This window comes from Citrobacter sp. Igbk 16 (assembly GCF_028069755.1).
In the GTDB taxonomy this organism is placed as follows: Bacteria; Pseudomonadota; Gammaproteobacteria; order Enterobacterales; family Enterobacteriaceae; genus Citrobacter.
This window is the reverse complement of the sequence record NZ_JANEWJ010000002.1, coordinates 1-115,343: the sequence shown is the minus strand read 5'-3', so window position 1 is coordinate 115,343 and position 115,343 is coordinate 1. Positions and strand designations below refer to the sequence as shown.

General features: G+C 52.9%; 106 protein-coding genes and 1 pseudogene (1 of these 107 running past the window's edge). 71 read left to right on the top strand and 36 right to left on the bottom strand.

The annotated features are described in order from the left end of the window. From ftsE to NNO03_RS02205, 4 genes are all read left to right on the top strand, one after another. Nucleotides 1-483, top strand: the 3' portion of a protein-coding gene (ftsE, locus tag NNO03_RS02220; RefSeq protein WP_137381973.1) for a cell division ATP-binding protein FtsE. Its footprint begins 186 nt before the window's first position; the window shows 483 of its 669 coding nt (coding positions 187-669); the start codon falls outside the window, past its left edge; the stop codon is at nt 481-483. Further along, complete coding sequence (ftsX, locus tag NNO03_RS02215) at nt 476-1,534, top strand: permease-like cell division protein FtsX (protein WP_202037526.1); 1,059 nt, start codon at nt 476-478, stop codon at nt 1,532-1,534. The genes ftsE and ftsX overlap by 8 nt, the downstream gene beginning before the upstream one ends. A 253-nt stretch (nt 1,535-1,787) precedes the next feature. Next, the gene (gene rpoH / locus NNO03_RS02210; RefSeq protein ID WP_003023425.1) at nt 1,788-2,642 is read left to right on the top strand and encodes an RNA polymerase sigma factor RpoH; all 855 of its coding nucleotides are present in this window, start codon (nt 1,788-1,790) and stop codon (nt 2,640-2,642) included. Between the two features lie 320 nt (nt 2,643-2,962). Continuing rightward, the gene (locus NNO03_RS02205) at nt 2,963-4,066 is read left to right on the top strand and encodes a branched-chain amino acid ABC transporter substrate-binding protein (protein WP_271448685.1); all 1,104 of its coding nucleotides are present in this window, start codon (nt 2,963-2,965) and stop codon (nt 4,064-4,066) included. Between the two features lie 83 nt (nt 4,067-4,149). Here NNO03_RS02205 and NNO03_RS02200 read toward each other — a convergent pair. Both NNO03_RS02200 and panM read right to left on the bottom strand, forming a co-directional pair. Continuing rightward, a pseudogene (locus NNO03_RS02200) lies at nt 4,150-4,277 on the bottom strand (hypothetical protein). Further along, on the bottom strand, nt 4,262-4,645 hold the full coding sequence (panM, locus tag NNO03_RS02195; protein WP_271448771.1) for an aspartate 1-decarboxylase autocleavage activator PanM: 384 nt from the start codon (nt 4,643-4,645) through the stop codon (nt 4,262-4,264). The pseudogene NNO03_RS02200 and the gene panM overlap by 16 nt, the downstream one beginning before the upstream one ends. Before the next feature lie 423 nt (nt 4,646-5,068). Here panM and livK point away from each other — a divergent pair, with 423 nt between their 5' ends. From livK to ugpQ, 14 genes are all read left to right on the top strand, one after another. Continuing rightward, entirely contained in the window at nt 5,069-6,178 is a 1,110-nt protein-coding gene (livK, locus tag NNO03_RS02190; protein ID WP_271448684.1) for a high-affinity branched-chain amino acid ABC transporter substrate-binding protein LivK, read from the top strand. Nucleotides 6,179-6,239: 61 nt separating this feature from the next. After that, a complete protein-coding gene (livH, locus tag NNO03_RS02185) occupies nt 6,240-7,166 on the top strand; it encodes a high-affinity branched-chain amino acid ABC transporter permease LivH (RefSeq protein WP_003023435.1) in 927 nt (308 codons plus the stop codon). Further along, a complete protein-coding gene (gene livM, locus NNO03_RS02180) occupies nt 7,163-8,440 on the top strand; it encodes a branched chain amino acid ABC transporter permease LivM (RefSeq protein WP_137381969.1) in 1,278 nt (425 codons plus the stop codon). Before livH ends, livM begins: the two co-directional genes overlap by 4 nt. Beyond that, on the top strand, nt 8,437-9,204 hold the full coding sequence (gene livG, locus NNO03_RS02175) for a high-affinity branched-chain amino acid ABC transporter ATP-binding protein LivG (RefSeq protein WP_048213581.1): 768 nt from the start codon (nt 8,437-8,439) through the stop codon (nt 9,202-9,204). The genes livM and livG overlap by 4 nt, the downstream gene beginning before the upstream one ends. A 17-nt stretch (nt 9,205-9,221) precedes the next feature. Then, on the top strand, nt 9,222-9,935 hold the full coding sequence (gene livF, locus NNO03_RS02170; protein ID WP_271441318.1) for a high-affinity branched-chain amino acid ABC transporter ATP-binding protein LivF: 714 nt from the start codon (nt 9,222-9,224) through the stop codon (nt 9,933-9,935). Nucleotides 9,936-10,036: 101 nt separating this feature from the next. Then, complete coding sequence (locus NNO03_RS02165) at nt 10,037-10,318, top strand: hypothetical protein (RefSeq protein WP_271448683.1); 282 nt, start codon at nt 10,037-10,039, stop codon at nt 10,316-10,318. A 140-nt stretch (nt 10,319-10,458) separates the two neighbouring features. Next, nucleotides 10,459-10,866: a dTDP-glucose pyrophosphorylase gene (locus NNO03_RS02160; protein WP_271448682.1), complete on the top strand. Its 408-nt coding sequence runs from the start codon at nt 10,459-10,461 to the stop codon at nt 10,864-10,866. A gap of 58 nt (nt 10,867-10,924) precedes the next feature. Then, complete coding sequence (locus NNO03_RS02155) at nt 10,925-11,146, top strand: type II toxin-antitoxin system Phd/YefM family antitoxin (RefSeq protein WP_271448681.1); 222 nt, start codon at nt 10,925-10,927, stop codon at nt 11,144-11,146. Beyond that, a complete protein-coding gene (locus NNO03_RS02150) occupies nt 11,143-11,511 on the top strand; it encodes a type II toxin-antitoxin system death-on-curing family toxin (protein WP_271448680.1) in 369 nt (122 codons plus the stop codon). Before NNO03_RS02155 ends, NNO03_RS02150 begins: the two co-directional genes overlap by 4 nt. A 257-nt stretch (nt 11,512-11,768) precedes the next feature. Then, nucleotides 11,769-13,085 carry a sn-glycerol-3-phosphate ABC transporter substrate-binding protein UgpB gene (gene ugpB / locus NNO03_RS02145; RefSeq protein WP_202037531.1) on the top strand — a complete coding sequence of 439 codons (1,317 nt, stop codon included), beginning with the start codon at nt 11,769-11,771 and terminating at the stop codon, nt 13,083-13,085. A 101-nt stretch (nt 13,086-13,186) separates the two neighbouring features. Continuing rightward, nucleotides 13,187-14,074, top strand: a complete 888-nt coding sequence (ugpA, locus tag NNO03_RS02140; RefSeq protein WP_137365820.1) for a sn-glycerol-3-phosphate ABC transporter permease UgpA — start codon at nt 13,187-13,189, stop codon at nt 14,072-14,074. After that, a complete protein-coding gene (ugpE, locus tag NNO03_RS02135) occupies nt 14,071-14,916 on the top strand; it encodes a sn-glycerol-3-phosphate ABC transporter permease UgpE (protein ID WP_137381964.1) in 846 nt (281 codons plus the stop codon). Before ugpA ends, ugpE begins: the two co-directional genes overlap by 4 nt. Nucleotides 14,917-14,918: 2 nt before the next feature. After that, a complete protein-coding gene (locus NNO03_RS02130; protein ID WP_271448679.1) occupies nt 14,919-15,989 on the top strand; it encodes a sn-glycerol-3-phosphate import ATP-binding protein UgpC in 1,071 nt (356 codons plus the stop codon). Further along, nucleotides 15,986-16,729: a glycerophosphodiester phosphodiesterase gene (gene ugpQ / locus NNO03_RS02125; RefSeq protein WP_271448678.1), complete on the top strand. Its 744-nt coding sequence runs from the start codon at nt 15,986-15,988 to the stop codon at nt 16,727-16,729. Before NNO03_RS02130 ends, ugpQ begins: the two co-directional genes overlap by 4 nt. On the opposite strand, the gene NNO03_RS02120 is transcribed toward ugpQ, so the two are convergent. Continuing rightward, nucleotides 16,726-17,169: a DUF2756 family protein gene (locus NNO03_RS02120; protein WP_202037535.1), complete on the bottom strand. Its 444-nt coding sequence runs from the start codon at nt 17,167-17,169 to the stop codon at nt 16,726-16,728. The two genes, ugpQ and NNO03_RS02120, sit on opposite strands and share 4 nt — an antisense overlap. Before the next feature lie 117 nt (nt 17,170-17,286). Here NNO03_RS02120 and ggt point away from each other — a divergent pair, with 117 nt between their 5' ends. Next, complete coding sequence (gene ggt / locus NNO03_RS02115; protein WP_271448677.1) at nt 17,287-19,032, top strand: gamma-glutamyltransferase; 1,746 nt, start codon at nt 17,287-17,289, stop codon at nt 19,030-19,032. 63 nt (nt 19,033-19,095) lie between these two features. Here the strand turns inward: ggt and yhhY are convergent, their stop codons facing one another. Then, nucleotides 19,096-19,584: an N-acetyltransferase gene (gene yhhY, locus NNO03_RS02110; protein ID WP_137381960.1), complete on the bottom strand. Its 489-nt coding sequence runs from the start codon at nt 19,582-19,584 to the stop codon at nt 19,096-19,098. Nucleotides 19,585-20,111: 527 nt separating this feature from the next. Here yhhY and NNO03_RS02105 point away from each other — a divergent pair. The 5 genes from NNO03_RS02105 (at nt 20,112) to gntU (ending at nt 25,198) form a co-directional block, all read left to right on the top strand. Beyond that, nucleotides 20,112-21,149 (top strand): oxidoreductase, encoded by a 1,038-nt coding sequence (locus tag NNO03_RS02105; RefSeq protein WP_271448676.1) that lies wholly within the window; start codon nt 20,112-20,114, stop codon nt 21,147-21,149. 123 nt (nt 21,150-21,272) lie between these two features. Then, a complete protein-coding gene (yhhW, locus tag NNO03_RS02100) occupies nt 21,273-21,968 on the top strand; it encodes a quercetin 2,3-dioxygenase (protein WP_271441372.1) in 696 nt (231 codons plus the stop codon). Between the two features lie 222 nt (nt 21,969-22,190). Beyond that, nucleotides 22,191-23,186 (top strand): gluconate operon transcriptional repressor GntR, encoded by a 996-nt coding sequence (gene gntR / locus NNO03_RS02095; RefSeq protein ID WP_271441373.1) that lies wholly within the window; start codon nt 22,191-22,193, stop codon nt 23,184-23,186. Between the two features lie 141 nt (nt 23,187-23,327). After that, nucleotides 23,328-23,858 carry a gluconokinase gene (gntK, locus tag NNO03_RS02090; protein WP_032940611.1) on the top strand — a complete coding sequence of 177 codons (531 nt, stop codon included), beginning with the start codon at nt 23,328-23,330 and terminating at the stop codon, nt 23,856-23,858. Then, nucleotides 23,858-25,198 carry a gluconate transporter gene (gntU, locus tag NNO03_RS02085; protein ID WP_137381956.1) on the top strand — a complete coding sequence of 447 codons (1,341 nt, stop codon included), beginning with the start codon at nt 23,858-23,860 and terminating at the stop codon, nt 25,196-25,198. Before gntK ends, gntU begins: the two co-directional genes overlap by 1 nt. Nucleotides 25,199-25,293: 95 nt before the next feature. Here gntU and NNO03_RS02080 read toward each other — a convergent pair whose 3' ends face one another. Continuing rightward, nucleotides 25,294-25,740 (bottom strand): hypothetical protein, encoded by a 447-nt coding sequence (locus tag NNO03_RS02080; RefSeq protein WP_271448675.1) that lies wholly within the window; start codon nt 25,738-25,740, stop codon nt 25,294-25,296. Between the two features lie 1,023 nt (nt 25,741-26,763). Further along, the gene (yhgN, locus tag NNO03_RS02075) at nt 26,764-27,357 is read right to left on the bottom strand and encodes an NAAT family transporter YhgN (protein WP_006687438.1); all 594 of its coding nucleotides are present in this window, start codon (nt 27,355-27,357) and stop codon (nt 26,764-26,766) included. Nucleotides 27,358-27,548: 191 nt separating this feature from the next. Between yhgN and asd the strand changes: the two genes are divergently transcribed. The 6 genes from asd to glgP all read left to right on the top strand — a co-directional run bounded on the left by asd (nt 27,549) and on the right by glgP (nt 38,387). Continuing rightward, on the top strand, nt 27,549-28,655 hold the full coding sequence (gene asd / locus NNO03_RS02070; RefSeq protein WP_271441375.1) for an aspartate-semialdehyde dehydrogenase: 1,107 nt from the start codon (nt 27,549-27,551) through the stop codon (nt 28,653-28,655). A 362-nt stretch (nt 28,656-29,017) separates the two neighbouring features. Further along, nucleotides 29,018-31,201 (top strand): 1,4-alpha-glucan branching enzyme, encoded by a 2,184-nt coding sequence (gene glgB / locus NNO03_RS02065; RefSeq protein WP_271448674.1) that lies wholly within the window; start codon nt 29,018-29,020, stop codon nt 31,199-31,201. Continuing rightward, nucleotides 31,201-33,177, top strand: coding sequence for a glycogen debranching protein GlgX (gene glgX, locus NNO03_RS02060; protein ID WP_271448673.1), 1,977 nt, complete (start codon nt 31,201-31,203; stop codon nt 33,175-33,177). Before glgB ends, glgX begins: the two co-directional genes overlap by 1 nt. Before the next feature lie 14 nt (nt 33,178-33,191). Next, complete coding sequence (gene glgC, locus NNO03_RS02055; RefSeq protein ID WP_271441378.1) at nt 33,192-34,487, top strand: glucose-1-phosphate adenylyltransferase; 1,296 nt, start codon at nt 33,192-33,194, stop codon at nt 34,485-34,487. Beyond that, the gene (glgA, locus tag NNO03_RS02050) at nt 34,487-35,920 is read left to right on the top strand and encodes a glycogen synthase GlgA (RefSeq protein WP_271441379.1); all 1,434 of its coding nucleotides are present in this window, start codon (nt 34,487-34,489) and stop codon (nt 35,918-35,920) included. Before glgC ends, glgA begins: the two co-directional genes overlap by 1 nt. 19 nt (nt 35,921-35,939) lie before the next feature. Further along, nucleotides 35,940-38,387, top strand: a complete 2,448-nt coding sequence (gene glgP, locus NNO03_RS02045) for a glycogen phosphorylase (protein ID WP_271448672.1) — start codon at nt 35,940-35,942, stop codon at nt 38,385-38,387. Between the two features lie 419 nt (nt 38,388-38,806). Here the strand turns inward: glgP and glpD are convergent, their stop codons facing one another. Next, nucleotides 38,807-40,315, bottom strand: coding sequence for a glycerol-3-phosphate dehydrogenase (glpD, locus tag NNO03_RS02040; RefSeq protein WP_271448671.1), 1,509 nt, complete (start codon nt 40,313-40,315; stop codon nt 38,807-38,809). A 202-nt stretch (nt 40,316-40,517) separates the two neighbouring features. Between glpD and glpE the strand changes: the two genes are divergently transcribed. The 3 genes from glpE to NNO03_RS02025 all read left to right on the top strand — a co-directional run bounded on the left by glpE (nt 40,518) and on the right by NNO03_RS02025 (nt 42,557). Continuing rightward, complete coding sequence (glpE, locus tag NNO03_RS02035) at nt 40,518-40,844, top strand: thiosulfate sulfurtransferase GlpE (RefSeq protein WP_006687428.1); 327 nt, start codon at nt 40,518-40,520, stop codon at nt 40,842-40,844. A gap of 75 nt (nt 40,845-40,919) precedes the next feature. Further along, nucleotides 40,920-41,753 (top strand): rhomboid family intramembrane serine protease GlpG, encoded by an 834-nt coding sequence (glpG, locus tag NNO03_RS02030; protein ID WP_271448670.1) that lies wholly within the window; start codon nt 40,920-40,922, stop codon nt 41,751-41,753. Nucleotides 41,754-41,798: 45 nt separating this feature from the next. Beyond that, a complete protein-coding gene (locus NNO03_RS02025) occupies nt 41,799-42,557 on the top strand; it encodes a DeoR/GlpR family transcriptional regulator (RefSeq protein WP_003023499.1) in 759 nt (252 codons plus the stop codon). A gap of 41 nt (nt 42,558-42,598) precedes the next feature. Here the strand turns inward: NNO03_RS02025 and malT are convergent, their stop codons facing one another. Continuing rightward, nucleotides 42,599-45,304 carry an HTH-type transcriptional regulator MalT gene (malT, locus tag NNO03_RS02020; protein ID WP_202037548.1) on the bottom strand — a complete coding sequence of 902 codons (2,706 nt, stop codon included), beginning with the start codon at nt 45,302-45,304 and terminating at the stop codon, nt 42,599-42,601. A gap of 628 nt (nt 45,305-45,932) precedes the next feature. On the opposite strand from malT, the gene malP reads away from it, so the two are divergent. Together malP and malQ are read left to right on the top strand one after the other, a co-directional pair. Then, nucleotides 45,933-48,326 (top strand): maltodextrin phosphorylase, encoded by a 2,394-nt coding sequence (gene malP, locus NNO03_RS02015; protein ID WP_271448669.1) that lies wholly within the window; start codon nt 45,933-45,935, stop codon nt 48,324-48,326. A 9-nt stretch (nt 48,327-48,335) separates the two neighbouring features. Next, nucleotides 48,336-50,423, top strand: a complete 2,088-nt coding sequence (gene malQ, locus NNO03_RS02010; protein WP_271448668.1) for a 4-alpha-glucanotransferase — start codon at nt 48,336-48,338, stop codon at nt 50,421-50,423. 123 nt (nt 50,424-50,546) lie between these two features. Here malQ and gntT read toward each other — a convergent pair whose 3' ends face one another. The 3 genes from gntT to gntX all read right to left on the bottom strand — a co-directional run bounded on the left by gntT (nt 50,547) and on the right by gntX (nt 53,569). Further along, complete coding sequence (gene gntT / locus NNO03_RS02005; RefSeq protein WP_003023507.1) at nt 50,547-51,863, bottom strand: gluconate transporter; 1,317 nt, start codon at nt 51,861-51,863, stop codon at nt 50,547-50,549. Nucleotides 51,864-52,251: 388 nt separating this feature from the next. Beyond that, nucleotides 52,252-52,827: a Fe-S biogenesis protein NfuA gene (nfuA, locus tag NNO03_RS02000; protein WP_271448667.1), complete on the bottom strand. Its 576-nt coding sequence runs from the start codon at nt 52,825-52,827 to the stop codon at nt 52,252-52,254. A gap of 58 nt (nt 52,828-52,885) precedes the next feature. Next, nucleotides 52,886-53,569, bottom strand: a complete 684-nt coding sequence (gene gntX, locus NNO03_RS01995) for a DNA utilization protein GntX (protein WP_271448666.1) — start codon at nt 53,567-53,569, stop codon at nt 52,886-52,888. Nucleotides 53,570-53,606: 37 nt separating this feature from the next. Between gntX and bioH the strand changes: the two genes are divergently transcribed. Continuing rightward, nucleotides 53,607-54,377, top strand: a complete 771-nt coding sequence (gene bioH, locus NNO03_RS01990) for a pimeloyl-ACP methyl ester esterase BioH (protein ID WP_271441386.1) — start codon at nt 53,607-53,609, stop codon at nt 54,375-54,377. 44 nt (nt 54,378-54,421) lie between these two features. Here bioH and NNO03_RS01985 read toward each other — a convergent pair whose 3' ends face one another. The 6 genes from NNO03_RS01985 to greB form a co-directional block, all read right to left on the bottom strand. After that, nucleotides 54,422-55,372, bottom strand: coding sequence for an Rpn family recombination-promoting nuclease/putative transposase (locus NNO03_RS01985; protein WP_271441387.1), 951 nt, complete (start codon nt 55,370-55,372; stop codon nt 54,422-54,424). A gap of 245 nt (nt 55,373-55,617) precedes the next feature. Continuing rightward, nucleotides 55,618-55,854 carry a [Fe-S]-dependent transcriptional repressor FeoC gene (gene feoC / locus NNO03_RS01980; RefSeq protein ID WP_038634895.1) on the bottom strand — a complete coding sequence of 79 codons (237 nt, stop codon included), beginning with the start codon at nt 55,852-55,854 and terminating at the stop codon, nt 55,618-55,620. An 11-nt stretch (nt 55,855-55,865) separates the two neighbouring features. Continuing rightward, nucleotides 55,866-58,184 (bottom strand): Fe(2+) transporter permease subunit FeoB, encoded by a 2,319-nt coding sequence (gene feoB, locus NNO03_RS01975; protein ID WP_181510048.1) that lies wholly within the window; start codon nt 58,182-58,184, stop codon nt 55,866-55,868. 18 nt (nt 58,185-58,202) lie between these two features. After that, nucleotides 58,203-58,430, bottom strand: coding sequence for a ferrous iron transporter A (gene feoA, locus NNO03_RS01970; protein WP_003023519.1), 228 nt, complete (start codon nt 58,428-58,430; stop codon nt 58,203-58,205). A gap of 432 nt (nt 58,431-58,862) precedes the next feature. Further along, nucleotides 58,863-61,196 (bottom strand): Tex family protein, encoded by a 2,334-nt coding sequence (locus NNO03_RS01965; RefSeq protein ID WP_271448665.1) that lies wholly within the window; start codon nt 61,194-61,196, stop codon nt 58,863-58,865. A gap of 98 nt (nt 61,197-61,294) precedes the next feature. Next, nucleotides 61,295-61,768: a transcription elongation factor GreB gene (gene greB, locus NNO03_RS01960; RefSeq protein WP_137383524.1), complete on the bottom strand. Its 474-nt coding sequence runs from the start codon at nt 61,766-61,768 to the stop codon at nt 61,295-61,297. A gap of 225 nt (nt 61,769-61,993) precedes the next feature. Between greB and ompR the strand changes: the two genes are divergently transcribed. Then, on the top strand, nt 61,994-62,713 hold the full coding sequence (gene ompR, locus NNO03_RS01955; RefSeq protein WP_001157751.1) for a two-component system response regulator OmpR: 720 nt from the start codon (nt 61,994-61,996) through the stop codon (nt 62,711-62,713). Then, complete coding sequence (gene envZ / locus NNO03_RS01950; RefSeq protein ID WP_271448664.1) at nt 62,710-64,062, top strand: two-component system sensor histidine kinase EnvZ; 1,353 nt, start codon at nt 62,710-62,712, stop codon at nt 64,060-64,062. The genes ompR and envZ overlap by 4 nt, the downstream gene beginning before the upstream one ends. Before the next feature lie 109 nt (nt 64,063-64,171). Here the strand turns inward: envZ and pckA are convergent, their stop codons facing one another. Then, nucleotides 64,172-65,794 (bottom strand): phosphoenolpyruvate carboxykinase (ATP), encoded by a 1,623-nt coding sequence (gene pckA, locus NNO03_RS01945; protein WP_271441391.1) that lies wholly within the window; start codon nt 65,792-65,794, stop codon nt 64,172-64,174. Between the two features lie 378 nt (nt 65,795-66,172). Between pckA and NNO03_RS01940 the strand changes: the two genes are divergently transcribed. Then, nucleotides 66,173-67,891: a DUF4153 domain-containing protein gene (locus tag NNO03_RS01940; protein WP_271448663.1), complete on the top strand. Its 1,719-nt coding sequence runs from the start codon at nt 66,173-66,175 to the stop codon at nt 67,889-67,891. 92 nt (nt 67,892-67,983) lie between these two features. Here the strand turns inward: NNO03_RS01940 and hslO are convergent, their stop codons facing one another. The 4 genes from hslO to igaA form a co-directional block, all read right to left on the bottom strand. Then, nucleotides 67,984-68,862, bottom strand: a complete 879-nt coding sequence (gene hslO, locus NNO03_RS01935) for an Hsp33 family molecular chaperone HslO (RefSeq protein ID WP_005121631.1) — start codon at nt 68,860-68,862, stop codon at nt 67,984-67,986. A gap of 24 nt (nt 68,863-68,886) precedes the next feature. Further along, the gene (gene hslR, locus NNO03_RS01930; RefSeq protein ID WP_271448662.1) at nt 68,887-69,288 is read right to left on the bottom strand and encodes a ribosome-associated heat shock protein Hsp15; all 402 of its coding nucleotides are present in this window, start codon (nt 69,286-69,288) and stop codon (nt 68,887-68,889) included. A 10-nt stretch (nt 69,289-69,298) separates the two neighbouring features. Next, a complete protein-coding gene (yrfG, locus tag NNO03_RS01925) occupies nt 69,299-69,967 on the bottom strand; it encodes a GMP/IMP nucleotidase (RefSeq protein WP_048213552.1) in 669 nt (222 codons plus the stop codon). Between the two features lie 62 nt (nt 69,968-70,029). Beyond that, nucleotides 70,030-72,165, bottom strand: a complete 2,136-nt coding sequence (igaA, locus tag NNO03_RS01920; protein ID WP_271441395.1) for an intracellular growth attenuator protein IgaA — start codon at nt 72,163-72,165, stop codon at nt 70,030-70,032. 322 nt (nt 72,166-72,487) lie between these two features. Between igaA and nudE the strand changes: the two genes are divergently transcribed. Beyond that, nucleotides 72,488-73,048, top strand: coding sequence for an ADP compounds hydrolase NudE (gene nudE / locus NNO03_RS01915; RefSeq protein ID WP_115602375.1), 561 nt, complete (start codon nt 72,488-72,490; stop codon nt 73,046-73,048). A 112-nt stretch (nt 73,049-73,160) separates the two neighbouring features. Here the strand turns inward: nudE and mrcA are convergent, their stop codons facing one another. Further along, nucleotides 73,161-75,713, bottom strand: a complete 2,553-nt coding sequence (gene mrcA / locus NNO03_RS01910) for a peptidoglycan glycosyltransferase/peptidoglycan DD-transpeptidase MrcA (RefSeq protein ID WP_271441396.1) — start codon at nt 75,711-75,713, stop codon at nt 73,161-73,163. Nucleotides 75,714-75,833: 120 nt separating this feature from the next. Between mrcA and NNO03_RS01905 the strand changes: the two genes are divergently transcribed. The 12 genes from NNO03_RS01905 to trpS all read left to right on the top strand — a co-directional run bounded on the left by NNO03_RS01905 (nt 75,834) and on the right by trpS (nt 86,017). Continuing rightward, entirely contained in the window at nt 75,834-76,613 is a 780-nt protein-coding gene (locus tag NNO03_RS01905) for a DNA utilization protein HofM (RefSeq protein WP_271448661.1), read from the top strand. After that, nucleotides 76,613-77,152, top strand: coding sequence for a PilN domain-containing protein (locus NNO03_RS01900; protein WP_271448660.1), 540 nt, complete (start codon nt 76,613-76,615; stop codon nt 77,150-77,152). Before NNO03_RS01905 ends, NNO03_RS01900 begins: the two co-directional genes overlap by 1 nt. Next, complete coding sequence (locus NNO03_RS01895) at nt 77,136-77,603, top strand: hypothetical protein (protein ID WP_271448659.1); 468 nt, start codon at nt 77,136-77,138, stop codon at nt 77,601-77,603. Before NNO03_RS01900 ends, NNO03_RS01895 begins: the two co-directional genes overlap by 17 nt. Further along, the gene (locus tag NNO03_RS01890) at nt 77,593-77,997 is read left to right on the top strand and encodes a HofP DNA utilization family protein (RefSeq protein WP_271448658.1); all 405 of its coding nucleotides are present in this window, start codon (nt 77,593-77,595) and stop codon (nt 77,995-77,997) included. The genes NNO03_RS01895 and NNO03_RS01890 overlap by 11 nt, the downstream gene beginning before the upstream one ends. After that, nucleotides 77,909-79,147 (top strand): DNA uptake porin HofQ, encoded by a 1,239-nt coding sequence (hofQ, locus tag NNO03_RS01885; protein WP_271448657.1) that lies wholly within the window; start codon nt 77,909-77,911, stop codon nt 79,145-79,147. The genes NNO03_RS01890 and hofQ overlap by 89 nt, the downstream gene beginning before the upstream one ends. A gap of 404 nt (nt 79,148-79,551) precedes the next feature. Next, on the top strand, nt 79,552-80,073 hold the full coding sequence (gene aroK / locus NNO03_RS01880; protein WP_003023552.1) for a shikimate kinase AroK: 522 nt from the start codon (nt 79,552-79,554) through the stop codon (nt 80,071-80,073). Nucleotides 80,074-80,130: 57 nt separating this feature from the next. Continuing rightward, a complete protein-coding gene (gene aroB, locus NNO03_RS01875; RefSeq protein WP_271448656.1) occupies nt 80,131-81,219 on the top strand; it encodes a 3-dehydroquinate synthase in 1,089 nt (362 codons plus the stop codon). A gap of 96 nt (nt 81,220-81,315) precedes the next feature. Further along, nucleotides 81,316-82,620, top strand: a complete 1,305-nt coding sequence (damX, locus tag NNO03_RS01870) for a cell division protein DamX (RefSeq protein ID WP_271448655.1) — start codon at nt 81,316-81,318, stop codon at nt 82,618-82,620. A gap of 117 nt (nt 82,621-82,737) precedes the next feature. Then, the gene (gene dam, locus NNO03_RS01865) at nt 82,738-83,574 is read left to right on the top strand and encodes an adenine-specific DNA-methyltransferase (RefSeq protein ID WP_271448654.1); all 837 of its coding nucleotides are present in this window, start codon (nt 82,738-82,740) and stop codon (nt 83,572-83,574) included. Nucleotides 83,575-83,591: 17 nt separating this feature from the next. Next, a complete protein-coding gene (gene rpe / locus NNO03_RS01860) occupies nt 83,592-84,269 on the top strand; it encodes a ribulose-phosphate 3-epimerase (RefSeq protein ID WP_040231743.1) in 678 nt (225 codons plus the stop codon). Beyond that, nucleotides 84,262-85,020 (top strand): phosphoglycolate phosphatase, encoded by a 759-nt coding sequence (gene gph, locus NNO03_RS01855; RefSeq protein ID WP_271448653.1) that lies wholly within the window; start codon nt 84,262-84,264, stop codon nt 85,018-85,020. Before rpe ends, gph begins: the two co-directional genes overlap by 8 nt. Continuing rightward, nucleotides 85,013-86,017, top strand: coding sequence for a tryptophan--tRNA ligase (trpS, locus tag NNO03_RS01850; protein ID WP_271448652.1), 1,005 nt, complete (start codon nt 85,013-85,015; stop codon nt 86,015-86,017). The genes gph and trpS overlap by 8 nt, the downstream gene beginning before the upstream one ends. Nucleotides 86,018-86,087: 70 nt before the next feature. Here trpS and NNO03_RS01845 read toward each other — a convergent pair whose 3' ends face one another. From NNO03_RS01845 to tsgA, 6 genes are all read right to left on the bottom strand, one after another. Further along, on the bottom strand, nt 86,088-86,255 hold the full coding sequence (locus NNO03_RS01845; RefSeq protein ID WP_271441406.1) for a YhfL family protein: 168 nt from the start codon (nt 86,253-86,255) through the stop codon (nt 86,088-86,090). Between the two features lie 262 nt (nt 86,256-86,517). Next, a complete protein-coding gene (gene cysG, locus NNO03_RS01840) occupies nt 86,518-87,891 on the bottom strand; it encodes a siroheme synthase CysG (RefSeq protein WP_271448651.1) in 1,374 nt (457 codons plus the stop codon). Nucleotides 87,892-87,902: 11 nt separating this feature from the next. After that, nucleotides 87,903-88,712: a nitrite transporter NirC gene (gene nirC, locus NNO03_RS01835; RefSeq protein WP_005121658.1), complete on the bottom strand. Its 810-nt coding sequence runs from the start codon at nt 88,710-88,712 to the stop codon at nt 87,903-87,905. 172 nt (nt 88,713-88,884) lie between these two features. Further along, the gene (nirD, locus tag NNO03_RS01830; RefSeq protein ID WP_045448391.1) at nt 88,885-89,211 is read right to left on the bottom strand and encodes a nitrite reductase small subunit NirD; all 327 of its coding nucleotides are present in this window, start codon (nt 89,209-89,211) and stop codon (nt 88,885-88,887) included. Then, a complete protein-coding gene (nirB, locus tag NNO03_RS01825; RefSeq protein WP_271448650.1) occupies nt 89,208-91,751 on the bottom strand; it encodes an NADPH-nitrite reductase large subunit in 2,544 nt (847 codons plus the stop codon). Before nirB ends, nirD begins: the two co-directional genes overlap by 4 nt. 305 nt (nt 91,752-92,056) lie before the next feature. Further along, the gene (gene tsgA, locus NNO03_RS01820; protein WP_137381142.1) at nt 92,057-93,238 is read right to left on the bottom strand and encodes an MFS transporter TsgA; all 1,182 of its coding nucleotides are present in this window, start codon (nt 93,236-93,238) and stop codon (nt 92,057-92,059) included. Nucleotides 93,239-93,504: 266 nt separating this feature from the next. Here tsgA and ppiA point away from each other — a divergent pair, with 266 nt between their 5' ends. The 5 genes from ppiA (at nt 93,505) to argD (ending at nt 96,841) form a co-directional block, all read left to right on the top strand. Further along, entirely contained in the window at nt 93,505-94,077 is a 573-nt protein-coding gene (gene ppiA / locus NNO03_RS01815; protein ID WP_137381141.1) for a peptidylprolyl isomerase A, read from the top strand. A 106-nt stretch (nt 94,078-94,183) separates the two neighbouring features. Beyond that, nucleotides 94,184-94,351 carry a YhfG family protein gene (locus NNO03_RS01810; protein WP_271448649.1) on the top strand — a complete coding sequence of 56 codons (168 nt, stop codon included), beginning with the start codon at nt 94,184-94,186 and terminating at the stop codon, nt 94,349-94,351. Next, nucleotides 94,341-94,943, top strand: coding sequence for a putative adenosine monophosphate-protein transferase Fic (locus NNO03_RS01805; RefSeq protein WP_271442310.1), 603 nt, complete (start codon nt 94,341-94,343; stop codon nt 94,941-94,943). The genes NNO03_RS01810 and NNO03_RS01805 overlap by 11 nt, the downstream gene beginning before the upstream one ends. A 31-nt stretch (nt 94,944-94,974) precedes the next feature. Then, nucleotides 94,975-95,538, top strand: coding sequence for an aminodeoxychorismate synthase component 2 (gene pabA / locus NNO03_RS01800; protein WP_271448648.1), 564 nt, complete (start codon nt 94,975-94,977; stop codon nt 95,536-95,538). 85 nt (nt 95,539-95,623) lie between these two features. Then, nucleotides 95,624-96,841 carry a bifunctional acetylornithine/succinyldiaminopimelate transaminase gene (gene argD / locus NNO03_RS01795; protein WP_202037577.1) on the top strand — a complete coding sequence of 406 codons (1,218 nt, stop codon included), beginning with the start codon at nt 95,624-95,626 and terminating at the stop codon, nt 96,839-96,841. Between the two features lie 90 nt (nt 96,842-96,931). Here the strand turns inward: argD and NNO03_RS01790 are convergent, their stop codons facing one another. Further along, nucleotides 96,932-99,019, bottom strand: a complete 2,088-nt coding sequence (locus NNO03_RS01790; RefSeq protein ID WP_271448770.1) for a YccS/YhfK family putative transporter — start codon at nt 99,017-99,019, stop codon at nt 96,932-96,934. A gap of 51 nt (nt 99,020-99,070) precedes the next feature. Next, entirely contained in the window at nt 99,071-99,703 is a 633-nt protein-coding gene (crp, locus tag NNO03_RS01785) for a cAMP-activated global transcriptional regulator CRP (RefSeq protein ID WP_000242758.1), read from the bottom strand. A gap of 308 nt (nt 99,704-100,011) precedes the next feature. Between crp and NNO03_RS01780 the strand changes: the two genes are divergently transcribed. Then, nucleotides 100,012-100,416 carry an OsmC family protein gene (locus NNO03_RS01780; protein ID WP_202037578.1) on the top strand — a complete coding sequence of 135 codons (405 nt, stop codon included), beginning with the start codon at nt 100,012-100,014 and terminating at the stop codon, nt 100,414-100,416. 98 nt (nt 100,417-100,514) lie between these two features. On the opposite strand, the gene NNO03_RS01775 is transcribed toward NNO03_RS01780, so the two are convergent. The 4 genes from NNO03_RS01775 to NNO03_RS01760 form a co-directional block, all read right to left on the bottom strand. Continuing rightward, a complete protein-coding gene (locus NNO03_RS01775; protein WP_008786301.1) occupies nt 100,515-101,384 on the bottom strand; it encodes a phosphoribulokinase in 870 nt (289 codons plus the stop codon). Between the two features lie 53 nt (nt 101,385-101,437). Continuing rightward, nucleotides 101,438-101,656 (bottom strand): YheU family protein, encoded by a 219-nt coding sequence (locus NNO03_RS01770; RefSeq protein ID WP_202037580.1) that lies wholly within the window; start codon nt 101,654-101,656, stop codon nt 101,438-101,440. Next, nucleotides 101,653-102,675: a hydrolase gene (locus tag NNO03_RS01765; RefSeq protein ID WP_271448647.1), complete on the bottom strand. Its 1,023-nt coding sequence runs from the start codon at nt 102,673-102,675 to the stop codon at nt 101,653-101,655. The genes NNO03_RS01770 and NNO03_RS01765 overlap by 4 nt, the downstream gene beginning before the upstream one ends. A 207-nt stretch (nt 102,676-102,882) precedes the next feature. After that, complete coding sequence (locus NNO03_RS01760; protein ID WP_271448646.1) at nt 102,883-104,784, bottom strand: ABC transporter ATP-binding protein; 1,902 nt, start codon at nt 104,782-104,784, stop codon at nt 102,883-102,885. Nucleotides 104,785-104,916: 132 nt separating this feature from the next. Between NNO03_RS01760 and kefG the strand changes: the two genes are divergently transcribed. The 4 genes from kefG to slyD all read left to right on the top strand — a co-directional run bounded on the left by kefG (nt 104,917) and on the right by slyD (nt 108,183). Beyond that, a complete protein-coding gene (kefG, locus tag NNO03_RS01755; RefSeq protein WP_271442323.1) occupies nt 104,917-105,468 on the top strand; it encodes a glutathione-regulated potassium-efflux system ancillary protein KefG in 552 nt (183 codons plus the stop codon). Continuing rightward, nucleotides 105,468-107,273, top strand: coding sequence for a glutathione-regulated potassium-efflux system protein KefB (gene kefB, locus NNO03_RS01750; protein WP_271442315.1), 1,806 nt, complete (start codon nt 105,468-105,470; stop codon nt 107,271-107,273). The genes kefG and kefB overlap by 1 nt, the downstream gene beginning before the upstream one ends. A gap of 9 nt (nt 107,274-107,282) precedes the next feature. Then, entirely contained in the window at nt 107,283-107,483 is a 201-nt protein-coding gene (locus tag NNO03_RS01745) for a YheV family putative zinc ribbon protein (RefSeq protein WP_271442316.1), read from the top strand. A 94-nt stretch (nt 107,484-107,577) separates the two neighbouring features. Next, complete coding sequence (gene slyD / locus NNO03_RS01740; protein ID WP_003023634.1) at nt 107,578-108,183, top strand: peptidylprolyl isomerase; 606 nt, start codon at nt 107,578-107,580, stop codon at nt 108,181-108,183. Nucleotides 108,184-108,295: 112 nt separating this feature from the next. Here slyD and NNO03_RS01735 read toward each other — a convergent pair whose 3' ends face one another. Beyond that, nucleotides 108,296-108,514 (bottom strand): protein SlyX, encoded by a 219-nt coding sequence (locus NNO03_RS01735; protein WP_003023639.1) that lies wholly within the window; start codon nt 108,512-108,514, stop codon nt 108,296-108,298. A 231-nt stretch (nt 108,515-108,745) separates the two neighbouring features. On the opposite strand from NNO03_RS01735, the gene fkpA reads away from it, so the two are divergent. The 9 genes from fkpA to NNO03_RS01690 form a co-directional block, all read left to right on the top strand. Beyond that, nucleotides 108,746-109,564, top strand: coding sequence for an FKBP-type peptidyl-prolyl cis-trans isomerase (fkpA, locus tag NNO03_RS01730; RefSeq protein ID WP_271442317.1), 819 nt, complete (start codon nt 108,746-108,748; stop codon nt 109,562-109,564). A 167-nt stretch (nt 109,565-109,731) separates the two neighbouring features. Then, entirely contained in the window at nt 109,732-110,454 is a 723-nt protein-coding gene (locus tag NNO03_RS01725; protein WP_003023643.1) for a transcriptional regulator, read from the top strand. Next, on the top strand, nt 110,454-110,840 hold the full coding sequence (gene tusD / locus NNO03_RS01720; RefSeq protein WP_005121677.1) for a sulfurtransferase complex subunit TusD: 387 nt from the start codon (nt 110,454-110,456) through the stop codon (nt 110,838-110,840). The genes NNO03_RS01725 and tusD overlap by 1 nt, the downstream gene beginning before the upstream one ends. Next, nucleotides 110,840-111,199 carry a sulfurtransferase complex subunit TusC gene (gene tusC, locus NNO03_RS01715; RefSeq protein WP_121585138.1) on the top strand — a complete coding sequence of 120 codons (360 nt, stop codon included), beginning with the start codon at nt 110,840-110,842 and terminating at the stop codon, nt 111,197-111,199. The genes tusD and tusC overlap by 1 nt, the downstream gene beginning before the upstream one ends. A 7-nt stretch (nt 111,200-111,206) precedes the next feature. Continuing rightward, nucleotides 111,207-111,494 (top strand): sulfurtransferase complex subunit TusB, encoded by a 288-nt coding sequence (gene tusB, locus NNO03_RS01710; protein WP_271442321.1) that lies wholly within the window; start codon nt 111,207-111,209, stop codon nt 111,492-111,494. Nucleotides 111,495-111,619: 125 nt separating this feature from the next. Next, a complete protein-coding gene (rpsL, locus tag NNO03_RS01705) occupies nt 111,620-111,994 on the top strand; it encodes a 30S ribosomal protein S12 (RefSeq protein ID WP_003023654.1) in 375 nt (124 codons plus the stop codon). A gap of 95 nt (nt 111,995-112,089) precedes the next feature. Then, the gene (rpsG, locus tag NNO03_RS01700) at nt 112,090-112,560 is read left to right on the top strand and encodes a 30S ribosomal protein S7 (protein ID WP_003023657.1); all 471 of its coding nucleotides are present in this window, start codon (nt 112,090-112,092) and stop codon (nt 112,558-112,560) included. A 96-nt stretch (nt 112,561-112,656) separates the two neighbouring features. Beyond that, a complete protein-coding gene (gene fusA, locus NNO03_RS01695) occupies nt 112,657-114,771 on the top strand; it encodes an elongation factor G (RefSeq protein ID WP_003023659.1) in 2,115 nt (704 codons plus the stop codon). Between the two features lie 69 nt (nt 114,772-114,840). After that, nucleotides 114,841-115,343, top strand: a 503-nt coding sequence (locus NNO03_RS01690; protein ID WP_000031735.1) for a GTP-binding protein, incomplete at its 3' end; no start/stop codon positions are given.

Sequence of the window (115,343 nt, the reverse complement as noted above, 5' to 3'; positions counted from 1 at the left end):
GGGCACGACATCAGCCGTTTGAAAAACCGTGAGGTGCCGTTTCTGCGTCGCCAGATCGGCATGATTTTTCAGGATCACCACCTGTTGATGGACAGAACCGTCTTCGACAACGTGGCAATCCCACTGATCATTGCGGGTGCCAGCGGTGACGATATTCGTCGTCGCGTGTCGGCGGCGCTGGATAAAGTCGGGCTGTTGGACAAAGCGAAAAACTTCCCGATTCAACTCTCCGGCGGTGAACAGCAGCGTGTGGGCATCGCCCGCGCGGTGGTGAACAAGCCTGCGGTACTGCTGGCGGATGAACCGACGGGGAACCTGGATGACGCGCTGTCAGAAGGGATCCTGCGTCTGTTCGAAGAGTTTAATCGCGTCGGGGTAACGGTATTAATGGCGACGCACGATATTGGGCTGATCTCCCGTCGTTCTTATCGCCAGCTTGTCCTGAGTGACGGACACCTGCACGGAGGCCTGGTGAATGAATAGACGCGACGCTATCAATCAAATCAAACAGTTCGGTGGACGACTGGATCGTTTCCGTAAATCGGGCGGTGCGCCCGGAGAGGGCGGTCGCAACGCGCCAAAACGTGCGAAAGCGTCGCCAAAACCGAACTCGCGTAAAACCAACGTCTTTAACGAGCAAGTGCGCTATGCGTTCCAGGGGGCGTTGCAGGACCTGAAAAGTAAACCGCTGGCGACGTTCCTGACGGTGATGGTTATCGCTATCTCACTGACGTTGCCAAGCGTTTGTTACATGGTCTACAAGAACGTGAACCAGGCGGCAAGCCAGTATTACCCGTCCCCGCAGATCACCGTATATCTGCAAAAAACGCTGGATGATGATGCGGCGGCACGTGTGGTGGGGCAGTTACAGGCCGAGCAGGGCGTGGAGAAAGTGAATTACCTCTCCCGTGACGATGCGCTGGGCGAATTCCGTAACTGGTCCGGCTTTGGCGGCGCGCTGGATATGCTGGAAGAAAACCCACTTCCGGCCGTGGCGGTGGTGATTCCGAAACTGGATTTCCAGGGCACGGAATCACTGAACACGCTGCGTGATCGCATTGCACAAATCAACGGTATCGATGAAGTTCGCATGGATGACAGCTGGTTTGCGCGACTGGCGGCGTTAACGGGCCTGGTCGGTCGTGTGTCAGCGATGATTGGCGTGCTGATGGTTGCGGCGGTCTTCCTGGTCATCGGTAACAGTGTGCGTCTGAGCATTTTTGCGCGTCGCGATACCATTAACGTGCAGAAACTGATTGGTGCAACGGATGGATTTATCCTGCGTCCGTTCCTCTACGGCGGCGCACTGCTCGGTTTTTCTGGCGCATTTCTTTCACTGATTTTGTCAGAAATTTTGGTGATGCGACTGTCGTCAGCGGTCACGGAAGTGGCGCAAATTTTTGGAACGAAGTTTGATATCAATGGCTTATCATTCGATGAGTGCCTGCTACTCCTGCTGGTATGCTCAATGATTGGCTGGGTGGCAGCCTGGCTTGCCACGGTTCAACATTTACGCCACTTTACCCCCGATTAAAAAATCTCTGGTATAATCTTTCCCTGCACTGAGTAGTTCGCTCTGCAGGGAAAGAGCCCTGTTTTCTCTTCCCGGCGCATTCATCGTGATGTCACATTTTGTGCGTAATTTATACACATTACGACATGGAACTTGTGGATAAAATCACTGTCTGATAAAAGATTGAATGATATTCTCGTTGCTCATAAGCTCTGGCATGGTTGTTGCTATTGGTTTTTACCAACGCCAGATGACAAAGATTGAGAGGATTTGAATGACCAAAGAAATGCAAAATTTAGCTTTAGCCCCTGTTGGTAACCTGGAGTCTTACATCCGGGCTGCGAACGCGTGGCCGATGTTGTCGGCTGACGAGGAGCGGGCGCTGGCTGAAAAGCTGCATTACCAGGGCGATCTGGAAGCAGCTAAAACGCTGATCCTGTCTCACCTGCGCTTTGTTGTTCATGTTGCTCGTAACTACGCGGGCTATGGCCTGCCGCAGGCGGATCTGATTCAGGAAGGTAATATCGGCCTGATGAAAGCCGTGCGTCGATTCAACCCGGAAGTGGGTGTGCGCCTGGTTTCCTTCGCCGTGCACTGGATCAAAGCTGAGATCCACGAATACGTTTTGCGTAACTGGCGTATCGTGAAGGTCGCGACCACCAAAGCACAGCGTAAGCTGTTCTTTAACCTGCGCAAAACCAAGCAGCGTCTGGGCTGGTTTAATCAGGATGAAGTGGAAATGGTTGCCCGCGAGCTGGGCGTTTCCAGCAAAGACGTGCGCGAAATGGAATCCCGTATGGCGGCGCAGGACATGACGTTTGACATGTCTTCGGACGACGAGTCCGACAGCCAGCCGATGGCTCCGGTTCTGTATCTGCAGGATAAATCCTCCAACTTTGCTGATGGCATTGAAGAGGATAACTGGGAAGATCAGGCCGCGAACAAGCTGACTCACGCAATGGAAGGTCTGGACGAGCGTAGCCAGGATATTATCCGCGCCCGCTGGCTGGACGAAGACAACAAGTCTACGTTGCAGGAACTGGCCGATCGCTACGGCGTTTCCGCTGAACGTGTTCGTCAGCTTGAAAAGAACGCCATGAAAAAACTGCGCGCTGCAATCGAAGCGTAATTTTCACGAATGGCCAATCAACCCTCGAATGTGAATTCGGGGGTTTTTTTTAGGCCGGATAAGGCGTTTACGTCGCCATCCGGCAAAATGTTTGCCCGATGGCGCTTTGCTTATCGGGCCTACGTCCTTTCCTTTCCTCCTCTCCCCCAATACGAATTTGTTATCCGGATGTAAATTTAGCTATTCCAAAATAATAAAAATCGGGTATGTTTTAGCAGAGTATGCTGCTAAAGCACGGGTAGCTATCCAATAATCGATATAAAGTGCTGAACAACAACATCACAACACACGTAATAACCACAATAATGGGGATTGTCAGGATGAATATGAAGGGTAAAGCGTTATTGGCAGGATGTATCGCCCTGTCTTTGAGCAATATGGCCTTTGCTAAGGATATTAAAGTTGCCGTCGTCGGCGCGATGTCCGGCCCGGTGGCGCAGTATGGCGATCAGGAATTTACCGGCGCAGAACAGGCCATTGCAGATATCAACGCCAAGGGCGGCGTGAAGGGCGACAAACTGGTCATGGTGAAATATGACGATGCCTGTGACCCGAAACAAGCGGTAGCGGTTGCTAACAAAGTGGTCAACGACGGGATTAAATATGTTATTGGCCACCTGTGCTCGTCTTCCACTCAACCTGCGTCAGATATCTATGAAGACGAAGGTATTCTGATGATCACCCCTGCGGCAACGGCACCGGAACTCACCGCGCGCGGCTATAAACTGGTGATGCGTACCACCGGCCTGGATTCCGATCAGGGCCCAACGGCCGCCAAATATATCGTTGAAAAAGTGAAACCGAAGCGTATTGCTATCGTTCACGACAAACAGCAGTACGGCGAAGGCCTGGCGCGCTCCGTGCAGGACAACCTCAAGAAAGCCAACGCTGACGTGGTGTTCTTCGACGGGATCACCGCCGGTGAGAAAGACTTCTCTACGCTGGTGGCGCGTCTGAAGAAAGAGAACATCGATTTTGTTTACTACGGCGGTTATCACCCGGAAATGGGCCAGATCCTGCGCCAGTCTCGTGCCGCAGGCCTGAAGACCCAGTTTATGGGGCCTGAAGGGGTCGCGAACGTGTCGCTGTCTAACATTGCGGGTGAATCGGCAGAAGGTTTGCTGGTGACTAAGCCGAAGAACTACGACCAGGTACCGGCGAACAAACCGATTGTGGATGCGATCAAAGCCAAGAAACAGGACCCAAGCGGTGCATTTGTGTGGACGACCTACGCCGCACTGCAGTCTTTGCAGGCCGGTCTGAACCAGTCTGACGATCCGGCTGAAATTGCCAAATACCTGAAAGCAAACTCAGTGGAAACCGTGATGGGGCCGCTGTCATGGGATGCGAAAGGCGATCTGAAAGGCTTCGAATTTGGCGTGTTTGACTGGCATGCTAATGGTACGGCTACAGATGCCAAATAATTTTCCCGGCGCCTTTCGCGCTGCAGATGCGTTGGCTACGTTATTCAACCCCGGTCACTTACTTATGTAAGCTCCCGGGGACTTCATAACTTGCCGCCTTCCTGCAACGTGAAATTCTTGGAAAATTGCGAGATGGTTTTTTATTTTTTGCTCCCAGCATGTAGGCCGGATAAGCGTCAGCGCCATCCGGCTTTTTTATCTTTTTTCCCAGCCATCCGCCTGCGCTGTAAACCCTAACGCCTGCATAAACGCCGCCATCACGCTGCGGTCTTCAACGCCAACATCCGCCATCCACCATGAACTCACGTCCGGGTTTTCGCGGAGAGTTTCTTCAACCAAATACTGCCCAACGCCACGACGACGGGTGATATCGCGTACGCGTAAGGAATCCAGCGCGCCTTGCGTACCGCTCAGGGTGACGCGTACTGCGCCAAGCAGGCGCTCGTTAAAGCGTGCGGCATAGATCCGGTGCGTTTCATCTACGCTTAATGATGAGACGGAATATTCCGGCCAGATTTTGCCAAGATCGATGAGATCCTGAGCACTGAAGTTTTCTAAACGAACGATGGTCAGCTTCATTAACAGCATGTCCAAATCACAAAAGATGGAATCAGTGTACCGAAATAATTTACTCGGATGCTTTCTCTTTTTTATGCGATTAACCAGGTTAATCGTTTTGTGACAACAGTAATGGCAGTTTGAAACAGCAAAGATTGAAAAACAGGCAGAATAATACCCTGGAATGCAGCATTTTATTCGGCTCTTTGTACCGTTATTTTATGCTGACAAACGCACTTTTTTTTGTTTATCTATAGTGAAAAGCAGAATATTATCTTTTCTTAATCGACTGAAATATAGAGATTTTAGCCTGATTTTGCTTAAAAAACTGTGCTAAACCATTAATGAGACTGGTAAAAATAGTACAGTTCAAAAAAAGCACAGTCTGCTTTTTAACCATATAAATACAAAATATTAATTACGTCACGAATGGGGATTCAGGTAATGAAACGGAATGCGAAAACAATCATCGCAGGGGTGATAGCACTGGCAATGTCGCACGCTGTTATGGCGGAGGATATCAAGGTCGCTGTTGTTGGCGCGATGTCAGGTCCGGTCGCGCAGTGGGGCGATATGGAATTTAATGGCGCACGCCAGGCGATTAAAGATATCAATGCCAAAGGCGGGATCAAAGGCGACAAGCTGGTTGCCGTGGAATATGACGATGCCTGCGATCCGAAACAGGCCGTTGCCGTCGCGAACAAAATCGTCAATGACGGCATTCAGTACGTAATTGGTCACCTGTGTTCTTCATCGACTCAACCGGCATCAGATATTTACGAAGATGAAGGCATTCTGATGATTTCTCCGGGAGCGACTAACCCGGAACTGACGCAGCGTGGTTACGCGCACATCATGCGCACCGCGGGTCTGGATTCCTCTCAGGGGCCGACTGCCGCGAAATACATCCTGGAGAAGGTGAAACCACAGCGTATCGCCATCATTCATGACAAACAGCAGTACGGTGAAGGCCTGGCGCGTTCGGTGCAGGACAGCCTGAAAGCAGGTAAAGCCAACATCGTCTTCTTTGATGGGATCACCGCCGGGGAGAAAGATTTTTCTGCGCTGATCGCCCGCCTGAAAAAAGAAAATATCGACTTCGTTTATTACGGTGGCTACTACCCGGAAATGGGGCAAATGCTGCGTCAGGCGCGTTCAGTTGGCCTGAAGACGCAGTTTATGGGACCAGAAGGTGTAGGCAATGCCTCACTGTCTAACATTGCCGGTGATGCCGCGGAAGGCATGTTGGTTACTATGCCAAAACGCTATGACCAGGACCCGGCGAATAAAGCTATCGTCAATGCGCTCAACGCTGACAAGAAAGATCCAACCGGACCTTACGTATGGATCACCTATGCAGCCGTTCAGTCACTGGCGACAGCGATGGATCGTAGCGGTAGCAAAGAGCCGTTAGACCTGGTGAAAGATCTGAAAGCACACGGGGCTGATACCGTGATTGGGCCGCTGAAATGGGACGAAAAAGGCGATTTGAAGGGATTTGAGTTTGGTGTCTTCCAGTGGCACGCGGATGGTTCATCGACCGTCGCGAAGTAATACCTGAAGACGCGTTATCCCACCGCCCGTGCAAAACGGGCGGGTTTAAAAAGGTTACCTTATGTCCGAGCAGTTCCTCTATTTCTTGCAGCAGATGTTTAACGGCGTCACGCTGGGAAGCACCTACGCGCTGATCGCCATCGGTTACACGATGGTGTACGGCATTATCGGCATGATCAACTTCGCCCACGGCGAGGTGTATATGATCGGCAGTTATGTCTCCTTTATGATCATCGCTGCGCTAATGATGATGGGCATTGATTCCAGTTGGCTGCTGGTTGCCGCGGGATTCGTCGGTGCCATTGTGATTGCCAGCGCCTACGGCTGGAGCATTGAACGCGTGGCGTATCGGCCCGTGCGCAGCTCCAAGCGCCTGATCGCGCTGATTTCCGCTATCGGGATGTCTATCTTCCTGCAAAACTACGTCAGCCTGACTGAAGGTTCGCGCGATGTGGCGCTGCCCAGCCTGTTTAACGGCCAGTGGACTGTCGGCAGCAGTGAAAACTTCTCTGCATCCATTACCACCATGCAGCTGGTTATCTGGATTGTGACCTTCCTTGCGATGCTGGCGCTGACGCTGTTTATCCGCTATTCGCGTATGGGACGCGCCTGTCGTGCCTGCGCGGAAGACCTGAAAATGGCCAGTCTGCTCGGTATTAACACTGACCGCGTGATCGCGCTGACTTTTGTGATTGGCGCAGCAATGGCGGCGGTAGCAGGTGTATTGCTTGGACAGTTCTACGGTGTAATTAACCCCTATATTGGCTTTATGGCCGGGATGAAAGCCTTTACCGCGGCGGTTCTTGGCGGTATCGGTAGCATTCCTGGGGCGATGATCGGCGGCCTGATTCTGGGCGTGGCGGAAGCGCTCTCCTCTGCTTATCTGAGTACGGAATATAAAGATGTGGTGTCATTCGCACTGCTGATTCTGGTGCTGCTGGTAATGCCGACCGGTATTCTGGGTCGCCCGGAGGTAGAGAAAGTATGAAACCGATGCATTTTGCAATGGCGCTGCTTTCAGCGGTCATGTTTTTCATCCTGGCGGGCGTCTTCATGGGCGTTCAACTGGAACTGGATGGCACGAAGCTGGTGGTGGATACCGCTGCGGATATCCGCTGGCAGTGGGTGTTTATCGGTACCGGCGTGGTCTTTCTTTTCCAACTGCTGCGTCCCGTTTTCCAGAAGAGCCTGAAGAGCGTCTCCGGACCGAAGTTCATTCTGCCGGCGATTGATGGCTCAACCGTTAAACAGAAGCTGTTCCTGGTGGCGCTGCTGGTTATTGCTGTCGCATGGCCATTTATGGTGTCGCGCGGCACGGTGGATATCGCTACGCTGACGATGATTTATATCATCCTCGGCCTCGGCTTAAACGTGGTGGTCGGCCTTTCCGGCTTGTTGGTGCTGGGCTACGGCGGCTTCTATGCCATTGGTGCGTATACCTTTGCGCTGCTGAACCACTATTACGGTCTTGGTTTCTGGACCTGTTTGCCGCTGGCTGGGCTGGTATCGGCGGCGGCTGGTTTTCTGCTTGGCTTCCCGGTTCTGCGTCTGCGTGGCGACTACCTGGCGATAGTGACCTTAGGCTTTGGCGAAATCGTACGTATCCTGTTGCTCAATAATACTGAAGTCACCGGTGGCCCGAATGGTATCAGCCAGATCCCTAAACCCACCTTTTTCGGTCTGGAATTCAGCCGTAGCGCCCGTGAAGGCGGCTGGGATACCTTCAGCAACTTCTTTGGCGTGAAATACGATCCCTCTGACCGTGTGATTTTCCTCTACCTGGTGGCGCTGCTGCTGGTGGTCTTCTCGCTGTTTGTCATCAACCGCCTGTTGCGTATGCCGCTGGGCCGTGCATGGGAAGCGCTGCGTGAAGATGAAATTGCCTGCCGCTCACTGGGCTTAAACCCTACGCGCATCAAGCTGACCGCCTTTACCATCAGCGCTGCGTTTGCCGGTTTTGCCGGAACGCTGTTTGCCGCGCGCCAGGGTTTTGTCAGCCCGGAATCGTTCACCTTTGCTGAGTCGGCCTTTGTGCTGGCGATTGTCGTGCTGGGGGGGATGGGATCGCAGTTTGCGGTGATCCTGGCGGCTATCCTGCTGGTGGTCTCACGTGAACTGATGCGTGATTTCAATGAATACAGCATGTTAATGCTGGGTGGTTTGATGGTACTGATGATGATCTGGCGTCCGCAGGGCTTGCTGCCGATGACCCGTCCACAGTTGAAACTGAAAAACGGGGAAGCAAAAGGAGAGCAGGCATGAGTCAGCCATTATTATCGGTTAGCGGCCTGATGATGCGTTTTGGCGGCCTGCTGGCAGTCAACAATGTGTCTTTGGATTTGCATAAAAAAGAGATTGTCTCTCTGATTGGACCGAACGGCGCGGGGAAAACCACGGTCTTCAACTGCCTGACCGGGTTCTATAAGCCGACCGGCGGGACGATTAAGCTGCGCGACCAGCACCTTGAAGGGCTGCCGGGCCAGCAAATTGCGCGTATGGGCGTGGTGCGTACCTTCCAGCATGTGCGCCTGTTTCGCGAAATGACAGTGATTGAAAACCTGCTGGTGGCGCAGCATCAGCAACTGAAAGCTGGGGTTTTCTCCGGGCTGTTAAAAACTCCGGCTTTTCGCCGCGCGCAGGATGAAGCGCTGGACCGCGCCGCCACCTGGCTTGATCGTATCGGCCTGCTGCAACATGCTAACCGGCAGGCGAGCAACCTGGCCTATGGCGACCAGCGCCGTCTTGAGATTATCCGTTGCATGGTCACTCAGCCGGAAATTCTGATGCTCGATGAACCTGCTGCGGGCCTTAACCCGAAAGAAACCAAAGAGCTGGATGAGCTGATTGCCGAACTGCGCGATCATCATGACACCACCATCCTGCTCATTGAGCACGATATGAAGCTGGTGATGGGTATTTCTGATCGTATTTACGTGGTGAACCAGGGGACGCCGCTGGCGAACGGGACACCGGAGCAGATTCGTAACAACCCGGACGTGATCCGCGCCTATTTAGGTGAAGCATAATGGTGGTGAGGCATAAGATGGAAAAAGTCATGTTGTCTTTTGACAACGTCAACGCCCACTACGGCAAGATCCAGGCACTGCACGATGTCAGCCTGTACATCAATCAGGGTGAAATCGTGACGCTTATCGGTGCCAACGGTGCGGGGAAAACCACGCTGCTCGGAACGCTGTGCGGCGATCCTCGGGCTACAAGTGGGCGTATTGTCTTTGATGGTAAAGATATTACCGACTGGCAGACGGCAAAAATCATGCGTGAAGCGGTGGCGATTGTCCCGGAAGGGCGTCGCGTATTTTCCCGTATGACGGTAGAAGAGAACCTGGCGATGGGGGGCTTTTTTGCCGAGCGCGACCAGTTTCAGGAGCGTATTCAATGGGTATACGACCTGTTTCCACGTCTGCATGAACGTCGTATCCAGCGTGCGGGAACCATGTCTGGTGGTGAGCAGCAGATGCTGGCGATTGGTCGGGCTTTGATGAGTCAGCCGCGTTTGTTGCTGCTCGATGAGCCGTCTCTGGGGCTGGCACCGATCATCATCCAGCAGATCTTTAACACCATTGAGCAATTGCGCGAGCAGGGGATGACGATTTTCCTCGTCGAACAAAACGCCAACCAGGCACTGAAACTCGCTGACCGTGGTTACGTGCTGGAAAACGGTCACGTGGTGCTGGAAGATACCGGTGATGCATTGCTGGCGAACGAAGCGGTGCGTAGCGCTTATTTGGGCGGATAACAGTTATCTAAGTAGACAAGGGGCTCATCAGGCCCCTTTTTTATTGCGCTATGTTATTATTGATAATGATTATCAATAATAAAAATGAACATGGAGAAAGGATGACACGTTCAGGTGCCTGTATGGCTATTGGAAGTCTGCTCGTGGCCTGCTCATTCAGTGCGCAGGCAGTGAAAGAGCAAACTTTCGATCCGCGCGATCCTGCAATCTGGCAAGAAAAGCCGGTCAACCCGTTAGCACAATCCAACTCACCCTGCGAGGTATTCAGCAGTTCAGTGTGTCCGGGTTGGGAAGATGAAAAATCGGATATCCAGCGTGACCGTGAGCGGCGGGAGCAGCAGCGTTTACAGAACGAATATGAACGCCGCTGGCGTAGGGATTAACGTTACCGGAGTTGATGGGCAGAGTGTCGGGCTACGTCGTTATCTAAATCTGCAGGTATTGCGAGCCTTGTCCCAGCAAGCATAGGCTATTTACTGCATAATCAACGGCTTGATATATATCTTGTGCCAATGGTAACTGAATGAATGATTTACCGCGTCAAACTGACGTGCTGCCCATGCCCGCGATTGATGGTGCCACTGTCTCTTTTAATGGGCTGAACTATCTTCGCCCGGAACTGCTGCTGGACTTTGTCAGCATCAGCAGCGCGCCGTTGCTTGCCGTTACGCCAGTTGCCCTGCTGTACTCCTGTGTGGGGGTGCTCCAGCAGGTCGACTTACGCAAGCTGCCGGTCGAAGTCGTTGGGCGTGTGGTTTATCCCATCACTTCGCTGAAGCTTCCTGCATTACGGGGAAAACTCATCATCAACGCCCAGTCACGGCGACTCAAGTTTCTGGAAAGCCTGGTGGCGATATCTCCGGAAGATAACATTCATGGTATGCAGATCCTGGGCCTGGCGCTGGAGTTTACGTTCGCACAACCTGAGTGATGCTTCTTTTTTGTACACAGTAGTTGTACAATTCAGTTGTACATGTGAGGAGATTTTGATGCGTACCATGAACTATAGCGAAGCCCGACAGAATCTGGCGGAAGTGCTGGAGAGCGCTGCCACCGGCGTTCCTGTCACCATTACACGCCGTGGTCATAAGCCTGCGGTCATCATCAGCGCGGAAGAGTTCGAACGCTATCAGGCCGCAAGGCTTGATGATGAATTTGCCGATATCATGATGGTACATGGTAATGAAATCAGGGAGCTGGCGGATAAATGACCCTACAAATTATCTCAGCGGAAGAGATAATACTGTTTCACGACAGGCTGCTACGTGTAACCCCTGGCGTCACGGGCATGCCCGATCCTGGTCGTGCTGAAGCGCTGATGTATCGGGTGTTAAATCAAATTGAATATGAAGGTGTGACCGACGTGTGGTTGCTGGCCGCAATGCATTTGCTGGCTATCTCTCGCGGACATATTTTTAATGACGGTAACAAACGTACCGCTTTGTTTATTACGTTGCTGTTTTTAAAGCGTAACGGGATAGCTTTGCCTGCAAACCCGGATTTTGTCGCCATGACGGTTGAAGCGGCTGCGGGCCAGCTGACGCTGGAACAAATAGCCTCCCGCCTGCGAGGATAACCCCGGCGGAAGCCATTGTAGGCCGGATAAGATGCGTTAGCATCGCCATCCGGCGGTTCGTAGGCACTTTCGCTGTACGTGTCACAGCTCCCACTTTCCTTCCTTAGCACAGTCACCGCCTTGCCATCTGTTTGTCGCCTTACTATCTTTTTTTTGTAATAAAAAAGTTATTTTTCTGTCATTCGAGCATGTCATGTTACCCCCGCGAGCATAAAACGCGTGATATCGCGCATACGGCACAACAAGAGAGATAACCGATGATATCGTTACGACATACAGCTTTAGGACTGGCACTTAGCCTGGCATTTGCAGGTCAGGCACTGGCCGTTACCACCATCCCGTTCTGGCATTCAATGGAAGGCGAACTGGGTAAAGAAGTTGATTCGCTGGCGCAACGTTTTAATGAGGCTCATCCTGACTACAAAATTGTTCCGCAGTACAAAGGCAACTATGAGCAGAGTCTGAGCGCGGGTATTGCCGCCTTCCGTACCGGAAACGCACCTGCACTGCTGCAGGTTTATGAAGTCGGTACCGCCACGATGATGGCCTCCAAAGCCATTAAACCGGTCTATGAAGTGTTTAAAGAGGCCGGGATTAACTTCGATGAATCTCAGTTCGTGCCGACGGTTTCAGGTTATTACACCGACTCTAAAACCGGACACTTGCTCTCTCAGCCGTTTAACAGTTCCACTCCGGTGCTGTACTACAACAAAGACGCCTTCAAAAAAGCCGGTTTAGATCCTGAACAACCGCCGAAAACCTGGCAGGATCTGGCGGAATACACCGCGAAGCTGAAAGCCGCAGGTATGAAGTGCGGGTATGCCAGCGGCTGGCAGGGCTGGATCCAGATTGAAAACTTCAGCGCCTGGAACGGATTACCGGTTGCGACTAAAAATAACGGTTTTGACGGTACTGATGCAGTACTGGAGTTCAACAAGCCGGAGCAGGTGAAACATATCGCGCTGCTGGAAGAGCTGAATAAAAAGGGCGATTTCAGCTATTTCGGGCGTAAAGATGAATCCACCGAGAAGTTCTACAACGGTGATTGTGCGATTACCACAGCATCGTCCGGCTCTCTGGCGGATATCCGGCACTACGCTAAATTCAACTATGGCGTTGGTATGATGCCATACGATGCTGATGTGAAAGGTGCACCGCAGAACGCCATTATTGGTGGCGCCAGTCTGTGGGTGATGCAGGGTAAAGACAAAGCAACCTACCAGGGCGTCGCGGAGTTCCTCAACTTCCTGGCAAAACCTGAAATTGCTGCTGAATGGCATCAGAAAACAGGTTATCTGCCCATCACCACCGCCGCCTACGATCTGACCCGCGAGCAGGGTTTCTATGATAAGAACCCAGGCGCGGATATCGCAACTCGTCAGATGTTGAACAAGCCGCCGTTGCCGTTCACTAAAGGGCTGCGCCTGGGCAATATGCCGCAGATCCGTACCATCGTGGATGAAGAGCTGGAAAGTGTATGGACCGGGAAGAAAACCCCGCAACAGGCGCTGGATGCTGCCGTTGAACGTGGCAACCAGTTACTGCGCCGCTTTGAGCAATCGACCAAGTCTTAATCGTGAAATGCCGGGTGGCGGCTACGCCTTACCCGGCCTACTCATACCCGTAGGCCGGATAAGCGCAGCGCCATCCGGCACTGCTCAGGAATAAAAACTTCATGTCCTCATCCCGTCCGGTGTTCCGCTCGCGTTGGCTTCCCTATCTACTGGTTGCCCCGCAGTTGGTTATCACCGTTATTTTCTTTATCTGGCCTGCCGGTGAAGCGCTGTGGTACTCACTGCAAAGCGTTGATCCCTTTGGTCTTTCCAGTCAGTTCGTCGGGCTGGAAAACTTTGTCGCACTGTTCCATGACCCGTACTACCTTGATTCGTTCTGGACCACTATCAAGTTCAGCTCGTTGGTTACGGTAAGCGGCCTGTTGGTGTCGTTATTTTTTGCCGCGTTGGTGAATTATGTGGTACGCGGAAGCCGTTTTTATCAAACGCTGATGCTGTTGCCTTACGCCGTTGCGCCTGCGGTTGCCGCCGTGCTGTGGATCTTTCTGTTTAACCCAGGACGTGGGCTGATTACCCATTTTCTCGGTGAATTTGGCTATGACTGGAACCATGCGCAAAACAGCGGTCAGGCGATGTTTCTGGTGGTGTTTGCATCAGTCTGGAAGCAGATTAGTTACAACTTCCTGTTCTTCTTTGCCGCACTGCAGTCGATCCCGCGTTCACTGATCGAAGCGGCTGCAATTGATGGCGCTGGGCCGATTCGCCGCTTCTTTAAATTAGCGCTACCGCTAATCGCGCCGGTTAGCTTTTTTCTGCTGGTGGTGAACCTGGTTTACGCCTTCTTTGACACCTTCCCGGTGATCGATGCTGCGACAGCGGGTGGGCCGGTGCAGGCTACCACCACGCTAATTTATAAAATCTATCGTGAAGGTTTTGTCGGACTGGATCTCTCCGCATCAGCCGCGCAGTCGGTCGTGCTGATGTTCCTCGTCATTATTTTGACGGTGGTGCAGTTCCGCTATGTGGAAAGTAAGGTGCGTTACCAATGATTGAGAATCGTCGAGGGCTAACAATATTCAGCCATACCATGTTGATTCTGGGGATCATGGTGATCTTGTTTCCGCTGTACGTCGCGTTTGTTGCGGCGACGCTGGATAACAAAGCGGTGTTTGAAACGCCGATGACGCTGGTGCCCGGCACACAACTGCTGGAAAACATGAAATACATTTGGGTCAATGGTGTGGGGGTAAATAGCGCACCGTTCTGGCTGATGATGCTCAACAGTTTCATCATGGCATTCAGTATTACGGTGGGAAAAATCACCGTCTCTATGCTGTCCGCGTTCGCCATTGTCTGGTTTCGCTTTCCTCTGCGTAACCTGTTCTTCTGGATGATTTTTATCACCCTGATGCTGCCGGTGGAGGTGCGTATCTTCCCGACGGTGGAGGTTATCGCCAACCTGAAGATGCTCGACAGTTATGCGGGTCTGACGTTGCCGCTCATGGCATCGGCTACCGCGACATTCCTGTTCCGTCAGTTCTTTATGACGCTACCAGATGAGCTGGTTGAAGCGGCGCGTATTGACGGTGCGTCGCCGATGCGTTTTTTCCGCGATATCGTGCTGCCACTGTCGAAAACCAATCTGGCGGCGTTGTTCGTGATCACCTTCATCTACGGCTGGAACCAGTATCTGTGGCCGTTGTTAATTATTACCGACGTTAACCTGGGCACCGCCGTAGCAGGCATCAAAGGCATGATTGCTACCGGTGAAGGCACTACCCAATGGAACCAGGTGATGGCAGCCATGCTGCTGACGCTCATCCCTCCGGTAATCATCGTGTTAGCCATGCAGCGTGCCTTCGTACGCGGCCTGGTCGATAGTGAGAAATAAAAATGGCTGGTTTAAAACTACAGGCAGTAACCAAAAGCTGGGACGGCAAAACCCAGGTGATTAAACCGCTGACGCTGGACGTCGCGGACGGGGAATTCATTGTGATGGTAGGCCCATCCGGTTGCGGAAAGTCTACGTTGCTGCGGATGGTCGCCGGTTTGGAGCGGGTGAGCGGCGGCGACATCTGGATTGATAATAAGCGCGTCACCGAAATGGAACCGAAAGATCGTGGTATTGCGATGGTGTTCCAGAACTATGCACTCTACCCGCATATGAGCGTGGAAGAAAACATGGCCTGGGGATTGAAGATTCGGGGAATGGGCAAGGAGCACATTGCTGAGCGGGTAAATGAGGCGGCGCGTATTCTCGAGCTGGGTGAGCTGCTCAAGCGCCGTCCGCGCGAACTTTCTGGCGGTCAGCGCCAGCGCGTAGCGATGGGACGAGCGATTGTCCGCGACCCGGCGGTTTTCCTGTTCGATGAACCGCTTTCAAACCTTGATGCAAAGCTGCGTGTGCAGATGCGTCTTGAGTTACAACATCTGCATCGCCGACTGAAAACCACCTCGTTGTACGTCACACACGATCAGGTTGAGGCAATGACGCTGGCCCAGCGTGTGCTGGTGATGAACAAGGGCATTGCTGAACAGATTGGCACGCCAGTGGAAGTCTACGAAAAACCCGCCAGTCGCTTTGTGGCGAGTTTTATCGGCAGCCCGGCCATGAACCTGCTGGATGGGTACGTCAGCGCGTCTGGCACACATTTTGAACTGGAAGGCGGTATGACGTTACCGCTTGGTAGAAGCGCCAGGGAGTCTGGTGGGCGTAATATGACGCTGGGTATCCGCCCGGAGCATATTGCGCTAAGCTCGCAGGCCGAAGGCGGCGTGCCGCTGGTGTTAGATACGCTGGAAATGCTGGGCGCAGATAACCTGGCACACGGACGCTGGGGTGAGCAAAAGCTGGTGGTGCGACTGGCGCATCAGCATCGCCCGACGGCAGGCAGCACGCTATGGCTGCATCTGCCAGACAATCATTTGCATCTCTTTGATGGCGAAACAGGACAACGCGTATGAGTAACTGGCCTTATCCCCATATTGTCGCCCATCGTGGTGGCGGTAAGTTGGCACCGGAAAATACCCTGGCGGCGATTGACGTGGGGGCGCGATACGGGCACACCATGATTGAATTCGATGCCAAATTGTCGAAAGACGGTGAGATATTTCTGCTGCATGACGACAATCTGGAACGTACCAGCAACGGCTGGGGCGTTGCGGGTGAATTGAACTGGCAGGATCTTCTGCGTGTTGATGCCGGCGGCTGGTTTAGCGGTGAGTTTAAAGGCGAGCCATTGCCGCTGCTCTCCCAGGTGGCGGAGCGCTGCCGCCAGCATGGCATGATGGCGAATATTGAAATCAAACCGACCACCGGAACCGGGACGCTGACCGGCAAAGCCGTGGCACTGGCCGCGCGTGAACTGTGGGCGGGAATGACGCCGCCGCTGCTGTCATCTTTTGAAATTGATGCACTTGAAGCGGCGCAACTGGCGGTGCCTGAGCTGCCGCGTGGTTTGCTGCTTGATGAGTGGCGAGATGACTGGCGAGAGCTCACCACCCGGTTGGGCTGTGTCTCTATTCATCTTAATCATAAGCTGCTGGATGAGGCGCGTGTGGATGCGTTGCGCGATGCGGGGCTGCGGATTCTGGTGTATACCGTCAACCGACCCCAGCGTGCGGCAGAACTGCTACGCTGGGGAGTAGACTGCATCTGTACCGATGCGATTGATGTCATCGGGCCGGATTTCCAGCCCTGTTAAGGTCCAAGCGTTTTTAACGGAACGTTAGGTTGCGGCGTGCTGGACGGTTTTAGCATGTCGCCATTCTTTTTTTCCGGCAGCATCTGTTGCTGTTTATTCAGCGAGTTGTCCGGGTTATGCGTTCCGCTTAACATCCCGCCATTGCTGTTGGGCAGCATTTGCTGCTGGCCGGAATTCAACTCGCCAGGCTGAGACTGACGTACTCGCTGGGAGTTGGTGTTGATTTGGTTTTCCATATGCTGTTGCTGCATGCGTGTCTGCGTTTGCAACTGCTGGTTGAGCATCCCTTTCTGCTGAATTTGCTGCGTTTGCATTTGTGTTTGCATACGCTGTTGACTCGGGATCTGATAACCGGGTTGATTCGGGTTATTCATGGTGTTGATTGGCTGTGCAAAGCCTGCAAACGGCAATAGCATGGCTAAAAGTAAGAGTCGTTTCATCGCTTTTCTCCTCTCGGGGATCTCTTAAGTTTACTCCTTTCTCGCCGTTACGATGATTATTTCAGAGTTATGCACCAGGCTTAGTGGGGGCCGACCCCATAAATCTGGAGAATAACGATGATAAAACCGACGTTTTTACGCCGGGTAGCCATTGCTGCTCTGCTCTCAGGAAGTTGTTTTAGCGTTGCTGCCGCGCCAGCTGCGCCACCGCCGGTATCTTACGGAGTCGAGGAAGATGTGTTTCATCCCGTACGCGCTAAGCAAGGGATGGTGGCCTCCGTGGATGCTTTAGCTACCCAGGTTGGGGTGGACATTCTTAAACAGGGCGGGAATGCCGTCGATGCTGCCGTCGCCGTTGGTTACGCGCTGGCGGTGACGCATCCGCAGGCGGGTAACCTGGGTGGCGGCGGCTTTATGATGCTGCGCACCAAAGACGGGAAGACGACAGCAATTGATTTCCGTGAAATGGCGCCAGCTGGCGCGACTCGCGATATGTTCCTTGATGAACAGGGTAACGCCGATGCGAAAAAGTCGCTGACGTCGCATCTGGCTTCCGGTACGCCAGGCACCGTGGCGGGTTTCTCGCTGGCGCTGGAGAAATACGGTACGCTGCCGTTGAATAAAGTGGTACGTCCGGCAATGAAGCTGGCGGAAGAGGGCTTTGTGGTTAATGACGCGCTGGCCGACGATCTGAAAACCTATGGCAGCGAAGTGCTCCCTAATCACGAGAACAGCAAAGCCATTTTCTGGAAGGACGGCGAGCCGCTGAAAAAGGGCGATAAGCTGGTACAGAAGAACCTGGCAAAAAGCCTGGAGATGATTGCCGAGAATGGCCCTGATGCGTTTTATAAAGGGGCGATTGCCGATCAGATAGCTGAGGAGATGAAGAAGAACGGCGGGCTTATCACCAAAGCGGACTTAGCTGACTACAAAGCCGTAGAGCGTGCGCCAATCAGCGGTGACTACCGTGGTTATCAGGTCTTCTCGATGCCGCCGCCATCTTCTGGGGGGATTCATATCGTGCAGATCCTCAACATTCTCGAAAACTTCGATATGAAAAAGTACGGGTTTGGCAGCGCCGATGCCATGCAGGTCATGGCTGAAGCGGAAAAATATGCCTATGCCGACCGTTCCGAATATCTTGGCGACCCGGATTTTGTGAAAGTGCCGTGGCAGGCGCTGACCAACAAAGCCTATGCTAAAACGCTTGCCGATCAGATTGATATCAACAAAGCGAAGCCTTCCAGCCAAATCAAGCCTGGCAAACTTGCTCCCTATGAAAGTAACCAGACCACTCACTTCTCGGTGGTGGATAAAGACGGGAATGCCGTGGCGGTGACCTATACCCTGAATACCACCTTCGGAACCGGTATTGTGGCGGGTAACACCGGTATTCTGCTCAATAATGAGATGGATGATTTCTCTGCTAAACCGGGTGTGCCGAACGTTTACGGACTGGTGGGCGGCGATGCCAACGCCGTCGGACCGAAGAAACGTCCGTTGTCGTCGATGTCGCCGACAATTGTGGTTAAAGACGGGAAAACCTGGCTGGTGACCGGCAGCCCTGGCGGGAGTCGAATTATCACTACCGTGCTGCAAATGGTGGTTAACAGCATTGATTTTGGGATGAACGTCGCTGAGGCCACCAATGCCCCGCGCTTCCACCATCAGTGGTTGCCGGATGAACTGCGTGTTGAAAAAGGTTTTAGCCCGGACACCGTCAAGCTGCTTGAGCAGAAAGGACAGAAAGTGGTGCTGAAAGAAGCAATGGGCAGCACTCAGAGCATTATGGTTGGACCGGATGGCGCACTGTATGGCGCGTCCGACCCGCGTTCCGTGGATGATTTAACGGCGGGATATTGATGGTATTGCCGGGTCTGCCGTTGATGCAGGCCCGGCGAGTGCTTTCTGGTGGTTTCTTACCCGTTATTTCACGCGCGCCATAAAGTAAGCATCAACGTACTCACCGTTGCGCAGGCCATATTTCTTGCCGGTGCCTTCGATTTCAAAGCCGTACTTCTTATAGACTGCGACCGCAGGCTCATTATCAACAAACACCGTTAGCTCAATACGATCGACGCGCAGCCAGTTGTCGCACATGTCGATCATTGTGCGAATCAGGGCGCTGGCAACGCCGCGGTTCTGCCAACGAGCATCAACACAAATACCAAAATCAGCGACGTGGCTGCGGCGCGGGCGTTGGGCGACGGCAATGGAAAGATGTCCCACGACGATATCATCAATGCAGGCAACCAGTTGTTTGACGCCGGGCTGCTCGGCGAGTCGCACTTGCCACATCTCCATGGAAGGATGAGGAACCTGTAGCGTGTTGTGGTACACCTCCGGCTGCGCATGGATCTGACGAATGGCGTCGTAATCTTTTGGTTCAGCGTGGCGTATCACTATCTCACTCATTCCTTATCTCCTTCAGGGGTAATTGTGCATTTACACTCGCTGAGATTAAAAAATCCGTCAACTGCATTTTTTTGCAAAAATAAGTAGACAAGTGCGAATGAGAATGATTATTATTGCTCTGCGTTCAGGGGAACCCCTACGGAGAACCTGAAAGCACGACATTGCTCACATTGCTTCCAGTATTACTTTAGCCAGCTTTTGCTGGCTTTTTTTTTGGGCTGGGTTTCGGGCTAGTTTGCTTGTCAGCTTAATCCCGGGCTGTGCTCGCAATCCTCACGAACTCAGTGTACGCTCCGGTTGCTGCGCGCAGGCCGTGAATAATCTGCCTACGCCACTTACGCCCGATCTTTTGGCTGTATAATGCGGTAGGCCGGATAAGGCAACGCCGCATCCGGCATGATAACAGGATGGATTCAGTTTTGTAGGCCGGATAAGGCAACGCCGCATCCGGCACGATGACAGGATGGATTCAGTCTCCAGCCGCTTTGCGCTATGGTGTAGACATTCACCTTCAGAAGGATTGTCTCATGGCCTTACATTGCGCATTTATTGGTTTTGGCAAAAGTACCACTCGCTACCATTTACCTTATGTCCTGAACCGCAAAGACAGCTGGCATGTCGCACATATTTTTCGCCGCAACGCGAAACCGGAAGAGCAGGCGCCGCAGTATTCACATATCCACTTTACCAGCGACCTCGACGAGATCTTAAATGATCCACAGGTGAAACTGGTGATCGTCTGTACACATGCTGACAGCCATTTCGAATACGCCAAACGTGCGCTGGAAGCCGGGAAAAGCGTGCTGGTTGAGAAACCTTTCACCCCGACGCTTGCGCAAGCCAAAGAGCTGTTTGAGCTAGCGCAAAGCAAGGGATTGACCGTTACGCCATATCAGAATCGTCGTTTTGACTCCTGTTTCCTCACCGCGAAAAAGGCGATTGAGAGCGGCAAGTTGGGCGAGATTGTTGAAGTTGAAAGCCATTTTGACTATTACCGCCCGGTCGCTGAAACCAAACCAGGTCTGCCTCAGGACGGCGCATTTTATGGTCTGGGCGTACACACTATGGATCAAATTATCTCCCTGTTCGGCCGCCCCGACCATGTGGCCTACGACATCCGTAGCCTGCGTAACAAAGCGAACCCGGACGATACTTTTGAAGCGCAGCTGTTTTACGGTGACCTGAAAGCCATTGTCAAAACCAGTCATCTGGTGAAAATCGATTATCCGAAGTTTATCGTCCACGGTACAAAAGGCTCGTTTGTGAAGTATGGCATCGATCAGCAGGAAACCAGCCTGAAGGCCAATATCATGCCGGGAGAACCCGGTTTTGCCGCTGACGACTCCATTGGGCTGCTGGAGTACATCAATGATGAAGGCGTCTCAGTGAAAGAAGAGGTGAAACCGGAAGTCGGCGACTATGGCCGCGTCTATGATGCGCTGTATCAGACGCTGACAGTGGGTACACCTAATTACGTCAAGGAATCTGAAGTTCTCATCAACCTGGAAATCCTCGAACGCGCCTTTGAACAGGCAACGCCTGCCACGATAACCCTCGCTAAATAGCGTTGATGGACTCCTCTGTGATTGTTCATATTTTTTGAACAGAGGAGTCAATTTTCACCCTCTATGATCCCGACCGGATTGAGTCCACACTTACTCCATCGAAAACATCTGGGGGTGAACACAATGATCTATTTACGCAAAGCTAACGACCGTGGTCATGCTAATCATGGTTGGCTCGATTCCTGGCATACTTTCTCTTTTGCCAACTATTATGACCCGAATTTTATGGGATTCTCGGCACTGCGCGTGATCAACGATGACGTGATCGACGCAGGTCAGGGCTTTGGTACTCATCCCCATAAAGACATGGAAATTCTGACCTACGTGCTGGAAGGCGCAGTCGAACATCAGGACAGCATGGGCAATAAGGAGCAGGTTCCGGCAGGTGAATTCCAGATTATGAGTGCCGGGACGGGGATCCGTCATTCGGAGTACAACCCGAGCGACACCGAGAAACTGCACCTGTATCAGATTTGGATCATTCCGCAGGAAAATGGCATTACACCGCGCTACGAGCAACGTCGTTTCGATGCTGTTCAGGGCAAACAGTTGGTGCTGTCACCGGATGCACGAGAGGGTTCGCTGAAAGTGTATCAGGATATGGAGTTGTATCGCTGGGCGCTGCTTAAAGATGAACAGTCGGTGCATCAAATCGCCGCTGAACGCCGCGTCTGGATCCAGGTGGTAAAAGGTAACGTCACCATTAACGGGACCAAAGCGACCACCAGCGACGGTCTGGCAATCTGGGATGAACAGGCAATTTCGATTCATGCCGACAGCGACAGCGAAGTGTTACTGTTTGACCTGCCACCAGTATAAAAATACACGTCATCCTTCAAGCCGCATCTGTGTTGGCTTTCCTCGCTCACCCCGGTCGCGTACTTAATGTACGCTCCCGGGGATTCACTGCGTCGCCGCCTTGATGCAACTCGAATGATTTTGTGTATTTATCACAATAAAAACTCCTTTTTTTCTCTGCAAAGGTTCTCGCACGTCCGTGGTAAACTGGGGGAATCTATCCCTTTTTAACGCTTCAGGACGATGAAAAAGAAAAGACCCGTACTTCAGGATGTAGCCGACCGCGTGGGCGTGACTAAAATGACGGTCAGTCGCTTTTTGCGTAACCCGGAGCAGGTCTCCGTGGCGCTGCGGGGCAAAATTGCCGCTGCACTTGATGAGCTGGGTTATATTCCCAATCGTGCTCCTGATATCCTTTCTAATGCCACCAGCCGTGCAATTGGCGTGCTGTTACCGTCTCTCACCAACCAGGTTTTTGCTGAAGTCCTGCGCGGCATAGAAGCCGTCACCGACGCCCATGGCTATCAAACCATGTTGGCGCACTACGGCTATAAACCGGAGATGGAACAAGAGCGCCTGGAATCAATGCTGTCGTGGAATATCGATGGTCTGATCCTCACCGAACGTAGCCATACACCCCGGACGTTGAAAATGATCGAAGTGGCGGGGATCCCGGTCGTTGAACTGATGGACAGCCAGTCTCCGTGTCTGGATATTGCCGTCGGCTTCGACAACTTTGAAGCCGCACGTCAGATGACGGCCGCCATTATCGCGCGTGGCCATCGCCATATTGCCTATCTGGGTGCGCGTCTTGATGAACGTACTATCATCAAACAGCGGGGCTACGAACAGGCCATGCGCGACGCCAATCTGGTGCCCTATAGCGTGATGGTGGAACAGTCTTCATCCTACTCCTCCGGTATCGAGCTTATCCGTCAGGCGCGGCGTGAATACCCGCAGCTTGATGGCGTCTTCTGTACCAACGATGACTTAGCGGTAGGCGCAGCGTTTGAATGTCAGCGTTTGGGATTAAGAATACCCGATGATATGGCGATTGCCGGTTTTCACGGTCACGATATCGGCCAGGTGATGGAACCGCGCCTGGCGAGCGTACTGACGCCGCGTGAAAGAATGGGCAGTATTGGCGCAGAACGTCTGCTGGCGCGCATCCGTGGTGAGGTAGTCACACCTAAAATGTTAGATTTAGGTTTCACCTTGTCACCGGGCGGATCTATTTAACCCAACAAGTTTGAAGTAGCTCACACTTATACACTTCGAGCACGAATGGATATTGCTTCTCTATTTATCCGGCTGGACAATGTTACCGATAACAGTTACCCGTAACAATTTCCTGATTCTTGTACCAGTGGGGGCAACGCTTTGAGCACGACTAATCATGATCACCACGTTTACGTTCTGATGGGCGTATCGGGCAGCGGTAAATCTGCTGTCGCCAGCGAAGTGGCGCATCAACTGCAGGCCGCGTTTCTTGATGGCGATTTTCTCCATCCGCGCAGCAACATCATGAAAATGGCTTCCGGTGAGCCATTAAACGATGACGACCGTAAACCGTGGTTACAGGCGCTGAATGACGCCGCCTTCGCGATGCAGCGCACCAACAAAGTTTCGCTGATCGTCTGCTCTGCCTTGAAAAAAGACTATCGTGACCAGTTGCGTGACGGTAACCCGAATCTCTCTTTCATCTACCTGAAAGGGGATTTTGACGTTATCGAAAGTCGTCTGAAGGCGCGTAAAGGTCACTTCTTCAAAACGCAGATGCTGGTAACTCAGTTTGAAGCGCTGGAAGAACCGGGTGCGAATGAAAACGATGTTCTGGTAGTGGATATCGATCAGCCGCTGGACGGTGTGGTAGCTAGCACCATTGAGGTTATTAACCAGGGCAGTAAGTAGTGACTACATTAACGCTTGTTTTAACAGCAGTAGGGTCCGTTTTATTACTGCTGTTTTTAGTGATGAAGGCGCGTATGCACGCCTTTGTCGCTTTGATGGTGGTGTCCATTGGTGCAGGTCTCTTTTCCGGTATGCCGCTCGATAAAATCGCGGCAACGATGGAAAAAGGGATGGGAGGCACGCTCGGCTTTCTGGCGATTGTGGTGGCGCTGGGGGCGATGTTCGGCAAGATTTTGCATGAGACGGGCGCGGTCGATCAGATTGCCGTTAAAATGCTGAAATCCTTCGGTCACAGCCGTGCGCATTATGCGATCGGTCTGGCCGGTCTGATTTGCGCGCTACCGCTGTTCTTTGAAGTGGCGATTGTGCTGCTGATAAGTGTCGCATTCTCAATGGCGCGCCATACGGGAACTAACCTGGTGAAGCTGGTTATTCCACTGTTTGCGGGTGTGGCTGCTGCTGCCGCGTTCCTGCTGCCAGGGCCGGCGCCAATGCTGCTGGCTTCGCAAATGCACGCTGACTTTGGCTGGATGATCCTGATTGGCCTGTGTGCGGCGATTCCGGGCATGATTATCGCCGGGCCGCTGTGGGGCAACTTTATCAGCCGTTACGTTGAACTGCATGTACCGGAAGACATTACCGAGCCGCATCTGGGCGAAGGCAAGATGCCATCCTTTGGCTTCAGCCTGTCGCTGATCCTGCTGCCACTGGTGCTGGTTGGTTTGAAAACCATCGCCGCACGCTTTGTGCCGGTCGGTTCTACTGCGTATGAATGGTTCGAATTTATCGGTCATCCGTTCACTGCGATTCTGGTCGCTTGTCTGGTCGCTATTTATGGTCTGGCCATTCGTCAGGGTATGGCGAAAGACCGGGTGATGGAGATCTGCGGACACGCGCTGCAACCGGCGGGGATTATTCTGCTGGTGATCGGTGCCGGTGGCGTGTTCAAACAGGTGCTGGTGGATTCCGGCGTCGGTCCGGCGCTGGGCGAAGCGTTAACCGGTATGGGCTTACCGATTGCCATTACCTGCTTTGTGCTGGCGGCGGCGGTACGTATTATTCAGGGTTCCGCGACCGTAGCCTGCTTAACGGCTGTGGGTCTGGTGATGCCAGTGATTGAGCAACTGAATTTTTCCGGTGCGCAGATGGCGGCACTGTCTATCTGTATCGCGGGCGGCTCTATCGTGGTCAGCCACGTGAACGATGCCGGTTTCTGGCTGTTCGGTAAATTTACCGGTGCAACTGAAGCGCAAACGCTGAAGACCTGGACGATGATGGAAACCATCCTCGGTACGGTCGGTGCAATTGTCGGGATGATTGCTTTCCAGCTGTTGAGCTGAGTCTTGTTGCTCGGTGGCGTTTACGCTTACCGGGCCTACATCAAGTACATATCCGCATCGTAGGCCGGGTCAGGCGAAGCCGCTACCCGGCTTTTTTATAGCACGACCAGCCCTTCTTCTGTTTTCAGCCAGCGCGGCGCTTTTAGCGTATCGGCGAAATAGCCCACCAGATCTTGCAGTAAGTCACCCGCCACGCGTTCCATCTCGTCAGACAGCGTTTTACTCATCAGCAGGTGCGTTAATAACTGACAGTAGCGCCCCATCTGGTCGGGTTCAGGCTCAAAGAGCGGAGAACGGGTGGGGAATGTTTCCACCGTCAGGCTGGCTTGCAGGTGATGCGGTACGGGTTCCGTTAAGGTTGGTTGCAATAGTGCCAGACAGGCCGACAGGCGCGCACATATCGCCAGTTTTTCAACCGGGTCATGGCATTCAACAAGTCCTTCGACAAAACGCTCGCAGTTATCCGCCAGCTCGGTGAAATCCGTGGCATGGCTAAAGGGCAGGGTAAATAAAGAGTGTGAAAAGAGAGGGGTAGTCGCCATAGGGCAGCCTCCGATGAGTGATTTTCATCCACCACTGGAGAGGCTAATCTCACTGGCGGTGGAACCGAGCAGGGTTAGCCTTACCGGCCTCATCGGATACCGGCGCGTCTTGCGACGCCCCCGCCCGGTCCACCATTGAAGTGTACCTAAGCGTGCGACACAAAAATACTTGCGTCACCGATGAAGGAGTTCAGAAGGCTAATTCTGGCACCTGATTTTGCAGGTGCAGCGAGAAGATAATGCTAATCCGCGATGCTGACAAGAGGGCATTCCGGAAGGCTCCTCGCAGAAATGAAAATACGCTTTTTCAGCGAGTTAAAAGCGTAAGGAATACCTGAAATTACAGCGCAATGCCGTTCAGTTAAGCATGTAGGGTGAACATGTGACTATTGCTCAGGTTTCCGTTCACCTCAGTGGTGTCATTTCTCTGAAACTCTGATACCCGTGAACGTGCAAGGGAGGCTCACCGCCGCCTCCCTTGCAACCCAGGCTCCCGGCGGGAAAATCGTCGCTGCGCGAGTTATTCGTCTTATTCCGTCTGCCTGTCGGGTCGGGGCCGAGCCTGCATCCATGCAGGCCGTCCCCTCTGCCCGCATCCCTGCGGGCAGACCCGGTCAGCCGTCAACACCTCATCGATTTTCAGCCGGACCAGGGTGTCGCTTCAGCGCTCTGGCTTTCAGCTATATCCGTTTTGCTGTGCAGACCGAAAATGCTAATGGTGAGGTGTGGGCTGGTCCGGCTGAAAATTGCCGACGCGTTTCCGTAAGGCCGGGAGAACCCGCAGGGATGCGGGTTCAGGGCGCGTTTTGCATGGACGCTGCCTCGCGCCCGGCCCGGTAGCCTGAAGGAATAAGCGGAGGGAACCACGAAGTGGCGATTTTCCTGCCGGAGAGCCGGGATTGTTAAGGGGGCTGCGTAGCCCCCTTAACACGTTCACCGGTGACTAGATCTCAGAGAAGCAATGAACATAATGTGAACGGAACCGTTATCCGGGTAACATGTCATCCAGTCCAAAAGGATAAATCACCCCTTCATCCACATCCGTACGCCATCGAGGAACATCTGGGTGGCCATCATCACCAGAATCAGTCCCATCAGGCGCTCAAGGGCGTTAACCCCTTTCTCACCCAGCAGACGTAAAAACAGCGAAGACTGCAACAAAATCACAAAGGTACCGCCCCAGGCGATCAGTAGCGCAATCACCAGATGCCCCATCTGATTCGGGTACTGGTGCGATAGCAGCATCAACGATGCCAGAATTGTTGGACCAGCAACCAGTGGAATCGCCAGCGGCACGATAAAGGGTTCTTCGCCTGCCGGAAGCCCGGTGCTATTCCCGGTGGCGCTGGGGAAAATCATTTTGATGGCAATCAGGAACAAGATGATGCCTCCGGAGATGGAGACGGTTTCTGCTCGCAGGTTAAGAAATGCCAGAATTTTCTCGCCCGCAAACAGGAAAATGAACATCACCAACAGAGCAATGAACAGCTCGCGAATCATAATCGCGCGACGGCGTTTTGGTTCGGTATGTTTCAATACGGACATGAAAATGGGCAGATTTCCGAGCGGATCCATAATCAGGATCAATAAAACTGCCGCTGAAATGATTTCATTCATAACTCAAATTCCCTGATAATTACCGCGGACTTTCTGCTTGCTTGCGCAGCGGGATAAGTCGCATTACTGATGGCTTCGCTATCATTGATTAATTTCACTTGCGACTTTGGCTGCTTTTTGTATGGTGAAGGATAGGCCAGTAGGATACTGGTTAGCATACACAGCACACATCTCTGCAGGAAAAAAACGCTATGAAAAATGTTGGTTTTATCGGCTGGCGCGGTATGGTCGGCTCTGTTCTCATGCAACGCATGGTTGAAGAGCGCGACTTTGACGCCATTCGCCCTGTTTTCTTTTCTACTTCCCAGCTCGGGCAGGCGGCACCGACGTTCGGTGGTTCGACTACCGGCACACTTCAGGACGCTTTTGATCTGGACGCGCTGAAGGCGCTGGACATTATCGTGACCTGTCAGGGCGGCGATTATACCAACGAAATCTATCCAAAGCTTCGTGAAAGCGGTTGGCAGGGTTACTGGATTGACGCGGCTTCTTCATTGCGCATGAAAGACGATGCCATCATCATTCTCGATCCGGTTAACCAGGATGTCATTACCGACGGTCTGAACAAAGGTATTAAGACTTTTGTCGGCGGTAACTGCACCGTTAGCCTGATGCTGATGTCGCTCGGCGGCCTGTTTGCCAATGATTTGGTTGACTGGGTATCCGTGGCAACTTACCAGGCGGCCTCCGGCGGCGGCGCACGCCATATGCGTGAACTGCTGTCGCAGATGGGGCATCTGTATAGCCATGTGGCCGATGAACTGGCGACACCTTCCTCTGCTATCCTCGACATCGAACGCAAAGTCACGACCCTGTCCCGTAGCGGTGAACTGCCGGTTGATAACTTTGGCGTACCGCTGGCCGGTAGCCTGATTCCGTGGATCGACAAACAGCTCGATAACGGCCAGAGCCGTGAAGAGTGGAAGGGGCAGGCGGAAACCAACAAAATTCTCAACACGTCTTCGGTGATCCCGGTTGATGGTTTGTGCGTGCGCGTCGGTGCGCTGCGCTGCCATAGCCAGGCATTCACCATTAAACTGAAAAAAGATGTGTCTATTCCGACCGTTGAAGAACTGCTGGCTGCGCACAATCCGTGGGCAAAAGTAGTGCCAAACGATCGGGATATCACTATGCGTGAGTTAACCCCAGCGGCCGTTACCGGTACGTTGACCACGCCAGTAGGCCGTCTGCGTAAGCTGAATATGGGACCGGAGTTCCTGTCAGCCTTTACCGTAGGCGACCAACTGCTCTGGGGTGCCGCGGAGCCACTGCGCCGTATGCTGCGTCAGCTGGCGTAATGCTGGACTGCCTGATGGCGCTACGCTTATCGGGCCTGTAAATGACGCGAGTCAGCAGGTCGGGTAAGGCAACACCGCCATCTGGCAGACACATATTGTGAATAAACATTGGGTGCTGAGTCGCCCTTTTTTTTGCGTAATACAGGAGTAAGCGCAGATGTTTCATTTTTTACCGGGAGTAAGATAAAGCATTGGCTATTCTTTAAGGGTGACTTAGTACCGGAGGTATTAAGTTGTTGCCTGAAGGTGGGACGACGCAGAGAGGATGCACAATTGTGCTGCGCCGTTCAGGTCAAAGAAGTGTCGCACCTGATGTCGAAAATCAGTTGGAAGGGGTGACACCATAAAACAGGAAGACAACCATGTCCGTTCGTATCGATAGAGACGTGATTAATGCGCTAATTGCAGGCCATTTTGCGGATCCTTTTTCCGTACTGGGTATGCACCAAACTGAAGCCGGACTTGAAGTCCGCGCCCTATTACCCGATGCCACCGAAGTGTGGGTGATCGAACCAAAGACCGGACGTAAAGTGGGCAAGCTGGATTGCCTCGACTCTCGCGGTTTTTTTTGTGCTGTACTTCCCCGCCGTAAAAATTTCTTTCGCTATCAGTTGGCCGTTGTCTGGCATGGACAGCAGAATCTGATTGATGACCCTTATCGTTTTGGCCCGCTAATCCAGGATATGGATGCCTGGCTGTTATCTGAAGGTACGCATCTGCGACCTTACGAGACGCTGGGGGCGCATGCAGACACCATGGATGGCGTTACCGGCACGCGTTTTTCCGTCTGGGCGCCGAATGCACAGCGTGTTTCAGTCGTGGGACAGTTCAACTATTGGGATGGCCGCCGCCACCCCATGCGCCTGCGTAAAGAGAGTGGTATCTGGGAACTGTTTATCCCCGGAGCCCAGCAGGGTCAGCTGTATAAATACGAGATGATCGATGCAAACGGTAAGCTGCGTATTAAAGCCGACCCCTACGCGTTTGAAGCGCAAATGCGCCCGGAAACTGCATCGCTTATCTGCGGTTTGCCGGAAAAAGTGGTGCAAACTGAGGAGCGCAAAAGAGCTAATCAGTTTGATGCGCCAATCTCTATCTATGAAGTGCATCTGGGTTCATGGCGTCGCCATACCGATAACAACTTCTGGCTGAGCTATCGTGAGCTGGCAGATCAGTTGGTTCCCTACGCAAAGTGGATGGGCTTTACCCATCTCGAACTGCTGCCGATCAACGAACACCCGTTTGACGGCAGTTGGGGTTACCAGCCTACCGGCATGTACGCGCCGACCCGCCGTTTCGGCACGCGCGATGACTTCCGCTATTTTGTCAATGCCGCCCATCAGGCGGGGCTGAACGTGATCCTCGACTGGGTTCCGGGTCATTTCCCGTCGGACGACTTTGGTCTGGCTCAGTTTGATGGCACCAGTTTGTATGAACACAGCGACCCGCGTGAAGGCTATCACCAGGACTGGAATACGCTGATCTACAACTATGGCCGCCGTGAAGTCAGCAACTATCTGGTGGGCAACGCCCTGTACTGGATTGAGCGCTTTGGTATCGATGCGCTGCGCGTGGATGCCGTGGCATCAATGATTTATCGCGACTACAGCCGTAAAGAAGGCGAATGGATCCCGAATGAATTTGGTGGTCGCGAAAACCTCGAAGCCATTGAGTTCTTGCGCAATACCAACCGTATTCTTGGTGAACAGGTTCCTGGTGCCGTGAGCATGGCGGAAGAGTCCACCGATTTTGCCGGTGTCTCCAGACCGCAGGATATGGGCGGTTTAGGTTTCTGGTACAAGTGGAACCTGGGCTGGATGCACGACACGCTGGATTACATGAAGCTGGACCCGGTTCATCGTCAGTATCACCACGATAAGCTGACCTTCGGCATGCTGTACAACTACACCGAAAACTTTGTTCTGCCACTGTCACACGATGAAGTCGTACACGGTAAGAAATCGATTCTCGACCGCATGCCGGGAGACGCATGGCAGAAATTTGCCAACCTGCGTGCCTATTACGGCTGGATGTGGGCCTTCCCTGGTAAGAAACTGCTGTTTATGGGGAACGAATTTGCTCAGGGACGCGAGTGGAACCACGACGCCAGCCTTGACTGGCATTTGCTGGAAGGGGGCGACAACTGGCACCACGGTGTACAGCGACTGGTACGCGACCTGAACCACACCTATCGTCATCATAAAGCGTTGCATGAGCTTGATTTTGATGCCTATGGCTTTGAGTGGCTGGTGGTGGATGACAACGAACGGTCGGTGCTGATTTTTGTCCGCCGTGACAAGGCCGGTAATGAAATTATCGTCGCCAGTAACTTCACGCCAGTGCCGCGCCATGGCTACCGTTTCGGCATCAATCAACCGGGCAAATGGCGTGAAATCCTCAATACCGACTCGATGCATTACCACGGCAGCAATACCGGTAATGGTGGGGCAGTTCACAGTGATGAAATCGCCAGCCATGGGCGTCAACACTCACTGAGCCTCACGTTGCCACCGCTGGCAACGATTTGGCTGGTTCGGGAGGGGTAATGACGCAACTGGCAACCGGCAACGCCACACCCCATGGTGCAACGTATGACGGCCATGGCGTCAATTTCACCCTTTTCTCGGCCCATGCCGAACGCGTTGAGTTATGCGTATTCGACGAGCAAGGTTGCGAACACCGCTATGACCTGCCGGGGCGTAGCGGGGATATCTGGCACGGCTATTTGGCCGATGCCAGACCAGGTCTGCGCTACGGTTATCGCGTGCATGGACCGTGGCAGCCTGGGCAGGGTCACCGCTTCAATCCGGCGAAGCTGCTTCTCGACCCTTGCGCGCGTCGGGTTGAAGGTGAATTAAAAGATAACCCTCTGCTGCACGGCGGGATTGATGAACCGGATCATCACGATAATGCCGCCATCGCCCTGAAAAGCGTGGTGGTGTCAGACCGGTATGACTGGGAAGACGATACCCCGCCACGCACGCCGTGGGGCAATACCGTGATTTACGAAGCGCATGTCAAAGGGCTGACGTATCTGCATCCTGATATCCCTGAAGAGATACGCGGTACCTACAAAGCGCTCGGTCATCCGGTGATGCTCGACTATTTCAAGCGTCTTGGCATTACCGCGCTGGAGCTGTTGCCCGTTGCACATTTCGCCAACGAACCGCGCCTTCAGCGGTTGGGGTTGTCGAACTACTGGGGGTACAACCCGGTGGCGATGTTTGCATTGCATCCAGCCTATGCCTGCTCGCCAGAGAGTGCGTTGGATGAGTTTCGTGATGCGGTAAAAGCACTGCATAAAGCGGGTATTGAGGTCATTCTCGATATCGTTTTGAACCACAGTGCCGAACTGGATCTTGAGGGGCCTGTCTTCTCGCTGCGCGGAATTGATAACCGTAGCTATTATTGGATCAGGGACGATGGTGATTACTACAACTGGACCGGCTGTGGGAACACCCTCAATCTGAGCCATCCTGGTGTCGTGGAGTATGCCTGTGAATGCCTGCGTTACTGGGTTGAAACCTGCCACGTCGATGGTTTTCGTTTTGATTTAGCTTCCGTCATGGGGCGTACGCCTGCGTTTCGTCAGGATGCACCCCTGTTTACCGCGATCCAAAACTGTCCGCTGCTCTCTCGCGTCAAACTGATTGCGGAACCGTGGGATATTGGTGAAGGCGGATATCAGGTGGGTAATTTCCCACCGCCGTTTGCCGAGTGGAATGACCATTTTCGCGATGCCAGTCGACGCTTCTGGCTTCAGCGTAATCTGTCTTTGGGAGAGTTTGCCGGACGTTTCGCCGCATCCAGCGATGTGTTTAAACGCAATGGCCGCAAACCCAGCGCTACCGTCAATCTGGTGACCGCGCATGACGGTTTTACGCTGCGCGACTGTGTGTGCTTCACAAATAAGCACAATGAAGCGAATGGTGAGGAAAATCGGGACGGCACTAGCAATAACTACAGCGACAATCATGGTAAAGAAGGATTAGGCGGCTCGCTGGACCTGATTGAACGGCGGCGCGACAGCATTCATGCGCTGTTAACCACGCTGCTGCTCTCCCAGGGGACGCCGATGTTGCTGGCAGGCGATGAGCATGGTCATAGCCAGCACGGTAACAATAACGCTTACTGCCAGGATAACGCGCTAACCTGGCTGGACTGGCAGCAGGCAAACAGTGGGCTAACGACATTTACCGCCGCCCTGATTCATCTCCGCCAGCAAATCCCGGCTCTTACCGGAGATTGCTGGTGGGAAGAAGGCGATGGCAATGTCCGCTGGCTGAATAAGTACGCACAACCCTTAAGTGCGGATGAGTGGCAAAACGGCCCGAAACAGATGCAAATCCTGCTTTCAGACCGTTTCCTGATTGCAATAAACGCCACGCTTGAGGTGACAGATATCGTTTTACCTGAAGGGGAATGGCATGCCATTCCCCCATTTGCCGGAGAGGACAATCCGGTGCTTACGGCTGTCTGGCAGGGACCTGCGCACGGACTGTGTGTGTTCCAGAGAAGATAAAAAAGGAGTTAGTCATGGTGAGTTTAGAGAAGAACGATCGTGTAATGTTGGCGCGCCAGCTGCCATTAAAATCTGTTGCCCTGATCCTGGCCGGTGGCCGCGGTACCCGCCTGAAAGATTTAACCAACAAACGTGCTAAGCCTGCCGTGCACTTTGGCGGTAAATTCCGCATTATTGATTTTGCCTTATCCAACTGCATTAACTCCGGGATCCGTCGTATTGGCGTGATCACGCAGTACCAGTCACATACCCTGGTGCAGCATATTCAGCGTGGCTGGTCATTCTTTAGCGAAGAGATGAACGAGTTTGTCGATCTGCTGCCCGCCCAGCAAAGGATGCAGGGCGAAAATTGGTATCGCGGCACGGCGGATGCGGTGACCCAAAACCTGGACATCATTCGACGCTACAAAGCGGAATATGTGGTGATCCTTGCAGGTGATCATATCTATAAGCAAGACTACTCGCGCATGCTGATCGACCACGTTGAGAAAGGTGCACGTTGCACCGTTGCCTGTATGCCAGTGCCTATCGAAGAAGCCAGTGCGTTTGGCGTAATGGCTGTTGACGAAAACGAAAAAATTATCGAATTCGTTGAAAAACCAGCGAATCCACCTGCTATGCCAGGTGACCCCACTAAATCTCTCGCCAGTATGGGGATCTACGTTTTTGACGCCGATTATCTGTATGAATTGCTGGCAGAAGATGACCTGAATGAAACCTCCAGCCACGATTTTGGTAAAGACCTGATCCCGAAAATCACCGAAGCTGGCATGGCTTATGCACATCCATTCCCGTTGTCCTGCGTGCAGTCTGATCCGGAATCCGAGCCATACTGGCGTGATGTGGGAACGCTGGAAGCCTACTGGAAGGCGAACCTCGATCTGGCCTCGGTAACGCCTGAACTGGACATGTATGACCAGAACTGGCCAATCCGTACACATATGGAATCACTGCCGCCAGCGAAATTCGTGCAGGACCGTTCCGGTAGCCACGGAATGACGCTGAACTCGCTGGTTTCCGGTGGCTGTATTATTTCTGGTTCGGTGGTGGTGCAGTCCGTACTGTTCCCGCGAGTGCGGGTGAATTCTTTCTGTAACATTGATTCGGCAGTGTTGTTACCTGAAGTCTGGGTTGGACGTTCGTGCCGCTTACGTCGTTGCATTATCGATCGCGCCTGCGTCATTCCTGAGGGCATGGTGATTGGCGAAAATGCGGAAGAAGATGCTCGTCGCTTCTACCGCTCAGAGGAAGGCATTGTGCTGGTCACGCGTGAAATGCTACGCAAACTGCAAATCAAACAGGAGCGATAATGCAGGTTTTACACGTTTGTTCAGAGATGTTCCCCCTGTTAAAAACCGGGGGACTGGCGGATGTTATTGGGGCGTTACCTGCGGCACAAATTGCGGACGGCGTGGATGCCCGCGTGTTGCTTCCGGCGTTTCCTGATATTCGTCGCGGCATTCCTGATGCGCAGGTCGTGACGCGTCGGGATACTTTCGCCGGACGGATAACGCTGTTGTTCGGACATTACAACGGCGTCGGCATTTATCTGATTGATGCGCCGCATCTCTATGACCGTCCCGGCAGCCCGTATCACGATACGAACCTGTTTGCTTACTCCGATAACGTACAACGTTTTGCGCTGCTCGGCTGGGTAGGCTGTGAAATGGCCTGTGGGCTTGATCCATTCTGGCGCCCGGATGTGGTGCATGCGCATGACTGGCACGCTGGCCTGGCGCCGGCGTATCTGGCGGCGCGCGGCCATCCGGCGAAATCGGTGTTCACCGTACACAACCTGGCGTATCAAGGCATGTTTTATGCAAAGCATATGGATGACATCCAATTGCCATGGTCGTTCTTTAATGTGCACGGACTGGAGTTTAACGGGCAGATTTCATTCCTGAAGGCCGGTTTGTACTACGCCGACCATATTACGGCGGTGAGTCCGACCTACGCACGGGAAATTACCGAGCCGCAGTTTGCCTATGGCATGGAAGGGTTGTTGCAACAGCGTCATCGTGAGGGGCGTCTTTCCGGCGTACTGAACGGTGTTGATGAAAAAATCTGGAGCCCGGAAACCGATCTGTTATTGGCATCGCGGTATACCCGTGACTCGCTGGAAGAGAAGGCCGAGAACAAACGGCAGCTACAGATTGCGATGGGACTTAAGGTTAACGATAAAGTGCCGCTGTTTGCTGTTGTGAGCCGTCTGACCAGTCAAAAAGGGCTGGATCTGGTGCTGGAAGCGCTGCCTGGGTTGTTAGAGCAGGGCGGACAACTGGCGTTGCTCGGCGCGGGCGATCCGGTATTGCAGGAAGGGTTCTTAGCGGCGGCCGCGGAACATCCAGGCCAGGTTGGCGTGCAGATTGGTTATCACGAGGCCTTCTCGCATCGCATCATGGGCGGGGCCGATGTGATATTGGTGCCCAGCCGTTTTGAGCCGTGCGGCTTAACGCAATTGTATGGACTGAAGTACGGCACGTTGCCGCTGGTGCGGCGTACCGGTGGGCTGGCTGATACGGTGTCTGATAGTTCGCTGGAGAACCTGGCGGACGGTATCGCCAGTGGGTTTGTATTTGAAGATAGTAATGCCTGGTCGCTGCTACGGGCGATCCGGCGTGCTTTCGTATTGTGGTCCCGGCCTTCGCTTTGGCGGTTCGTACAACGTCAGGCCATGACCATGGATTTTAGCTGGCAAGTCGCGGCGAAGTCTTACCGTGAGCTTTACTATCGCTTGAAATAGATATCCAGGAATCACCTATATGAATGCTCCATTTACTTATGCATCGCCCACACTCAGCGTAGAGGCACTTAAGCATTCTATTGCCTACAAGCTGATGTTCACGATTGGTAAAGACCCGGTCATTGCCAATAAACATGAGTGGCTGAACGCCACATTGTTCGCGGTGCGCGATCGTCTCGTGGAGCGCTGGCTGCGTTCTAATCGTGCGCAATTATCCCAGGAAACTCGCCAGGTCTATTACCTGTCTATGGAGTTCCTGATTGGCCGCACGCTTTCCAATGCACTGTTATCATTGGGTATTTATGATGATGTCAAAAATGCGCTGGAAGGCATGGGGCTGGATCTTGAAGATCTGATTGACGAAGAGAACGACCCTGGTCTTGGTAACGGTGGCCTTGGTCGTCTGGCGGCCTGCTTCCTTGACTCTCTGGCAACGCTGGGCCTGCCGGGACGCGGTTACGGTATTCGCTATGACTACGGGATGTTCAAACAGAACATTGTCGATGGCCGACAGAAAGAGTCGCCGGACTACTGGCTGGAATACGGTAACCCGTGGGAATTTAAACGCCACAATACGCGTTACAAAGTGCGTTTTGGTGGGCGTATTCAGCAGGAAGGCAAGAAAACGCGCTGGATTGAGACCGAAGAGATCCTCGCGGTGGCGTATGACCAAATTATCCCTGGTTACGACACAGACGCCACCAACACGTTGCGTCTGTGGAATGCGCAGGCCAGTAGCGAAATCAACCTCGGTAAATTCAATCAGGGCGACTACTTTGCGGCGGTGGAAGATAAAAACCATTCCGAGAACGTTTCCCGCGTGCTGTATCCGGATGACTCCACCTATTCAGGACGCGAGCTGCGCTTGCGCCAGGAGTATTTCCTGGTCTCCGCCACGGTGCAGGACATTTTGAGTCGTCATTATCAACTGCACAAAACCTACGATAATCTGGCAGATAAAATTGCTATTCACCTCAATGACACCCATCCGGTGCTGTCGATTCCTGAGCTGATGCGCCTGCTGATTGATGAGCACAAGTTTAGCTGGGACGATGCCTTTGAGGTGTGCTGTCAGGTCTTCTCGTATACCAACCACACGCTAATGAGCGAGGCGCTGGAAACCTGGCCGGTGGATATGCTGGGTAAAATTCTGCCGCGCCACCTGCAAATTATCTTTGAGATTAACGATTACTTCCTGAAAACGCTGCAGGAGCAGTATCCGAACGATACGGGTCTGTTGGGGCGTACTTCGATCATTGATGAGTCGAACGGCCGTCGCGTGCGTATGGCGTGGCTGGCCGTCGTGGTGAGCCACAAAGTTAACGGTGTGTCGGAGTTGCACTCTAACCTGATGGTACAGTCGCTGTTTGCTGATTTTGCAAATATCTTCCCAACCCGTTTTTGCAACGTTACCAATGGTGTGACACCGCGTCGTTGGCTGGCGCTGGCGAACCCGCCGCTTTCCAATGTGCTGGATGAGAACATTGGCCGTACCTGGCGCACCGATCTCAGTCAGCTCAGCGAGCTTGAGCAGCACTGCGATTACCCGCTGGTGAACCAGGCGGTGCGTCATGCGAAGCTGGAGAACAAAAAACGCCTGGCGACGCTCATTGCCCAGCAGCTTAACGTGGTGGTGAACCCGAAATCGCTGTTTGATGTGCAGATTAAGCGTATTCACGAGTACAAGCGTCAGTTGATGAACGTGCTGCATGTGATTACCCGCTACAACCGCATTAAGGCCGATCCTGATGCCGAGTGGGTGCCGCGTGTGAATATTTTTGCCGGTAAGGCGGCTTCGGCCTATTACATGGCGAAGCACATCATTCACCTGATCAACGACGTCGCGAAGGTGATCAACAACGATCCGCAAATTGGCGATAAGCTGAAGGTGGTGTTTATTCCTAACTACAGCGTCAGCCTGGCGCAGGTGATTATTCCTGCCGCCGACCTGTCTGAGCAAATCTCACTGGCCGGGACCGAAGCCTCCGGGACCAGTAATATGAAATTTGCTCTTAACGGTGCGCTGACCATCGGCACGCTGGATGGTGCTAACGTTGAGATGCTGGAGCATGTGGGGGCAGAGAATATCTTTATCTTTGGAAATACTGCGGAAGAAGTGGAGGCGCTGCGTAGTCAGGGTTACAAGCCGCGTGAGTATTACGAGAAAGATGAAGAACTGCACCAGGTGCTGACGCAAATTGGCAGTGGCGTATTCAGCCCCGAGGAGCCGGGACGCTACCGTGACCTGGTGGACTCACTGATTAACTTTGGTGACCACTATCAGGTGCTGGCGGACTATCGCAGCTACGTTGATTGCCAGGACAAAGTTGACGAACTGTATCGCCACCCGGAAGAGTGGACCACGAAGTCGATGATAAATATCGCCAATATGGGCTACTTCTCATCGGACAGGACGATCAAAGAGTACGCCGAGAACATCTGGCATATTGATTCGGTGCGGTTGTAACACACGATGCCGGGGGCGCTTCGCTTGCCCGGCCTACGTTTATCTACTTTTGTAGGCCGGATAAGGCGTTAGCCGCTATCCGGCAAAATGCCCGGGGGCGCTTCGCTTGCCCGGCCTACATTTATCTACTCTTGTAGGCCGGATAAGGCGCTAGCCGCCATCCGGCAAAATGCCCAGGGGCGCTTCGCTTGCCCGGCCTACATTTATCTACTCTTGTAGGCCGGATAAGGCGTTAGCCGCTATCCGGCAAAATGCCCGGGGGCGCTTCGCTTGCCCGGCCTACGTTTATCTACTTTTGTAGGCCGGATAAGGCGTTAGCCGCCATCCGGTAAAATGCCTGGGGGCGCTTCGCTTGCCCGGCCTACGTTTATCTACTTTTGTAGGCCGGATAAGGCGTTAGCCGCCATCCGGCATTTTTATCAGGAGGCCAGAGATAGCTGGTGTTTCTCAACGTATTCTGCCAGCCACTGTGTCATGCGGGACTGCTGTTCGGCAGTTAGCCACATCCCTTCTTTCGTACGACGCCACAGTGCATCTTCTGCACGGCGAACCCACTCGTGCTCGACCAGGTATTTCAGCTCGGCTTCATAGAATTCATGGCCAAAGTCTTCGCCCAACTCGGCAACCGAAGTCGCTTCGCCGATGATCCATTCCGTGTTGCTGCCATAGGTGCGTGAATAATGGCGCGCCAGCGACTCGGTCAGGAACGGATAGCGACGGCGCAGTTTTGCCGCGTAATCCTCACGATCGCCACCAATATCACCGCCTGGCAGGATGCACTCTTTGGTCCATGCTGGCCCAATGCCCTGATAGTAAGACGACAGTTTTTCCATCGCGTGTTCGGCCAGTTTACGGTAGGTCGTCAACTTGCCGCCGAAGACGGACAACAGCGGAGCTTTGCCGTTTTCATCATGGATATCCAACGTGTAATCACGGGTGATAGCCTGTGGTGAGTCTGATTCGTCATCGCACAGCGGACGCACACCTGAATAGGTCCAGACGATATCGTCACGGCCCAGCTGTTTCTTAAAGTGCGCGTTGTAGACTTTCAGCAGGTAATTGATTTCGCTTTCATCAATTTTCACCGCTTTGGGATCGCCTTTGTACTCCACGTCGGTCGTCCCGATAATCGAGAACTCATCCATCCATGGGATAACAAACACAATACGTTTATCTTCGTTTTGCAGGATGTAAGCCTGCTTCTGGGTATGCACGCGCGGCACCACAATGTGGCTGCCTTTAATCAGGCGGATACCGTATGGTGATGGCAGATGCATGCCGTCGTCGAAGAACTCTTTTACCCACGGGCCGGTGGCGTTGACCAGACCGCGCGCCTGCCAGGTGTGTTTTTTACCGGTATCGATATCTTCAGCTTCAACAACCCACAGACCATTTTCACGACGAGCGGAGGTGGCGCGGGTACGGGTTAATACTTCCCCACCTTTACGCACCACCATTTGGGCGTTTGCCAAAACCAGACGTGCATCGTCTACCCAGCAGTCAGAATATTCGAAACCGCGCACAATCTCGGGTTTCATTACGGAATCCGCGCCAAAACGCAAACCGGTCGAGCCCGGCAAACTGGTGCGTTTGCCCAGATGATCGTACATAAACAGACCAATACGGATCATCCATGCCGGACGCAGGTGCGGGCGGTGGGGCAGGCGAAAGCGCATTGGGAAGGCGATATGCGGTGCCATTTTCAACAGCACTTCACGTTCGGCCAGCGCTTCGCTAACCAGGCGGAATTCGTAGTGTTCCAGGTAGCGCAGGCCACCGTGGATGAGTTTGGAACTGGCGGAGGAGGTCGCGCAGGCTAAATCCTGTGCTTCCAGCATCAGCACGGATAAACCGCGTCCAGCGGCATCTGCCGCGATACCGGCACCGTTGATGCCTCCACCTATCACAATCAGATCTTTGGTTTCCATGCTGGCCTCTCGCACTTTCGTTATAGCTCATTAATGTTCGTTATCGAGCATAATAGCAAAGAATCGCGCCATTGGTAACATCGGATAAACAATTTACAGTGATACATATAACATTATGGCGTTTACCTGCTCAGGCAACGTACACTGGAGGGTAATATTGGTTACCTGCCAGAACATAAGTAGAACTTAAAAAGAGAACACCATGGATCAGTTTGAATGTATCAATGTCGAAGAAGCCCATCAGAAACTACTGCACGGAATGGCGGTGCTGGTGGATATTCGCGATCCGCAAAGTTATGCGATGGGTCACGCGCCCCAGGCGTTTCATCTGACGAACGATACGCTGGGGACGTTTATGCGTGACCACGATTTCGATACCGCCGTGATGGTGATGTGTTATCACGGCAACAGCAGTAAAGGTGCGGCGCAGTATCTGCTTCAGCAAGGTTATGATGCGGTTTACAGCGTCGACGGCGGCTTTGATGCCTGGCATCGACATTTTCCTGCAGAAGTGGCATACGGTTCGTAAGCTAACAAAGATGCAGCCTGAAACAGGCTGGGTCTATATACTGTCCTCTTTTGTGTGGAATAAGCGACAGCAACAATGTTGATGATTACTTCTTTTGCTAACCCCCGCGTGGCGCAGGCGTTTGTTGATTACATGGCGACACAGGGCGTTATTCTGACGATTCAACAACATCAGCAAACGGATGTCTGGCTGGCGGATGAGTCCCAGGCCGAGCGCGTGCGGGCTGAACTGGCGCGTTTTCTGGAGAATCCGGGCGATCCGCGTTATCTGGCGGCAAGCTGGCAGTCGGGCCAGACTGACAGTGGTTTGCGCTATCAACGCTATCCGTTTCTTGCCACGTTACGCGAACGTGCGGGGCCGGTGACCTGGGCGGTGATGGCCGCGTGTGTGCTGGTGTTTATCGCGATGAATGTGATGGGTGACCAGGCGGTTATGCTCTGGCTGGCATGGCCGTTTGATCCTACGCTGAAATTTGAATTCTGGCGTTATTTCACCCACGCGTTTATGCACTTCTCTCTGATGCACATTCTGTTCAACCTGTTGTGGTGGTGGTATCTCGGCGGTGCGGTTGAAAAGCGTCTGGGTAGTGGAAAACTGATTGTTATTACCGTGATCAGCGCCCTGTTGAGCGGCTATGTTCAGCAGAAATTTAGCGGCCCGTGGTTTGGTGGACTGTCTGGCGTGGTATATGCGCTGATGGGCTATGTGTGGTTGCGCGGCGAGCGTGATCCGCAAAGCGGTATTTTCCTGCAGCGTGGTTTGATTATCTTTGCTTTGATCTGGATTGTTGCCGGCTGGTTTGATCTATTCGGCATGTCGATGGCGAATGGCGCTCATATCGCCGGGTTGGCCGTGGGTCTGGCAATGGCGTTTGCCGATACGATGAATGTGCGGAAACGAACTTTGTAGGCCGGATAAGCGTTAGCGCATCCGGCAAAATTTCAGGGAACAATAATGAAGCAAACACAACGACATGACGCGATCATCGAGCTGGTAAAAAAACAGGGATATGTCAGCACCGAAGAGCTGGTGGAGCATTTCTCCGTCAGCCCACAAACGATTCGCCGGGATCTCAACGATCTGGCCGATCAGAACATGATTCTGCGCCATCACGGCGGTGCAGCGTTGCCGTCCAGTTCTGTGAATACCCCGTGGCATGACCGTAAGGCGACACAGACGGCGGAAAAAGAGCGTATTGCCCGTAAAGTGGCCACGCAGATCCCGAACGGCTCCACGCTGTTTATCGACATTGGCACCACGCCGGAAGCGGTCGCTCACGCGCTGCTTAATCACAGTAACCTGCGCATTGTGACCAACAACCTCAATGTGGCGAATACGCTAATGGCAAAAGAGGATTTCCGCATTATTCTGGCTGGTGGCGAACTGCGAAGCCGCGATGGTGGGATTATGGGCGAAGCGACCCTCGACTTTATTTCACAGTTCCGTCTGGACTTTGGCATCTTAGGGATAAGCGGTATCGACAGCGATGGTTCGCTGCTGGAGTTTGATTATCACGAAGTTCGCACCAAACGCGCCATTATTGAGAATTCACGTCATGTGATGCTGGTGGTGGATCATTCGAAGTTTGGTCGTAATGCGATGGTGAACATGGGCAGTATCAGCATGGTCGATGCGGTATATACCGACACGCTGCCGCCTGCTGGCGTGATGCAGGTCATTGCTGACCATCATATCCAGTTAGAGCTGTGCTAAGCGAATTCCAGGCCTGATACGCGTAGCGCATCAGGCGTTAACTAAACGCCATACCCCATCATTTTCAGCAGCTTCTGCGCATGTTGCACCGCATCCTGGCGGTGCGCCACGCCAAGTTTTTGGTACAAGTTGCGGATATGCGTCTTAATGGTCGTCGCAGCAACAGCCAGCTCACCGGCAATCTGCTCGTTGCTGTAGCCAGAATAAATCAGACCGAGAACCTGCCATTCACGTTGGGTCAGCGGGCTGGTACGGATCAGCTCCGGGACGTCCGGGTGGGTGAGCAGGCGTTCAACGAACCCTTCATCAAAGTGGGCGAATTTGTGGCGGTGATGCTGGTTAATCTCGCGCAAAATACGCTGCGCACGATGCTGCTCAAGTTCCGGTAATGTGTTGAGCTGAATCAGCTGGCGTAGCTGCTGCGCCATGGCCTCGCCTTCGATCACAAAGTGGCTGATGAACCCGGTGCGGTTCGCCAGTTGCAGGGCATCGAGCAACACCCGCTGTGCATCATTTTTACGCCCCGCTTGCCAGTACAACTGGTTAAGCAGCAGCAGGTTACGGTTAAGATCGCTCATCAGGCGCAGGTTACGCGCATTTTCGTTTAGTTCTTCCAGCACAATTTCTGCTGGTTCAAACTCACCCAGCAGGATCTGCGCGCGGGCAATGTTACGCCACTGGCTTTGCAGGAAGTGGTTGTTAGCGAATTCTGGTTTCGGCGTGTGGCGCAGCCAGTTGGCGGCGGAGTTTTTGTCACCGACCATTTGCCAGTAAATGACGCGCACCTTATCGGCGTTGGAGATCCAGTCGCTGTGATAGTGGCCGTTGCCCAGCAGGTTTTCCAGACGGTTGAGCAGGCTGCGAGCGTTATCAAGATCGCCCCGAGCCAGTGAACACTGAACCAGCAGCGCCAGGCACTGAAGCTGTTGCTGCGGCTGGAAGGTTGCAAGCAGTTCAATGCCGCTGCGGGCAGAGGCCTCTGATTCATCCAGACGCGCCCATGCCCACAGGAGTTGCGCCCGTATACGCACCAGAAATTCGTGCATCGGCAGCTGTTCCAGATGCTGCTCTTTAATCAGCTGGAACGCTTTTTCCTGTGTCTCCCAGGCGGCCTGTAAAAAGCCCTGGGCAAATAAAATTTCGCTTTGTTGGATCAGACTCCACAGCGCGTAATGCCAGACGTCATGATGACGCGCCATTTGCTCTGTTTGCTGCATCAACGCCAGAGAACGCGTGAGGTCGCCTTTACAGTGCAGGACTTCACCGTGCACTGACGTGGCAACGATACGACTATAAAACCAGGCAATCGGTAATTCATCCAGTGCCAGTTTTGCCAGACGTTCTGCCTCGTCCGGGTTGCCGTCGTTAATCGCTACCTGCGCACGCAAAGCGTTAAATTCGGCATGTAGCGTCTGTTCCATATCGCCTTTCATTTCCTGCTCTGCGCGAGCCAGCAGGGTGTTAACTTCGCTGTAGCGGTGTTGGCTTTGCATCAGCCAGGCCTGCAGCAGCACCAGGCGTGGATTTTCCAGCAGGCTTTCCCACGGCAGAGCTTTCAATGACTCTTCAAGTAATGCCAGTTCGCTGTGGTTAAACAGTCCCCACGCATGGTTCAGCAGAATGTCGCGCAGCATATGGGCGTCACCTGCCGCCAGCGCGTGGTGGATGGCTTCCGTCGGAAAACCTTGCGCCATCCAGCTTTCAGCGGCGGCGCGGTGTATTTCGGGAAGTTCGGTAGCTAACTCCCACTGGCAACGCTGGCGTAAAAAACTGCCAAATAGCGGGTGATAGCTAAACCATTCGCCGACATCATCCATCCGCTGCAGGAATAATCCCTGGCGCTCAATTTCCTCCAGCCGCATTTGGCCGTTTTCTTCGCCCGTGACCCGAACAATTAGCGCATCGTTCATCGAACGCAGGATGGCACTTTTTAGCAGGAAATGGCGGGTTCCGATATCGACGCTGTCCAGGACTTCATCGACCAGATAATCGGACAAATGGCTGGCGTTGATACCGGCCAGACGTCGTGCCGACTGGTGGGCGGAATGGTTGTTCTGACGGGCAGATAGGGCGATCAGCTGTAACGCCGTGGCCCAGCCTGCAACGTCATCGCACATGCGGCTACTTTCCGCAGCCTCAATTGGGGAGGACAGGCGGCGGTCAAAAAATTGTTTGGCTTCCTGGTGGTTAAAGGCCAGCTGCTGGCTGCCGATTTCCAGCAGTTGATCGCGTACGCGCAGGTTGGCAATGCCCAGTTGTGGTAGGTTACGCGACAGCACGACTAACGTCAGATTTTCCGGCTGATGGCGCAGGAAAAAACGCATTGCTTCGTGGATGGCTGGATTGGAGATCAGATGATAATCATCCACGACCAGATAGAGTGGACGATGCCACTCCGCCAGTTCAATGAACAACTGGGCAAACAGTGAGGTCAGGCTGGCATACTGGCGTTTTTGCACCATGGCTTCGCTGGTGGTGCAGTGCCCACCGGTCGCCTGTTGGATTGCCGCAATCAAATAGCTGGCGAAGCGCTCTTGCTGGTTATCGCCTTCATCCAGGGAGTACCAGCCTAATTCGTTCTTCCCCGCCGCCCATTGTGAAACAAGCGTTGTTTTTCCATAACCAGCAGGACTTGTTATCAGGGCAAGCCTGAAATTGTTCGCGCCGGAAAGTTTAGCCAGCAGGCGCTCACGAACCACCGTATGGTCGAGTCGAACCGGACGACTTAATTTAGACGGAATCAACATAAGTTAGTCACTTCACTGTGTGAATATGGGGGAAAACGATTTTTTTTGCGCTTCGTAATTAATAGATATAAGGTCGGCCAGATCGGGATTTATTGCAAGCTAAGCGGACTTTTTGTGTGTCTGATTTTGCACTATGTCACAAATCTATACATCTATTGCAATAATTGTTTTAAAGAGTCGCAACAGGCATGGTGACTGGATCCAGCGTTATTTTTACGGGGTGGAACAATTCCTCTTTTTTAATGTGGCTACTGTGGCGATGAATAAAAATCGATGAATTTTGTGCTCGACTTAAAACTTTCATGTGAAATATCTCAAGCAGAATATGTATTTCAGGTTAGAAACTATTTCTCCGTTTACATATTTTTTCTAAATGTCATCTTCCTGTTTGATATTGTCTGGATAATCTCTTTTGATTAATGCGAAAACCGCGATGCATTTCAGAGGGTATGCGGATAACCTGCGTATTTATCGGCCATAATTCCCCTCTTAAAGTGGCGGCGATCACATTTTAACGCTCATCCCCGCTCCTCCTCCCTGTCTAATCCCTGGCAGGATGAGGAAGGTCAACAACGAGCCTGGCAAACTAGCGATAACGTTGTTTATTACCTAAGGACCTGGAATCCCTATGTCACAGCCTACTTTCAACAAAGATCAATTTCAGGCTGCCCTGACACGTCAGTGGCAGCGCTTCGGTTTATCGTCGGCTCACGAAATGACGTCGCGCCAGTGGTGGCAGGCCGTGAGTGGGGCGTTGGCTGAATTACTCAGTGCCCAGCCTGCGGTGAAACCGGCAAAAAATCAGCGTCATGTTAACTACATCTCAATGGAGTTTTTGATTGGTCGTCTGACGGGGAACAACTTGCTCAATCTGGGCTGGTATCAGGCGGTGAGCGACGAGCTGAAAGCACACGACATCAACCTGACCGACTTGCTGGAAGAAGAAACCGATCCGGCGTTGGGGAACGGGGGGCTGGGGCGTCTGGCAGCGTGTTTCCTCGACTCGATGGCAACGGTTGGCCAGTCGGCGACGGGTTACGGCCTCAACTATCAGTACGGTTTGTTCCGTCAGTCATTTGCTGATGGTCAACAGATGGAAGCGCCGGATGACTGGCATCGCGGCAGCTACCCGTGGTTCCGCCACAATGAAGCACTGGATGTGCAAGTCGGGATTGGCGGTAAAGTTACCAAAGAGGGTCACTGGGAGCCGGGATTCACCATCACCGGCCAGGCCTGGGACCTGCCGGTACTGGGCTACCGCAACGGCGTGGCACAACCTCTACGTCTGTGGCAGGCCACTCATGCGCACCCGTTTAACCTGACCAAATTTAATGACGGTGATTTCCTGCGTGCGGAACAGCAGGGGATCGACGCCGAAAAACTCACTAAAGTGTTGTACCCGAACGATAACCATACGGCAGGCAAAAAGCTGCGCCTGATGCAGCAGTACTTCCAGTGTGCCTGCTCCGTGGCAGACATTCTGCGCCGTCATCATCTGGCAGGACGTAAACTGCACGAACTGGCCGACTACGAAGTTATTCAACTGAACGACACCCACCCGACTATTGCGATCCCTGAACTGCTGCGCGTGCTGATCGATGAGCATCAGATGAGCTGGGACGATGCATGGGCGATCACCAGCAAGACGTTTGCTTACACCAACCATACTCTGATGCCTGAAGCGCTTGAGTGCTGGGATGAGAAGCTGGTGAAAGCGCTGCTGCCGCGTCATATGCAGATCATCAAAGAGATTAATGACCGCTTTAAAAAACTGGTCGATAAAACCTGGCCAGGCGATGCCGCCGTTTGGGCGAAGCTGGCGGTGGTGCACAATAAACAAGTGCGCATGGCGAATATGTGCGTGGTCAGCGGCTTTGCGGTTAATGGTGTGGCGGCGCTGCACTCTGATCTGGTGGTGAAAGATCTGTTCCCGGAATACCACCAGCTGTGGCCGAACAAATTCCACAACGTGACTAACGGGATTACCCCGCGTCGTTGGATCAAGCAGTGCAACCCGGCGCTTGCAGCGCTGCTGGATAAGTCGCTGAAAAAAGAGTGGGCCAACGATTTAGACCAACTGATTAACCTGGAAAAATACGCCGACGATGCGAAATTCCGTCAGCAGTACCGCGATATCAAGCTGGCGAACAAAGAACGGCTGGTGAAGTTTATTAAAGCGCGTACCGGTATTGAGATAACGACTAACGCTATCTTTGATATTCAGATCAAGCGCCTGCATGAGTACAAACGCCAGCACCTGAACCTGTTGCATATTCTGGCATTGTACAAAGAAATCCGTGAAAACCCGCAGACGGATCGCGTACCGCGCGTATTCCTGTTTGGGGCGAAAGCGGCTCCGGGTTACTACCTGGCGAAGAACATCATTTTCGCCATTAACAAGGTAGCGGAAACCATCAATAACGACCCGAAAGTTGGCGATAAGTTGAAGGTCGTGTTCCTGCCGGATTACTGCGTCTCGGCGGCGGAAATGCTGATCCCAGCGGCGGATATCTCCGAGCAGATCTCGACGGCGGGCAAAGAGGCCTCCGGCACCGGTAACATGAAACTGGCGCTGAACGGCGCGTTAACGGTGGGTACACTGGATGGCGCTAACGTCGAAATCGCTGAGAAGGTGGGTGATGAGAATATCTTTATCTTTGGCCACACGGTGGAAGAGGTGAAGGCGCTGAAAGCGAAAGGCTATGACCCGGTGAAATGGCGTAAGAAAGACAAAGTGCTGGATGCGATTCTGAAGGAGCTTGAAAGCGGTAAATACAGCGACGGCGATAAACATGCTTTTGACCAGATGCTGCACAGTATAGGTAAGCAGGGCGGTGACCCGTATCTGGTGATGGCGGACTTCGCGGCCTACGTTGAAGCCCAGAAGCAAGTTGATGTGTTGTACCGTGACCAGGATGCCTGGACGCGGGCGGCGATCCTGAATACCGCGCGCTGCGGCATGTTCAGTTCAGACCGCTCAATCCGCGATTATCAGGCTCGTATCTGGCAGGCGAAACGCTAAGGAATCGCGATGGAAAGCAAACGTCTGGATAATGCCGCGCTGGCGGCGGGGATCAGCCCCAATTACATTAACGCTCACGGCAAACCGCAGTCTATTGGCGCCGAAACCAAGCGGCGTTTGCTTGAAGCCATGCATCGCACCACCGCCGCCACGCAGGTGGCGGTGACGCCGGTGCCCAATGTCATGGTGTATACCGCGGGTAAGAAAATGCCACTGGCGGTTGAAGGTTGCGGGGAGTTTAGCTGGCTGCTGACCACTGAAGATGGTGTGCAGCACAAAGGGCATGCCACCGGCGGCAAATCTTTTCACCTTCCGACGAAACTGCCGGAGGGCTATCACACGCTGACATTGACGCAGGGCGAGCTGCGCACTCACTGTCGCGTCATTGTGGCGCCAAAGCGCTGCTATGAACCGCAGGCGCTGCTGGAGGGGCAAAAACTGTGGGGCGCGTGCGTTCAGCTCTACACCCTGCGTTCAGAGAAAAACTGGGGGATTGGGGACTTTGGCGATCTCCGTACCATGCTGGTGGACGTGGCGAAACGCGGAGGGGCGTTTATCGGTCTTAATCCGATTCATGCGTTGTATCCGGCGAATCCGGAGAGCGCCAGCCCGTACAGTCCGTCTTCGCGTCGCTGGTTGAACGTCATTTATATCGACGTCAACGCAGTGGAGGATTTTCATCTAAGCAAAGAGGCGCAAAGCTGGTGGCTGAAACCCACAACTCAGCAAGCCCTGCAACGTGCGCGGGATGCCGAATGGGTTGATTATTCTGCCGTTACCGCACTGAAGATGACCGCGCTGCGCATGGCGTGGAAAGGCTTCTCCGCTCGTGATGATGAGCAGATGGCGGCATTTCGCCAGTTTGTGACTCAGGAAGGCGACAGCCTGTACTGGCAGGCAGCCTTTGATGCGCTGCATGCGCATCAGGTGAAAGAGGATACGTTGCGCTGGGGATGGCCGGTATGGCCGGAAGCTTTCCAGTCGGTAGATTCGCCGGAGGTCAAACAGTTCTGCGCAGAGCATCGTGACGAGGTGGATTTCTACCTGTGGCTGCAGTGGCTGGCGTATACCCAATTTGCGGATTGCTGGGAAACCAGTCAGGGCTTTGCCATGCCGATTGGGTTGTATCGTGATCTGGCAGTTGGTGTGGCAGAAGGTGGGTCAGAGACCTGGTGTGACCGTGAACTGTATTGTCTGAAAGCCTCCGTTGGTGCGCCGCCGGATATTCTTGGGCCGCTTGGGCAAAACTGGGGGCTGCCGCCGATGGATCCGCACATCATCACGGCACGGGCCTACGAACCGTTTATCGAACTGCTGCGTGCCAATATGCAGAACTGCGGCGCGTTGCGTATCGATCATGTGATGTCGATGCTGCGCCTGTGGTGGATCCCCTACGGAGAGACTGCCGATCACGGCGCCTACGTCCATTATCCGGTTGATGACCTACTCTCTATTCTGGCGCTGGAAAGTAAACGCCATCACTGTATGGTGATTGGTGAAGATCTGGGTACTGTGCCGGTAGAGATTGTCAGCAAACTGCGTGATAGCGGTGTGTATTCCTACAAGGTGCTCTATTTTGAGAATGACCATGAGAAGAATTTCCGCGCGCCAAAAGCGTACCCGGAACAATCAATGGCAGTCGCGGCGACGCATGACCTTCCTACGCTTAAAGGCTATTGGGACAGCGGCGACCTGACGTTGGGTAAAGCGCTGGGGCTGTATCCGGATGAGGTTGTGCTGCGGGGGTTGTATCAGGACCGGGAACTGGCCAAGCAGGGGTTGCTGGATGCGCTGCATAAGTACGGTTGTCTGCCAAAACGTGCCGGGCATAAGGCATCGCTGATGTCGATGACGCCGATCCTCAATCGCGGGATGCAGCGTTATATCGCCGACAGCAACAGTGCACTCCTGGGTCTACAGCCTGAAGACTGGCTGGATATGGCGGAACCAGTCAATATTCCGGGCACCAGCGATCAGTACAAAAATTGGCGACGTAAACTCACCGCCACGCTGGAGCAGATGTTTGCCGATGAGGGCGTGAACAAGCTGATTAAGGATTTGGACAGACGGCGAAAAGCGGCTGCGAAGAAAAAGTAAAAAAGCCGGGGATTTCCCCGGCTTTTTTATGGTGATAGCTCGTAGTATGTAGGCCTGATAAGCGTAGCGCCATCAGGCTGCCGGATGGCGGCTTTGCCTTATCCGGCCTACAAGCCGTCTCGATTAAACCACCATACCCAGCAGCAGACACCCTACCAGACCGCAGACGGAGATAATGGTTTCCAGCATTGACCATGACTTAATGGTTTCACCGATGGTCAGGTTGAAGTACTCCTTGAACAGCCAGAAGCCAGGATCGTTCACGTGGGAGAAAATGACGGAACCGGAACCTACTGCGATAACCATCAGCTCTGGGCTTACGCCGGTGGTCGCGATCAGCGGTGCCACAATCCCACCTGCAGTGATTGCTGCAACGGTTGCAGAACCCAGTGCGATACGCAGTACCGCAGCAATAGACCATGCCATCAGCAGCGGAGAAACGTTAGAGCCGTGCATCATTGAAGCGATGTATTTGTCGACGCCGCTATCAACCAGGACCTGTTTGAAGGCACCGCCACCACCGATGATCAACAGCATCATCGCGATGATTTTGATTGAGGACACCAGCGTGTCGTTAATCTGATCCATCGAACGTCCACGGTTCAGACCAAACGTGAACATCGCAATCAGCACCGCGATAAGCGTAGCCATGACCGGGTCACCGAGGAATTCTGCCACCGTCAGGAAAGCATGACCTTTTGGCAGAATCATCTCCGCGACGGCGCGCATCGCCATCAGAATGACCGGTACCAGAGAGGTCCAGACGCTGACGCCAAAGCCCGGCATTTCTTCCTCAGTGAAGGTTTTCGCGCTGTACAGACCTTCCGGGATCGGTTTATCGATGCCTTTCAGGAAACGTGCGTAGACCGGACCTGCGAGAATGACGGTCGGGATTGCCAGAATCGTACCAAACAGCAGGGTTTTACCCATATCGGCGTGGAAAATGGTCGCGATAGCGGTCGGACCCGGGTGCGGCGGCAGGAAGCCGTGAGTCACGGACAGCGCAGCGGCCATCGGCACACCCACGTACAGCAGCGGAATATTTGCAGCAGCAGCGATGGTGAATACCAGCGGCAGCATCAGCACGAAGCCGACTTCGTAGAACAGGGCAAAACCAACAGTGAAGCCGGTTAATACCACCGCCCATTGAATGTGTTTTTTGCCGAATTTAGCAATCAGCGTGGTCGCAATACGCTGCGCGCCGCCGCAGTCTGCCAACATTTTGCCCAGCATGGCGCCAAAACCCATAATCAGGGCGAGGCTGCCAAGGGTTCCGCCGACACCGGCTTTAATAGAACCAATGACTTTATCCAGTGGCATCCCTTGCATCAATCCGACAGCAAGCGCCACCAGGACGAGAGCGATAAAACCGTTCATTTTGAAACGGATCATCAGGAGGAGTAACAAGATTACACCGATAGCAACGATGACTAATGGCATGATTTACCTGGCCTTTGCTTTGTTATGGGTAACGTCAGTGTTTAGATGACAAATTCCGATTGTCCCGACCGGGAACAGAGTATTCACAGCACCAATGCTGATTGCCTGTAAAACTAATCAGTTTAGCTGGCTGTTATGTGCGTCTTGGGTGCTGATATGAATGATACGGGTAACATACTGCGCTTGAAAATCACCTGGACAGGCAAAATTTAAATTATGAGAAGCGGGTCAAATTATGGAGGGTTTTATTGCAGGAATGTAACAGAGGAATGTTGGCCTGGTTAGGTCGAGGGCCGGATAACGCGTTAACGCGACTATCCGGCATCAATGCCCGATGACGACGCTGATGTGTCTTATCGGGGCTGCGAATACTCTACTGGCCTGGTCGTTAGTAGTAAGAATGCTCGCCACGCTGGTGTTCGGTTAAATCACGAACGCCTTTCAGTTCGGGGAATTCAGCCAATAGCTGTTTTTCGATACCTTCTTTCAACGTAACGTCGACCATTGAACAACCGTTACAGCCGCCGCCAAACTGCAGAATGGCGAAGCCTTCATCGGTAATTTCCATCAGAGAGACACGACCACCGTGGCCAGCCAGCTGTGGGTTGATCTGCGATTGCAGCATATACTCCACGCGTTCCATCAACGGCGCATCATCGGCAACTTTGCGCATTTTTGCGTTCGGTGCTTTCAGGGTCAGCTGAGAACCTAATTGGTCAGTGACGAAATCGATTTCTGCATCTTCCAGATACGGTGCGCTCAGTTCATCAACATATGCGGTCAGCAGAGAAAATTTAATGGCGGTGTCGGTTGCTTCCACGGCGTCCGGCGGACAATAAGAAACGCCACATTCAGCGTTAGGCGTGCCGGGATTGATCACAAATACACGGATTTGTGTCCCTTCTTCCTGATTTGCCAGCAGTTTGGCAAAGTGCGCTTGTGCAGCATCGGAAATATGGATCATAGTAATGGCCTAATAGTTGACTATTTTACTTGGTTATAATACGCCCATCATCGAGGCTCTACAAGGTTCGACACAGGCACCATACCTGGACAGTCGCCGCGCCGTTGCGTAAAAGCAGCTGCGCGATTTCCGCGACGGTACTTCCGGTAGTGACGACATCATCCACAATAACCATATGGAGTCCCTGCACCGGCAATTCAAGGCAAAAGGCGTTTTTCAGGTTACGTTTGCGTAACCGGGCGCTGAGATGGTGTTGTGTGGCGGTCGCCCGCACCCGTGTTATGGCCTGGCTGTTCCAGTCACAGCCTAGCCAGCGTGCTAAAGGACGGCATAGCAAGTCACTTTGATTAAATCCCCTGCGCCAATGACGACGTTGCCAGAGCGGTACGCTGATGAGCCTGTCTGGCAGGGGGGAACCGTGAGTGCGTCGGGCCTGCAATACCTCCAGCAACAGCAGACGTGCAAGCGCAGGGGCTATTTCGTTGCGTCGTGAAAATTTAAGCTGGTGGATAAGCCCGCTTACTGGAGGAACATAGTCACTGACTGAAACCAGGCGCTGCCACGGCGGCGGTTTTTGCAGGCAACGACCACAGGGAACCGAGGTGTGAATGGCTGGTAGTCCGCACTGTGGGCACAGACTGTCATGCTGGCGTATTGCCTGTGTGCAGACTGAGCAAATCCCCCAATGCCCCAACCTCAGCGGCATTCGGCATAGCCAGCATAATCCTGGTACTGTTAGCATAGAGACATCCTTGTTAGCTAAAAGAGAACAGTAACTGATGAATGACATCTGGTGGCAGACCCAGGGTTCGGGAAATTGCCATCTTGTGCTGCTGCACGGATGGGGACTGAATGCAGAGGTGTGGCATTGCATAAGCGAGGAACTGAGCTCGCATTTTACACTGCATCTTGTCGACTTACCGGGATTTGGCCGTAGTCAGGGTTTTGGCGCGATGTCGCTGGAAGAGATGGCTGAACGGGTATTAAGACAGGCTCCGGGGGAAGCCATCTGGCTCGGCTGGAGTCTGGGCGGTCTGGTGGCGAGTCAGGTAGCATTGACCCATCCTGAGCGCGTTCAGGCGCTGGTGACGGTTGCCTCTTCTCCCTGTTTTAGCGCGCGCGAAACGTGGCCGGGCATTAAACCAGAGGTACTGGCTGGCTTCCAGCAGCAGCTAAGCGAAGACTTCCAGAAAACGGTAGAGCGTTTTCTGGCATTGCAGACGATGGGCACGGAAACCGCGCGTCAGGATGCACGGGCGCTGAAGAAAACGGTACTGGCGCTCCCCATGCCGGACGTCGACGTGCTCAATGGTGGACTGGAGATCCTGAAAACGGTCGATCTACGTGAACCGCTGTGTGCGTTAAACCTGCCGTTCCTGCGCTTATACGGTTATCTCGATGGCCTGGTTCCGCGTAAAGTGGTGCCAATGCTGGATGCTCTGTGGCCGAAGAGTGAGTCACTGGTGTTTGCTAAAGCCGCTCATGCGCCGTTTATCTCGCATCCTGCCGAGTTCTGCTCTGCGCTGGTGACGTTAAAACAGCGGTTATAAATCCGTTGCGTTGCCCGGCACAGCCACGCTTGCCGGGCCTGAGATTAATGGCTACGCGTAGCCAGATCCTCAGCGGTCAGACCGGTAATTCTGAAGATGGTCAGCGGGTCTATACCATCAGCCTGCATGGTTGATGCAATACGTAAAGCTTCCTCTCGTTTACCTTGTTGCAGACCCGTTTGTAACCCCTCTTTTAACCCTTTTCTATGACCTTCCTGAAGACCATTAAGGTGCCCTTCCTGACGTAATCTTTCGGCGATAGTCATCAACTTTTCCTTATGTTGGGGTAAACGTTCGGCGACTTCATGAAGAAATTCGCTAAAATGTGTGGTGTTCCCGGCCTGGATTAAATAATTAAACAAGGCTTTCAGCTGGTTGTCATTAGCGTGTCCTTTAACAAGCAGGATGGCCAGTTTTTCTACCAGCCCCATCAAATCGCGTTTACGAATATGTTTTTGGATAAGTTCCAGCAGCGCCATCCGGCGATGCTGCATGATCTCGTCATCGGGCACGACGGTGATATCGATCAGTGGAAACGCGGTGCTATAAAGTTGTCTGGCGGATTTTGGGTCATCAAACTCGTCCAGCCAACAAAGTGAGTAGGGGTATGGGCTTGCTGAGCCATGATAAAAAAGCATAGGTATCACCAGCGGGAGTTTCTTGTGGCCTGCAGCCAAATGCCGATGCATTACCGCAATGGCATAACGCATTAGCCGAAACGCCATATGGGCATCGGCGGTACTCTGATGCTCAATGATGGTGTAAATATAGCCATCGCCTTCGCATGTTTTTAACGACCACAGTACATCAGAGTAGTATGCGCGCAAATCGTCCTCAATAAAGCTGCCCGATTCCAGTTGTAGCGTTTTCAGATCGCACAGTTTTTGCAAAGAGGCTGGAAGATGGAGCTGAAGAAAGTCACGTGCGGTCGCTGGGTGGTTTAAGAACGTTTTGAAAATCGCATCATGTGGCGTAGTAGAAGTGTCAGTATTCATGGCGATCCGTCACCTGAGAAACAAGATGACGAGACTCTACTTTCCTGGTCGCCAGTAATCATCCATGAGTTGATAATGATGCGCGGCAGGCTGAAGGATAAATCTGTTTTGCTGAAACAAAGACCTTTTAGTGGAATCCATTACGCAAAAAGCCGGATATCAGCGTAAACGCTTTATCCGGCCTGAACATTTGCAGTTATTTGTAGGCCGGATAAGCGTAGCGCTATCCGGCAAAGAGCAGCTGATTAGCGCAAAGCCCACCACTCGCGCAGGCAAGCTTTGCCTTCCGGACAACTCTTGCAACTTCCGGACAGACACCCATCAGCATCCTCCTGAATCCGCACCGCTTTGCCCATCTTCTCTAACTGATTCAGCATGGCGTCAATCATTGGCTGCGGGGTATGCAGCGTGTGGCTAATTTGTTTCGCCTCCATACGCCCCCGCAAAGCCAATAAATCACGAACCTGAATAAGTGATGCCATTGTCGATAACCTTAGTGGCAATCGCCAGTCGTGCTGGAACAGCAGGAACTCGCCGTTCTGTTGGTTGCCAGCAGTGCGAGGTCCACGCGGCTACGAGCTCGACGCAGCAGGCCCAGCAACACGATGTTAAACAGGATGACCGCTAAAATGCACACCAGGCTGTAGGTCGGGTGCTCTTTGTAGCTGACCGTCTGATAAAACAGCGTCGACAGAGAGTAGGCGATATTCAGGCCCCACAGAATCGAGAAGCTCATCCAGCCACGGCTGGATTCACGTGCGATGGCGCCCATCACTGAAATGCACGGTACATACAGCAGAACAAAGATCAGGTAGCTGTATGCGGCGGCGGCGCTGCCAAATTTCTCGCCCATCACGCCCATTGCGCCGGTAGCCATTTCACCGTCGCCTTTGCTGGCTTCGATAGGGTTAGCCAGCACGCTCAGGCTGAAAGTGTCTTTCAGGCTTTGCCAGGTTTCATCTACCGCACTGAGCAGCTCGTCACCGAGGTGGAAATCTGCCGGGTTGAACTCTTCTTCCTGAATGTTTTCTGCGGTATAGAGCGTGTTCAGCGTACCGACAACCACTTCTTTCGCCATCGCGCCGGTGAACAGACCTACGGTTGCCTGCCAGTTATCTTCGTGAACACCAATCGGTTTAAAGACAGGGGTAATAACGCGGCTAACGGAAGCCAGAGCTGAGTCGTTGATGTTGTCGACGATTTTTCCGCTCAGTGAGAAGCTGTTAAAGGCGCTGAGGAAAATACTGACGATGATGATGACTTTACCTGCACGCAGAACGAAGCCTTTCAGACGTTGCCAGGTCTGAATAATCAGACTTTTGATGTGCGGTACGTGGTAAACCGGCAGTTCCATCACAAACGGCGTTGCTTCACCACGCATGATGGTGTGTTTGAGCATCAGGCCGGTCAACACCGCCATAACGATACCTAGTACGTACAGCGAGAAGACCGCCAACGCGCCGTTCTGACCAAAGAACGCGGCGGCAAAGACAGCGAAAATCGCCAGACGTGCGCCACAGGACATAAACGGTGCCATCATGATGGTCATCAGACGCTCACGCGGGGCGTCCAGCGTACGTGCGCCCATCACTGATGGTACGTTACAGCCAAAGCCGACGATCAGCGGGACGAACGATTTGCCCGGCAGTCCCAGCGCCTGCATTAGTCGGTCCATCACAAACGCGGCGCGTGCCATGTAACCTGAGTCTTCAAGGAAGGAGAGGAACAGGTACATCATGCCGATTTGCGGTACCAGCGGTAGCACGGTGTTAATCCCGCCGCCAAGGCCCTGGGCCAGGAAGATGGTTAGCCAATCCGGGAAATGTAGCGTATAGCCAATCCACTGAATACCATGGATAAAGAGCGCTACGGAGCCAACATCAAACAACGGTTGCAGCGCGCCGCCAATGTTGATGGCGAGCAGGAACATCAGGTACATCACGAACAGGAAAATCGGCAGACCGAGGAAGCGGTTGAGGATAATTTTATCTACCGCGGTGGTGAAACGGCTCGGCTCTGCCGTCAGGGTATTACTGACGGTATCGCAGATAGCGGCAATGCACTGGTAACGCGCATCGGCAATATGCAGCGCCGGGTCGTCCATTGTCTCGCTCAGACGAGCAACCGCGGCATCAAGATTTTGTGCTGCATCACCGGCGTAAGCACGGCTGTAGATATCGCCTTCCAGCATCTGCAGGCCCAGCCAGCGGCGCTGTTTAAGCGGCATATCTTTAGCCATCGCATCGGCGAGGGTATCAGCTTCTTGCAGCAGTGGCTGGGCATAATGGACCAGCTCGACGGTGTCGTTTTCTTTGTAGCGATCGATCGCCAGCTTCAGTGCTTCAATGCCGCGGGCGCGGGTGGAAACCAGCGGAACCACCGGGCAGCCAAGACGAGCGGAGAGGGCGTCGATATCGATACGGATTTGCTGCTTCTCAGCAATGTCCAGCATGTTCAGCGCGACGATGCAGGGGATGCCCAGCTCAAGCAGTTGCAACGTCAGGTAGAGGTTGCGTTCAAGGTTTGAAGCATCGACCACGTTGATCAACAGATCCGCATCACCGCTTAAAATGTAGTGACAGGCAATTTGCTCATCGAGAGAGGTTTGAGATGAGATCGTCGTCAGAGAATAGGTGCCGGGTAAATCGACCAGCGTGACCTGATGGTCAGTGGTCGCGAAATGACCTTCTTTACGCTCGACGGTCACACCAGCCCAGTTACCCACACGCTGACGTGCACCGGTGAGTTGGTTGAATAAGGTTGTCTTGCCGGAATTAGGATTACCAATTAAACCAATGGTTAGTTTTTTCATTTTTATAGACTCACTGTATTAACAGGAAACCGCTTCCACTTCTAATAACGCCAGATCCTTCTTACGCAATACCAGACTTACACGACGCGTTTCAATATGAATAGGATCGCCGAGCGGGGCGACGCGAACCACATTGAAGGACGACCCGGGCAGCATGCCGAGGGATAACAGTTTCTGTCGATAAGCCGGGCTGATTTCACGAGCAAAACCGGTAATTTTCCACGCACTGTCAGGAGTGAATTGCATAGGGACCTACTTATATCTCGCTAACTGGATGATTACCTCATGGGGCGACAGGGCGGCATGAGACCAGATGATTAGCCAACGTAAGGAAAGAGTAAATAATCAACAAATCAATGATAATGAGAATGGTTTCTATCATCAATAGAATAAATGTGACGGAATGTACAATTGGATAATAATTTGAGCCAATTTTGATATTCCTCAATATTTATTCTGGTTGGGAACGAAGGATGCGCGGAAGTAATTATTGGGGATCTTAATGTTTAATTAAGGTTTCATCTGTTAATAAAGTGATAAATATATTGTGGAACAAAGCGAGGCATAGATTAAATATGCCGGATGTCGACGCTCATGCGTCTTATCCGGCCTACGAATTAATTGCGCCAACCCGGCCGGACAGGGCGTTTACGCCGCCATCCGGCACATGGTTTAAACTTAGCGCTTTTTACCCATTGCCGCCGCCAGCGCATCCATCATCGCGCTGTTGCCCGCAGGCTGTGCCTCACGGCCACGCGGTTTCGCCGCTTTTGGTGCCGGGCGATTGCCCTGAGTGCGTTCGTTATTCCCGCCGCCGCGACGCGCATTAGTTTCACCCGGCTGCTCGTCCAGACGCATGGTCAGCGCGATACGCTTACGCTGCAGGTCAACTTCCAGCACTTTCACCTTCACAATGTCGCCCGCTTTCACCACGGTGTGTGGATCTTCGACGAACTTATTCGACAGTGAAGAGATATGCACCAGACCATCCTGATGAACGCCGATATCAACAAACGCGCCGAAGTTGGTGACGTTGGTGACTGCGCCTTCCAGAATCATTCCCGGCAGCAGATCGTTCATGGTTTCTACGCCATCGGCAAACTGCGCGGTTTTAAACTCAGGACGCGGATCGCGGCCCGGCTTTTCCAGCTCTTTGATGATGTCGGTGACGGTCGGCACCCCGAAGCGTTCGTCGGTGAAGTCGGACGCTTTGAGATGACGCAGCGCGTCGCTGTTGCCCATCAGGTCACGCAGCGATTGCTCGGTGGCGGCCAGAATGCGTTCCACTATCGGGTAGGCTTCCGGGTGAACCGTGGAAGCGTCCAGCGGGTTGTCGCCGTGGTTGATACGCAGGAAGCCCGCGCACTGTTCAAAGGCTTTTGGCCCCAGACGACTGACTTTTAGCAACTGCTGACGGTTCTGGAACTGGCCGTTCTCATCACGCCAGGCGACGATGTTTTGCGCCATCATGCGGGTCAGGCCGGCAACGCGGGTCAGCAGGGGGACGGAGGCGGTGTTCAGATCAACGCCGACGGCATTTACGCAGTCTTCCACCACCGCATCCAGCTTACGGGCAAGCTGAGTCTGGCTAACGTCGTGTTGATACTGGCCCACACCGATGGATTTCGGATCGATTTTCACCAGCTCAGCCAGCGGATCCTGCAGACGGCGAGCAATAGATACTGCGCCACGCAGCGACACGTCGAGATCCGGGAACTCCAGTGCAGCCAGTTCAGAGGCAGAGTAAACTGATGCACCAGCTTCGCTGACGATCACTTTCTGCGCGGTGACTTGCGGGAACTGTTTTTGCACATCAAGGTAGAAGCGTTCGGTTTCGCGCGACGCCGTACCGTTACCAATTGCTACCAGCTCTACGTTGTACTTCTCACATAACGCCGCAACGGCAACGGCGGCTTTGGCAGCCTGACCGGTATGTGGATAAATAGTGTCGGTGGCGACCAGCTTGCCGGTACCGTCAACAACAGCCACTTTTACACCGGTACGCAGGCCCGGATCGAGACCCATTGTGGCGCGCAGTCCGGCCGGGGCCGCCATCAGCAGGTCGTGCAGGTTACGGGCAAAGACGTTGATTGCTTCATCTTCCGCGCGTTCGCGCACAGTGCCCATCAGTTCGGTTTCGAGGTGCATCAGCACCTTAATGCGCCATGTCCAGCTGACAACGCCTTTACGCCAGCTGTCTGCCGGTGCGTTGTTCAGTCGCAGGCCAAGGTGATCCTGAATGATTTGCTCGCCGTGGCTCTCTTTCGGTGGCTCATCGAACTGCGGATCGGCATTTAGAGACAGCTGTAAGATGCCTTCGTTACGGCCGCGGAACATAGCCAGCGCACGGTGAGACGGCACGGTAGAAATCGGTTCGTGGTGATCGAAGTAGTCGCGGAATTTCGCGCCTTCCTCTTCTTTACCGCTTACCACGGTGGAAACCAGATGCGCGTTTTTCCACAGGTAGTCACGCACTTTCGCCAGCAGTGCGGCATCTTCAGCGAAGCGTTCCATCAGGATGTAACGTGCACCGTCAAGGGCCGCTTTGGTATCCGCCACACCGTTGTCGGCGTTGAGGTATTTGGCCGCTTCTGTTTCCGGGTCGTGAGACGGCGCGTTCCACAACAGGTCTGCCAGCGGCTCCAGTCCGGCCTCAATGGCGATTTGCCCACGGGTGCGGCGTTTAGGTTTGTACGGCAGATAAAGGTCTTCGAGTTCGGTCTTACTTAACGTGCCGTTGATAGCGTTTGCCAGGTCGTCGGTCAGTTTGCCTTGCTCGCCGATAGATTTCAGGATCGCCTGACGGCGGTCTTCCAGTTCACGCAGATACCCCAGACGGGTCTCCAGATTACGCAGTTGCGTATCATCCAGACCGCCGGTGATTTCCTTACGATAACGTGCGATAAACGGCACGGTGTTCCCTTCGTCAAGCAGGCGAACGGCAGCTTCTACCTGTTCTGCACGAGCCTGAATTTCACCTGCGATAATGCGGCAGAAAGAATCATTCATCATGGATAGCTTCGTCTATAGGATAAAAAATCAGGGGATAGTTATACGGACTGACTGGCAAAAATGCCAGTCATCTACAGGGGCTTCGGATTGTTCCGGTCTCACTTCACGTATTCGATCTCATTGACGTACCAGCTGGCTTCCCCGGCAGGGGTGTTCACCACCGCGAGATCGCCGACCTCTTTTTTCAGCAGCGCACGCGCCATGGGGGAATCGATAGAGATGTAATCCTTACGGCCAAAAATTTCATCGTAGCCAACAATGCGGAATTTGCGGATATCGCCATTGTCGTTTTCAATCTCGACCCACGCGCCAAAGAAGACTTTACCCTCTTGCTGTGGGGAGTAATCGACAATTTTCAGATTCTCCATGCACTTGGTCAAATAACGGACGCGACGGTCGATCTCGCGCAGGCGCTTTTTATTATACTGGTAGTCAGCATTTTCGCTGCGGTCGCCCAGACTTGCGGCCCAGGTAACCTTCTTGGTGACTTCCGGGCGCTCTTCACGCCAGAGATAATTGAGCTCTTGTTTGAGTTTTTCATACCCTTCACGGGTTATCAGGGGCGTTTTCATCTTATTGTTTTACCTTCGACTCTGTGATGATGCGCACAATTAGTATTACATGAGCATATCAACAGAATAAATAATGTATTGCGAGAAACATTGTATACTTAAGCTGCTGTTTAATATGCTTTGTAACAATTTAGCCTGGAATTCATACCAGAATTTGCTGGTGACTCACGCGAGCTTTCTTAAGAATATACACTTAATTGTTGCGAACCTTTGGGAGTAATAACAATGCAAGAGAACTATAAGATTCTGGTGGTCGATGACGACATGCGCTTGCGTGCGCTTCTGGAACGTTATCTGACCGAGCAGGGCTTCCAGGTTCGAAGCGTCGCAAACGCTGAGCAGATGGACCGTCTGCTGACCCGTGAGTCCTTCCACTTGATGGTTCTGGATTTAATGCTGCCAGGGGAAGATGGCCTGTCAATTTGCCGCCGCCTGCGCAGTCAAAGCAACCCAATGCCGATCATTATGGTGACGGCGAAGGGCGAAGAGGTTGACCGTATCGTTGGGCTGGAAATCGGTGCTGACGATTACATCCCGAAACCCTTTAACCCACGTGAACTGCTGGCGCGTATTCGCGCGGTGTTGCGTCGTCAGGCGAACGAACTGCCGGGCGCGCCTTCTCAGGAAGAAGCCGTTATCGCTTTCGGTAAGTTTAAGCTGAACCTGGGGACGCGTGAAATGTTCCGCGAAGATGAGCCGATGCCGCTCACCAGCGGTGAATTTGCGGTGCTGAAAGCGTTGGTAAGCCACCCACGTGAACCGCTGTCCCGCGATAAACTGATGAACCTGGCGCGTGGTCGTGAGTACTCCGCGATGGAACGTTCCATCGACGTGCAGATTTCTCGTCTGCGTCGTATGGTGGAAGAAGACCCGGCTCATCCTCGTTATATTCAGACCGTATGGGGTCTGGGCTACGTTTTTGTTCCGGACGGTTCTAAAGCATGAGGCGAATGCGCTTCTCGCCACGAAGTTCGTTTGCTCGCACGTTATTGCTTATCGTCACCTTGCTGTTTGCAAGCCTGGTGACGACCTACCTTGTGGTGCTGAACTTCGCGATTCTGCCGAGCCTCCAGCAGTTTAATAAGGTCCTGGCCTACGAAGTCCGTATGCTGATGACTGATAAACTGCAGCTGGAGGACGGTACGCAACTGGTCGTGCCACCTGCATTTCGTCGGGAAATTTACCGTGAGCTTGGTATTTCCCTTTACTCCAACGAAGCCGCTGAAGAAGCAGGTCTGCGTTGGGCGCAACACTATGAATTCTTAAGCCATCAGATGGCGCAGCAGTTGGGTGGTCCAACGGAAGTACGTGTTGAGGTCAACAAGAGCTCGCCTGTCGTCTGGCTGAAAACCTGGCTGTCACCCAATATCTGGGTACGCGTGCCGCTCACTGAAATCCATCAGGGTGACTTCTCACCGCTGTTCCGCTATACGCTGGCGATCATGCTACTGGCTATCGGTGGCGCGTGGCTATTTATCCGTATTCAGAACCGGCCGTTGGTAGATCTGGAACATGCGGCGTTACAGGTGGGAAAAGGCATTATTCCGCCGCCGCTGCGCGAGTATGGCGCCTCTGAGGTGCGCTCTGTTACCCGAGCCTTCAACCATATGGCCGCCGGCGTAAAACAGCTGGCTGATGACCGTACACTGCTAATGGCGGGCGTGAGCCATGATTTACGCACCCCGCTTACGCGTATCCGTCTGGCGACGGAAATGATGGGTGAAGAAGATGGATACCTCGCGGAGTCTATCAACAAGGATATCGAAGAGTGTAATGCCATTATCGAACAGTTCATCGATTATCTGCGAACGGGTCAGGAGATGCCGATGGAGATGGCCGATCTGAACTCGGTATTAGGTGAAGTGATCGCGGCAGAAAGTGGTTACGAGCGTGAAATTGAGACTGCATTACGTCCTGGCGTCATTCAGGTGAAGATGCACCCACTGTCTATCAAACGCGCGGTTGCTAATATGGTGGTTAACGCCGCCCGCTACGGTAATGGCTGGATTAAGGTCAGCAGCGGTATGGAACCGCATCGCGCCTGGTTCCAGGTCGAAGATGACGGGCCGGGTATCAAACCGGAACAGCGTCAACACCTGTTCCAGCCGTTTGTACGCGGCGATAGCGCGCGTAGCACCAGCGGCACGGGCCTGGGACTGGCGATTGTGCAGCGTATTATCGATAACCATAACGGTATGCTGGAAATTGGTACCAGTGAACGGGGCGGGCTGTCGATACGCGCCTGGCTTCCGGTGCCCTTCACGCGTGCGCAGGGGACAACGAAAGACGCGTAGAAAAGGGAGGCTAAATGCCTCCCTTTTTATTTCGCTAACCGCCTGATGTTGCTGCGCTTATCAGTTGCTGTAGGCCGGATAAGACGAAGCCGCCATCCGGCACTTTTCGTTACAGCTTCGGACCGGCGCTGACTAACGCGGCGCCCGCAGGCGTGTCGGTGTACTTCTCGAAGTTCTCAATAAACAGTTTCGCCAGCGCATTGGCTTTTTCCTGCCACTGCTCCGGGGATGCGTAGGTATTACGCGGATCGAGAATACGTGTATCCACGCCCGGCAGTTCGGTTGGGATTGCCAGGTCAAACATCGGCAGACGGAACGTTTCCGCATCATCCAGCGACCCGTTCAGGATGGCATCGATAATGGCACGGGTATCTTTGATTGAGATACGTTTGCCGGTGCCGTTCCAGCCGGTGTTAACCAGATAAGCCTGTGCGCCAGCCGCCTGCATGCGTTTTACCAGCACTTCTGCGTACTGCGTTGGGTGCAGTGACAGGAATGCTGCGCCGAAACAGGCAGAGAAGGTTGGCGTTGGCTCAGTAACGCCACGCTCGGTGCCAGCCAGTTTGGCGGTAAAGCCAGACAGGAAGTGATACTGCGTTTGATCGGCCGTCAGGCGAGAAACCGGTGGCAGTACGCCAAATGCGTCGGCGGTCAGGAAGATGACTTTGGTTGCATGACCCGCTTTTGACACCGGCTTAACGATATTGTCGATGTGATAAATCGGGTAGGAAACGCGGGTGTTCTCGGTTTTGGAACCATCATCGAAATCGATGGAGCCATCTTCGCGCACGGTGACGTTTTCCAGCAGGGCATCACGGCGGATCGCGTTGTAGATTTCCGGCTCAGCATCTTTAGACAGTTTGATGGTCTTCGCGTAGCAACCGCCTTCAAAGTTAAACACGCCGTCGTCATCCCAGCCATGCTCATCATCGCCAATCAGGCGGCGTTTCGGGTCGGTGGACAGCGTGGTTTTACCGGTACCGGACAGACCAAAGAAGACTGCAACATCACCTTTTTCACCGACGTTTGCTGAGCAGTGCATCGATGCAATGCCTTTCAGCGGCAGCAGGTAGTTCATGACGGAGAACATACCTTTCTTCATCTCGCCGCCGTACCAGGTGCCGCCAATTAACTGAATGCGTTCGGTCAGGTTGAACGCCACGAAGTTTTCGGAGTTCAGACCTTGTTCTTTCCACTGTGGGTTAGTGCATTTTGCACCGTTCATCACGATGAAATCAGGTTTGAAATCAACCAGTTCTTCGTCGCTCGGGCGGATGAACATATTTTTGACAAAATGTGCCTGCCAGGCGACTTCAGTAATGAAGCGCACGGAAAGGCGGGTATCCGCATTAGCACCGCAGAAAGCATCAATGATAAACAGACGTTTGCCGGAGAGTTGATGGGTGACTAACCCTTTCAAATGCTGCCAGGTTTCCTGGGAAAGTGGTTTGTTGTCGTTCTTACCTTTACCTTTGTCGGACCACCAGAGCGTGTCTCGTGTGGTGTCGTCACGGACAATGTACTTATCCTTTGGCGAACGCCCGGTAAAGATACCGGTATCAACTGCAACGGCGCCCAGATTCGTTAACACGCCACGCTCATAACCTTCCAGGTTTGGATCAAGTTCTTCCTGATAAAGCGTGTCGTAGTCTGGATTGTAAACGATATCCTGAACGTCATTGATACCATAAGCCTTGAGATCTTGCGGGGTTAAACTGTTGTTCACACGCATTTCACTGCTCCTTAGCCAATATGTATTACCTGGAATAGTAAGGTTTTTTAGGGATTGCTAACCGCGACAAGGCTCATAGATTTACGCATCCGGTAATTCCACGAATAACCGAATACGCTGCGACTCCTGTCACAAAGAGGCGGATATTATGGCAGGAAACCCTTTTTTGTTGTGGAAAATGTTCTTAAAACGTTAATGGAGAGTGTTTTTGGCGGGAATCTTGTGAGTGTAATCGCATTCATGTAAGAAATAAACGTAACTCAAACATAAACAATATCGATTCACCTCGCGCAGCTGAGGTCCGAAATGGGCTGACGAATACTCATATTTGTGAAGTTGATGCGATAATTAGATTTTATCTTCTTTCTGGAAAACGACATGGACAGTGTTGAGCTTTCACCAACGACCCGCTGGGGCATGGTCTTTATCGGACTGCTACAAGGGTGTGTGTGCTACCTGCTGATGGCGTATCTTGCGCCGCAGAACAGTGACTGGCTGTTCTACGGGATGCCCGTAACGATTGCACTCTCCTCAGCGCTTTTGCTGACTGTCGTCTCATTTAAGCAACGTGCGCTATGGTGCTGGATGGCGCTGATCTGCGTGGTTGTGCTGGCGATGAGTGTGTGGCTGAAGTGGAGTGTGGCGGACAGTGACAGATGGCGACAGGATGACATTTTTTTTGCCTACGGTTGGCGCTTATTGTTGATGGCGATGCTGGCTTTGCCGTGGATTCAATATCAACTTCACGCCCGTCGTGAACAGGCTCGCTATCCACAGTTTTATACCTACCTGTGGCTTAACTCGCTGACGTTGCTGATCGCTTTTGTGGCCAACGGCCTGTTCTGGCTGGTGCTCCTGCTGTGGAGTGAAATGTTTCAACTGGTCGGAATCACTTTCTTCAACACGCTTTTCTTTGAGACTGACTGGTTTGTCTATCTGGCGCTTGGCCTGATCACTGCACTGGCAGTGGTGCTGGCGCGTACGCAGTCGCGCCTGGTTGCTGCGGTGCAAAAGTTGCTGACGTTCCTCGCCACAGGTTTACTCCCACTGGTTGCACTGTTAGCGCTGATGTTTATGCTGACCCTGCCTTTCACCGGACTGGATGCTATCTCACAGCGCGTGTCAGCGGCGGGTCTAATGTCTACGTTGACGCTGATCTTCCTGTTGCTGATGGCCATCGTGCGCGAGCCGCACAAAGAGGCGTTACCTTATCCTGGTGCATTACGATATTTGATTAACGCTTCACTGGTTGTTGCTCCTCTCTATATGCTGATTGCCGGTTGGGCAATGTGGCTGAGAATTCATCAGTATGGCTGGACGCCTGAGCGTTTGTATGGCGCATTAGTGGTCTTTGTATTACTGGTGTGGTCCCTCGGTTATCTGGTCAGTATTTTGCGCGCTGGAGGCAATCCGCTCGATATTCAGGGAAAGGTCATTCTTGGCGTTTCGCTCCTGACATTGGGCCTGTTGATTCTGCTGACGTCGCCGGTCATTGATGTCTGGCGTATTAGCGTCAATAGCCATATGGGGCGCTACTACAGCGGGAAAATTACGGCTGACCAGGTCAGTCTGTATATGTTGGATCACAGCGGAAAACCCGGTCGCGCCGCACTGGAAGCATTACAAAAAGATGATGCGTTCAACAAAGACAGCAAACGCAGGCGTGATTTAAATGCCATTCTGCGAGGGCATCGCGATCCGGTAAATGAGCTGACGGCAACGCAGTTAGCGCCGAAGGTGATGATTGCACCGGGAAGCAAGAAGCCCGATGACGCGTTTTGGACGTTTTTACAGGGACAACGCTACCGGATCGCTTCCTGTATCGAGCAGGATGCATGTGTGTTGGTGGATCAGGACCTCAACGCGGATGGGCAGCCCGAGCAAGTATTGTATGCTTTTGGTGATGGGGAGAGTCTGGTCTTTGGCGTTAAGGAGAACAAATGGATGTTGATTGCGACAGCCCGACTACCGGAGGGATTCAATAAAGAGCAACTGCTGCAGGCGCTGGCGAATCATCAACTGGATTCGGCCCCCAGAGTCTGGCGGGATATCACCATTAATGGCAAAAGACTGCCAATGACTTATTACAATGAGTGAATCTGTTGCCGGATGGCGGCGCGAGCGCCGTATCCGGCCTACAACAGTTTTACCGTAGGGCTTAAAGCTGCGCGCCACCGGCAAAACGGGGATTAATGCACCTGTGGATCGGCAGGGGAGGCGTTGCTGCGGATCTCTGCAATATCCATGGCGTTAAACAGATAGTGGCTACCGCAATAATCGCAGTGCATATCGATCTCACCTTCTTCTGCCAGAATGCTGTCAACTTCTTCATCCGGCAGCGTTTTCAGAGCGCCTGCGCAGCGTTCGCGCGAACAGGTACATTTGAACTCAACATCCTGCGGATCGTAGAGGGTGACTTCTTCTTCGTGGTACAAACGCCACAGAACTTCGTTGGCTGGCAGCGTCAGCAACTCTTCGGCTTTGATGGTTTCTGTCAGTGCTGCAAGGTGATCGAAATCATCTGCCTGTGCGTTTTGCGCTGGCATGACCTGCAACAGCATACCGCCAGCAGCAGGTTTACCGTCGACGTCGCCAGTACGGATAAACAGACGCGTCGGCAGCTGTTCTGAACGCATGAAGTAATCTTCCAGGCAGGCCGCCAGCGTGTCACCTTCCAGACCGACCACGCCCTGATAGCGTTCGCCTTCTTCCGGTGTAATGGTGATCACCAGGTAGCCGTTGCCAACCAGTGTTTTCAGATCGGCATCTTCAGGGATATCACCCTGTATACGAGCCACTCCGCGCATTTGCTGGTTGTTGTTGCCGTTAATGACCGCCAGGCTCAACGGACCGTCGCCTTGCAGTTGAACGGTGATATCACCGGCAAACTTCAGCGTCGCGGTCAGTAGACTGGTGGCAACCAGCAGCTCCGCCAGCACGGTTTTGACCGGCTGCGGGTAAGTATGATTTTCGAGGATCTGTTGTAGGGTTTGTGAAACGGTTACCAGCTCGCCGCGCACGGCAAAGTTTTCAAACAGATAACGATGTAATTGGTCATGTTGCGGCATAATCATCTCTCTTGCAGGTGACAGTCACTCGCTGTCGCCGTGTTTAAATCGTAACAGGTCGCGGCGCTCTTTTTTGTCCGGTCGCCTGTCCGGATGCGGCATGGTTAACGCGTTAAGTTTACGCGCCAGCGCCATTTTTTCGCGTTTTTCCACGCTTTCCGCGGTTTCTTCATACAGCAGAACGGCTTCAGTTGCCGGGCGACGCTGCTCGCTAATGGCTTTAATAATGACCGTCCGTTCGTCATTTCCCTGGCGCAGGGTGAGGGTCGCATTTAGCTCGACAATCTTACTCGGCTTGCTGCGCTGCCCGTTGTAATGCACCTTACCGCCTTCAACCATTTCGCGGGCGACTGCGCGCGTTTTATAAAAGCGTGCTGCCCACAGCCATTTATCCAGCCTGACTTCGACAAGGGGCTTCTCTTTCATGGCATCTCCTTCACATCAGTGAGGGGATCAGTCGGCGGTAGTCATTGAGTGACGGATGGCGTGCATACTGTTTTTCCGCTGTACCGGAGTCGGGGTTAGTTACGCCGAGGCAGTAACGAATGCCGAATTGAGCAGCGGCGTCGAGAATGGGTTCGCTGTCATCAATAAACAACGTCTTCTCTGCACTCATTCCCGTTTCTTCAGCGACAGCGTGCCATAACCGCTGATCCTCTTTGGGATAACCAAATGTGTGGGTGGAAAGTAATAAATCAAGGTGTGAAGCCAGACCGGTATGCTGAAGCTTCACCGCCAGGTTATGCGGATGCGCATTGGTGAGCAAAATACGACGTTTGCCGCTGGCTTTCAGGGCATCAAGGAACGGTACCGTATCTTCACGCAGTACGGCACGTGGTCCCTGTGCGGTTGTCATAGCGCATATATCCAGACCCAGGCGTTCGCTCCAGTAATCCAGACAGTACCAGTTTAGCGTATGCTGTACGGCATGATACTGCTGACGGATAAATTCCTGGGCTTCCTGGGGAGAGATACCCTGTTGCGCGCCGTAGGTTTCCGGCACCAGTTTTTGCCAGAAATAGTTATCGAATGCCAGATCGAGCAGCGTACCGTCCATATCCAGCAGAACGGTGTCGACGTCCTGCCAGGCAATATCTATGTGCATGGAAACTCCCCAGAGGAAAACAAGATGCGCGACAGGGTAGCATATTCCGTCGCGCGGGCGTGTTATCGAATCAGGCTTTCTGGGGCCTCAATCAGCGTTGGATTCAGGCAACTCTCGTAATATTCCTGAATCTCCGTGATGCGGGAACGATGACGCTGGTAACGTCTGAATGCCTGAACGCTGTTGTAGATAGCGCATCCCAGCATGGAGAGCATCAGCAACGTGGTGCCAAGATAGCGCCATAAACCTGAACGATCCGGGATTCGGTGCAGGCCAATGTGCTGGGTACCGTTGGCGTCGGTCGAGATGTTGGTGACAATCCCTTCAGCGCGAAATGGCGTTTGCATAAGCATCTGGGCAAGACGCTGGAAGGCGTTCCATTGTTCTTGTGGCGGATAGTCGTACAACGAGGTCGCCGGCCAGGGCTGATCAACCAGGTCGCTGCCTTCGTCACTGATAATCAGGAAACCACCGGGGGCAGGGCTATTCAGTGCCTGAGCCGCCCGGGCGGTCTCGCGTGAAATGAACGGTGCCGTAGAGGTATTCACCAGGTTATCCAGTGATTCGGCGCTTACCGGGCGCAACAGCACATTTACACCATCCAGTTTCCCGGCGTTTGCTCGCTTAACGAGAGCGTTCCAGTCCTTACTGTTACCCAGGTTAACCAGGGCATTTTTCAGGCGTACGCATTCATCTTCGGCGGCACATAGATCGGCGGTTTTCAGGACAATATCGCCAAAATCATCCAGCAACACCATGCCGGACTTCTGAATGGCTGAGCGTAACGATGAGCTGACGCGAGAGTCATCGTCGGGTTTGGGGTGCAGTTGGCGGTTAACACTTTGGGTCAGCGCGGTTGCCTTATTGACCAGGTCGGACTCGGGCAGCGGCAGGGCGCGCGCGTCATTCCAGATAATCTGCGAACAATCAAATGGCATAAAAGGTGTCGCAGGTTGTGCGTTCCAGCTCCCCTGAGTATGGATGTTACACATCCCCGTGCCACTCAGATGCAGCGTATCGCCCACGCGTACGCCTGCCTTTTCCAGTTGCTTAACGCTGGTGGCCTCAATAGTTTGCGCCCCTTTCATCCAGGAAAGCGTAAGTTTAATCGGCATATCCAACGGGACCCAAAACAGCAGCATTAGCAATACCAGCAACGAACCGCTGGCAATGACGGCGCTGCGTAGCCAGTGCTGCAACGGGAAGTTTTTCACCTCGTCATGCAACGATAAAAAACGCCCCTGGCGGACAACATGGCGATCCAGATAGATATCAATATCCGTTTGCTGGCCAAGGTCCTGTGCAATGTAAGGCTGCCAGTGTGGTGGATAAATCAGGTCAATAATACCCAGGGAGATATTATTAATTTGCTCCTGATCGTTTTCACCAAACAGCCCCCAGCGACGTGGAGTGCCACGCAGACAGTGGATTTCTCGTAAGGCCGTTTTAGACGGTGGTGCAAACAGGCCCCACAGACCCGCAGCCAGCAGCAACACTGCGCCACCGGCGGTCCACGGTACGAACGTGTCTGGCATGATTAAACAGAAAAAGAACAGCAGGAATGATGCGGCAATCAGTAACGCTTCGCGCAATCCCGACGGGCGGCTGAGCGCATACTCTTCATGCGTTTCCTGGCGAATATTCAGCAGTTCAATCTGCTCGCTTTCTTCACCGCGTATGGACGCCTGAGTAGACGCGGTATGCTGTAGCGCATAGCCACGCGCTTCCTGCATATACTCTTTCAGCGTGTGACCGTTCAACGAGATAACCAGCGGCAGCGTATTGGTGTGGATCAGCTCAACGCTGTTTTCATCATTGATGTATTGTTCCCAGAAGGGAGGCAAATGTACTTCGACGGAGTCGAGATAGTAGCGCCATTTGTTCGGATCGTCGGTGGTGATGCCATAGCGCGTAATTGAATGCGTCAGTACGATGACGCTATTACTTTGGGCATTCAGGGTTAACGATACCGGTGCCGAACTGGCACCTGTTGGGCCAGGCACCTGCTGAATTTGACTGAGGTTTTCGAGATAGTTTTCGACCGCACCACGTTCTTCGGGTGTTAGTTTACGCTTAGAGGCGTCAGAGAAGACGTTGCTCAACGGTAATTTTTGTTGTCTGAATTTTGATCTGAATCGCCACCCTGCAAGCAATGAGCAGGCCAGCAAAGCAGCTAAAAAAATCAGAATGGTGCTCATGCTTTCCCCATCTTACTTAGTCTGTCAGGCGTGGTCAGTCGCACCCTGTTCAATATTCGTGATTCTGTGGTTGGCTATCGGCAAGTGTGGAGTTGAACTTGAGCATCTTTAAGTACAGCCCAATAAATGCGAATAATAGCAAAATCACCAAAAACGGAATATCAGCAAATTCCTGGAGTTATTTCAACCTATTGACTTTTAATTTGAAATAGGGATTAACTTTTAGTACGTTACATAAATGTAAATAAACGGCAATTCACATTGCCGAAACCGTGCTGTATATCGCACAATAACCCCAGATTTCACAGCAAAGATCCTCATGATGAGCAAATCATTACAAAAACCCACGATTTTGAAAGTGGAAACCGTCGCACAATCCCGACTCTTTAAAGTCGAAAGCGTGGACCTTGAGTTCAGCAACGGCGTACGTCGTGTTTATGAGCGTATGCGCCCATCCACGCGCGAAGCGGTAATGATTGTGCCGATTGTGGATGACCACCTGATCCTCATTCGCGAATATGCGGTCGGAACCGAATCCTACGAGCTTGGTTTTTCCAAAGGGTTAATCGATCCGGGTGAAAGCGTGTTTGAAGCGGCTAACCGGGAACTGAAAGAAGAAGTAGGATACGGTGCGAAGGACCTGACGTTTTTGAAAAAACTCAGCATGGCGCCTTCCTATTTCTCCAGCAAGATGAATATTGTGGTCGCAGAGGATCTTTATCCTGAGTCGCTGGAAGGTGATGAGCCTGAGCCATTGCCACAGGTGCGCTGGCCGCTGGCGCATTTGATGGATCTGTTAGAAGACCCTGACTTCCACGAAGCGCGTAATGTCAGCGCGCTGTTCCTGGTTCGTGAATGGCTGAAAGGGCAAGGGCGATTGTAGTTTATGTTGCCGAATGTCGGCTGACGCCTTATCCGACCTACAACATCCAGCAATATCAAATGATTGCGCCGAAAATGTAGGCCGGATAAGCGAAACGTCATCCGGCAAAAGATTAGAACAACTCGTGCGTCTCACCATTATCGATAATGGTTGTCCCCACCTCATGTACCGCCTGTTGCGTTGGCTGAGTACCTTCAATGAAATACTCCGCACGGCTGTTACCACCGTTCGCCAGTTGGCCGGTGCTACGATCGATATTGACTGTAACGATACCCGGTGGTGGCGTCAGCGGCTGCTCAGGAACACCTTCTAATACACTCTTCATGTAGGCGTCCCACGCAGGTTGTGCACTCTTCGCACCGCCCTCGTAGCCGGAGATTTGGTCTTTGATCGCGCCGGATGCCGTCGTATGTCCGAGATCGCGACGATGATCATCAAACCCGATCCATACCGAGGTCACTACTCCTGGGCCATAGCCGGAGAACCATGCATCTTTCGAGCTGTTGGTGGTCCCGGTTTTCCCGCCGATGTCATGGCGCTGTAAATCACGTCCTGCACGCCAGCCGGTTCCCATCCAGCCTGGTTCACCAAAGATATTGGTGTTCAACGCGCTCTTGATCAGGAAGGCCAGCGGCGTGTTGATGACGTGTGGTGCGTATTCTTGCGTTCCGCTTTGTGCGACCAGCGCCTGGTTAGCTTGTTCCAGCTGTGGCATGGGCACGGCGGCATTTTGTTGTTCCTGGGATACCGCAACATCTTCGACGTTACTGTTTTCCAGTACATTAGACTTCTGCGTATCGCCATAAATTACCGGGATATCACATTCCGGGCAGGCAATTTTTGGCTTCGCCTCAAAGATAACGCCACCCATATCGCTTTCAATCTTACTGATGAAATACGGGTCGACCAGGAATCCACCGTTCGCCATTACCGCGTAACCGCGAGCAACCTGCAGCGGAGTGAACGAGGCTGAACCCAGCGCCAGTGATTCAGTATGCACAATGTTCTGTGCCGGGAAGCCGAAACGTTGCAGATACTCTGCCGCGTAATCCACACCCATTGCGCGCATGGCACGAACCATCACCACGTTTTTCGACTGACCCAGCCCCTGACGTAAGCGGATAGGGCCAGCATATTGCGGCGGTGAGTTTTTCGGCTGCCAGTCAGAACCTGCACCGGCATCCCAACGGGATATTGGTACGTCATTCAACATACTTGCTAGCGTCAGGCCTTTATCCATCGCGGCGGTATAGAGGAAGGGTTTGATGTTCGAACCCACCTGGCGTAATGCCTGGGTCGCACGGTTAAATTTGCTCTGGTTGAAATCAAAACCACCCACCAGTGCCAGCACTGCGCCGTTTTGCGGGTTAATCGAAACCAGTGCGGAGTTAACATCCGGCACTTGTGCCAGCCACCAGGCGTCGCCAACCTGGCGTACCCAGATTTGCTGACCGGCCTGAACCACATCGGTTACTTTACGTGGCGTCGGGCCTTGCTGTGTATCGGAACGATAAGGACGCGCCCAGCGCATACCTTCCATACGTAATGAGACCGAGGTTCCATCCGCCAACGCAGCGGTCGCTTCCTGTGGGTTGGCGCTGGTGACAACCGCGGGCAGCAGTGGGCCATAGGTCGGTAGCGCTTTCAGCGTATCGGTGATTTTCTTGCTATCCCAACTGGCTTCACCGACTTTCCACAGGACATTTGATGGGCCGCGGTAGCCGTGGCGCATGTCGTAATCCATGACATTGTTACGTACCGCCTGCTGGGCGGCCTGCTGGACTTTGCGCGTAATGGTAGTGGTGATGCGATACCCGTCTTCATAGGCTTTTTCACCATAACGGTTATACATCTCCTGACGCACCATTTCAGACAGATAAGGGGCTGAGAAAGCGATTTCCGGCGCGTGATAGTTGGCATCGATCGCTTCACTACGCGCCTGATCGTATTGGGCCTGAGTGATGTAGTTTTCGCTCAACATACGCGATAGTACAACGTTACGGCGCGCAGTTGCCCGGTCCATCGAATAGAGCGGGTTGAAGGTCGATGGCGCTTTTGGCAGACCGGCGATTACCGCGATTTCACTTAAGCTGAGTTGATCAACGGTCTTCCCGAAATAGACCTGCGCGGCAGCACCCACGCCATAGGCGCGATACCCCAGATAGATCTTGTTCAGATAAAGCTCGAGGATCTCGTCTTTACTCAGCAATTGCTCAATACGGATAGCCAGGAACACTTCTTTAATCTTACGCATCAGCGTACGTTCCGGACTCAGGAAGAAGTTTCTTGCCAACTGCTGGGTAATGGTACTTGCGCCTTGTGAGGCATGGCCGGAGAACAACGCGACGCTGGCCGCACGGAAGATCCCCACCGGGTCCACCCCGTGGTGCTCATAGAAGCGGCTGTCTTCTGTAGCGATAAAGGCTTTAACCATTACCGGCGGCATTTGATCCAGCGTGACCGGAATTCGACGTTTCTCGCCATATTGCGCGATGAGTTCGCCGTCAGCGCTGTAAACCTGCATAGGGATCTGCAGACGCACATCTTTTAGCGTCGCAACGTCAGGTAATTGTGGCTCGATATAGCGATAGAGGCCATAGATCGAGCCTGCTCCCAGCAGGATGCAACATACTGCAAGGATTAATAAATACTTTACGAACTTCACTGGAGATTTCCCATTTAGTGGCATTTGGGCAGTTTATAAACAAACGCGCGGTAGTATAAAGGCAAGCCAGACGCATTGATATACCCGTTGAAGGAACGGGTGATAAGGAGATCATCAGCAATGGCTTTTCGTATATGGAAAATTGGTCTGCATATTCAGCAACATGACGTGTTGGCTGTCGCTATCGTTCGTGACGCGTCCGGTTGGGTCCTACAACGCTGGTGGCGTATGCCGCTGGCACATCAGGTTGTCGTCGATGGCCACATTCGTGAGCCGGAACAGCTCGCTGCGGTGCTCCTGCCGTGGAGCCGTGAGCTACCGCACAGGCACCATATTCACCTTTCTTTTCCTGCCAACAGGACGTTACAAAAAAAGTTACCCCGTCCGGCAATGATCCTGCGCGAACCAGAGCAAACGGCATGGTTGTCTGGGGCGATGGCTCGTGAACTGGATATGGAGCCGGATGCGCTGCAGTTTGATTATAGCGAAGACACACTAAACCCGGCATTCAACGTGACTGCGGCACAAAGCAAAGAAATATCGGCACTCCTGACACTGATGCATCCCCTGAAGGTACAGGTTACGGCCATTACGCCGGATGCCAGCGCCTTGCAGCGATTAATGCCTTATTTACCCGTGCATCAATCATGTCTGGCATGGCGCGATGATACCCAATGGCTCTGGGCGAGCCGCACGGCATGGGGAAGTAAATCGACGGGGGAAATTGACGATATCGGCGCGCTTGCCGCGGCATTATCTCTTTACCCTGCGGATATTGCGCTATGTGAAGCCGGTGGCTTTGATCCCTTAAATGCGGTGTCCGTCCGCCAGCCACCGATTCCTACAGAAAGCCACAACTTTGCCGTTGCGCTTGGGCTGGCGATGGGAGGAGTGTACTGATGACGGCGACCATCAATCTTTTGCCCTGGCGTCAGTCGCGGCGGTATGCCTGTCTGCAATGGTGGGGAGTGTTATTGAGTGGATCTTTACTGGCTATTGTGGGTATCGCATTGGGTTATTACGCGCTTTCTCGCGTAGATAATCGGGTCGAATTACTGTTGGCAGATGCCGAAAAAACGCGGGCTGAAGCTCTGATAGCGCTCAAACCGCACCTGCAACAGCGACAACAACAATGGCAGCAGGCGCAACAAAAAGAAAAACGGCGTGAACAGATGCGAAGCTGGCAGTCTGTTTTACAAGGGGTGGCGGAGTTGCTGCCAGAACAGGCGTGGTTAACAGGAATGACCTGGCAGCAGGATACGCTGACGCTGACAGGGCTGACGCTGAACATTACCGCACTGCAGAGACTGGAGACGCAACTACGCAAACACCCCGGGTTTCAATTGGCAAGCTCAGGGGAAACGCGACAAGATTCGCAGGGACGCTGGCAGTTTCACTATCGTCTGATACGGAGCGTTATGCATGCAGGCGCTTTGTGATGGCTGGTTAGCACAGACGCCGCGGTTTCGACTGTTGTGCTGGGGCGGCTGGATGTTGGTCCTGATCACGGCTGCGCTGCTGTGCCTTTATCCTGCAGAGCAGCAACGGAAGGCGCAGCAGGCAGCATTAGTCCGCCAACGCGTGGCGATTCAAGATCAATGGCGCAATTTGTATCTGTTGGCGTCATCGGTTGGGAAACCCTTTTCCCCCACTGAAGCGAGGCCAGTTCCTTTTTCCCCATTGCTATATCAAACCTCTCTTACACGTCTGATCCACTGGCAGCCCTCCGTACGGGGAGGTGAACTGGCGCTGAAAACTGCGTGGGATGCGGTCCCACAGGTGTTTGCCCAACTGGCGGAACAGGGGATGAGTACGAGTCAGTTTTCTCTTCGTGCAGAAGATGCTGATGTGTTGTTGACGATACAGCTGGAGCGTCGGAATGATGACTAAGCGCTGGCTGTTCGCATGTTTTAGCGTGCTGCTGCTGACCGGCATGCGCAATCCCTTTCAGCCGCCAGAGGATCACTGCCGGATGGCTGAGTTGTCGGCATGGCGTTATCAGGGGGCGGTGATCCAGGGAGGACGCTCAATTGGTTTTATTCGGGATGGTCAACACAAATGGTGGAGGGTCGAGCAGCGAGATGTTTTGAATAACATCTGGAGGGTATCTCAGGTGACAGCCCAAAGCGTAACTATCGACACAGGGAGCGATTGTGAGCCATCACAGTGGCAGTGGCAACGACAAGGAGAGGCGAATGAAGCGGTGGATAGTCATCGTGCTGATGACCGTAATACCCAGCGTGCTGGCCGGGAAGGCACAAAACGTGACGCTGGTGGTGGATGATGTTCCCGTTGTCCAGGTGCTGCAGGCGCTGGCGGTGCAGGAGAAGAAAAATCTGGTGGTGTCACCGGATGTCAGTGGCGTGCTGTCATTGCATCTGACGGATGTGCCGTGGAAACAGGCATTGCAGACGGTGGTCAAAAGCGCCGGACTGGTGTTACGCCAGGAGGGAAACATCCTGCATGTGCATACTGTACGCTGGCAAAACGAAAATGCAGCCCGCCAGGAGAGTGAACAAGCGCGGATTCAGGCCGGTTTGCCGCTGGAACATCGCAGCATAATTTTGCAATACGCGGATGCCACTGAGCTGGCAAAAGCCGGTGAAAAACTGCTGAGTGCTAAAGGAAGTATAACGGTCGATAAACGTACCAACCGCCTACTGCTGCGAGACAACCCTGTTGCGCTAAACATACTGGAACAGTGGGTGGCGCAAATGGACTTGCCCGTTGAGCAGGTCGAACTGGCGGCGCACATCGTCACGATTAATGAAAAAAGTTTGCGTGAGCTGGGGGTGAAGTGGTCGCTGGCAGATGCGCAGCAGCCAGGGGCGGTGGGGAATGTCATCACGCTGACCAGCGATCTTTCCGTGTCTACTGCAACATCGCGGGTGGGATTTAATATTGGCCGCATTAATGGTCGTTTGCTGGAGCTTGAGTTGTCTGCACTGGAGCAAAAACAGCAGCTCGATATTATTGCCAGTCCTCGATTACTGGCTTCTCATCTGCAACCTGCCAGTATTAAGCAGGGCAGTGAAATCCCGTATCAGGTCTCCAGCGGTGAAAGCGGCGCAACGTCCGTCGAATTTAAAGAAGCGGTGCTGGGGATGGAAGTAACGCCAACCGTGCTGCAGAAAGGGCGGATCAGACTGAAACTGCATATTAGCCAGAATGTTCCCGGACAGGTGCTGCAGCAAGCGGATGGCGAAGTGCTGGCCATTGATAAGCAGGAAATTGAAACCCTGGTGGAGGTTAAGAGCGGTGAAACGATCGCGTTGGGCGGGATTTTTTCACATAAAAATAAATCAGCAGCTGACAGTGTGCCGTTACTCGGCGACATTCCGTTGCTCGGCCATTTTTTTCGTCATGATGGTAAAGAAGATGAGCGGCGTGAGTTAGTGGTTTTTATCACGCCCAGACTGGTCCCAACAGAATAACTTATGCATGAAAACCCGTTGTTTTTGCGCTGAACACGTTTCAGGGATTTGACGTGCGGGTGTATTTAGCATACAAGGAGTACCGATTTGAGTGTCGGGACTTTTCTTTACTTATGCAGCAGTGAATACGCTTCGCCTTTCCGGTGGTGTGTCATAGGCTTATTTGGCGTCATTTGGCTACACGACACGTCGTCAGGTCAGATGTTTGCAGGGTAGCATGCCTGCCACGACCAGAAATGCGTAAGGTTTGGTGATTTATTCAGTTGCCAAACCCGCTTGAGTATTGAGATAATTTTCAGTCTGACTCTCGCAATATCTTATGAGGTTTCAGTTCATGTCCTGCTGCGCTGGGTGTCTGCGAAGCGGGTTTACCATTAACGAATAGTCTTAGTAGTACCGAAAAAATGGCAGAGAAACGCAATATCTTTCTGGTTGGGCCTATGGGTGCCGGAAAAAGCACTATTGGGCGCCAGTTAGCTCAACAACTCAATATGGAATTTTACGATTCTGATCAAGAGATTGAGAAACGAACCGGAGCTGATGTGGGCTGGGTCTTCGATGTAGAAGGTGAAGACGGCTTCCGTGATCGCGAAGAAAAAGTCATCAACGAGTTGACGGAAAAACAGGGTATTGTGCTGGCAACTGGCGGTGGCTCTGTAAAATCACGTGAAACACGTAACCGTCTTTCCGCGCGTGGCGTCGTGGTCTATCTTGAAACGACAATTGAAAAACAACTTGCACGTACTCAACGTGACAAGAAACGCCCGCTGCTGCAGGTAGAATCGCCGCCGCGTGAAGTTCTGGAAGCATTGGCTGACGAACGCAACCCTCTGTATGAAGAGATTGCCGACGTGACCATTCGCACCGACGATCAGAGCGCGAAAGTCGTAGCAAACCAGATTATTCATATGTTGGAAAGCAACTAATTCTGGCTGAATACACACTCGTCTGCGGGTACAAGTAACTAAGGTGGATGTCGCGTAATGGAGAGGATTACAGTCACTCTCGGGGAACGTAGTTACCCTATCACCATCGCGGCTGGTTTGTTTAATGAGCCAGCTTCATTCTTACCGCTGAAATCGGGCGATCAGGTTATGTTGGTAACCAACGAAACCCTGGCTCCCCTTTATCTCGATAAGGTTCGCGGCGTACTTGAACAGGCGGGTGTTAACGTTGATAGCGTTATCCTTCCCGATGGCGAGCAGTATAAAAGCCTGACGGTTCTGGATACGGTCTTCACTGCGTTACTGCAAAAACCGCATGGTCGCGATACCACGCTGGTCGCACTTGGCGGCGGCGTGATTGGCGATCTTACCGGTTTTGCAGCAGCCAGCTATCAGCGTGGTGTGCGTTTTATTCAAGTCCCGACAACGCTGTTGTCACAGGTTGACTCCTCCGTAGGCGGTAAAACTGCCGTAAACCATCCCCTCGGTAAAAACATGATTGGCGCGTTTTACCAACCGGCTTCCGTGGTGGTGGATCTCGACTGTCTGAAAACGCTTCCTGCGCGTGAATTGGCATCGGGCCTGGCGGAAGTGATCAAATACGGCATCATCCTTGACGGTGAATTTTTCAGCTGGCTGGAAGAGAATCTGGACGCATTATTACGCCTGGATGGTCCGGCAATGGCGTACTGTATTCGCCGTTGTTGTGAGCTGAAAGCAGAAGTTGTCGCCGCGGACGAGCGCGAAATGGGCTTACGTGCTTTACTGAATCTGGGACACACGTTTGGCCATGCTATCGAAGCTGAAATGGGTTATGGCAATTGGTTACATGGCGAAGCCGTCGCAGCAGGTATGGTAATGGCTGCCCGCACGTCAGAACGTTTGGGCCAGTTTACCTCCGCTGAAACGCAGCGCATTATTACGCTGTTGCAGCGCGCAGGTTTACCGGTGAATGGGCCGCGTGAAATGCCTACACAGGCTTATTTGCCGCACATGCTGCGAGATAAAAAAGTGTTGGCGGGAGAGATTCGTTTAGTGCTTCCGCAGGCAATAGGGAAGAGTGAAGTGCGCGGCGGAGTGTCGCACGAGGTGGTTCTTAACGCGATTGCTGATTGCCAGCAGGCGTAACAACAAGAAAGGTCAGGCTTGCGTTGTAAAGCGTAAGTCTTTTAGCTTCAGGTTATATGCAAAGTCGTAAGCATTAACCTTTGAGTGGGGTGTTAAATGGATGAATTCAAACCAGAAGACGAGCTGAAACCCGATCCCAGCGATCGTCGTACTGGTCGTTCTCGTCAATCGTCTGAACGCGATAATGAGCCGCAAATCAATTTTGATGATGTTGATCTGGATGCCGACGATCGCCGTCCTGCGCGGGCACGTAAAGAGCGTGATGAAGAGCAGGACATTGAAGAAGACTATGAATCTGATGACGATGCTGTGGATGAAGAACGTGTAGAACGTCGCCCACGCAAGCGTAAAAAAGCGGTCAGTAAACCAGCCTCCCGTCAGTACATTATGATGGGTGTGGGTGTTCTGGTGCTGCTACTGCTGATTGTCGGTATCGGTTCCGCACTGAAGGCCCCCTCATCTTCCTCTTCCAGTGAGCAGGCTGCGTCTGGTGAGAAGAGCATCGATCTTTCTGGCAGCAATGCGACGGAACAGACGAACACCACAATGCCTGCGACGGGTGCTGAGCAGACCGCTGGCAATACGCAGCAGGATGTTTCTCTGCCGCCGATTTCCTCTACCCCAACTCAAGGCCAGGCACCTGCAACAGCAGAAGGTCAGCAGCGCGTTGAAGTTCAGGGCGATCTGAACAATGCGCTGACACAGCCGCAAGGTGAGGCACAGGTTAACAACGTCGTCGTCAACTCTACGCTGCCAACTGAACCCGCTACCGTAGCACCTGTTCGCAATGGCAATGCAGGGCGTCAGACGGCGAAGACTGAGCCAGCAGAACGTACTGCAACTGCGCATCAGGAACGCAAACAGGCTGTTATTGAGCCGAAGAGCAAGCCGCAGACCACGGTAAAAGCGACGCCGGCAGAGCCAAAACCTGTCGCTCAGGCGAAACCGACTGTGACCGCGACCGCGCCGACGACAACAACGAAAGCGCCAGTGGTAACCGCGACACCAAAAGCGTCAACTGAGACAAAAGCAACGGCAAGCGCCGCGCCAGCTCAGCAGACAGCAACACCTGCACCAACGACAGCAACACCGGTTGCGGGTGGGGCGAAAAGTGCAGGGAACGTTGGCGCGTTAAAATCAGCGCCATCCAGTCACTACACGCTGCAGCTCAGCAGTTCCTCTAACTACGACAACCTGAATGGTTGGGCGAAGAAAGAGAACCTGAAGAACTACGTGGTGTACCAGACGACGCGTAACGGTCAACCGTGGTATGTTCTGGTGACGGGCGTGTATGCGTCTAAAGAAGATGCGAAACGTGCAGTGTCTACGTTACCCGCCGACATTCAGGCGAAAAACCCGTGGGCAAAACCGCTGCACCAGGTTCAGGCCGATTTGAAGTAAGATAGGATATGTTCTGCAATGGTTTGCTGTTTCGCCCAATTGCGGGACAAAGACTAAAGCGCAGGATGCTGTCGGAGCTTTCTCCACAGCCGGAGAAGGTGTAATTAGTTAGTCAGCATGAAAAAAAATCGCGCTTTTTTGAAATGGGCAGGGGGGAAATACCCCCTGCTTGATGATATCAAACGGCATTTACCTCAGGGTGAGTGCCTGATTGAACCCTTCGTGGGTGCCGGGTCGGTGTTTCTCAACACCGACTTTTCTCGTTATATTCTTGCCGATATCAACAGCGACCTTATCAGTCTCTATAACATCGTGAAGACGCGTACCGATGAGTATGTGCAGGCTTCACGTGAGCTGTTTATGCCTGAAACGAATCAGGCTGAGGTGTACTACCAGTTCCGGGAAGAATTTAATGCCTGCCAGGACCCGTTCCGACGTGCAGTGCTGTTCTTATATCTCAACCGTTTTGGCTATAACGGGTTATGCCGTTATAACCTGCGCGGTGAGTTTAACGTTCCCTTTGGTCGTTATAAAAAACCCTACTTCCCGGAAGCCGAGTTGTACCATTTTGCCGAAAAAGCGCAAAATGCAGAGTTCCATTGCCTCTCCTATGAAGAGTGCATGGATCGCGCGGATACCAACTCTGTGGTCTACTGTGACCCGCCATATGCACCGCTCTCGGCGACGGCAAATTTCACCGCGTATCATACCAACAGCTTTAGCCCGAAAGAGCAGGCGCATCTGGCCGAGATGGCAGAAAAGCTGGTCAGTAAGCAGATCCCGGTGTTAATTTCGAATCATGACACGCCGGATACCCGTGAATGGTATCGAGCGGCGAAACATTTTCAGGTCAAAGTGCGGCGCAGTATAAGCAGCAACGGCGGCACACGTAAAAAGGTGAACGAACTGCTGGCGCTATACAAACCAGGAGTCGCAACGCCTGCGAAAAACTAATTCTCAAGGAGAAGCGGATGAAACAGTATTTGATTGCCCCCTCAATTCTGTCGGCTGATTTTGCCCGCCTGGGTGAGGACACCGCGAAAGCGCTGACCGCGGGTGCTGATGTCGTTCACTTCGACGTCATGGACAACCACTACGTGCCAAACCTGACCATCGGCCCGATGGTACTGAAATCGCTGCGTAAATATGGCATCACCGCTCCGATTGATGTTCATCTGATGGTGAAGCCGGTCGATCGTATTGTCCCTGACTTCGCAGCGGCCGGTGCCAGCATCATTACTTTTCACCCGGAAGCCTCCGAACACGTCGATCGTACTTTGCAGCTGATCAAAGAGCATGGCTGTAAAGCGGGGCTGGTGTTCAACCCGGCCACTCCGCTGAGCTATCTGGACTATGTCATGGATAAGCTGGATGTGATCCTGCTGATGTCTGTTAACCCAGGTTTTGGTGGACAGTCCTTTATCCCGCAAACGTTGGATAAGCTGCGCGAAGTACGTCGTCGTATTGATGAGTCTGGCTATGACATTCGTCTGGAAGTGGATGGCGGCGTCAAGGTGAACAACATTGGTGAAATTGCGGCTGCCGGTGCGGATATGTTTGTCGCCGGCTCTGCTATTTTCGACCAACCAGACTACAAAAAAGTCATTGATGAAATGCGCAATGAACTGGCGAAGGTAAGTCATGGATAAATTTCAGGACATTCGGGGCGTAGCATTTGACCTCGACGGCACGCTGGTTGATAGCGCGCCGGGATTAGCCGCTGCGGTCGATATGGCGCTGTATGCGCTGGAGCTACCGGTGGCGGGTGAAGAGCGTGTCATTACCTGGATTGGTAATGGTGCCGATGTGTTGATGGAGCGTGCGCTTGCCTGGTCTCGTCAGGAGCGTGCGACCTTACGTAAAACGATGGGCAAACCGCCTGTTGATGATGATATTCCCGCTGCGGAACAGGTGCGAATTCTGCGCAAGCTGTTCGATAGATATTACGGCGATGTCGCCGAAGAGGGGACGTTCCTGTTCCCTGATGTCGCCGACACGTTGGGCGCACTGCATGCCAACGGATTGCCGCTGGGTCTGGTGACCAATAAACCGACCCCGTTTGTCGCGCCGTTACTTGATGCGCTGGATATTGCCAAATACTTTAGCGTGGTCATCGGTGGCGATGATGTACAGAACAAAAAACCGCATCCGGACCCGCTGCTATTGGTGGCAAGCAAGCTTGGCATCAAGCCTGAGCAAATGCTCTTTGTTGGGGATTCTCGTAATGACATTCAGGCGGCAAAAGCTGCTGGCTGCCCATCCGTTGGCCTGACCTATGGCTACAACTACGGTGAGTCAATTGCGCTGAGCCAGCCCGACGTTATTTACGACCGTATTAATGAACTACTGCCCGCTCTCGGGCTTCCGCATAGCGAAAATCAGGAATCAGAAAATGACTAAGCCCATCGTTTTTAGTGGCGCACAGCCCTCAGGTGAATTGACCATTGGCAACTATATGGGTGCGCTGCGTCAGTGGGTGAGCATGCAGGATGACTACCATTGCATCTATTGCATCGTTGACCAACATGCTATCACCGTTCGTCAGGATGCCCAGCAACTGCGTAAAGCAACTCTGGATACGTTGGCGCTGTACCTGGCGTGTGGTATCGATCCTGAAAAAAGCACCATCTTCGTCCAGTCGCACGTGCCGGAACATGCACAGTTAGGCTGGGCACTGAACTGCTACACCTATTTCGGTGAACTGAGCCGTATGACCCAGTTCAAAGATAAATCCGCACGTTATGCAGAGAACATCAACGCCGGGTTGTTTGATTACCCGGTGCTGATGGCGGCGGATATTCTGTTGTATCAGACCAACCAGGTACCAGTTGGTGAAGATCAGAAACAGCATCTGGAACTGAGCCGCGATATCGCCCAGCGCTTTAACGCCCTGTACGGCGATATCTTTAAAGTGCCTGAGCCGTTTATTCCGAAATCCGGTGCGCGCGTCATGTCGCTGCTTGAACCGACGAAGAAAATGTCCAAGTCGGATGACAACCGCAATAACGTGATCGGCCTGCTGGAAGATCCAAAATCAGTGGTTAAGAAAATCAAACGTGCAATGACCGACTCTGATGAGCCGCCGGTTGTGCGTTACGATTTGCAGAACAAAGCTGGCGTATCCAACCTGCTGGATATTCTCTCTGCCGTTACTGGCCAGAGCATTTCTGAGCTGGAACAGCACTTTGAAGGCAAAATGTATGGTCATCTGAAGGGGGAAGTCGCAGAAGCCGTCTCCGGCATGCTGACCGAACTCCAGGAGCGCTATCACCGTTTCCGTAACGATGAAGCCTTCCTGCAGAAAGTGATGAAAGAGGGTGCGGAAAAAGCCAGTGCGCGTGCCTCTGTTACGCTGAAAGCTGTGTATGAAGCTATTGGCTTTGTTGCCAAGCCGTAATGCTTTCTGCGTTGCCGAAAAAACCGGGAATTTCCCGGTTTTTTTGTATCTGCGCAAAGAGATTTATTGATTATTCAGCCGCTGCGCCGCAACCGCCAATCATTTTAGAAATCGAGATTGCCGGGTGCAGCAGGTAATCATACGAGCAGGTTTTATTACGGTTTTCAACATGACCCGTACAAGCGGTCAGCGTGGCCAGAATCCCTGCCACAACGGCAATTTTTGCAATCTTAAGCATAACGAAATCCTTGTAGATATAACTATTTATATATATGAAAAAAATGGAAAAAATCCATTTTCCGCCGGTGAAAATATCAAGTAATGGAACAGGGAGGTAGTCCAGATAAGGACTACCCAAAGACAAGGAAATATGTTTTAAAAAACAGGTGGGAAATAAAAACGGCAGCCAGGAAAGAGATTCCAGGGCTGCCGTTTATGTTAATTAGCGGAACGATTTCAGAACGGTATACGGTTGGTTATTTCGCTGAATCTGTTGTGAATCAATGGTTCGAGAACCAGTTCAGCTTATCGCGTAATCCCACAACACGGCCCACGATAATCAGCGCCGGGCTTTCAACCTGTTTCGCCAGTTCACCGAGCTGTGTCAGCACACCGCTGACGACGCGCTGTGTTACGGCAGTACCATTCTCGACCAGGGCAACCGGCATATCGGCTTGCATTCCAAACTCGATGAGTTTTTCCTGAATCGTTGCCGCCTGATTCAGTCCCATGTAGAACACCAACGTTTGTTTCTCTGCCGCCAGGTTCTCCCAGTCCAGTTCACCGCCTGTTTTCAGGTGCCCGGTGACCAGGCGTACGCTCTGCGCATAATCGCGATGGGTCAGTGGGATACCGGAGTAAGCAGAACAACCAGAAGCCGCGGTAATGCCTGGTACGACAGAGAATGGAATACCGGCATGACACAGGGTTTCCAGCTCTTCACCACCACGTCCGAAGATGAACGGGTCACCGCCTTTCAGTCGCACTACGCGTTTACCTTGTTGCGCTTCACGCAGCAGGATCTGGTTGATCTCTTCCTGCGGTACGCAGTGATAGCCCGCACGTTTTCCTACGAACACCCGGTCTGCGTCGCGACGTACGAGGTTCATGATATCGTCAGAAACCAGACGGTCATACACCACAACATCAGCTTGCTGGATCTGCTGTAGCCCTTTCAGAGTCAGCAGCCCGGCATCACCAGGACCGGCACCTACCAATACCACTTCACCCCGGTGATCCAGCGGTTCGCTGAGCAATTGCTCGGTGGTTTCCTCTACGGCTTGCTGGTCGTTGTTCGCCAGTGACTGCGCCAGGCGGTCATTAACAAACAATTTTTCCCAGAAGCGGCGACGTTCACCCATGCTGGCGAACTGTTTTTTCACGCGGGAGCGCAGTTGCCCGGCATATTGTGCGACCTGGCCCAGATGCTGCGGCAGCACGGATTCGAGTCTTTCACGCAGCAGGCGGGCAAGAACAGGGGATGTACCGCCTGAGGAGACCGCCACCATCAGCGGAGAGCGGTCGATAATGGAGGGCATGATAAAACTGGCCGCTTTTGGCGCATCGACCACGTTGCAGAAGATACGACGTGATTCTGCGGCGGTGCTGACGCTTTGGTTAACGGCATCGTCATCAGTAGCGGCGATAGCCAGCCAGCAAGAGTCGAGCAGGGCTTCATCGAATGGCCCCTCAACCAGCGTCAGCATGCCTTCATCTGCCCATACGGTGAACTGCGGAATAAACGCCAGCGCATTAACCGTTAAACGGGCGCCAGCTTCCAGCAGTAACCGCGCTTTGCGTTCTGCGACATCACCACCGCCGACGATCAAGCAGTCGCGGTCACGTAGTTGACAAAATATAGGCAAATGATCCACGACATTACCCCTTAATTATTGGCAGCAGCCTCTGGCTGATTGATTTTTGCCGGAGCCGGACGCTCCGATTTTGGCGTAGCATACCAATAACCCAATCCCATGAATACGACACCGGACAAAGTATTACCTAGTGTCACCCACAGAAGGTTATGACCAATTCCGGACAGGGTATAGGCCTCGCTGTGGTGGCCGAACCAGGAAAGGGCAAACAGCGTCATATTGGCTACGGAGTGTTCATAACCGGACGCGATAAACGCCAGCAGACACCACCAGATGGCAAGGAACTTCGCCGCGCCTTCGGTGCGGATTGCCATCCAGATTGCCAGGCAAACCAACCAGTTACACAGGGCGCCTTTAAAGAACAGTACTGTTGCAGGTGCGGTAGTTTTCGCCAGCGCGACCGTATGCACGATGCTGGTATCGACCGGCAACAGACTGCCACCGCCCCAACTGTATAGCAGAGCGACAAACACAGAGCCCACGAGGTTGCCGAGCCAGGTTTGTGGCAGAATCGCCCACATTTGACCGTGGCTGATGGTGCCCGCTTTAACGCCGAGCGTGAGAAACATCGTGTGACCGGTGAACAGTTCTGAACCGGCGATAATCACCAGCGTTAAGGCAATACCAAAGGTTGCACCCATTACCAGAGGGCGTACGGATGGATCGAGTAAATTACCGAGAGTAAAAATAAGAATGATGCCGAGCCCAACGTAGGCCCCTGCCATTGCTGAGCTGACCCAGAATCCGAGTGGATTATTTGCCGACAGGCGTGCGATGCGCGCAGCGTTAGCCGCACACTTATTAATAGTGTCTGTGAACATGTGTTGATTATCCTTGAAGTACAAAAATAAAAAGAAATCGTAACCGTAGGCCGGATAAGGCATTTATGCCGCCATCCGGCAATTGCCTGATGGCGCTACGCTTATCAGGCCTACCAATAAAAGACCTACAAATACGTCAAAAAAGGGAGGCGTTGCGCCTCCCAAAAATAAGTTAACCGCGCAGTTGCACCATGCCGTCTTTCACTCGGGCTTCGTAATGTTTCACGGAGAACTGTTCGTCTTCCATGCACAGACCGTCGCTTAAGCGAAAACGCTGTTTTTTGAGCGGACTGGCGACCCACAGCTCACCCTGATGTTCAGCAATCAACCCACGCGACAGTACGCTGGACTCAAAGAATGGGTCGATATTGCTGATCGCAAACACCTGATCGCTGTGATACGGGCGAAAAATAGCAACCTGCTCAGTACCTAACAGGGCGCAGACGCCTGTCGCAGGCAGAATGTCATCGATTTTGCAGATGTTTTTCCACTGGCTCATGCGTTTTCCTCCACCAGAGTCACCGGAATACGCTCATAAGGCGTAGCCGGACGATGTTGTTCGCGCTCAGGGACAACCTGAACATTCGGATCGCGTTGATCGCTGTTGATAAAGTGTTTGAAACGAACCTGCGCGGACGGCGTATTGACCGTTTCTGTCCACTCACACACCACCGCTTCACGCAGACGGGCCATCTCTTCTTCCAGGTGCTGGTTCAGGCCCAGTTTGTCGTCGATGATGACGGACTTCAGATACTCGATGCCGCCTTCCAGGTTATCTAACCACGGTGCAGTACGGGTCAGTTTGTCCGCAGTACGGATATAGAACATCATAAAGCGGTCAAGATACTTGAGCAGCGTTTCACGATCGACATCGGCCGCCAGCAGGTCTGCATGACGAGGTTTCATCCCGCCGTTACCACAAACGTACAGGTTCCAGCCTTTCTCGGTGGCGATGATACCGACGTCTTTACCCTGGGCTTCCGCACATTCGCGGGTACAGCCAGAAACACCAAACTTCATCTTGTGCGGTGTACGAATGCCCTTGTAGCGGTTTTCCAGCTCGACGCCGAAGCCAACGCTATCGCCAACACCATAACGACACCAGGTGCTGCCTACGCAGGTTTTCGCCATACGTAGCGCTTTGGCGTACGCATGACCCGTTTCGAAACCGGCTTCAATCAACTGACGCCAGATTTCCGGCAGATCATCTTTTTGTGCGCCGAACAGCCCAATACGCTGGGAGCCGGTGATCTTGGTGTACAGGTTAAACTCACGGGCGATACGGCCTACGGCCACCAGGCCTTCTGGTGTAATTTCTCCCCCTGCAGAACGCGGGATCACGGAATAGGTGCCGTCTTTCTGGATGTTCGCCAGGAAGTTGTCGTTAGTGTCCTGCAGCGGGGTATGCTGTGGTTTAAGAATGTATTCATTCCAGCAGGAGGCCAGCAGGGAGCCGACGGTGGGTTTACACACTTCGCAGCCGTAACCTTTACCGTGTTTAGCCAGCAATTCTTCGAAGGTTTTAATGCCTTCTACGCGAATCAGGTGGAACAGTTCCTGACGCGAATACGGGAAGTGTTCACACAGGTTGTTATTCACTTCGATACCCTGCTTCACCAGTTCGGCGTTCAGGACCTGCGTTACCAGCGGGATACAACCGCCGCAGCCAGTACCGGCTTTGGTCTCGGCTTTCAGCGCCGCAACGGTGTGGCAACCTTTGTTGATAGCGGCAATCAGCATGCCTTTGGTGACGTCAAAGCAGGAACAAATCTGTGCGCTGTCCGGGAGTTTATCCACGCCGATTGATGGTTTACCGCTGCCCGCATGTGCTGGCAGAATCAGCGAGTCCGGGTTTTCCGGCAGCTCGATGGCGTTCAGCACAAGCTGTAGCAGGTTGCCGTAATCACTGGTGTCACCGACCAGAACCGCACCCAGCAGGGTTTTGTTATCTTCACTTACGATGAGGCGTTTGTAGACTTCTTTGCTTTCATCGAGATAGACATAGCTGCGGGCACCCGGTGTACGCGCGTGCGCGTCGCCAATTCCGCCAACATCTACGCCGAGCAACTTCAGTTTGGCGCTGAGATCCGCACCTTCGAAAGCGTTTTCAGTTTCGAGGATATGATCCACAGCGACCTGGGCCATTTTGTAACCCGGCGCGACCAGACCATATACGCGGTTGTTCCAGCTGGCGCATTCGCCAATCGCATAGATATCCGGGTCAGATGTCTGGCAGCTGTCGTTAATGACAATGCCGCCGCGCGGAGCGACGTCCAGACCGCACTGGGTTGCCAGTTTGTCGCGTGGGCGAATACCGGTGGAGAAGACGATGAAATCAACTTCCAGCTCGCTGCCGTCGGCAAAACGCATGGTTTTGCGCGCTTCGGTGCCTTCCTGGACGATCTCTTTGGTGTTCTTGCTGGTGTGCACACGCACGCCCATGCTTTCAATTTTGCGACGTAACTGCTCGCCACCCATATGATCCAGCTGTTCAGCCATCAGCATGGGGGCGAATTCAATCACGTGGGTTTCCACGCCCAGGCTTTTCAGCGCTCCGGCGGCTTCCAGACCTAACAGGCCACCACCGACGACGGCACCGCGTTTGCTACGGCGGGCGCAAGCTTCAATGGCGTTGAGATCTTCGATGGTACGGTAAACGAAGCAGTCCTGGGTTTCGGAACCTTTAATCGGTGGGATCCACGGATAGGAGCCGGTCGCCATGATCAGCTTGTCGTAATAGACCGTACGGCCCGCGCTGGAGTGGATTACCTTCTCCTGGCGGTTGATGGTAATTGCACGTTCACCGACTAACACCTTAACGCCATGCTTCTCATAGAACCCTTCACGCACCAGAGAAAGCTCTTCAGCTGTGTGGTGAGAGAAGTAGGATGACAGGTGTACGCGGTCGTACGCTTTGCGGGGTTCTTCACAGAAGACGGTAATATCAAAATTGGCAGCGTCGGATTTATCAAGAAGATCCTCAATAAAGCGATGGCCGACCATACCATTACCGATAATAGCGAGTCTGACTTTGCTCATTTTTGCCTCGATTTCTTTTCTATTACTGCCTACCTTAACGATTCAGCAACCGCGCTTATTGATACAAATCAAATTCGGCCTTATATACTCCTTAAGGGGTATATAACTGATTTGCCAGCATTTTTATAAGTGACGGAATTGACAGGCTTTTCATATTTGTACAATTAGCATACAAATTAAGGGGTTTTAGTGTGTTTGGGCCGACATCGCCAGCGAAAGAAGAGGGTATGAGAATAGGCCGGATGGCGCAGACACCATCCGGCAGTGTGTAGGCCGGGCAAGCGAAGCGCCCTCCGGCACTGAGATTAATGCGTTGCTGGCGCGTTATGCAGGCGATGACGCGTGACGAACCCAAGGATAAAGCACATCACGAACACCACGGCATACAGTCCGTTCGCAGTCTGTAATGCGGCTAATGGGCCACTGTGCGCCACGATAGGACCGGTGACGACGAAGGTGAGCATGGTACCAATGGTGCCGCAGGTCAGCACAAAGTTAACCAGTTTAGGTGAGGCAACTTTGGTCTGCTGAGAACCAAGGGTAATAATGGTGGTATAAATCGCGCTGGAGAAGAAGCCCAGTGTCAGAATGAACCACGGCATATGCTCTGGCGTACCGGTGATGAACAGATACATCAGCACGGTGGCCAGTCCCGCCAGTACGGTCAGAATACGCTGCAAATCGAAGAAACGCAGAATAAAGCTAAACGCCCACATGCCGACCATGTAAGACATCCAGAAGTCACTAACCAGTTTACCGGCATCGTTCAGGCTCATGCCCAGGCTCTTGGCGTATTCCGGAACCCAGGAGATAAAACCAAGCTGACCGAGGATGTAACACAGTGCCGCAATCGCCAGGAACAGTACGCCAATGCCCCATTTTTCTTTCACGGCCGGTGCATCTGGCTGCTGCGCATGTTTGCCCAGCGCCGGGAATTCGCAGCCGAAGGTCAACAGGAAAATGGCGACATACACCAGGCCGATACAAGCATAGACCCAGTACCATTCAATGCTGCGCGCGAGCAGGAAGGCCGCAACCATAGGGAAAATCATGCCCGCCATGCTGAAGAAGGAGTCGGTAAACAGCAGGCGGGAGCCACGCTGGCGACCTTCATACATCTGAGTCACCAGGAACGTACCAATCGACATGGTGATACCACTCACCAGTCCCAGCACAAACATTGCCGCGGAGAACAACGCCAGGCTATGGCTGAGCATCAGTCCGGCGATTGCCAATACCATCAGGATGAAGCCAAAACGCAATTGCGTTTTCAGCGGCACGATTTCCATCAGCCAGGCATTCAGAAAAATAGAAATCAGGATACCTGCGTTCAGGAAGGTGAAGGTGTTACTCATGCTGGAAACGGGCAAATGGAAATAATCCGCGATGTTTCCCATCACCATCCCGGTGACAATTACCAACGCACCTGTCAGGGCGTAGGAGAGAAAGCTAATCCATGTGAGCTTAATGCGATTGCTGTTAGTCATGACTGGCCTGTATAGAAGTGTAAGGCGCATTAACGGCGCCGTGAGCGGGCAGATTTTAGGCGTTTTAGTGATGTATTTAAATATTTTTTGGTAATTACTGAGCCTGTTACATTTTTGTATGTGATCGTGATCACATTGGTATTTACGGCTATGAGGTTACATTTGTTTCAAGTACGTAAAATTAGGTAAAGGGATGGCCTTGTTCATGAAGGCTCTTTAGAATCAATCCACTTGCTTTAGTTTCTGCTCTCGTTTAAGGAAATCTCATGCTCAAATCGACTCTGGCGGCTGTTGCAGCTGTTTTCGCTCTTTCTGCTATCTCTCCCGCAGCGCTGGCAGCGAAAGGGGATCCGCACGTTCTGCTGACAACCTCTGCCGGTAACATTGAACTGGAACTGAACAGCCAGAAAGCCCCGGTTTCAGTGCAAAACTTTGTCGATTATGTCAACAGCGGTTTCTATAACAACACCACGTTCCACCGTGTGATCCCGGGATTTATGGTGCAGGGTGGTGGGTTTAACGAGCAGATGCAGCAGAAAAAACCTAACCCGCCAATCAAGAATGAAGCGGATAACGGGCTGCGTAACACCCGAGGCACGATTGCTATGGCGCGTACTGCGGATAAAGACAGTGCGACCAGCCAGTTCTTTATCAACATTGCGGACAATGCATTCCTCGATCATGGCCAGCGTGACTTTGGTTACGCCGTGTTCGGTAAAGTTGTGAAAGGTATGGATGTTGCGGACAAGATTGCGCAGGTACAGACCCACGATGTCGGTCCTTACCAGAATGTTCCGTCAAAACCGATTGTTATCCTTTCCGCTAAAGTCCTGCCGTAAGCCTATTTTGCGCGGGTAGTCCCTGCCCGCGTTCTCCCCCTTCTCTGCGTAACCCGAAATTGCTGCTTATACTTGTGGCAAGTGTCGGCTCATTCAGGGAGGTCACGTGAAAAAACTCACCGATAAACAAAAGTCCAGGCTCTGGGCGCAACTGCGAAATGCCAATTTTCAGGCAAGCCGGCGACTGGAAGGCGTGGATATTCCACAGGTTACTCTGAGCGCTGAAGACGCCCTGGCGCGTCTTGAAGAATTGCGGAGGCACTATGAGCGATAAATTCGGTGATGGACGTGACCCCTATTTGTATCCTGGGCTGAACGTTATGCGTAACCGGCTGGGGGTTCATCAGGCGCAGCGTCTGGCGCAGGCAGCTTATGAATTGACGGCGCTGCGTGCCGCCACAATTGAACTGGGGCCGTTAGTTCGTGGTTTACCCTACCTGTGCGCTATTCATCGCCAACTTTATCAGGATATTTTCGATTGGGCTGGCAAGCTACGCGAAGTCGATATTTATCAGGGCGACACACCTTTCTGCCATTTTGCCTGGATAGAGAAAGAGGGCAACGTGCTGATGCAGGATCTGGAAGAAGAGTCCTGGCTGGTGGGACTGTCGGAAGAAAAGTTTGTGGAGCGACTCGCACACTACTACTGTGAAATTAACGTGCTGCACCCGTTTCGCATCGGCAGTGGTCTGGCGCAGCGTATTTTCTTCGAACAGTTGGCGATTCATGCCGGGTATATACTCAACTGGGAGGGCATCCAGGTTGAGGAGTGGAACCAGGCAAATCAAAGCGGTGCCATGGGTGACCTGACCGCCCTGCAGGCGATATTTCGTAAAGTGGTAAGCGAAGCCCTGGAAACTGAGTAGAATAGCGCGGTTCTTCTGTACCGGAGCCGCCATGATCCTGCTTATCGATAACTACGATTCTTTTACCTGGAACCTGTATCAATACTTCTGCGAACTGGGCGCAGATGTCATTGTCAGACGCAACGACGCGCTGACGCTGGCGCAAATTGATGCGCTGAATCCGCAGAAAATCGTCATTTCCCCGGGGCCATGCACGCCGGATGATGCGGGCATCTCGCTGGATGTCATTCGTCATTATGCGGGTAAGATCCCTATGCTGGGCGTTTGTCTGGGCCATCAGGCAATGGCACAAGCCTTTGGCGCGAACGTCGTGCGGGCGGCGAAAGTGATGCACGGTAAGACTTCACCCATTACGCATACCGGGCAAGGTGTTTTTCAGGGATTGGCAAACCCGCTAACGGTGACGCGCTACCATTCGTTGGTGGTCGCACCTGAGACGTTGCCTGAGTGCTTTGAAGTGACGGCGTGGAGTGAAACGCAGGAGATTATGGGCATTCGTCACCGGGAGTGGGATATGGAAGGGGTGCAATTTCACCCGGAGAGCATCCTCAGCGAACAGGGGCATCAACTGCTGGCTAATTTCCTTAACCGGTGATTTATGGTTGCTATTCAGTGATTTTTTATTCATATTTTGTGATTATAATTTCACTAGCATTTCTGCTTAACAGGGTGGTAATGACATGGCAACTGAACAAACTGCAATTACGCGCGCAACATTCGATGAAGTGATTCTGCCGATTTATGCACCGGCAGAGTTTATCCCGGTAAAGGGGAAAGGAAGTCGAGTCTGGGATCAACAGGGTAAAGAGTACGTTGATTTCGCGGGCGGCATTGCAGTGACCGCGTTAGGGCATTGCCATCCGGCACTGGTCGAGGCATTAAAAACCCAGGGTGAAACTCTGTGGCATACCAGTAACGTGTTCACCAATGAGCCGGCGTTGCGTTTAGGCCGCAAAATCATTGATGCCACTTTCGCTGAACGCGTGTTGTTCATGAACTCCGGTACCGAAGCTAACGAAACCGCCTTTAAGCTGGCACGCCATTACGCCTGTGTGCGCCATAGCCCATTCAAAACTAAAATTATCGCCTTCCATAATGCGTTTCACGGTCGATCGCTGTTTACCGTTTCCGTGGGTGGGCAGCCGAAATACTCTGACGGCTTTGGACCAAAGCCCGCGGATATCATCCATGTACCGTTTAACGATCTGCATGCCGTAAAAGCGGTGATGGATGATCATACCTGTGCGGTGGTGGTTGAGCCTATTCAGGGTGAGGGAGGGGTTACCGCTGCCACGTCAGAATTCCTGCAGGGGCTGCGCGAACTGTGCGATCAACATCAGGCGCTGCTGGTGTTTGATGAAGTGCAGTGTGGGATGGGGCGTACCGGTGACCTGTTTGCGTATATGCACTACGGCGTGACGCCGGATATCCTGACCAGTGCTAAAGCGCTTGGCGGTGGATTCCCGGTGAGCGCGGTGCTGACCACCCAGGAGATAGCCTCCGCGTTCCATGTTGGCTCGCACGGTTCGACTTACGGCGGTAACCCGCTGGCCTGCGCGGTTGCGGGAGCGGCGTTCGATATCATCAACACCCCGGAAGTGCTGGAAGGTATTCAGGCCAAACGGCATGCCTTTGTGCAGCATTTGCAGAAAATTGATCAGCAGTTTGATATTTTCAGCGATATTCGCGGCATGGGACTGTTGATTGGCGCTGAGTTGAAGCCGCAGTTTAAAGGCCGGGCGCGTGATTTCCTCTACGCTGCTGCGCACGAAGGGGTGATGGTGCTAAACGCCGGGCCGGACGTGATGCGTTTTGCACCGTCGCTGGTGGTAGAGCAGGCGGATATCGATGAAGGGATGCAGCGCTTCGCGCAGGCGGTAGCGAAGGTGGTGGGCTGATTGCCGGATGGCGGCGCGAGCGCCTTATCCGGCCTACAGGGTAAGGTGTGATTCGTAGGCCGGATAAGCGTAGCGTATCCGGCAAATCTCTTAACCCTTCATGTCCCGCAACCGCCTGCTAAGCCAGATACCGTGGTGCGGTCGCTGGCGCCAGGCAACAGAAGAGATGGTGTGCATGGTGTTAAGATGCCCCAGTATTCGTTGTAGATGCTGCTCAAGCGTACTTAATGGGCCGTGTGAGAGCATCTCTGGTGATTCGAGAATATTCACATCACCAGAACTTCCCGGTCCGTCATATTCCAGCCGCTGTTGACAGCGCTGGAGTGCAATTTCGCAGGATTCCAGATATCGCTGCGCCAGATCCGGCGTCAATATCGTGTGCTCCCTTGCCAGGGTAGTCATTGCATTGATGTGCTCGACGATGAACTGGCTGTGTGTAACCCACAGTTTCATATCTGCCAGATAGTGCGAGTTAAACCCGGGTTCCTGCATGGCCTGGTTTAAGGAGTTAAACAACGTGTTTTGCGCCTGATTGACCCGCATGCGCTGATACGCCAACGGCGTGGCCTGCGGATCGTTGCTGAGGATGAGGCGGATGGCTTCTTGATCTGCTCCTAGTGCATCGTGAGCGTTCTTACGTAGTAAACCACTCTGCCATTGCGGCCACAGCCAGAGCGTACCGCCAAAGGCGATCAAACAGCCGATCACGGTGTCGACAAACCGGGGCACGATAAACTGTTCCCCGTTCAACGTGAGTAACTGTAGGGTATATACCGCTGTGACCGTAAAGCCCACGGTGGCCCAGCCGTAGTTTTTACGGATGATCAGATAGCTCACCAGGGTTATCAGCAGCATAGCTGCCAGCGTAAAGCCCTCAGGAATATGAAAGTGCAACGTGACGCCGGCAATGACCAGTCCGACAAGCGTGCCCACCGAGCGGTGTAAAATACGCACCCGGGTTGCGCCGTAGCCATTTTGCGTGACGAACAGTATCGTCATCAGGATCCAGTAAGGTTTTGGCAGGTGTAAAGCGCTACCCATTAGGCTTGCGATACTCAACATGACGCTGATGCGTCCGGCGTTACGCAGCGCCGGAGATTTCAACGACAAATAGTTTTTCAGTGCAGGAATTAACGGTAATCGACGCTGTTTATCAGCCATCAAATCCCGGGCATACAGTGGGCGTTGGGTACGCAGCACGCGGGCAATGCGGCTGAAATGCCAGTAGCAAAATTGTCCCACCGGATTATCCGGGTGCTGCCGGGCAATCTTCTCCAGGGTGCCGATCTGCTTTTCCATCGAAAAACGCGTCGGCAAGCGGTGATACAAAATGTCATCGGCCAGTACGCGTAGACGTTCCGCAACGGTGCGAGCATTCCAGCGAATCACCTGCTCCGCGTGGCTACGCTCGACCAGCTTTTGCACTTCTTCGGGCTGGTGCAGGCTGACGGAAATATGTTCTTGTAAATCGAGCGCCTCCTGAAAGGCACGTAGCAGTCGTTTGTATTCATTATTGTGATGTGCCGACAGCATGTGCATTTGCTGGTAGCACTGGGTAATCAGATCCACGGCTTTTTGTTGACGGACCAGCAGGGGCGGTAGCGCTTTTTCGGGATCGGCATGCTGGGTCAACATGCTGTATTTGGCCTCACAGTAATCGGCTAATTCGCGGTACAACAAACTGAGTGATTCGCGCAGCGGTTGTTCACGCCACATCCAGAACCAGAACCAGTTAAACAGGCCGTACCATACTGTCCCCAGCGCGTAGATCAGCAATGGCTCCCAGACGGGCATGTTCCCGGCCAGACTCAGTGTGAAAATCGCCGCGATCAGTGAGGCGGGCAGAAGTCGTGCATGCAACGGGCTTAGCTCAGCAGTCACACCGAGAATCAGCGTCAGGCCGGTGAGGATCAGCGGCAGCGGTATAGTCTGTGCCAGCAGTAACTGCATTATCAGGCTGCAGCCGGCAAACAGCGACGCGCCAATCACTAAGCGTTTGAAAAAGCGCTTATGTGGGGTATCAAGACCCGCAATATTGCAACAGGCAGGGACGAGGGAGAACAACAGTCCCAGATGAAGCTGACCAATGATAAGACCGATAGCCACAGGTAAACATAGCACCAGCGTCTGTCGTAGTGCGTAGTTGATCTCGGGGTGATAAATCAGTCTTCGCCACATCGGAGCAAACAAAAATGGCGCATTACGACGTAACACGCCATGTCGATGGGATTAACGCGTGCCGTAGACGACGATGGTCTTACCATGTGCGGAGATCAGGTTCTGATCTTCCAGCATCTTCAGGATACGACCAACGGTTTCACGGGAACAGCCAACGATCTGGCCAATTTCCTGACGGGTGATTTTAATCTGCATGCCATCCGGGTGGGTCATCGCGTCAGGCTGTTTCGCCAGATTCAGCAGAGTCTGGGCGATACGACCGGTTACGTCGAGGAAGGCAAGGTTGCCCACTTTTTCAGACGTTACCTGCAGACGACGAGCCATCTGAGAAGACAGGCGCATCAGAATATCTGGGTTGACCTGGATTAATTGGCGAAATTTTTTGTAGGAAATTTCAGCGACTTCACATGCGGTTTTGGCACGTACCCAGGCGCTACGTTCCTGGCCTTCTTCGAAGAGGCCTAATTCACCAATAAAATCGCCCTGATTCAGATAAGAGAGGATCATTTCTTTCCCTTCTTCATCTTTGATCAGCACTGCCACTGAGCCTTTAACGATGTAATACAACGTTTCCGCTTTTTCACCCTGGTGAATCAGCGTGCTCTTCGATGGGTACTTATGAATATGGCAATGAGACAAGAACCATTCGAGAGTCGGGTCTGTTTGCGGTTTGCCAAGCACCATGCGCGGTTATCCTCTGTTATAAGCTGTCTCCAGAGCCAGAACACGACGCTGTCTCTGGGGTTGCAAAAATGTGCTTCCCGCTACCTGGGAAGGGGGCTGCTAAAAATAGATTGCAGCCTGTAATGTGATGTCCTCTGCATACATGCAGTACGTCAATGTATTACTGTAGCATCCCGACTGTTTTAGCATAGCTTTCGCCGTGTGTCTCCTGGTGTCTCGCTTCAGCATGACGCAGGTCGCCTTCCATTGCGAGAATTGTTATGTACGCGTAATCTGTCAGGAAAATTGAAACATTGGAGTTACGAAATATGCAAGCGCGTGTAAAGTGGGTTGAGGGGTTAACCTTCCTCGGTGAGTCCGCCTCAGGCCACCAAATTTTGATGGACGGTAACTCTGGTGATAAAGCGCCGAGCCCGATGGAGATGGTATTAATGGCGGCAGGGGGGTGTAGCGCCATTGATGTCGTGTCCATTCTGCAAAAGGGACGCCAGGATGTCACCAACTGCGAAGTGAAGCTCACCTCTGAGCGCCGTGAAGAAGCACCGCGTCTGTTTACCCACATCAATCTGCATTTCATCGTGACGGGGCGCGACCTGAAAGATGCGTCTGTGTCTCGGGCGGTTGATCTTTCTGCTGAGAAATATTGCTCCGTGGCGTTGATGCTGGAAAAAGCGGTGAATATCACCCATTCCTACGAAGTGATTGCTGCTTAACATATGATGCCGGATGGCGGCGTAGCCTTATCCGGCCTACATAACGATACCGACTCGTAGGCCCGATAAGCGTAGCGCCATCGGGCACATCCCATACATCACTCTATCTTTTTACCTTCCATCAGCCTCTGCACCAATGGCAGCATGATCAATTCCATCGCCAGCCCCATCTTGCCGCCCGGCACGACTAATGTATTGATATGGGAAATGAATGAACCCTGCAGCATAGCCAGCAGCCAGGGATAATCGATGCCTTCCAGATTACGAAAATGAATCACTACAAAGCTCTCATCCAGTGACGGAATACTCTTTGCCGCAAAGGGGTTGGAGGTGTCGACGGTGGGCACTCGCTGGAAGTTAATATGCGTGCGGGAAAACTGCGGCGTAATGTAATTGATATAATCGTCCATTGAACGAACGACCGAGTCCATTACCGCTTCACGTGAATGCCCGCGTTCGCTGGTATCGCGGGTGAGTTTCTGGATCCACTCCAGGTTCACAATAGGGACAACACCAACAAGCAGATCGACATGCCGTGCCACATTTTGTTGTGGTGTAACGACGCCGCCGTGCAATCCTTCATAGAACAGTACATCAGTAGGTTCAGGAAGCGGTTGCCATGGGGTGAATGTGCCCGGAACCTGGTTCCATGGAACGGCTTCATCATAGGTATGCAGATATTTACGCGACTGTCCTTTTCCCGTCTGGCCGTACTCAATGAAGGTTTGTTCGAGCAGGCCAAAGTCATTCGCTTCAGGGCCGAAGTAGCTGATGTGTCGTCCGGCGTCGCGCGCTTTGCGGATCGCCATATCCATTTCCGGGCGGGTATAACGATGAAAACTGTCACCTTCCACCTCGGCGGCACGCAGATTTAACTGTGCGAAAATTTTACGAAACGCGAGGCTGGTGGTGGTGGTCCCCGCGCCACTGGATCCTGTTACCGCAATCACCGGATGTTTGGCAGACATAACAACTCCATAAATAGGTTGGTTTTTTATTATAGTCAGCCGTCGGCAGCGGATTACTCGTGAAGCTGTTTCCTCGGCATTATGTTGACCGTTTCATGCAGTTCGGACCACACCAGCACAGCTTCACCTGATTGTAGTTGGCGTTTGACGTCGGCGACTTTTTGTTCGAGCGAGCGTTCATGTTCACCATAATCGGTGCCTTCGCGCAAGACAAAGCTTTCAATCAGGTTATCCAGCGCGTCCGGGGAGATGTCTTGCCAGGGAATCATCATGATGATGCCTCCAGATATGTTGTCAGCCAGTCTGGAATACGCGATTCCAGCCACATCTCAGGGCGACGTAACGTGCCACCAATAAATCCGACGTGTCCACCGTGCTCGGTGAGTTGATACTCCACCTGTGGGGGCAGATTCTCGGGTTGTGGGATGACATGGCTATCCATAAACGGATCGTCTTTGGCGTGGATAATCAGCGTCGGTTTGGCGATCCGATTCAACAGTGGCATGGCGCTGCACTGACGATAGTAATCTATAGCATCAGCAAAACCGTGGATTTTAGCCGTGATCAAATCGTCGAAATCGCGAATACGACGCAGGGATTTTAATTGCGCGAGGCTCACTGGCAGCGACCCCGGATACGCTTCCAGTTTCCGTGAGGCGTTGGCTTTCAGCAGATTGAGCAGGTAGCGCTGGTAGACGCGGGAGAAACCCTTCTCCATGTGATAACTACACGCTTCCAGCACAAACGGTGCAGAGACGATAACTGCCGCATCAATGGGGATCGTGTTCCCTTCTTTCGCCAGCAGGCAGGCCAGCATATTCCCACCGAGCGAATAACCTACTGCAGCGGTTGGAACGCGTCCAAACTCGCGCTCCAGCCAGTTTAAAAACCAGGTGCCATCTTCTGTTTCACCAGAGTGATAAATACGATTCAGGCGATTTGGCTCACCGCTACAGCCACGAAAATGCATCACTACACCGAGCCAGCCGCGCTTTTGCGCCGCTTCAATCAGGCCATGCGCGTACGGACTGTTCAGGCTTCCTTCCAGACCGTGAAAAACCACCAGGCGCGGCTTATGTTTGGCCTGCTGTGGATCTTCGCTCCATGCCAGGTCGACAAAGTCACCATCGGGTAATTCCAGACGCTGCCAATGGGCATCGAACTTCACCTTACGGCGTATTAAACGCGGCAGCATCGTCTGTAGATGACGGTTACTGATACCACGCATCGGGCGGAATTCTCGCGAATCGTCGGTAGGTGGGGTCATTTCTGTGGATGTGATTTCAACCATAACACCAGAGCAATTAATAATCGGAAAGAATAACTATACCGCGCACAGCGCGTGCGGGTTAGCCAATATGTGATTTTGTCGCCAGTCAGTTAGCCGGTTACGCGAGCCTGGACCGAAGCGTAGGCCTGATAAGACGCGCGAACGCCGCCATCAGGCATATTCGGCTCCGGTGCCGGATGGCGGTTTCGCCTTATCCGGCAATCAGGGCTACTCAGCCAGCATCTGCTCAAGCTGTTCCTGCGCATCCAGCCAGGCCATTTCACACTCTTCCAGCCCGGACTTCGCGCTTGCCTGTTGTTGCAGACATGCTGTGAGCTCAGCTTTACGGCTTTGGTCGTACAGTTCGCTATCACCGAGCTTCTCTTCAGCCTGTGCCAGTAGCGCGTGTAGCTTCTCCATCTCTTTTTCCAGACGGGTAATCTCTTTACGCAGCGGTTGTGTCAGGCTGCGTAGCTCGGCTTCGCGGCGTTTCTGGTCCTTACGCGCCTGGGCGCTGTTAACGCTCTCTTTTGCTGGTTCGTCGCTCTGATTTTCTTGTTTTTGCACGTCGCTCAGCCACTGCTGGTAATCTTCCAGATCGCCATCAAACGGCTCGACTTTTTTGTCGTGCACCAGATAGAGATCATCGGTGGTGGAGCGGATCAAGTGGCGATCGTGCGATACCACAACCAGTGCACCTTCGAAATCGATTAGCGCTTCGGTCAGTGCCTGGCGCATGTCCAGATCCAGGTGGTTGGTCGGTTCATCAAGCAGCAGCAGGTTCGGGCGCTGCCAGACGATCAATGCCAGCACCAGACGCGCTTTTTCACCGCCGGAGAAACGTCGGGTTTCTTCGCTGACTTTATCGCCCTGGAAGCCGAATCCACCAAGATAATCACGCAGTTTCTGTTCGAGCTCTTGTGGAGCCATACGTGCCAGGTGCTGAATGGGGGATTCATCAGCGCGCAAAAATTCCAGTTGATGCTGTGCGAAGTAGCCCAGTTTGATGCCTTTCGCCAGGCCAATCTCACCGCTGATTGGGGCCAGTTCGCCGGCCAGCAGCTTAATCAGCGTCGATTTACCCGCGCCGTTGCGACCGAGCAGGCCGATGCGGGAACCCGGCACCAGATTCAGTTTGATCGAATCGAGAATGACGCGATCGCCGTAGCCAGCGCTAACCTTTTCCATCTTCAGCAGCGGGTTTGGCAGGCTTTCCGGCTCACGGAAGCTGAAGTGGAACGGGTTGTCCACGTGCGCTGGGGCAATCAGCTCCATGCGTTCCAGCATTTTGATACGGCTCTGTGCCTGCTTCGCTTTCGTTGCTTTAGCGCGGAAACGATCGATATAGCTTTGCAGATGCGCCACGCGCTCCTGCTGGCTTTCGTACATTGCCTGTTGCTGTGCGAGGCGGGTCGCACGCTGGATTTCAAACGCGCTGTAGTTGCCGGTGTACTCGAACATAGTTTGCTGTTCGATATGAATAATTTTATCCACCACCGGATCGAGGAAGTCACGGTCATGGGAGATCAATATCAGCGTGCCCTGGTAGCTTTTCAGCCATCTTTCCAGCCAGATCACCGCGTCAAGATCGAGGTGGTTGGTCGGTTCATCAAGCAGTAGCAAATCTGAACGGCAAATCAGCGCCTGGGCCAGATTGAGACGCATACGCCAGCCACCAGAGAAATCGCTGACCGGGCGCTCTAGCTGCTCGTTAGAGAAACCGAGACCGTGCAGCAGGCTGGCCGCGCGTGAGCGCACGGTCCAGGCATCGATGGCATCCAGTTTGCCATGGACGGTGGCAATAGCGTGCCCATCGTTACGTTCGTTGGCATCGTTTAACTGTGCTTCCAGTTGACGATATTCGCGGTCGCCATCAATCACGTATTCCAGCGCAGGCTGTGGTAACGCTGGCGTTTCCTGATTCACCCATGCGAGTTGCCAGTTTCCCGGGAACGTAAATCCGCCGGCGTCTGCGCTGATTTCATTTTTCAGCAATGCCAGCAGGGTAGATTTACCGCAGCCATTTTTACCCACCAGGCCAACCTTCTGCCCTGGATTAATGGTGGCCGTGGCATTGTCCAGCAAGACGCGCACGCCGCGACGAATTTGTAACGATGAGAAAACAATCATAAGGCGCCGTATGTTCAGACTATGTTAATTTATCATTATGATAATGTAATGTGTGGGCTATTTGCCGCACCGAGGCGCAATGGTAGCCCAAAACGCCGAAAATAGACAAAAGACAAAACCGGGAGGGGGATGATGTCCCAGCCAGCGAAAGTGTTGCTGCTGTATGCCCATCCGGAATCTCAGGACTCGGTCGCGAACCGGGTTCTGCTTAAACCGGCCATGCAGCTCAATAATGTTACCGTGCACGATCTTTACGCGCACTATCCTGATTTTTTTATCGATATTTCGCACGAGCAGGAATTGCTGCGTGAGCATGACGTGATTGTTTTTCAGCATCCGCTCTATACCTATAGCTGCCCGGCTCTGCTAAAGGAGTGGCTTGACCGCGTACTGAGTCGCGGGTTTGCCAGTGGCCCCGGAGGGAACCAACTGGCGGGAAAGTACTGGCGGAGTGTGATCACCACTGGTGAGCCGGAAAGTGCGTATCGGTATGACGCGCTGAACCGCTATCCGATGAGTGATGTGTTACGTCCTTTTGAGCTGACGGCAGGAATGTGCCGGATGCACTGGATGAGTCCCATCATCGTTTACTGGGCCAGACGGCAAACGAAGCAGGAGCTGGACAGCCATGCTAAAGCGTATGGTGACTGGCTGGCGAATCCGATTCCTGTGGGAGGCCGCTGATGGAAGGTTCTGATTTATTGACGGCGGGAGTGCTGTTCCTCTTCGCGGCGGTGGCTGCGGTGCCGTTGGCATCGCGGCTGGGTATTGGACCGGTGTTGGGCTATTTGCTGGCGGGGATCGCTATTGGCCCATGGGGACTTGGCTTCATCAGTGACGTGGATGAAATTCTGCATTTCTCCGAGCTGGGCGTGGTCTTCCTGATGTTCATCATCGGGCTGGAACTTAACCCGGCTAAACTATGGCAATTGCGGCGTTCAATTTTTGGTGTCGGTGCCGCGCAGGTGTTACTTAGCGCGCTTGTCCTGGCAGGGTTATTGATGCTCACTGACTTTTCCTGGCAGGCGGCGGTAGTCGGTGGGATTGGTTTGGCGATGTCATCGACGGCAATGGCGTTACAGCTGATGCGGGAAAAAGGGATGAACCGCAGTGAATCCGGACAACTGGGCTTTTCAGTGCTGTTGTTCCAGGATTTGGCGGTGATCCCCGCGTTGGCGCTGGTTCCGCTGTTAGCAGGATCAGCCGATGAGCATTTTGACTGGATCAAAGTGGGCATGAAGGTGTTGGCTTTTGCTGGCATGTTGATTGGCGGACGCTATCTGCTGCGTCCTGTCTTTCGCTTTATTGCGGGGTCCGGCGTGCGGGAAGTGTTTACCGCGGCCACGTTGCTGCTGGTATTGGGCTCTGCGTTGTTTATGGATGCGCTGGGCCTGTCGATGGCGCTGGGAACGTTTATCGCTGGCGTGCTGCTGGCGGAAAGCGAATATCGACATGAACTGGAAACGGCGATTGATCCCTTTAAAGGGCTTTTGCTCGGGTTATTTTTCATCTCGGTGGGGATGTCACTTAACCTTGGCGTGCTTTATACCCATATTTTGTGGGTAGTGGCGAGCGTGATGGTACTGGTCATCGTGAAGACGCTGGTGCTCTATGTGTTGGCGCGGCTGAACGGCATGAGAAGCTCGGAGCGGATGCAATTTGCGGGGGTGCTAAGCCAGGGCGGAGAATTTGCCTTCGTGCTTTTTTCAACGGCATCTTCCCAGCGGCTGTTTCAGGGCGATCAAATGGCACTTTTGCTGGTAACCGTCACGCTGTCGATGATGACCACGCCACTGTTGATGAAGCTGATTGATAAATGGCTCTCTCGCCAGTTCAACGGCCCGGATGAGGAAGATGAACAGCCCTGGGTGGAAGACGATAAGCCGCAGGTTATCGTGGTGGGGTTTGGGCGTTTTGGTCAGGTGATCGGCCGTTTGCTGATGGCGAACAAAATGCGTATTACCGTCCTGGAGCGGGATATCAGTGCGGTGAATCTGATGCGTAAATATGGCTATAAAGTCTATTACGGTGACGCCACGCAGGTGGAGCTTTTACGTTCCGCTGGCGCAGAGGCGGCGCAGTCTATTGTGATCACCTGCAATGAACCTGAAGACACGATGAAGCTGGTGGAACTGTGCCAACAACATTTTCCGCATTTGCATATTCTTGCGCGAGCGCGCGGACGTGTAGAGGCGCATGAGTTATTACAGGCAGGTGTCACGCAGTTTTCCCGTGAAACCTTCTCGAGCGCACTGGAACTGGGGCGCAAAGCGCTGGTGTCGTTGGGGATGCATCCGCATCAGGCGCAGCGCGCCCAGTTACATTTTCGTCGACTCGATATGCGCATGCTACGGGAATTGATCCCGATGCATACCGATACGGTGCAAATCTCTCGTGCCAGAGAGGCCCGGCGTGAGCTGGAGGAGATTTTCCAGCGGGAGATGCAGAAAGAACGGCGCCAGTTGGATGGCTGGGATGAATTTGAGTAGAGGATAACCATGGCAATTCGTAAACGTTTTATTGCAGGCGCAAAATGTCCGACCTGCCAGGCGCAGGATTCGCTGGCGATGTGGCGTGAAAATAATATCGATATTGTTGAGTGTGTTAAGTGTGGTCATCAGATGCGCGAGGCCGATAAAGAAGCGCGCGAGCACGTTCGCAAAGAGGAGCAAGTGATCGGGATTTTTCATCCGGACTAGCGATATGACGCAGCTTTTTTTAAGCTAGAGGGTACACGGGTGCAGAATTCCGCTACAATCTGCGCCACTATTCTTTCCATGCTCAGGAGATATCATGAAAGTAGCAAAGGACCTGGTGGTCAGCCTGGCCTATCAGGTACGTACAGAAGACGGTGTGTTGGTTGATGAGTCTCCGGTGAGTGCACCGCTGGACTACCTGCATGGTCACGGTTCCCTGATTTCTGGCCTGGAAACAGCGCTGGACGGTCATGAAGTTGGCGATAAATTCGACGTTGCTGTAGGCGCAAACGACGCTTACGGTCAGTATGATGAAAACCTGGTGCAGCGCGTTCCTAAAGACGTCTTCATGGGCGTTGATGAACTGCAGGTTGGCATGCGTTTCCTGGCGGAAACTGACCAGGGTCCAGTACCGGTAGAAATTACCGAAGTGGAAGACGACCACGTTGTGGTTGACGGTAACCACATGCTGGCTGGCCAGAACCTGAAATTCAACGTAGAAGTTGTTGCTATCCGTGAAGCGACCGAAGAAGAGCTGGCCCATGGCCACGTTCACGGTGCGCATGGCCATGACCACGATCATGACCACGGTCACGATGGTTGCTGCGGTGGTCACGGTCACGACCATGGTCACGAGCACGGTGGCGAAGGCTGCTGCGGTGGTGGCGGTAAAGGTAACGGCGGCGGCTGCGGTTGCCACTAATCGGTATGATTGCCTGATGGCGCTACGCTTATCAGGCCGACCGTAGGCCGGATAAGACGTTTACGTCGTCATCCGGCACAAAAAAGCGGGGAAACCCCGCTTTTTTTACGCCTCAATAATGTGGCGGTGGCGTCTCTTCAGACTGCGACGCGATATGAGACGGCTGAGTGGCTTTGAGCTTTTCTGTCAGCAGACGCAGATGGTCGCGCAGTTTGGCCATTTCCAGTTCATGCGCGGTCACCGTTACGTTCAGCTCTTCAATGGTTATTTCCTGAAACGCCAGGCGACTCTCCAGCTCAGCCAGGCGAGTTTCCATCGTTGTATCCTGCATGATTCACCTCTTCTGTTTTTTCCGGCAGATCGCGGACTGCGGCGAATTCTACTTAACTTTGCCTGTTTGCACAGCACTCATTCCTCTGCAACGAAACTAATTTAAACAAAAAGTGTCTGAAAAGTGGTGATAATAGGGCGTGCCTGTATGTTGATTTGTTCTACAACGCTTTATAGTACGTTTTTATGTTAGCTAACCCTGGGGTGAGATGCCCCGGCCCTGGAGAGATGGATGAAATCACTGTTTAAAGTAACGCTGCTGGCGACCACAATGGCCGTTGCACTGCATGCCCCGATCACCTTCGCTGCTGATGCTGCGAAACCAGCCGCTACCGCTGACAGCAAAGCAGCATTCAAAAATGACGACCAAAAAGCCGCTTACGCGCTGGGCGCGTCCCTGGGTCGTTACATGGAAAACTCCCTGAAAGAACAGGAAAAACTGGGCATCAAACTGGATAAAGATCAGTTGATCGCGGGTGTTCAGGATGCGTTTGCAGATAAGAGCAAACTGTCTGACCAGGAAATCGAACAAACTCTGCAGGCATTTGAAGCGCGCGTGAAGACTTCCGCTCAGGCGAAAATGGAAAAAGATGCGGCCGATAACGAAGCGAAAGGTAAAGAGTACCGTGCTAAGTTTGCTAAAGAGAAAGGTGTCAAAACCTCTTCTACTGGCCTGGTCTACAAAGTAGAGAAAGAAGGTACCGGTGAAGCACCGAAAGACAGCGATACTGTGGTTGTGAACTACAAAGGTACGCTGATTGATGGTAAAGAGTTTGATAACTCTTACACCCGTGGCGAGCCGCTCTCTTTCCGTCTTGACGGTGTTATTCCTGGCTGGACTGAAGGCCTGAAAAACATCAAGAAAGGCGGTAAAATCCAGTTGGTTATCCCACCGGATCTGGCATACGGTAAAACTGGCGTTCCGGGCATTCCAGCAAACTCCACGCTGGTCTTTGATGTTGAGCTGTTAGATATCAAACCGGCACCGAAAGCAGATGCGAAGCCAGATGCTGCACCGGCTGATAAAGCTGCAGACAGCAGCAAAAAGTAAATGATTAGAAACCGCCGCCCACAGGGCGGCGGTTTTTTATTATCGGCAGGATATAATTAATACTGGAAAGCGCCTTGTGCGCTGTATTACTTTAGATGCCCCTATAATAGTGATGAGCCTGCCCTGACAACATAACGACAGGCTCCTGAAAAGGAGTGCTTTTTTTCATGTCCAGGTCGCTTTTAACCAACGAAACCAGTGAGCTAGATTTACTGGATCAACGTCCTTTCGATCAAACCGACTTCGATATCCTTAAATCCTATGAAGCGGTAGTGGACGGGTTGGCGATGCTCATTGGTTCCCATTGTGAAATCGTATTGCACTCTTTGCAGGATTTGAAATGCTCGGCCATTCGCATCGCTAACGGTGAACATACGGGCCGTAAAATTGGCTCGCCGATTACCGACCTTGCGTTGCGTATGCTGCATGATATGACGGGTGCGGATAGCAGCGTGTCGAAGTGTTATTTCACACGCGCGAAAAGCGGTGTCTTGATGAAGTCGGTGACGATTGCCATTCGCAACCGTGAGCATCGCGTGATTGGTCTGCTGTGCATCAACATGAACCTTGATGTCCCTTTCTCGCAGATAATGAATACCTTTATCCCGCCGGAGACCCCGGAAGTGGGATCAGCCGTGAACTTCGCGTCCTCAGTCGAAGATCTGGTGACCCAGACGCTGGAGTTCACCATTGAAGAAGTGAACGCCGATCGTAACGTCTCCAACAATGCCAAGAATCGTCAGATCGTCCTGAACCTGTATGAGAAAGGGATCTTCGATATTAAAGATGCGATCAATCAGGTTGCCGATCGTCTGAACATCTCCAAGCACACGGTCTACCTCTATATTCGCCAGTTCAAAAGCGGTGATTTCCAGGGGCAAGATAAGTAATGCGTTTTGCCATCATGGTAACCGGGCCCGCCTACGGCACACAGCAAGCGAGTAGCGCATTGCAATTTGCGCATGCGCTACTCGAAGAAGGACACGAATTGTGTAGCGTCTTCTTTTATCGTGAGGGCGTGTATAACGCGAACGTTCTGACATCGCCCGCCAGTGATGAATTTGATTTAGTGCGAGCCTGGCAAAAGCTTCACCAGCAGCATGGTGTGGCGCTGAATATCTGTGTAGCGGCAGCCTTGCGGCGTGGTGTTGTTGATGAGACTGAGGCAACACGACTGGGGTTGTCTGGTGCTAATTTACAGTCAGGATTTACTCTCAGCGGTCTTGGATCGCTGGCTGAAGCATCCCTGACGTGCGATCGCGTGGTGCAGTTTTAATGAAACGTGTTGCCTTTGTTTTTTCTACTGTGCCGCACGGCAGCGCATCCGGCCGCGAAGGACTGGATGCTTTACTGGCGACATCTGCATTAACGGAAGATCTCGGCGTGTTCTTTATCGGTGATGGTGTCTTCCAGATCCTCCAGGGGCAACAACCGGATGTCGTTCTGGCGCGAGACTATATTGCTACTTTCAAACTGTTAGGATTGTACGATATAGAACAATGCTGGCTTTGTGCGGCCTCATTGCGTGAGCGAGGCCTGGCAGAGGGGGCGAATTTTGTGGTTGATGCGACGGCGCTTGAACCGGAAGATTTGCGTCGTGAGCTTGGCAACTATGACGTCATTTTGAGGTTTTGAGGCTCTCATGCTGCACATTTTACATCGCTCTGCGTGGCTAACCGACTTCTCCTCTCTCCTGCGTCTGATTGCTGAAGATGACGAGCTATTACTGCTTCAGGATAGCGTCACTGCAGCAATAGAAGGCAGTCGTTTCCTTGAAAGTCTGCAAAATGCCTCCATTAAGGTCTATGTACTGGAAGAAGACATTAAAGCTCGCGGGTTGGGTGGTCAAATTTCAGACAGTGTCGTCAGGGTTGGCTATACTGACTTCGTCAGACTTACGGTGAAGCATCTCAGCCAGATGACCTGGTAATTGTGGGATCGTTGTATATTTCTTGACACCTTTTCGACACCGACCTAAAATTCTGCGTCCTCATATTGTATGAGGTCGTTTTATTACGTGTTTACGAAGCAAAAGCTAAAACCAGGAGCTATTTAATGGCAACAGTTAACCAGCTGGTACGCAAACCACGTGCACGCAAAGTTGCAAAAAGCAACGTGCCTGCGCTGGAAGCATGCCCGCAGAAACGTGGCGTATGTACTCGTGTATATACTACCACCCCTAAAAAACCGAACTCCGCACTGCGTAAAGTTTGCCGTGTTCGTCTGACTAACGGTTTTGAAGTGACTTCCTACATCGGTGGTGAAGGTCACAACCTGCAGGAGCACTCCGTGATCCTGATCCGTGGCGGTCGTGTAAAAGACCTCCCGGGTGTTCGTTACCACACCGTTCGTGGTGCGCTTGACTGCTCCGGCGTTAAAGACCGTAAGCAATCACGCTCCAAGTATGGCGTGAAACGTCCTAAGGCTTAATGGTTCTCCGTTAAGTAAGGCCAAACGTTTTATATTAATGTCAAACTAAACTCTTAGAGTTTTGGACAATCCTGAATTAACAACGGAGTATTTCCATGCCACGTCGTCGCGTCATTGGTCAGCGTAAAATTCTGCCGGATCCGAAGTTCGGATCAGAACTGCTGGCTAAATTTGTAAATATCCTGATGGTAGATGGTAAAAAATCTACTGCCGAAACTATCGTATACAGCGCGCTGGAGACCCTGGCTCAGCGTTCTGGTAAAAACGAACTGGAAGCTTTCGAAGTAGCTCTCGAAAACGTGCGCCCGACTGTCGAAGTTAAGTCTCGCCGCGTTGGTGGTTCTACTTATCAGGTACCAGTTGAAGTCCGTCCGGTCCGTCGTAATGCTCTGGCAATGCGTTGGATCGTTGAAGCTGCTCGTAAACGCGGTGATAAATCCATGGCTCTGCGCCTGGCGAACGAACTTTCTGATGCTGCAGAAAACAAAGGTACTGCAGTTAAGAAACGTGAAGACGTTCACCGTATGGCAGAAGCCAACAAGGCGTTCGCACACTACCGTTGGTAATCCCTTCGGAGTTTTAGTCACCAGGCGGGCGCTTCTAGTAAGCAGCCCGCTTTGGGCTACTTAAATTGAACGCCTAAAAGATAAACGAGGAATCAAATGGCTCGTACAACACCCATCGCGCGCTACCGTAACATCGGTATCAGTGCGCACATCGACGCCGGTAAAACCACTACTACCGAACGTATTCTGTTCTACACCGGTGTAAACCATAAAATCGGTGAAGTTCATGACGGCGCAGCCACCATGGACTGGATGGAGCAGGAGCAGGAGCGTGGTATTACTATCACTTCCGCAGCGACTACTGCATTCTGGTCTGGTATGGCTAAGCAGTACGAACCGCATCGCGTAAACATCATCGACACCCCGGGGCACGTTGACTTCACAATCGAAGTAGAACGTTCCATGCGTGTGCTTGATGGTGCAGTAATGGTTTACTGCGCAGTTGGTGGTGTTCAGCCTCAGTCTGAAACCGTATGGCGTCAGGCAAACAAATATAAAGTTCCGCGCATTGCGTTCGTTAACAAAATGGACCGTATGGGTGCGAACTTCCTGAAAGTTGTTGGTCAGATCAAAACCCGTCTGGGCGCGAACCCTGTTCCGCTGCAGCTGGCAATTGGCGCTGAAGAAGCGTTCACCGGTGTTGTTGACCTGGTGAAAATGAAAGCCATCAACTGGAACGAAGAAGATGCAGGTGTAACCTTCACTTATGAAGATATCCCGGCAGACATGCAGGAACTGGCTGAAGAATGGCACCAGAACCTGATCGAGTCCGCTGCGGAAGCTTCAGAAGAGCTGATGGAGAAATACTTGGGTGGTGAAGAACTGACTGAAGAAGAGATCAAAAAAGCTCTGCGTCAGCGTGTTCTGAACAACGAAATCATCCTGGTAACCTGTGGTTCTGCGTTCAAGAACAAAGGTGTTCAGGCGATGCTGGATGCGGTAATTGATTACCTGCCATCCCCAGTCGACGTACCTGCGATCAACGGTATTCTGGACGACGGTAAAGATACTCCTGCTGAGCGTCATGCTAGCGATGACGAGCCGTTTGCTGCACTGGCATTCAAAATCGCTACCGACCCGTTCGTGGGTAACCTGACCTTCTTCCGTGTGTACTCTGGTGTGGTTAACTCCGGTGACACCATCCTGAACTCCGTGAAAACTGCACGTGAGCGTTTTGGCCGTATCGTTCAGATGCACGCCAACAAACGTGAAGAGATCAAAGAAGTTCGCGCGGGCGATATCGCGGCTGCAATCGGTCTGAAAGACGTGACCACTGGTGACACCCTGTGTGACCCGGATCACCCGATCATTCTGGAACGTATGGAATTCCCTGAGCCGGTAATCTCCATCGCAGTTGAACCGAAAACCAAAGCTGACCAGGAAAAAATGGGTCTGGCTCTGGGCCGTCTGGCTAAAGAAGACCCGTCTTTCCGTGTATGGACTGACGAAGAATCTAACCAGACCATTATCGCCGGTATGGGTGAGCTGCACCTCGACATCATCGTTGACCGTATGAAGCGTGAATTCAACGTTGAAGCGAACGTCGGTAAACCTCAGGTTGCTTACCGCGAAGCGATTCGTGCGAAAGTTACCGATATCGAAGGTAAACACGCTAAGCAGTCTGGTGGTCGCGGCCAGTACGGTCATGTTGTTATCGACATGTACCCGCTGGAGCCGGGTTCAAACCCGAAAGGCTACGAGTTCATCAACGACATCAAAGGTGGTGTAATTCCTGGCGAATACATCCCGGCCGTTGATAAAGGCATCCAGGAACAGCTGAAATCCGGCCCGCTGGCTGGTTACCCGGTTGTTGATCTGGGCGTGCGTCTACACTTCGGTTCTTACCATGACGTTGACTCCTCTGAGCTGGCGTTTAAACTGGCCGCTTCTATCGCCTTCAAAGATGGCTTTAAGAAAGCGAAACCAGTTCTGCTTGAGCCTATCATGAAGGTTGAAGTAGAGACTCCGGAAGAGAACACCGGTGACGTTATCGGTGACTTGAGCCGCCGTCGTGGTATGCTTCGTGGTCAGGAATCCAACGTCACTGGCGTTGTTATCCACGCTGAAGTTCCGCTGTCTGAAATGTTCGGATATGCAACCCAACTGCGTTCTCTGACCAAAGGCCGTGCTTCTTACTCCATGGAGTTCCTGAAGTACGACGATGCGCCGAACAACGTTGCTCAGGCCGTTATTGAAGCCCGTGGTAAATAAGCCACAGGATTAAAACCTAAGTCCCGTGCTCTCTCCAAAGGGGAGAGCACTATAGTAAGGAATATAGCCGTGTCTAAAGAAAAATTTGAACGTACAAAACCGCACGTTAACGTCGGCACCATCGGCCACGTTGACCACGGTAAAACTACCCTGACCGCTGCAATCACCACCGTACTGGCTAAAACCTACGGCGGTGCTGCTCGTGCTTTCGACCAGATCGATAACGCTCCGGAAGAAAAAGCTCGTGGTATCACCATCAACACTTCTCACGTTGAATATGACACCCCGACTCGCCACTACGCGCACGTAGACTGCCCGGGCCACGCCGACTATGTTAAAAACATGATCACCGGTGCTGCGCAGATGGACGGCGCGATCCTGGTTGTTGCTGCGACTGACGGCCCGATGCCGCAGACTCGTGAGCACATCCTGCTGGGTCGTCAGGTAGGCGTTCCGTACATCATCGTGTTCCTGAACAAATGCGACATGGTTGATGACGAAGAGCTGCTGGAACTGGTAGAAATGGAAGTTCGTGAACTTCTGTCTCAGTACGATTTCCCGGGCGACGACAC

Bases quoted from the DNA above. Each gene is read 5' to 3' on its own strand.
- ugpE (WP_137381964.1), top strand. From the start codon at position 14,071: ATGATTGAGAATCGTCGAGGGCTAACAATATTCAGCCATACCATGTTG.
- glpE (WP_006687428.1), top strand. From the start codon at position 40,518: ATGGATCAGTTTGAATGTATCAATGTCGAAGAAGCCCATCAGAAACTA.
- NNO03_RS01805 (WP_271442310.1), top strand. From the start codon at position 94,341: ATGAGCGATAAATTCGGTGATGGACGTGACCCCTATTTGTATCCTGGG.
- NNO03_RS01965 (WP_271448665.1), bottom strand. From the start codon at position 61,196: ATGATGAATGATTCTTTCTGCCGCATTATCGCAGGTGAAATTCAGGCT.
- slyD (WP_003023634.1), top strand. From the start codon at position 107,578: ATGAAAGTAGCAAAGGACCTGGTGGTCAGCCTGGCCTATCAGGTACGT.
- NNO03_RS01890 (WP_271448658.1), top strand. From the start codon at position 77,593: ATGATGACTAAGCGCTGGCTGTTCGCATGTTTTAGCGTGCTGCTGCTG.
- NNO03_RS02165 (WP_271448683.1), top strand. From the start codon at position 10,037: ATGACACGTTCAGGTGCCTGTATGGCTATTGGAAGTCTGCTCGTGGCC.
- NNO03_RS02155 (WP_271448681.1), top strand. From the start codon at position 10,925: ATGCGTACCATGAACTATAGCGAAGCCCGACAGAATCTGGCGGAAGTG.
- kefB (WP_271442315.1), top strand. From the start codon at position 105,468: ATGGAAGGTTCTGATTTATTGACGGCGGGAGTGCTGTTCCTCTTCGCG.
- ugpA (WP_137365820.1), top strand. From the start codon at position 13,187: ATGTCCTCATCCCGTCCGGTGTTCCGCTCGCGTTGGCTTCCCTATCTA.
- rpoH (WP_003023425.1), top strand. From the start codon at position 1,788: ATGACCAAAGAAATGCAAAATTTAGCTTTAGCCCCTGTTGGTAACCTG.
- NNO03_RS02080 (WP_271448675.1), bottom strand. From the start codon at position 25,740: ATGGCGACTACCCCTCTCTTTTCACACTCTTTATTTACCCTGCCCTTT.
- NNO03_RS02130 (WP_271448679.1), top strand. From the start codon at position 14,919: ATGGCTGGTTTAAAACTACAGGCAGTAACCAAAAGCTGGGACGGCAAA.
- ompR (WP_001157751.1), top strand. From the start codon at position 61,994: ATGCAAGAGAACTATAAGATTCTGGTGGTCGATGACGACATGCGCTTG.
- NNO03_RS01790 (WP_271448770.1), bottom strand. From the start codon at position 99,019: ATGTGGCGAAGACTGATTTATCACCCCGAGATCAACTACGCACTACGA.
- aroB (WP_271448656.1), top strand. From the start codon at position 80,131: ATGGAGAGGATTACAGTCACTCTCGGGGAACGTAGTTACCCTATCACC.
- panM (WP_271448771.1), bottom strand. From the start codon at position 4,645: ATGAAGCTGACCATCGTTCGTTTAGAAAACTTCAGTGCTCAGGATCTC.
- NNO03_RS01775 (WP_008786301.1), bottom strand. From the start codon at position 101,384: ATGTCTGCCAAACATCCGGTGATTGCGGTAACAGGATCCAGTGGCGCG.
- greB (WP_137383524.1), bottom strand. From the start codon at position 61,768: ATGAAAACGCCCCTGATAACCCGTGAAGGGTATGAAAAACTCAAACAA.
- hslO (WP_005121631.1), bottom strand. From the start codon at position 68,862: ATGCCGCAACATGACCAATTACATCGTTATCTGTTTGAAAACTTTGCC.
- nirB (WP_271448650.1), bottom strand. From the start codon at position 91,751: ATGAGCAAAGTCAGACTCGCTATTATCGGTAATGGTATGGTCGGCCAT.
- crp (WP_000242758.1), bottom strand. From the start codon at position 99,703: ATGGTGCTTGGCAAACCGCAAACAGACCCGACTCTCGAATGGTTCTTG.
- NNO03_RS02105 (WP_271448676.1), top strand. From the start codon at position 20,112: ATGGCCTTACATTGCGCATTTATTGGTTTTGGCAAAAGTACCACTCGC.
- igaA (WP_271441395.1), bottom strand. From the start codon at position 72,165: ATGAGCACCATTCTGATTTTTTTAGCTGCTTTGCTGGCCTGCTCATTG.
- NNO03_RS01940 (WP_271448663.1), top strand. From the start codon at position 66,173: ATGGACAGTGTTGAGCTTTCACCAACGACCCGCTGGGGCATGGTCTTT.
- ggt (WP_271448677.1), top strand. From the start codon at position 17,287: ATGATAAAACCGACGTTTTTACGCCGGGTAGCCATTGCTGCTCTGCTC.
- feoB (WP_181510048.1), bottom strand. From the start codon at position 58,184: ATGAAAAAACTAACCATTGGTTTAATTGGTAATCCTAATTCCGGCAAG.
- NNO03_RS01905 (WP_271448661.1), top strand. From the start codon at position 75,834: ATGGCTTTTCGTATATGGAAAATTGGTCTGCATATTCAGCAACATGAC.
- NNO03_RS01765 (WP_271448647.1), bottom strand. From the start codon at position 102,675: ATGGTTGAAATCACATCCACAGAAATGACCCCACCTACCGACGATTCG.
- tusC (WP_121585138.1), top strand. From the start codon at position 110,840: ATGAAACGTGTTGCCTTTGTTTTTTCTACTGTGCCGCACGGCAGCGCA.
- glgB (WP_271448674.1), top strand. From the start codon at position 29,018: ATGTCCGTTCGTATCGATAGAGACGTGATTAATGCGCTAATTGCAGGC.
- NNO03_RS01900 (WP_271448660.1), top strand. From the start codon at position 76,613: ATGACGGCGACCATCAATCTTTTGCCCTGGCGTCAGTCGCGGCGGTAT.
- NNO03_RS01985 (WP_271441387.1), bottom strand. From the start codon at position 55,372: ATGAATACTGACACTTCTACTACGCCACATGATGCGATTTTCAAAACG.
- livG (WP_048213581.1), top strand. From the start codon at position 8,437: ATGAGTCAGCCATTATTATCGGTTAGCGGCCTGATGATGCGTTTTGGC.
- nirD (WP_045448391.1), bottom strand. From the start codon at position 89,211: ATGAGCCAGTGGAAAAACATCTGCAAAATCGATGACATTCTGCCTGCG.
- yhgN (WP_006687438.1), bottom strand. From the start codon at position 27,357: ATGAATGAAATCATTTCAGCGGCAGTTTTATTGATCCTGATTATGGAT.
- ftsX (WP_202037526.1), top strand. From the start codon at position 476: ATGAATAGACGCGACGCTATCAATCAAATCAAACAGTTCGGTGGACGA.
- nudE (WP_115602375.1), top strand. From the start codon at position 72,488: ATGAGCAAATCATTACAAAAACCCACGATTTTGAAAGTGGAAACCGTC.
- malQ (WP_271448668.1), top strand. From the start codon at position 48,336: ATGGAAAGCAAACGTCTGGATAATGCCGCGCTGGCGGCGGGGATCAGC.
- NNO03_RS01770 (WP_202037580.1), bottom strand. From the start codon at position 101,656: ATGATGATTCCCTGGCAAGACATCTCCCCGGACGCGCTGGATAACCTG.
- kefG (WP_271442323.1), top strand. From the start codon at position 104,917: ATGTCCCAGCCAGCGAAAGTGTTGCTGCTGTATGCCCATCCGGAATCT.
- feoA (WP_003023519.1), bottom strand. From the start codon at position 58,430: ATGCAATTCACTCCTGACAGTGCGTGGAAAATTACCGGTTTTGCTCGT.
- glgA (WP_271441379.1), top strand. From the start codon at position 34,487: ATGCAGGTTTTACACGTTTGTTCAGAGATGTTCCCCCTGTTAAAAACC.
- NNO03_RS01735 (WP_003023639.1), bottom strand. From the start codon at position 108,514: ATGCAGGATACAACGATGGAAACTCGCCTGGCTGAGCTGGAGAGTCGC.
- NNO03_RS01725 (WP_003023643.1), top strand. From the start codon at position 109,732: ATGTCCAGGTCGCTTTTAACCAACGAAACCAGTGAGCTAGATTTACTG.
- damX (WP_271448655.1), top strand. From the start codon at position 81,316: ATGGATGAATTCAAACCAGAAGACGAGCTGAAACCCGATCCCAGCGAT.
- gph (WP_271448653.1), top strand. From the start codon at position 84,262: ATGGATAAATTTCAGGACATTCGGGGCGTAGCATTTGACCTCGACGGC.
- nirC (WP_005121658.1), bottom strand. From the start codon at position 88,712: ATGTTCACAGACACTATTAATAAGTGTGCGGCTAACGCTGCGCGCATC.
- NNO03_RS01780 (WP_202037578.1), top strand. From the start codon at position 100,012: ATGCAAGCGCGTGTAAAGTGGGTTGAGGGGTTAACCTTCCTCGGTGAG.
- livF (WP_271441318.1), top strand. From the start codon at position 9,222: ATGGAAAAAGTCATGTTGTCTTTTGACAACGTCAACGCCCACTACGGC.
- bioH (WP_271441386.1), top strand. From the start codon at position 53,607: ATGAATGACATCTGGTGGCAGACCCAGGGTTCGGGAAATTGCCATCTT.
- aroK (WP_003023552.1), top strand. From the start codon at position 79,552: ATGGCAGAGAAACGCAATATCTTTCTGGTTGGGCCTATGGGTGCCGGA.
- livM (WP_137381969.1), top strand. From the start codon at position 7,163: ATGAAACCGATGCATTTTGCAATGGCGCTGCTTTCAGCGGTCATGTTT.
- NNO03_RS02160 (WP_271448682.1), top strand. From the start codon at position 10,459: ATGAATGATTTACCGCGTCAAACTGACGTGCTGCCCATGCCCGCGATT.
- NNO03_RS01895 (WP_271448659.1), top strand. From the start codon at position 77,136: ATGCAGGCGCTTTGTGATGGCTGGTTAGCACAGACGCCGCGGTTTCGA.
- NNO03_RS02205 (WP_271448685.1), top strand. From the start codon at position 2,963: ATGAATATGAAGGGTAAAGCGTTATTGGCAGGATGTATCGCCCTGTCT.
- envZ (WP_271448664.1), top strand. From the start codon at position 62,710: ATGAGGCGAATGCGCTTCTCGCCACGAAGTTCGTTTGCTCGCACGTTA.
- yhhW (WP_271441372.1), top strand. From the start codon at position 21,273: ATGATCTATTTACGCAAAGCTAACGACCGTGGTCATGCTAATCATGGT.
- livH (WP_003023435.1), top strand. From the start codon at position 6,240: ATGTCCGAGCAGTTCCTCTATTTCTTGCAGCAGATGTTTAACGGCGTC.
- hslR (WP_271448662.1), bottom strand. From the start codon at position 69,288: ATGAAAGAGAAGCCCCTTGTCGAAGTCAGGCTGGATAAATGGCTGTGG.
- NNO03_RS02120 (WP_202037535.1), bottom strand. From the start codon at position 17,169: ATGAAACGACTCTTACTTTTAGCCATGCTATTGCCGTTTGCAGGCTTT.
- glgP (WP_271448672.1), top strand. From the start codon at position 35,940: ATGAATGCTCCATTTACTTATGCATCGCCCACACTCAGCGTAGAGGCA.
- fkpA (WP_271442317.1), top strand. From the start codon at position 108,746: ATGAAATCACTGTTTAAAGTAACGCTGCTGGCGACCACAATGGCCGTT.
- glpD (WP_271448671.1), bottom strand. From the start codon at position 40,315: ATGGAAACCAAAGATCTGATTGTGATAGGTGGAGGCATCAACGGTGCC.
- argD (WP_202037577.1), top strand. From the start codon at position 95,624: ATGGCAACTGAACAAACTGCAATTACGCGCGCAACATTCGATGAAGTG.
- NNO03_RS01845 (WP_271441406.1), bottom strand. From the start codon at position 86,255: ATGCTTAAGATTGCAAAAATTGCCGTTGTGGCAGGGATTCTGGCCACG.
- gntT (WP_003023507.1), bottom strand. From the start codon at position 51,863: ATGCCATTAGTCATCGTTGCTATCGGTGTAATCTTGTTACTCCTCCTG.
- hofQ (WP_271448657.1), top strand. From the start codon at position 77,909: ATGAAGCGGTGGATAGTCATCGTGCTGATGACCGTAATACCCAGCGTG.
- rpe (WP_040231743.1), top strand. From the start codon at position 83,592: ATGAAACAGTATTTGATTGCCCCCTCAATTCTGTCGGCTGATTTTGCC.
- tsgA (WP_137381142.1), bottom strand. From the start codon at position 93,238: ATGACTAACAGCAATCGCATTAAGCTCACATGGATTAGCTTTCTCTCC.
- gntX (WP_271448666.1), bottom strand. From the start codon at position 53,569: ATGCTAACAGTACCAGGATTATGCTGGCTATGCCGAATGCCGCTGAGG.
- rpsL (WP_003023654.1), top strand. From the start codon at position 111,620: ATGGCAACAGTTAACCAGCTGGTACGCAAACCACGTGCACGCAAAGTT.
- yrfG (WP_048213552.1), bottom strand. From the start codon at position 69,967: ATGCACATAGATATTGCCTGGCAGGACGTCGACACCGTTCTGCTGGAT.
- glpG (WP_271448670.1), top strand. From the start codon at position 40,920: ATGTTGATGATTACTTCTTTTGCTAACCCCCGCGTGGCGCAGGCGTTT.
- trpS (WP_271448652.1), top strand. From the start codon at position 85,013: ATGACTAAGCCCATCGTTTTTAGTGGCGCACAGCCCTCAGGTGAATTG.
- feoC (WP_038634895.1), bottom strand. From the start codon at position 55,854: ATGGCATCACTTATTCAGGTTCGTGATTTATTGGCTTTGCGGGGGCGT.
- tusD (WP_005121677.1), top strand. From the start codon at position 110,454: ATGCGTTTTGCCATCATGGTAACCGGGCCCGCCTACGGCACACAGCAA.
- asd (WP_271441375.1), top strand. From the start codon at position 27,549: ATGAAAAATGTTGGTTTTATCGGCTGGCGCGGTATGGTCGGCTCTGTT.
- malT (WP_202037548.1), bottom strand. From the start codon at position 45,304: ATGTTGATTCCGTCTAAATTAAGTCGTCCGGTTCGACTCGACCATACG.
- livK (WP_271448684.1), top strand. From the start codon at position 5,069: ATGAAACGGAATGCGAAAACAATCATCGCAGGGGTGATAGCACTGGCA.
- rpsG (WP_003023657.1), top strand. From the start codon at position 112,090: ATGCCACGTCGTCGCGTCATTGGTCAGCGTAAAATTCTGCCGGATCCG.
- ugpQ (WP_271448678.1), top strand. From the start codon at position 15,986: ATGAGTAACTGGCCTTATCCCCATATTGTCGCCCATCGTGGTGGCGGT.
- glgC (WP_271441378.1), top strand. From the start codon at position 33,192: ATGGTGAGTTTAGAGAAGAACGATCGTGTAATGTTGGCGCGCCAGCTG.
- pckA (WP_271441391.1), bottom strand. From the start codon at position 65,794: ATGCGTGTGAACAACAGTTTAACCCCGCAAGATCTCAAGGCTTATGGT.
- dam (WP_271448654.1), top strand. From the start codon at position 82,738: ATGAAAAAAAATCGCGCTTTTTTGAAATGGGCAGGGGGGAAATACCCC.
- pabA (WP_271448648.1), top strand. From the start codon at position 94,975: ATGATCCTGCTTATCGATAACTACGATTCTTTTACCTGGAACCTGTAT.
- nfuA (WP_271448667.1), bottom strand. From the start codon at position 52,827: ATGATCCATATTTCCGATGCTGCACAAGCGCACTTTGCCAAACTGCTG.
- yhhY (WP_137381960.1), bottom strand. From the start codon at position 19,584: ATGAGTGAGATAGTGATACGCCACGCTGAACCAAAAGATTACGACGCC.
- NNO03_RS01760 (WP_271448646.1), bottom strand. From the start codon at position 104,784: ATGATTGTTTTCTCATCGTTACAAATTCGTCGCGGCGTGCGCGTCTTG.
- glgX (WP_271448673.1), top strand. From the start codon at position 31,201: ATGACGCAACTGGCAACCGGCAACGCCACACCCCATGGTGCAACGTAT.
- gntR (WP_271441373.1), top strand. From the start codon at position 22,191: ATGAAAAAGAAAAGACCCGTACTTCAGGATGTAGCCGACCGCGTGGGC.
- NNO03_RS02150 (WP_271448680.1), top strand. From the start codon at position 11,143: ATGACCCTACAAATTATCTCAGCGGAAGAGATAATACTGTTTCACGAC.
- ppiA (WP_137381141.1), top strand. From the start codon at position 93,505: ATGCTCAAATCGACTCTGGCGGCTGTTGCAGCTGTTTTCGCTCTTTCT.
- malP (WP_271448669.1), top strand. From the start codon at position 45,933: ATGTCACAGCCTACTTTCAACAAAGATCAATTTCAGGCTGCCCTGACA.
- tusB (WP_271442321.1), top strand. From the start codon at position 111,207: ATGCTGCACATTTTACATCGCTCTGCGTGGCTAACCGACTTCTCCTCT.
- NNO03_RS01745 (WP_271442316.1), top strand. From the start codon at position 107,283: ATGGCAATTCGTAAACGTTTTATTGCAGGCGCAAAATGTCCGACCTGC.
- ugpB (WP_202037531.1), top strand. From the start codon at position 11,769: ATGATATCGTTACGACATACAGCTTTAGGACTGGCACTTAGCCTGGCA.
- NNO03_RS02025 (WP_003023499.1), top strand. From the start codon at position 41,799: ATGAAGCAAACACAACGACATGACGCGATCATCGAGCTGGTAAAAAAA.
- fusA (WP_003023659.1), top strand. From the start codon at position 112,657: ATGGCTCGTACAACACCCATCGCGCGCTACCGTAACATCGGTATCAGT.